The sequence below is a fragment of the Lutimaribacter marinistellae genome (assembly GCF_042648365.1).
GTDB lineage: Bacteria > Pseudomonadota > Alphaproteobacteria > Rhodobacterales > Rhodobacteraceae > Lutimaribacter_A > Lutimaribacter_A marinistellae.
The window spans coordinates 1-111374 of the sequence record NZ_JBHRXI010000004.1; the positions used below are offsets into that span (position 1 = coordinate 1).

At 63.5% G+C, this 111374-nt stretch carries 116 protein-coding genes (1 of these 116 running past the window's edge); 53 read left to right on the top strand and 63 right to left on the bottom strand.

All coding sequences use genetic code 11. From position 1 onward, the window contains the following. Positions 1-241: hypothetical protein (locus ACFORG_RS04555; RefSeq protein ID WP_386734201.1), on the top strand; the 241-nt coding region annotated here is incomplete at its 5' end. Positions 242-464: 223 nt separating this feature from the next. On the opposite strand, the gene ACFORG_RS04560 is transcribed toward ACFORG_RS04555, so the two are convergent. From ACFORG_RS04560 to ACFORG_RS04575, 4 genes are read right to left on the bottom strand one after another with little or no spacing between them, the layout of a single operon-like run. Next, positions 465-1466, bottom strand: a complete 1002-nt coding sequence (locus ACFORG_RS04560; RefSeq protein WP_386734202.1) for a glycosyltransferase family 4 protein — start codon at positions 1464-1466, stop codon at positions 465-467. Positions 1467-1482: 16 nt separating this feature from the next. Next, positions 1483-2469 carry a glycosyltransferase family 2 protein gene (locus tag ACFORG_RS04565; protein ID WP_386734203.1) on the bottom strand — a complete coding sequence of 329 codons (987 nt, stop codon included), beginning with the start codon at positions 2467-2469 and terminating at the stop codon, positions 1483-1485. Between the two features lie 26 nt (positions 2470-2495). Continuing rightward, positions 2496-3416 (bottom strand): glycosyltransferase family 2 protein, encoded by a 921-nt coding sequence (locus ACFORG_RS04570; protein WP_386734204.1) that lies wholly within the window; start codon positions 3414-3416, stop codon positions 2496-2498. Between the two features lies 1 nt (position 3417). Next, on the bottom strand, positions 3418-4650 hold the full coding sequence (locus ACFORG_RS04575; protein WP_386734205.1) for an oligosaccharide flippase family protein: 1233 nt from the start codon (positions 4648-4650) through the stop codon (positions 3418-3420). A 201-nt stretch (positions 4651-4851) separates the two neighbouring features. Here ACFORG_RS04575 and ACFORG_RS04580 point away from each other — a divergent pair, with 201 nt between their 5' ends. Then, positions 4852-6078, top strand: a complete 1227-nt coding sequence (locus ACFORG_RS04580) for a polysaccharide biosynthesis/export family protein (RefSeq protein ID WP_386734206.1) — start codon at positions 4852-4854, stop codon at positions 6076-6078. A gap of 3 nt (positions 6079-6081) precedes the next feature. Here ACFORG_RS04580 and ACFORG_RS04585 read toward each other — a convergent pair whose 3' ends face one another. From ACFORG_RS04585 to ACFORG_RS04595, 3 genes are all read right to left on the bottom strand, one after another. Next, positions 6082-8646 (bottom strand): hybrid sensor histidine kinase/response regulator, encoded by a 2565-nt coding sequence (locus ACFORG_RS04585; protein WP_386734207.1) that lies wholly within the window; start codon positions 8644-8646, stop codon positions 6082-6084. A gap of 38 nt (positions 8647-8684) precedes the next feature. After that, positions 8685-9191 (bottom strand): molybdopterin-dependent oxidoreductase, encoded by a 507-nt coding sequence (locus ACFORG_RS04590; RefSeq protein WP_386734208.1) that lies wholly within the window; start codon positions 9189-9191, stop codon positions 8685-8687. Between the two features lie 129 nt (positions 9192-9320). After that, entirely contained in the window at positions 9321-10694 is a 1374-nt protein-coding gene (locus ACFORG_RS04595) for a WecB/TagA/CpsF family glycosyltransferase (RefSeq protein ID WP_386734209.1), read from the bottom strand. Positions 10695-10934: 240 nt separating this feature from the next. Here ACFORG_RS04595 and ACFORG_RS04600 point away from each other — a divergent pair, with 240 nt between their 5' ends. The 3 genes from ACFORG_RS04600 to ACFORG_RS04610 all read left to right on the top strand — a co-directional run bounded on the left by ACFORG_RS04600 (position 10935) and on the right by ACFORG_RS04610 (position 14441). Next, entirely contained in the window at positions 10935-11549 is a 615-nt protein-coding gene (locus tag ACFORG_RS04600; RefSeq protein ID WP_386734210.1) for a response regulator transcription factor, read from the top strand. A gap of 115 nt (positions 11550-11664) precedes the next feature. Next, positions 11665-13140, top strand: a complete 1476-nt coding sequence (locus ACFORG_RS04605) for a GumC family protein (protein ID WP_386734211.1) — start codon at positions 11665-11667, stop codon at positions 13138-13140. Then, the gene (locus ACFORG_RS04610; RefSeq protein WP_386734212.1) at positions 13137-14441 is read left to right on the top strand and encodes an O-antigen ligase domain-containing protein; all 1305 of its coding nucleotides are present in this window, start codon (positions 13137-13139) and stop codon (positions 14439-14441) included. Before ACFORG_RS04605 ends, ACFORG_RS04610 begins: the two co-directional genes overlap by 4 nt. 11 nt (positions 14442-14452) lie before the next feature. Here ACFORG_RS04610 and ACFORG_RS04615 read toward each other — a convergent pair whose 3' ends face one another. The 13 genes from ACFORG_RS04615 to ACFORG_RS04675 form a co-directional block, all read right to left on the bottom strand. Beyond that, a complete protein-coding gene (locus tag ACFORG_RS04615; protein WP_386734213.1) occupies positions 14453-14641 on the bottom strand; it encodes a hypothetical protein in 189 nt (62 codons plus the stop codon). Positions 14642-14719: 78 nt separating this feature from the next. Next, positions 14720-14869, bottom strand: coding sequence for a hypothetical protein (locus ACFORG_RS04620; protein ID WP_386734214.1), 150 nt, complete (start codon positions 14867-14869; stop codon positions 14720-14722). Positions 14870-14999: 130 nt separating this feature from the next. Then, positions 15000-15779, bottom strand: a complete 780-nt coding sequence (locus ACFORG_RS04625) for a succinate dehydrogenase iron-sulfur subunit (RefSeq protein WP_386734215.1) — start codon at positions 15777-15779, stop codon at positions 15000-15002. A gap of 84 nt (positions 15780-15863) precedes the next feature. Then, positions 15864-16844 carry a hypothetical protein gene (locus ACFORG_RS04630; protein ID WP_386734216.1) on the bottom strand — a complete coding sequence of 327 codons (981 nt, stop codon included), beginning with the start codon at positions 16842-16844 and terminating at the stop codon, positions 15864-15866. 182 nt (positions 16845-17026) lie between these two features. Beyond that, on the bottom strand, positions 17027-17653 hold the full coding sequence (locus ACFORG_RS04635; RefSeq protein WP_386734217.1) for a sulfotransferase: 627 nt from the start codon (positions 17651-17653) through the stop codon (positions 17027-17029). An 87-nt stretch (positions 17654-17740) separates the two neighbouring features. Beyond that, on the bottom strand, positions 17741-19549 hold the full coding sequence (gene sdhA / locus ACFORG_RS04640; RefSeq protein WP_386734218.1) for a succinate dehydrogenase flavoprotein subunit: 1809 nt from the start codon (positions 19547-19549) through the stop codon (positions 17741-17743). 22 nt (positions 19550-19571) lie between these two features. Next, complete coding sequence (gene sdhD / locus ACFORG_RS04645; RefSeq protein ID WP_386734219.1) at positions 19572-19943, bottom strand: succinate dehydrogenase, hydrophobic membrane anchor protein; 372 nt, start codon at positions 19941-19943, stop codon at positions 19572-19574. Between the two features lie 11 nt (positions 19944-19954). After that, positions 19955-20344 carry a succinate dehydrogenase, cytochrome b556 subunit gene (gene sdhC, locus ACFORG_RS04650; RefSeq protein WP_386734220.1) on the bottom strand — a complete coding sequence of 130 codons (390 nt, stop codon included), beginning with the start codon at positions 20342-20344 and terminating at the stop codon, positions 19955-19957. 158 nt (positions 20345-20502) lie between these two features. Then, positions 20503-21219 (bottom strand): DUF1194 domain-containing protein, encoded by a 717-nt coding sequence (locus ACFORG_RS04655; protein ID WP_386734221.1) that lies wholly within the window; start codon positions 21217-21219, stop codon positions 20503-20505. Between the two features lie 36 nt (positions 21220-21255). Next, entirely contained in the window at positions 21256-22305 is a 1050-nt protein-coding gene (locus ACFORG_RS04660) for a MaoC family dehydratase (protein WP_386734222.1), read from the bottom strand. Then, on the bottom strand, positions 22305-22511 hold the full coding sequence (locus ACFORG_RS04665; RefSeq protein WP_386734223.1) for a DUF1737 domain-containing protein: 207 nt from the start codon (positions 22509-22511) through the stop codon (positions 22305-22307). Before ACFORG_RS04665 ends, ACFORG_RS04660 begins: the two co-directional genes overlap by 1 nt. A gap of 13 nt (positions 22512-22524) precedes the next feature. Next, positions 22525-23079 carry an NnrU family protein gene (locus tag ACFORG_RS04670; protein ID WP_386734224.1) on the bottom strand — a complete coding sequence of 185 codons (555 nt, stop codon included), beginning with the start codon at positions 23077-23079 and terminating at the stop codon, positions 22525-22527. 7 nt (positions 23080-23086) lie between these two features. After that, positions 23087-23944, bottom strand: a complete 858-nt coding sequence (locus tag ACFORG_RS04675) for an HpcH/HpaI aldolase/citrate lyase family protein (RefSeq protein ID WP_386734225.1) — start codon at positions 23942-23944, stop codon at positions 23087-23089. A gap of 190 nt (positions 23945-24134) precedes the next feature. On the opposite strand from ACFORG_RS04675, the gene ACFORG_RS04680 reads away from it, so the two are divergent. Further along, entirely contained in the window at positions 24135-24446 is a 312-nt protein-coding gene (locus tag ACFORG_RS04680; RefSeq protein WP_386734226.1) for a hypothetical protein, read from the top strand. Here ACFORG_RS04680 and ACFORG_RS04685 read toward each other — a convergent pair. Continuing rightward, complete coding sequence (locus ACFORG_RS04685; protein ID WP_386734227.1) at positions 24443-25198, bottom strand: sulfite exporter TauE/SafE family protein; 756 nt, start codon at positions 25196-25198, stop codon at positions 24443-24445. The two genes, ACFORG_RS04680 and ACFORG_RS04685, sit on opposite strands and share 4 nt — an antisense overlap. 158 nt (positions 25199-25356) lie before the next feature. On the opposite strand from ACFORG_RS04685, the gene mdh reads away from it, so the two are divergent. Then, positions 25357-26319 (top strand): malate dehydrogenase, encoded by a 963-nt coding sequence (mdh, locus tag ACFORG_RS04690; protein ID WP_386734228.1) that lies wholly within the window; start codon positions 25357-25359, stop codon positions 26317-26319. A gap of 53 nt (positions 26320-26372) precedes the next feature. On the opposite strand, the gene ACFORG_RS04695 is transcribed toward mdh, so the two are convergent. Next, on the bottom strand, positions 26373-27419 hold the full coding sequence (locus ACFORG_RS04695; protein WP_386734229.1) for a hypothetical protein: 1047 nt from the start codon (positions 27417-27419) through the stop codon (positions 26373-26375). A gap of 239 nt (positions 27420-27658) precedes the next feature. Here ACFORG_RS04695 and sucC point away from each other — a divergent pair, with 239 nt between their 5' ends. From sucC to lpdA, 11 genes are all read left to right on the top strand, one after another. Then, positions 27659-28852, top strand: a complete 1194-nt coding sequence (gene sucC / locus ACFORG_RS04700; protein WP_386734230.1) for an ADP-forming succinate--CoA ligase subunit beta — start codon at positions 27659-27661, stop codon at positions 28850-28852. 253 nt (positions 28853-29105) lie between these two features. Next, positions 29106-30176 carry a hypothetical protein gene (locus tag ACFORG_RS04705; RefSeq protein WP_386734231.1) on the top strand — a complete coding sequence of 357 codons (1071 nt, stop codon included), beginning with the start codon at positions 29106-29108 and terminating at the stop codon, positions 30174-30176. A gap of 19 nt (positions 30177-30195) precedes the next feature. Beyond that, positions 30196-31080: a succinate--CoA ligase subunit alpha gene (sucD, locus tag ACFORG_RS04710; RefSeq protein WP_386734232.1), complete on the top strand. Its 885-nt coding sequence runs from the start codon at positions 30196-30198 to the stop codon at positions 31078-31080. A gap of 57 nt (positions 31081-31137) precedes the next feature. Beyond that, the gene (locus tag ACFORG_RS04715; protein WP_386734233.1) at positions 31138-31734 is read left to right on the top strand and encodes a DUF805 domain-containing protein; all 597 of its coding nucleotides are present in this window, start codon (positions 31138-31140) and stop codon (positions 31732-31734) included. Continuing rightward, positions 31731-32279 carry a DUF805 domain-containing protein gene (locus ACFORG_RS04720; protein ID WP_386734234.1) on the top strand — a complete coding sequence of 183 codons (549 nt, stop codon included), beginning with the start codon at positions 31731-31733 and terminating at the stop codon, positions 32277-32279. Before ACFORG_RS04715 ends, ACFORG_RS04720 begins: the two co-directional genes overlap by 4 nt. Further along, entirely contained in the window at positions 32276-33154 is an 879-nt protein-coding gene (locus ACFORG_RS04725; protein WP_386734235.1) for an FkbM family methyltransferase, read from the top strand. Before ACFORG_RS04720 ends, ACFORG_RS04725 begins: the two co-directional genes overlap by 4 nt. 10 nt (positions 33155-33164) lie before the next feature. Further along, on the top strand, positions 33165-36119 hold the full coding sequence (locus tag ACFORG_RS04730; RefSeq protein ID WP_386734236.1) for a 2-oxoglutarate dehydrogenase E1 component: 2955 nt from the start codon (positions 33165-33167) through the stop codon (positions 36117-36119). 6 nt (positions 36120-36125) lie between these two features. Next, positions 36126-37661, top strand: a complete 1536-nt coding sequence (gene odhB, locus ACFORG_RS04735; protein ID WP_386734237.1) for a 2-oxoglutarate dehydrogenase complex dihydrolipoyllysine-residue succinyltransferase — start codon at positions 36126-36128, stop codon at positions 37659-37661. A gap of 3 nt (positions 37662-37664) precedes the next feature. Then, positions 37665-37934 (top strand): hypothetical protein, encoded by a 270-nt coding sequence (locus ACFORG_RS04740; RefSeq protein WP_386734238.1) that lies wholly within the window; start codon positions 37665-37667, stop codon positions 37932-37934. A 202-nt stretch (positions 37935-38136) separates the two neighbouring features. Next, on the top strand, positions 38137-38526 hold the full coding sequence (locus ACFORG_RS04745; protein ID WP_386734239.1) for an MAPEG family protein: 390 nt from the start codon (positions 38137-38139) through the stop codon (positions 38524-38526). Positions 38527-38622: 96 nt separating this feature from the next. Next, on the top strand, positions 38623-40011 hold the full coding sequence (gene lpdA / locus ACFORG_RS04750) for a dihydrolipoyl dehydrogenase (RefSeq protein WP_386734240.1): 1389 nt from the start codon (positions 38623-38625) through the stop codon (positions 40009-40011). Between the two features lie 122 nt (positions 40012-40133). On the opposite strand, the gene ACFORG_RS04755 is transcribed toward lpdA, so the two are convergent. From ACFORG_RS04755 to ACFORG_RS04770, 4 genes are read right to left on the bottom strand one after another with little or no spacing between them, the layout of a single operon-like run. Next, on the bottom strand, positions 40134-40739 hold the full coding sequence (locus ACFORG_RS04755) for a pyridoxamine 5'-phosphate oxidase family protein (RefSeq protein WP_386734241.1): 606 nt from the start codon (positions 40737-40739) through the stop codon (positions 40134-40136). Next, a complete protein-coding gene (locus ACFORG_RS04760) occupies positions 40739-41464 on the bottom strand; it encodes a lysophospholipid acyltransferase family protein (protein ID WP_386734242.1) in 726 nt (241 codons plus the stop codon). Before ACFORG_RS04760 ends, ACFORG_RS04755 begins: the two co-directional genes overlap by 1 nt. Next, the gene (locus tag ACFORG_RS04765; protein WP_386734243.1) at positions 41464-42363 is read right to left on the bottom strand and encodes a cell division protein FtsX; all 900 of its coding nucleotides are present in this window, start codon (positions 42361-42363) and stop codon (positions 41464-41466) included. Before ACFORG_RS04765 ends, ACFORG_RS04760 begins: the two co-directional genes overlap by 1 nt. Continuing rightward, complete coding sequence (locus ACFORG_RS04770; protein ID WP_386734244.1) at positions 42360-43037, bottom strand: cell division ATP-binding protein FtsE; 678 nt, start codon at positions 43035-43037, stop codon at positions 42360-42362. The genes ACFORG_RS04765 and ACFORG_RS04770 overlap by 4 nt, the downstream gene beginning before the upstream one ends. 199 nt (positions 43038-43236) lie before the next feature. Here ACFORG_RS04770 and ACFORG_RS04775 point away from each other — a divergent pair, with 199 nt between their 5' ends. Then, on the top strand, positions 43237-44037 hold the full coding sequence (locus ACFORG_RS04775) for a zinc-ribbon domain-containing protein (protein ID WP_386734245.1): 801 nt from the start codon (positions 43237-43239) through the stop codon (positions 44035-44037). A 6-nt stretch (positions 44038-44043) separates the two neighbouring features. Here the strand turns inward: ACFORG_RS04775 and ACFORG_RS04780 are convergent, their stop codons facing one another. From ACFORG_RS04780 to argH, 7 genes are all read right to left on the bottom strand, one after another. Beyond that, positions 44044-44856 (bottom strand): class I SAM-dependent methyltransferase, encoded by an 813-nt coding sequence (locus tag ACFORG_RS04780; RefSeq protein ID WP_386734246.1) that lies wholly within the window; start codon positions 44854-44856, stop codon positions 44044-44046. Positions 44857-44916: 60 nt separating this feature from the next. Continuing rightward, positions 44917-47499, bottom strand: coding sequence for a TIGR02302 family protein (locus tag ACFORG_RS04785; protein WP_386734247.1), 2583 nt, complete (start codon positions 47497-47499; stop codon positions 44917-44919). A 34-nt stretch (positions 47500-47533) separates the two neighbouring features. Next, positions 47534-48799 (bottom strand): diaminopimelate decarboxylase, encoded by a 1266-nt coding sequence (gene lysA / locus ACFORG_RS04790; RefSeq protein WP_386734248.1) that lies wholly within the window; start codon positions 48797-48799, stop codon positions 47534-47536. A gap of 33 nt (positions 48800-48832) precedes the next feature. Further along, on the bottom strand, positions 48833-49156 hold the full coding sequence (locus tag ACFORG_RS04795) for a DUF2834 domain-containing protein (RefSeq protein ID WP_386734249.1): 324 nt from the start codon (positions 49154-49156) through the stop codon (positions 48833-48835). Positions 49157-49227: 71 nt separating this feature from the next. Then, complete coding sequence (locus ACFORG_RS04800) at positions 49228-50109, bottom strand: ATP-grasp fold amidoligase family protein (RefSeq protein WP_386734250.1); 882 nt, start codon at positions 50107-50109, stop codon at positions 49228-49230. 340 nt (positions 50110-50449) lie between these two features. Beyond that, the gene (locus tag ACFORG_RS04805) at positions 50450-50632 is read right to left on the bottom strand and encodes a hypothetical protein (protein ID WP_386734251.1); all 183 of its coding nucleotides are present in this window, start codon (positions 50630-50632) and stop codon (positions 50450-50452) included. Beyond that, on the bottom strand, positions 50629-52020 hold the full coding sequence (gene argH, locus ACFORG_RS04810; protein ID WP_386734252.1) for an argininosuccinate lyase: 1392 nt from the start codon (positions 52018-52020) through the stop codon (positions 50629-50631). Before argH ends, ACFORG_RS04805 begins: the two co-directional genes overlap by 4 nt. 22 nt (positions 52021-52042) lie before the next feature. Between argH and ACFORG_RS04815 the strand changes: the two genes are divergently transcribed. Beyond that, positions 52043-52609, top strand: coding sequence for a TlpA disulfide reductase family protein (locus ACFORG_RS04815; protein ID WP_386734253.1), 567 nt, complete (start codon positions 52043-52045; stop codon positions 52607-52609). 30 nt (positions 52610-52639) lie between these two features. On the opposite strand, the gene ACFORG_RS04820 is transcribed toward ACFORG_RS04815, so the two are convergent. Both ACFORG_RS04820 and ACFORG_RS04825 read right to left on the bottom strand, forming a co-directional pair. After that, a complete protein-coding gene (locus ACFORG_RS04820) occupies positions 52640-53989 on the bottom strand; it encodes a PepSY-associated TM helix domain-containing protein (protein WP_386734254.1) in 1350 nt (449 codons plus the stop codon). A 101-nt stretch (positions 53990-54090) separates the two neighbouring features. Beyond that, positions 54091-54456 carry a hypothetical protein gene (locus ACFORG_RS04825; protein ID WP_386734255.1) on the bottom strand — a complete coding sequence of 122 codons (366 nt, stop codon included), beginning with the start codon at positions 54454-54456 and terminating at the stop codon, positions 54091-54093. A gap of 181 nt (positions 54457-54637) precedes the next feature. Here ACFORG_RS04825 and ACFORG_RS04830 point away from each other — a divergent pair, with 181 nt between their 5' ends. The 5 genes from ACFORG_RS04830 to ACFORG_RS04850 all read left to right on the top strand — a co-directional run bounded on the left by ACFORG_RS04830 (position 54638) and on the right by ACFORG_RS04850 (position 58613). After that, on the top strand, positions 54638-56038 hold the full coding sequence (locus tag ACFORG_RS04830; RefSeq protein WP_386734256.1) for a selenium-binding protein SBP56-related protein: 1401 nt from the start codon (positions 54638-54640) through the stop codon (positions 56036-56038). 14 nt (positions 56039-56052) lie between these two features. Continuing rightward, complete coding sequence (locus ACFORG_RS04835; RefSeq protein ID WP_386734257.1) at positions 56053-56712, top strand: hypothetical protein; 660 nt, start codon at positions 56053-56055, stop codon at positions 56710-56712. A 62-nt stretch (positions 56713-56774) separates the two neighbouring features. Then, on the top strand, positions 56775-57161 hold the full coding sequence (locus ACFORG_RS04840; RefSeq protein WP_386734258.1) for a hypothetical protein: 387 nt from the start codon (positions 56775-56777) through the stop codon (positions 57159-57161). Next, positions 57158-58123 carry a sterol desaturase family protein gene (locus ACFORG_RS04845; protein WP_386734259.1) on the top strand — a complete coding sequence of 322 codons (966 nt, stop codon included), beginning with the start codon at positions 57158-57160 and terminating at the stop codon, positions 58121-58123. The genes ACFORG_RS04840 and ACFORG_RS04845 overlap by 4 nt, the downstream gene beginning before the upstream one ends. 91 nt (positions 58124-58214) lie before the next feature. Further along, positions 58215-58613, top strand: coding sequence for a DUF2306 domain-containing protein (locus ACFORG_RS04850; RefSeq protein ID WP_386734260.1), 399 nt, complete (start codon positions 58215-58217; stop codon positions 58611-58613). A 15-nt stretch (positions 58614-58628) separates the two neighbouring features. On the opposite strand, the gene ACFORG_RS04855 is transcribed toward ACFORG_RS04850, so the two are convergent. Continuing rightward, on the bottom strand, positions 58629-59225 hold the full coding sequence (locus ACFORG_RS04855) for a hypothetical protein (protein WP_386734261.1): 597 nt from the start codon (positions 59223-59225) through the stop codon (positions 58629-58631). A 271-nt stretch (positions 59226-59496) separates the two neighbouring features. On the opposite strand from ACFORG_RS04855, the gene ACFORG_RS04860 reads away from it, so the two are divergent. The 6 genes from ACFORG_RS04860 to ACFORG_RS04885 all read left to right on the top strand — a co-directional run bounded on the left by ACFORG_RS04860 (position 59497) and on the right by ACFORG_RS04885 (position 65292). Then, positions 59497-60330, top strand: coding sequence for an EAL domain-containing protein (locus tag ACFORG_RS04860; RefSeq protein WP_386734262.1), 834 nt, complete (start codon positions 59497-59499; stop codon positions 60328-60330). 135 nt (positions 60331-60465) lie between these two features. After that, positions 60466-61641 (top strand): acetyl-CoA C-acetyltransferase, encoded by a 1176-nt coding sequence (locus tag ACFORG_RS04865; RefSeq protein ID WP_386734263.1) that lies wholly within the window; start codon positions 60466-60468, stop codon positions 61639-61641. An 8-nt stretch (positions 61642-61649) separates the two neighbouring features. Further along, on the top strand, positions 61650-62273 hold the full coding sequence (locus ACFORG_RS04870) for a hypothetical protein (RefSeq protein ID WP_386734264.1): 624 nt from the start codon (positions 61650-61652) through the stop codon (positions 62271-62273). Continuing rightward, positions 62270-63103 (top strand): patatin-like phospholipase family protein, encoded by an 834-nt coding sequence (locus ACFORG_RS04875; RefSeq protein ID WP_386734265.1) that lies wholly within the window; start codon positions 62270-62272, stop codon positions 63101-63103. The genes ACFORG_RS04870 and ACFORG_RS04875 overlap by 4 nt, the downstream gene beginning before the upstream one ends. 67 nt (positions 63104-63170) lie before the next feature. Further along, complete coding sequence (phbB, locus tag ACFORG_RS04880) at positions 63171-63893, top strand: acetoacetyl-CoA reductase (RefSeq protein WP_386734266.1); 723 nt, start codon at positions 63171-63173, stop codon at positions 63891-63893. Between the two features lie 451 nt (positions 63894-64344). Next, positions 64345-65292, top strand: coding sequence for a transcriptional regulator GcvA (locus tag ACFORG_RS04885; RefSeq protein ID WP_386734267.1), 948 nt, complete (start codon positions 64345-64347; stop codon positions 65290-65292). 111 nt (positions 65293-65403) lie between these two features. Here ACFORG_RS04885 and ACFORG_RS04890 read toward each other — a convergent pair whose 3' ends face one another. The 3 genes from ACFORG_RS04890 to ACFORG_RS04900 all read right to left on the bottom strand — a co-directional run bounded on the left by ACFORG_RS04890 (position 65404) and on the right by ACFORG_RS04900 (position 66658). After that, on the bottom strand, positions 65404-65568 hold the full coding sequence (locus ACFORG_RS04890) for a YdcH family protein (RefSeq protein WP_386734268.1): 165 nt from the start codon (positions 65566-65568) through the stop codon (positions 65404-65406). A gap of 89 nt (positions 65569-65657) precedes the next feature. After that, positions 65658-66449 carry a tRNA1(Val) (adenine(37)-N6)-methyltransferase gene (locus ACFORG_RS04895; protein ID WP_386734269.1) on the bottom strand — a complete coding sequence of 264 codons (792 nt, stop codon included), beginning with the start codon at positions 66447-66449 and terminating at the stop codon, positions 65658-65660. Next, the gene (locus tag ACFORG_RS04900) at positions 66446-66658 is read right to left on the bottom strand and encodes a putative signal transducing protein (protein WP_386734270.1); all 213 of its coding nucleotides are present in this window, start codon (positions 66656-66658) and stop codon (positions 66446-66448) included. The genes ACFORG_RS04895 and ACFORG_RS04900 overlap by 4 nt, the downstream gene beginning before the upstream one ends. A gap of 58 nt (positions 66659-66716) precedes the next feature. Here ACFORG_RS04900 and ACFORG_RS04905 point away from each other — a divergent pair, with 58 nt between their 5' ends. Next, entirely contained in the window at positions 66717-67715 is a 999-nt protein-coding gene (locus ACFORG_RS04905) for a polyprenyl synthetase family protein (protein ID WP_386734271.1), read from the top strand. Here ACFORG_RS04905 and ACFORG_RS04910 read toward each other — a convergent pair. The 4 genes from ACFORG_RS04910 to soxR all read right to left on the bottom strand — a co-directional run bounded on the left by ACFORG_RS04910 (position 67712) and on the right by soxR (position 72697). Next, positions 67712-68545, bottom strand: coding sequence for a 4-(cytidine 5'-diphospho)-2-C-methyl-D-erythritol kinase (locus ACFORG_RS04910; protein ID WP_386734720.1), 834 nt, complete (start codon positions 68543-68545; stop codon positions 67712-67714). The two genes, ACFORG_RS04905 and ACFORG_RS04910, sit on opposite strands and share 4 nt — an antisense overlap. Beyond that, positions 68538-70226, bottom strand: a complete 1689-nt coding sequence (locus ACFORG_RS04915; RefSeq protein ID WP_386734721.1) for a tetratricopeptide repeat protein — start codon at positions 70224-70226, stop codon at positions 68538-68540. Before ACFORG_RS04915 ends, ACFORG_RS04910 begins: the two co-directional genes overlap by 8 nt. 227 nt (positions 70227-70453) lie before the next feature. After that, positions 70454-72103, bottom strand: coding sequence for an electron transfer flavoprotein-ubiquinone oxidoreductase (locus tag ACFORG_RS04920; protein WP_386734272.1), 1650 nt, complete (start codon positions 72101-72103; stop codon positions 70454-70456). 138 nt (positions 72104-72241) lie between these two features. After that, on the bottom strand, positions 72242-72697 hold the full coding sequence (gene soxR, locus ACFORG_RS04925; RefSeq protein WP_386734273.1) for a redox-sensitive transcriptional activator SoxR: 456 nt from the start codon (positions 72695-72697) through the stop codon (positions 72242-72244). Between the two features lie 81 nt (positions 72698-72778). On the opposite strand from soxR, the gene ACFORG_RS04930 reads away from it, so the two are divergent. The 7 genes from ACFORG_RS04930 to rpsO all read left to right on the top strand — a co-directional run bounded on the left by ACFORG_RS04930 (position 72779) and on the right by rpsO (position 77865). Beyond that, positions 72779-73159: a VOC family protein gene (locus ACFORG_RS04930; RefSeq protein ID WP_386734274.1), complete on the top strand. Its 381-nt coding sequence runs from the start codon at positions 72779-72781 to the stop codon at positions 73157-73159. A gap of 133 nt (positions 73160-73292) precedes the next feature. Continuing rightward, positions 73293-73763: a transcription elongation factor GreA gene (greA, locus tag ACFORG_RS04935; protein WP_386734275.1), complete on the top strand. Its 471-nt coding sequence runs from the start codon at positions 73293-73295 to the stop codon at positions 73761-73763. A 12-nt stretch (positions 73764-73775) separates the two neighbouring features. Next, positions 73776-74807 (top strand): hypothetical protein, encoded by a 1032-nt coding sequence (locus tag ACFORG_RS04940; protein ID WP_386734276.1) that lies wholly within the window; start codon positions 73776-73778, stop codon positions 74805-74807. A gap of 70 nt (positions 74808-74877) precedes the next feature. Then, positions 74878-75786 carry a tRNA pseudouridine(55) synthase TruB gene (gene truB, locus ACFORG_RS04945; RefSeq protein ID WP_386734277.1) on the top strand — a complete coding sequence of 303 codons (909 nt, stop codon included), beginning with the start codon at positions 74878-74880 and terminating at the stop codon, positions 75784-75786. Further along, a complete protein-coding gene (locus ACFORG_RS04950) occupies positions 75783-76295 on the top strand; it encodes a DUF1643 domain-containing protein (protein ID WP_386734278.1) in 513 nt (170 codons plus the stop codon). The genes truB and ACFORG_RS04950 overlap by 4 nt, the downstream gene beginning before the upstream one ends. Before the next feature lie 83 nt (positions 76296-76378). Further along, on the top strand, positions 76379-77449 hold the full coding sequence (locus ACFORG_RS04955) for a calcium-binding protein (protein WP_386734279.1): 1071 nt from the start codon (positions 76379-76381) through the stop codon (positions 77447-77449). Between the two features lie 146 nt (positions 77450-77595). Next, positions 77596-77865 carry a 30S ribosomal protein S15 gene (gene rpsO / locus ACFORG_RS04960; RefSeq protein ID WP_386734280.1) on the top strand — a complete coding sequence of 90 codons (270 nt, stop codon included), beginning with the start codon at positions 77596-77598 and terminating at the stop codon, positions 77863-77865. A 174-nt stretch (positions 77866-78039) separates the two neighbouring features. Here rpsO and ACFORG_RS04965 read toward each other — a convergent pair whose 3' ends face one another. After that, positions 78040-78402, bottom strand: coding sequence for a YidH family protein (locus ACFORG_RS04965; protein ID WP_386734281.1), 363 nt, complete (start codon positions 78400-78402; stop codon positions 78040-78042). A 167-nt stretch (positions 78403-78569) separates the two neighbouring features. On the opposite strand from ACFORG_RS04965, the gene ACFORG_RS04970 reads away from it, so the two are divergent. From ACFORG_RS04970 to ACFORG_RS04980, 3 genes are all read left to right on the top strand, one after another. Next, positions 78570-80384, top strand: coding sequence for a calcium-binding protein (locus ACFORG_RS04970; protein WP_386734282.1), 1815 nt, complete (start codon positions 78570-78572; stop codon positions 80382-80384). Between the two features lie 374 nt (positions 80385-80758). Continuing rightward, positions 80759-81340, top strand: coding sequence for a hypothetical protein (locus ACFORG_RS04975; RefSeq protein WP_386734283.1), 582 nt, complete (start codon positions 80759-80761; stop codon positions 81338-81340). 12 nt (positions 81341-81352) lie between these two features. Beyond that, on the top strand, positions 81353-81973 hold the full coding sequence (locus tag ACFORG_RS04980) for a hypothetical protein (RefSeq protein ID WP_386734722.1): 621 nt from the start codon (positions 81353-81355) through the stop codon (positions 81971-81973). Here the strand turns inward: ACFORG_RS04980 and ACFORG_RS04985 are convergent. Further along, a complete protein-coding gene (locus ACFORG_RS04985; RefSeq protein ID WP_386734284.1) occupies positions 81855-83150 on the bottom strand; it encodes a peptidoglycan-binding domain-containing protein in 1296 nt (431 codons plus the stop codon). The genes ACFORG_RS04980 and ACFORG_RS04985 overlap by 119 nt on opposite strands. A 239-nt stretch (positions 83151-83389) precedes the next feature. Here ACFORG_RS04985 and pnp point away from each other — a divergent pair, with 239 nt between their 5' ends. After that, the gene (gene pnp / locus ACFORG_RS04990) at positions 83390-85531 is read left to right on the top strand and encodes a polyribonucleotide nucleotidyltransferase (RefSeq protein WP_386734285.1); all 2142 of its coding nucleotides are present in this window, start codon (positions 83390-83392) and stop codon (positions 85529-85531) included. 80 nt (positions 85532-85611) lie between these two features. Here pnp and ACFORG_RS04995 read toward each other — a convergent pair whose 3' ends face one another. Continuing rightward, a complete protein-coding gene (locus tag ACFORG_RS04995; RefSeq protein WP_386734286.1) occupies positions 85612-85902 on the bottom strand; it encodes a hypothetical protein in 291 nt (96 codons plus the stop codon). Between the two features lie 126 nt (positions 85903-86028). On the opposite strand from ACFORG_RS04995, the gene ACFORG_RS05000 reads away from it, so the two are divergent. Then, positions 86029-86739, top strand: coding sequence for a glycosyltransferase family 25 protein (locus ACFORG_RS05000; RefSeq protein ID WP_386734287.1), 711 nt, complete (start codon positions 86029-86031; stop codon positions 86737-86739). Between the two features lie 2 nt (positions 86740-86741). Here ACFORG_RS05000 and ACFORG_RS05005 read toward each other — a convergent pair whose 3' ends face one another. After that, positions 86742-87812, bottom strand: coding sequence for a sensor histidine kinase (locus ACFORG_RS05005; RefSeq protein ID WP_386734288.1), 1071 nt, complete (start codon positions 87810-87812; stop codon positions 86742-86744). 131 nt (positions 87813-87943) lie between these two features. Beyond that, positions 87944-88597 carry a peroxiredoxin gene (locus ACFORG_RS05010; RefSeq protein ID WP_386734289.1) on the bottom strand — a complete coding sequence of 218 codons (654 nt, stop codon included), beginning with the start codon at positions 88595-88597 and terminating at the stop codon, positions 87944-87946. Positions 88598-88836: 239 nt separating this feature from the next. Between ACFORG_RS05010 and ACFORG_RS05015 the strand changes: the two genes are divergently transcribed. Next, positions 88837-90276 carry an aldehyde dehydrogenase family protein gene (locus ACFORG_RS05015; protein WP_386734290.1) on the top strand — a complete coding sequence of 480 codons (1440 nt, stop codon included), beginning with the start codon at positions 88837-88839 and terminating at the stop codon, positions 90274-90276. Positions 90277-90356: 80 nt separating this feature from the next. Beyond that, positions 90357-90959, top strand: coding sequence for a class I SAM-dependent methyltransferase (locus tag ACFORG_RS05020; RefSeq protein ID WP_386734291.1), 603 nt, complete (start codon positions 90357-90359; stop codon positions 90957-90959). A gap of 6 nt (positions 90960-90965) precedes the next feature. On the opposite strand, the gene ACFORG_RS05025 is transcribed toward ACFORG_RS05020, so the two are convergent. Further along, positions 90966-91586 carry a GNAT family N-acetyltransferase gene (locus tag ACFORG_RS05025; protein ID WP_386734292.1) on the bottom strand — a complete coding sequence of 207 codons (621 nt, stop codon included), beginning with the start codon at positions 91584-91586 and terminating at the stop codon, positions 90966-90968. Between the two features lie 153 nt (positions 91587-91739). Beyond that, positions 91740-92177: a glyoxalase superfamily protein gene (locus ACFORG_RS05030; RefSeq protein WP_386734293.1), complete on the bottom strand. Its 438-nt coding sequence runs from the start codon at positions 92175-92177 to the stop codon at positions 91740-91742. A 230-nt stretch (positions 92178-92407) separates the two neighbouring features. Between ACFORG_RS05030 and ACFORG_RS05035 the strand changes: the two genes are divergently transcribed. Beyond that, on the top strand, positions 92408-93253 hold the full coding sequence (locus tag ACFORG_RS05035; protein WP_386734294.1) for an alpha-1,2-fucosyltransferase: 846 nt from the start codon (positions 92408-92410) through the stop codon (positions 93251-93253). A gap of 31 nt (positions 93254-93284) precedes the next feature. Here the strand turns inward: ACFORG_RS05035 and ACFORG_RS05040 are convergent, their stop codons facing one another. Further along, positions 93285-93932: an RluA family pseudouridine synthase gene (locus ACFORG_RS05040; RefSeq protein WP_386734295.1), complete on the bottom strand. Its 648-nt coding sequence runs from the start codon at positions 93930-93932 to the stop codon at positions 93285-93287. 101 nt (positions 93933-94033) lie between these two features. Between ACFORG_RS05040 and ACFORG_RS05045 the strand changes: the two genes are divergently transcribed. Together ACFORG_RS05045 and ACFORG_RS05050 are read left to right on the top strand one after the other, a co-directional pair. After that, the gene (locus tag ACFORG_RS05045) at positions 94034-94444 is read left to right on the top strand and encodes a nuclear transport factor 2 family protein (RefSeq protein ID WP_386734296.1); all 411 of its coding nucleotides are present in this window, start codon (positions 94034-94036) and stop codon (positions 94442-94444) included. Between the two features lie 23 nt (positions 94445-94467). Further along, positions 94468-95154 carry an SGNH/GDSL hydrolase family protein gene (locus tag ACFORG_RS05050; protein ID WP_386734297.1) on the top strand — a complete coding sequence of 229 codons (687 nt, stop codon included), beginning with the start codon at positions 94468-94470 and terminating at the stop codon, positions 95152-95154. Here ACFORG_RS05050 and rarD read toward each other — a convergent pair. The 9 genes from rarD to ACFORG_RS05095 form a co-directional block, all read right to left on the bottom strand. Then, positions 95126-96037 (bottom strand): EamA family transporter RarD, encoded by a 912-nt coding sequence (rarD, locus tag ACFORG_RS05055; protein WP_386734298.1) that lies wholly within the window; start codon positions 96035-96037, stop codon positions 95126-95128. The two genes, ACFORG_RS05050 and rarD, sit on opposite strands and share 29 nt — an antisense overlap. 107 nt (positions 96038-96144) lie before the next feature. After that, positions 96145-98589: a GcvT family protein gene (locus tag ACFORG_RS05060; RefSeq protein ID WP_386734299.1), complete on the bottom strand. Its 2445-nt coding sequence runs from the start codon at positions 98587-98589 to the stop codon at positions 96145-96147. 125 nt (positions 98590-98714) lie between these two features. Continuing rightward, positions 98715-99611 carry a homocysteine S-methyltransferase family protein gene (locus ACFORG_RS05065; protein WP_386734300.1) on the bottom strand — a complete coding sequence of 299 codons (897 nt, stop codon included), beginning with the start codon at positions 99609-99611 and terminating at the stop codon, positions 98715-98717. Beyond that, entirely contained in the window at positions 99608-102055 is a 2448-nt protein-coding gene (locus ACFORG_RS05070; protein WP_386734301.1) for a GcvT family protein, read from the bottom strand. The genes ACFORG_RS05065 and ACFORG_RS05070 overlap by 4 nt, the downstream gene beginning before the upstream one ends. Before the next feature lie 4 nt (positions 102056-102059). After that, complete coding sequence (locus ACFORG_RS05075) at positions 102060-102431, bottom strand: GFA family protein (protein ID WP_386734302.1); 372 nt, start codon at positions 102429-102431, stop codon at positions 102060-102062. Then, entirely contained in the window at positions 102428-103057 is a 630-nt protein-coding gene (locus ACFORG_RS05080) for a LysE family translocator (RefSeq protein ID WP_386734303.1), read from the bottom strand. Before ACFORG_RS05080 ends, ACFORG_RS05075 begins: the two co-directional genes overlap by 4 nt. Positions 103058-103065: 8 nt before the next feature. Further along, positions 103066-103635 carry a helix-turn-helix domain-containing protein gene (locus ACFORG_RS05085; protein WP_386734305.1) on the bottom strand — a complete coding sequence of 190 codons (570 nt, stop codon included), beginning with the start codon at positions 103633-103635 and terminating at the stop codon, positions 103066-103068. Positions 103636-103718: 83 nt separating this feature from the next. Beyond that, positions 103719-104747, bottom strand: a complete 1029-nt coding sequence (locus ACFORG_RS05090; RefSeq protein WP_386734306.1) for an alpha/beta hydrolase — start codon at positions 104745-104747, stop codon at positions 103719-103721. A 2-nt stretch (positions 104748-104749) separates the two neighbouring features. Then, positions 104750-105922, bottom strand: coding sequence for a thiolase family protein (locus tag ACFORG_RS05095; RefSeq protein WP_386734307.1), 1173 nt, complete (start codon positions 105920-105922; stop codon positions 104750-104752). Between the two features lie 96 nt (positions 105923-106018). Here ACFORG_RS05095 and ACFORG_RS05100 point away from each other — a divergent pair, with 96 nt between their 5' ends. The 3 genes from ACFORG_RS05100 to ACFORG_RS05110 all read left to right on the top strand — a co-directional run bounded on the left by ACFORG_RS05100 (position 106019) and on the right by ACFORG_RS05110 (position 108658). After that, positions 106019-106357, top strand: a complete 339-nt coding sequence (locus ACFORG_RS05100) for an STAS domain-containing protein (RefSeq protein ID WP_386734308.1) — start codon at positions 106019-106021, stop codon at positions 106355-106357. 19 nt (positions 106358-106376) lie between these two features. Then, positions 106377-106859, top strand: coding sequence for an ATP-binding protein (locus ACFORG_RS05105; protein ID WP_386734309.1), 483 nt, complete (start codon positions 106377-106379; stop codon positions 106857-106859). Between the two features lie 221 nt (positions 106860-107080). Beyond that, the gene (locus ACFORG_RS05110) at positions 107081-108658 is read left to right on the top strand and encodes a gamma-glutamyltransferase family protein (protein WP_386734310.1); all 1578 of its coding nucleotides are present in this window, start codon (positions 107081-107083) and stop codon (positions 108656-108658) included. 32 nt (positions 108659-108690) lie between these two features. Here ACFORG_RS05110 and hspQ read toward each other — a convergent pair whose 3' ends face one another. Continuing rightward, positions 108691-109017 carry a heat shock protein HspQ gene (gene hspQ, locus ACFORG_RS05115; protein WP_386734311.1) on the bottom strand — a complete coding sequence of 109 codons (327 nt, stop codon included), beginning with the start codon at positions 109015-109017 and terminating at the stop codon, positions 108691-108693. Positions 109018-109192: 175 nt separating this feature from the next. On the opposite strand from hspQ, the gene ACFORG_RS05120 reads away from it, so the two are divergent. Continuing rightward, a complete protein-coding gene (locus tag ACFORG_RS05120; RefSeq protein ID WP_386734312.1) occupies positions 109193-109774 on the top strand; it encodes a transglycosylase SLT domain-containing protein in 582 nt (193 codons plus the stop codon). 15 nt (positions 109775-109789) lie between these two features. Here ACFORG_RS05120 and ACFORG_RS05125 read toward each other — a convergent pair whose 3' ends face one another. Both ACFORG_RS05125 and ACFORG_RS05130 read right to left on the bottom strand, forming a co-directional pair. Next, the gene (locus ACFORG_RS05125; RefSeq protein ID WP_386734313.1) at positions 109790-110386 is read right to left on the bottom strand and encodes a LolA family protein; all 597 of its coding nucleotides are present in this window, start codon (positions 110384-110386) and stop codon (positions 109790-109792) included. Positions 110387-110423: 37 nt separating this feature from the next. Continuing rightward, positions 110424-111374, bottom strand: the 3' portion of a protein-coding gene (locus ACFORG_RS05130) for a DNA translocase FtsK (RefSeq protein WP_386734314.1). It continues 2103 nt past the right edge of the window; only the last 951 of its 3054 coding nucleotides appear in the window; its start codon lies off the right edge, out of view; its stop codon occupies positions 110424-110426.

Below are 111374 nucleotides of genomic sequence, written 5' to 3' on the forward strand. Positions count from 1 at the left end.
TCAAAGAGCAAAAACACCAAAAGGCCAAAAACAAGACCGATGCGCCAATCTCAAAGCGCGCCCGCCTCACCAAAACCACTCGATGCCCGCCGTCTCTCCAGCGCCTCCGACCGTCTCTCCGATCCGTCTGCAGCACCTCAGCGCCGCCGGTGAGGGGGCTTTTACGCAGACGGGGAAACGACTGCAACAGGAAAATGACAAAGAACCATCTTTTTTGCGCACAATCTACTCAAGTAACTGAATTGTATTCCAAAAAAGCCCTCAACCACAGGCACCCTTCAACAACACCTTCGTTGAACCCGACCGATTTCACTACTGAAACAGGCATCGCAGAAAACACGGTTCACTAGTGTTTACCATATGTTGTGCTGATCACTGCTGCCCCCACAACGTCAGGACCCGACTCGGACGAATCCGAGCGATGAGTAGCCCGCCATTAGGTGACTCGGACGGTGACCTCTTGCTCACGCTGCGACCGTTTGGGCAGAAGCGCCGTCAACAAGCAGAACCTCTGGCCATCTATTCAGGCTTACAAGCCGGCACCCTTGGACTGCCGACACCCAGTGCGTCGGTGCCTCGCCAGCGAAAGCGCGCTCCAAAGTGGCGGCCCAGGCCGCGGGTTCATATTGAGTTACGACGAAGCTGTCTTCGCTGATCTGATCGGTTAGCCCATCGACCGGCGACAGCATCGTTCGGCGGCCGCTCGCGGCAGCCTCTCGCGCAACGAGACCATAAGCTTCCCAACGCGAGGGCAACGCCACGATGTCGACTTCTCCGTAGGCGTCGGCCGGACTTTCGGCATGACCACGAAACTCGATGCGGCTGTCTCCTGCGGCAAGAGTCTCCAGATTGTCTCGCTCATCGCCTTCGCCGAAAATCAACAGCCGTGCATCGGCATGCTTGCACAGGCGAAATGCTTCGATCAGGACGTCGAACCCTTTTTGGCGATCGAGGCGCCCGATCGCTCCTATGGTTCGCGGGACATCGGCAGGCGGCGACAGCAATGCAAAGGGTTCGAGATCAACCTCGGGATGCACGACCCTGAGCGCATCGCGGTCGACGAGCTGCCGCTCGATCAGCCATGACGCCTGTGCGCGGCTCACGGCGACAACGGTATCGAACAGGGAATAGGCGACGCGCAGCAGGGCAAAGAAACGCGCTTTGCGCGCAACGTTCAGCGCGGCAAACGCACGGGTGTAGCTGTGTTCAATGTGGATCAGGCGTGCGGACGGGTTCATCGCGCGCAACCCGATCAGCCCCGCAAGCCCCCGCCATGAGACGGTTAGGTGCGAGACGATGACATCCGCGTCGAGTGAACCGATGACCGCCGCGCCCCGCCCGACCCGTCGGACGCTCTGCTCGGCATGGGCATTGATCTCGTCAAGTTCCATCAACCGTTCCAACATGCGCATGACGCCGCCGGCCGTGGTATCGTCGACAAGATGAACGATCTTCATTCGTGGCATTTCTCTTGCTCCTGGTTCAGCGGGTTGCAGTGCGCATCTTCAGCCGGGCGGCCCGCTTCAACGGTGCGGGTCCGACTATCTTGAGGGTTGCCGCAGCGCATAGCGTTACGGTGGATTTGATCGGCTCCTCGAGGAAGGGGCGCAAAGACTGCTCGAATGCTTTTTGAACAAGCCCATAAGCAGTATCGCCATCCAGTGCGCTGACAGCACGACGGGCAAGATACCGCAATTGATAGGCGCGTGCGGTGGCCTCATGCCGTTCAAAGAATGCCGGGTTCAACGGGCGAAGCTTGCTGACAACACGTTCCCAAGCGGCCAGTTGGCGATCAGTGTGCGCCGACAGGCCCGACCCGTTGATCCGGTAACAGGTGAGCAGTCCGCGCACACCTTCGATCTGCCAATCCGTCGTCAGAGCAATCCGCAGCCAGCACTCGATATCCTCTGACTGGCGAAAGGTCTCATCGAACACCCAGTCGCGTTTCGTTTCGAAACCCGGCCGATAGGCGATCGCGTCCAGCGCGGCGCGACGGATGACAGGGGCAGAGCCGTTGCCGATCGGATTGCGCTTGAACACATGTGCAGCGGTAACACCCCAAAGACGCGGGGTTTGCGCCATACCCATGCGGCGGCCTTCTTCGTCGATAAGCTCGGAACCTGAAAAACTGATGCCCACATCCGGGCTCAGATCCAGATGGGCCACATGCGCGGCCAGTTTCGTCGGCTTCCAGAGGTCATCCGCGTCACAGAAACCCACGAATTCACCAGAAGCTGCGGCGATGCCGGTATTGCGCGCGCCCGCCAGTCCTCGGTTGGCCTGTTCCACCAGACGCACACGCGGGTCGGCAGCATAACCGCGAGCGACCTCGGCCGTCCCATCGGTCGAGCCGTCATTGACCACCACGATTTCGAAATCGCGATAGGTCTGCGCCAAAAGCGCGTCGAGCGTCGCAGGCAATGTGCGGGCAGAGTTGTAGGCAGGAACAACGATGGAAGCACGAGGCATGACAGTCTCCTTTGAAATCGTTCAAATCAGTGGGCGAAGAGGGCGTGCCGAACACGGCGCGAAAGTAGCGGAGCGACGGCGACGGCGAACGCTGTGGCCACGCCTCGGCGTGCAGGAAGCAGGAAGGCGCGCGGACTTTCCCGCAGGCCGGCCATCGCATAGGCCCGCGCCTCACCCAGGTCAGAATCCAACCGCAAAGCGCGGCGAGCGAGGTAGCGCATGTAAACAGCTTCGGCCTCGGGGGTGGAACGAACTCCATATGCCGCAGCAGTGCGCAAAGCATGGTCGCGGCCCTGCTTCATCGCGGCAAGGTTCGAAGACAATCCGTTCGGGGCGGTCCGATACCAGAGCTGCAGATGATCGAGCCCCTCGATACGATACCCTTCGCCAACCATACGGATCAGCAGCTCAAGATCCTCGTTGTGTACGGCGGCCGGGTCCAACCCGCCGACCTTTAGAAACGCCTGTCGCCGCAAGGTCAGGTTCGACATCGTGCAGACTGGGTTCTCAGCCAGCAAGGCGGGAATGCTCAGCGCACCCTGCGGAACGGTTGAACGGGCACGACCATCTCCGGGGACGTTGGTGAAGAATTCGATCTGCCCAAACAGACCTGAGATCTCGGGGTCGGCAAAGGCCTTGTCGAGCTGTGCGAGTTTCGACGGCTCCCACAAATCATCTGCATCGCAGAAGGCCAGCAATCCGGCTTGTGCCAGCTTGGCACCGTGGTTTCGTGCGGCACTGGGCCCGGGCGCCGGTGAGTGGACAAGCGAAATACGTGGATCCGCTGCTGCGAAACTCGCAACGATCTCTGCACTGTTGTCCGGGGTACGGTCATTGACGCAGATCGCTTCCCAGTCGCCGAAGGTCTGTGCAAGCAGGCCTTCCAGCGTCGAACCGATCGTGTCAGCAGCAGCGTGAAAGGGGATGATGATCGAAAATCGGGGCATGTCAGTATACCGGCTTGGTCAGGATGGGTTTCAGCGGAAGCAGCAGGGCGGTTGCGGGCAGCATCACCATGCAGCTGGCAACGAGATATCCGATGGCGATGGCGGTAAGGCCGAACGGGGCAAGAACCGCGGAATTCAGGATCAAGACAACGGCGAGAACGACGCTCACGGCAAGCTCCTGCCCCGGCCTCCCCTCGCTGCGCAGCCAGCCAGCAGCGGCGGTCCAGATCACTGTCGGCACGGCTGCAAGGCAAAGGATCGAAACGATCTGTGCGCTATCTGCCCAATCGGCGCCAAGTAGGATCGGCACGTAGACCGGAGCCAAAACAGCCTGGATCAGCACAACGGGGCACAGAACGGCCAGAGATACACCCAGCCCATGTCGCAGCGCACCCAGACGGTCCCCCGCTGCGCAAAGATGCGGGAAAAGCACCACGGAAAAAGCCTGTGTAAATGATGTCGCAAGGCCCAGTCCGGCATTGAACGCCATGAAGTAGACACCCAGCGCCTCGGCCCCCAAAAGGGCGCCGACAACCAACTTATCGGCTTGCATTCGCAGCACCTTGACCAGCTCGATGCCCAGAACGGCCCAGCCGTAGCTCACGAACGGTGCGTACGGGGCCGGGGCAATCCCGGTTTGCGGAGTCCAAGGGCGCAAGCGGCGCATCAGGATCAGCCAGATCGGCGCTGACATGACCCGGGGAAGGACCAGCGCAGCGGGCGTCGGCCAGAAAATGGCCAAACAGGCCGTCATGATGTTTGCTCCGACAACCTGGCCACCCGCGATCATCGCCGTCTCGCGCATCTTTCCTTCACGCATCGCCAACGCGGCCTGTACGAGGCCTGCGGGCATGAACAGGTACTCCAGCGCCAGCAAGCCAAGAAGCCCGGCCATCACCTCATGTCCGAAACTCAAGAGCAAAGCGGCAATGGCAACCTGCAAGGCGAAGAGACCGACGCACCAGGCGTTGAAGATCCGCCGGGCCGTCGCGCAACGTGCTTCCAGCTCTTCAGCGGGGGCCGCGATGATCCGCTGGTTGACGCCGTTTTCGGTCAGGGACTTCAAGATGTCCCCGGCGGCGAGCGCTGCGGCCGCGATCCCGATCGCCTCGGCGTCCATGAAGCGGGCGACCGACACGACCACCAAGAGACGTGATGCCTTTCCCGCAGCCTCGGAGGCGGCGTAGGCAAGCATCTGTCCCGTGAAAGGGCTGTTGAGAGCGCGGTGTATCATAGTGTTGACCTGAATTGATCGTGGCTGGGTCAGTTCTATCGGGCACCGCCTCTCTCGTCCCGGCCCCGGGCGGACAGTCCGCAAGCCCAGAGGGCGAGGCTCCTATCCGAAAGGAGGGCCCGCCGATACGGATGCCGGTCTTACGGCATGGACCGGCAGCACGGTAAAAAGCGCTCAAGTTGTTTTAAGGAGTGACCTGCCATGACCCGTTTCATAACCAGCCTGCTTGGCGCCGCGAGCTGTCTCGCGCTTGCATCCTGTGGAAGCATGAAGACACCTGATAATCTTGAGATGGTTGCACGGGGCGAAGGCTATCAGGCGCAGTATCGCGCCCCTGCCCGCGCATCGGCCAAATCGACCTATCTGCAATCCGCTGCGATGAACGATTCTACCTGCCGGCCCGAGATTGGTGGGCCGCGCGACACCGCCATGGTCAAATGGACGTCGCAGGGCCTTGATGATCTGTTGGGCGAAAAGCTGTCCCGCAACGACATGGTGCAGATCACCGTCGATGGCGACGAGGTTCTGACAGGCACCTATGTCGTGTCCCGCGATGGCGACCTAAAACTACCCTATCTGCCAGCGATCCCCGCACAGGGCCGATCAACGGCACAGGTCGAAGCCGCGCTTTCAGCCGCGCTCGTCGCTGCCGAGTTCTACGTGGCGCCCCCTCGCCTCGCCGTGCGGATCACCGATTTCGCATCGGTTTCAGTGGGCGTGGATGGTGCAGTGTTCGAGCCGCACGCCGTCGAGATCGGCGGCGTTCAGGGTGACGCGACCGATACCGGGCGCCAACAGGCGTTGGGGGCGTCGACCGAGGGACGCAACCTGTCAGCAGCCTTGCGGGCCGCCGGGGGTATCCGTCCCGACGCCGATCTTTCTGCTGTCGAACTGCACAGGCAGGGGCGTATCTATCTCATGGACTTGCGCGGCGTTTTCGACGGCAGTGACCCCACAGACATCATGATGCTTACAGGTGACCGCGTCGTCGTCAAAAGCCGCCAGTGTTTCCAGGACGACCTAATGCGTCCAAGCCCGATCAGCCCCCCTGGCGTGTCGATGTTCCTTTCCAACCTAACGCAGCCGGCAGCCGGCAACGCGATTTCGGCGGTCGGCCGTGACGTGCGGCAAATGCCCTACGGAACCCGGTTCATGCAGGCGGTGGTCGACACGAACTGCGTCGGTGGCGCAAAAACCACCAACGCCAACCGCAGCGCCGTTCTTTTTTCACGCAACCCGGTTACGGGAGTGTCCATGGTCATCGAGCGTGACATCGAGGAACTGTTGCGGCGCGGCGACCGGGACGACTATGACCCCTATGTGCTGCCCGGTGATGCAATCGCCTGTTACGACAGCACGGTGACCGGCCTGACCGAGGTCGCCCGCGCGGTCGGCATCGTCGGTGGTGCAATCCTGTTGTCGCAATAACGGTTAGGAAATGTCGGGCAGCCGCTGTTTGGTGGCTGCCCAAACTGCTTTGGCCTGCTCGGCCTTTGCCGAAACTTCAGTCACAGCGCCAGACTTGGCCGCCACCTCGGTCCCGACCAGAACATCGCGCAATTCCGTGGCACCGAACATCGCCGCCGATCCGGCCAGTTTGTGACACTCGGCAGCAACAGCGGGAAGGTCAGCGCCAGGCCCGACACGGCCTAGACGGGCCAGTATCGCTTCGCCCTCGTCCAGAAACTTGCGCAGCAACTTCGCCACGGCGGCATCACCCATGGTATCGCGCATCGCGCTCAGCGGATCGGGCTCCTCTTCTTCGCCGGTCAACGGTGTGACCTCGGAAAGCGCGGCAAGCGCACTGCGCAAGGCCGACAGGCGCAACGGCTTGCCGATGAACGCATCCATACCCGCCTCCCGAAAGCCGTCGACCGCCTCAGGCAGGACGTTTGCGGAAACCGCGATGATCGGGACGCCGGCAGATTTCCCCGCGCCGTTTCGTATGTGGCGCGTTGCGGTCGGTCCATCCATGACCGGCATGCTGATATCCATGAGGATCGCGTCGAAAAGGTGCTTGTTCGCAGCCGTCACGCCGGATTTCCCGTCACGCGCGACGGTCACCCTGTGTCCGTCCATTTCCAGCATGTTGCGGATAACCTCTAGGTTTATGTCATTGTCCTCCACAACCAGCAGGTCGAGGCGCGGCAATACCTCGCGCGGGGCGGGATCGTGTGTTACCTGCTTTGGCGCGCCCGCTTCGGTCATTGGCAGACGAACCCAGAATACACTTCCCGCGCCAAGCTCGCTTTCGACACCGACCTCGCCCCCCATCGCCTCCGCAAATCGGCGGGTAATGCCGAGTCCTAGCCCCGTCCCGTCGGTTGTCCGCCCGATCGAGGCATCCTGGGTGTAAAAATCCTCGAAAATCCGCTCCTGATCCTCGTCCGCGATGCCGACACCCGAATCGATCACGCGGAATTCGTAGATCGCCTTTCCGCTGGTCGCACTCCGCTCTGCGACGTCGGCCTCGATCGAGATCCGGCCATTCTCGGTGAACTTGATCGCGTTGCCCACGAGGTTCAGCAGGATGTGTCGCAGACGCTGCGTATCCGTTTTGACCCAGGTGCTTCCTTCACCGATCCACTGCCACTCGATTACATTTCCACGCGATGCGGCGTTGCCGCTCTGCCCATCGACGATCTCCTGCAAGAGTTGGCCCAGATCGATCGGTTCGCGCTTTATGGCCAGCTTGCCTGCCTCGAACCGGGCAATATCGAGAACCGTATCGACATGATTCAGCAGGACCTGGCCGGAAATCTCCATATTGTCGATGAACCGACGTTGTTCGCGGGACGGGTGGGCATTCTTGAGCAGTGACAGGTTTCCCAGCAACCCGTTGAGCGGCGTTCGAATCTCGTGGCTCATCACCGTCAAGAAATTTGCCTTGGCCTTCTCGCCCGCCAAGGCCCGGTCACGAGCTGAAATCAGTTCGGCCTCTGCGGCAACCTGCTCCGACACGTCGCGGATGAAACCGATGACGATGTCTTCTTCACCGTCCTTCGCCGATTGCAGGGCCAGTTCCACCGGAAACACATCTCCACCTTTGCGCATCGCTTCAAGTTGCACCCGGCCCTTGCCGACGACATGGCGCGCACCACCGCGCTGCATTCGAAGCATCCCCGCGTCATGCTTTTCCCGCAAATGCGGCGGCACGATCAAACTACCAATCGAAGCGCCGCGCGCTTCCTCGGCGGAATACCCGAAAATGACTTCGGCTGCCGGATTGAATTCCAGCACATGGCCCTGCGCATTCGACACGATCACCCCGTCCAGTGAGGTCGACAGGATCGTGTTCATACGCTGGTTTGTCTCGACTAGTTCGCGACCCCTGCGCCGGATGATCCGGTTCACATACATCAGGTAGACGCTGACCAGCGCCAAAACCAACAACAAGGCGACTGACAGAACCGCCAGCTGCGCAAGAGTACTTGCCGTATCCGACCGCCGCGCATCCGCAGTCACCGCGAAATGTGAAAGCCCCTCGAGCGACAGCTGTCGTACGGCATCCCTGATGGTACGGCCGTCGTTCCAGATCGGTGCGATCTGCACTTCGAGGATGTCATCCCCGGAGTCAATTATCGGAACAGTTCGGTCAAGAAACGCATATACCGCGCCAAGCGGCTCTTCAAAGCTCGGGTCACCCCGCAAAGGCTGGAATATCTTTGAATTCCTCAGCGTATCGACGCGGCTATAGAATACGTCGAACTGTCGCCTGACCTCTTCGAGGTCGCTGCTCCCGGGAACACGGCCCACGCTTAGGTTCAACTCGTGCTCAAGCGCGTTGAGAAACGTGAGGTATTCGACCTCGACTTGGGTCAGGGTCCACTGAACGTTATCCGAACTGGCCGACCGCTGACGCTCGAGGTCTGAAATCACCTTGCTCGTCAGGCTCAACGCCAAAGCGATTGTCACTGACAAGCCAAGGCCGAGGGTCCAGGCGAACCATCGGCCATAGCGTTGCATTCTTTTCGTTGTGTACTTCTTGTCACCCATGAACAGGTCGACCGTGCGCCGTGTGAGGTGTGACCGGCTTATTCGACTACCTCGATCCTGTCGAGTTGCCAGATGCTTCGCGAATAGATCACTTCGGTCCGAAAGGCCGCGTCGCTATCATAGGGATAAACGATCCAGAGCGGCCCTTTTTGCCGCCTCGACATCTCGGCTCCGTCCAGACGATACGCAATGATCGGCGCGCCGTCCGCAACACTGTCGACCGGTATCTCGACCGTATAGTCATTGATCGCGCTGGCGCGTAGCGTTCCTTCGCTGACCCCCAATAACTCCAGCAGATCGGACAAGGCGACGCCGGTAAATGTCTTGCTGCCCTCGGTCCAAAGAGTTGTCGTATCAAACTCGGTGACGGGCAGATCAGACAACATCTCCATGTCGAACACGGCGGCACCGCCGCGGTTGTTCGCGTCTATTGCGCCCGTCACCGTCAGAACAGCCTGCCCCGAAGGTTCTGGCAGGGTTTCGGCGTGCAAGGGCGAGAGGAACAGGCTGATTGTCAGTCCGAGAATCGAAAGAAGCCTACGCATGGTGCCTCCTGAGCATAAGTTGCTTCTGTTATGCACGGCATGCGGAGCGGCGAAAGTCGTGCATCGGGATAGGCACCTATCCGATCGGATAGGTGTCACGGTTCGTCCGGCGGTCTGACCGGGAGTAGCTCAGTAAGCACCTCGCCCGGACAAAACGGCACGGAATGTCAGCCCGATCAACAGCAGGTCAAGCAGCGGCGATCGCGCCCGGACATAGGCAAGGTCAAGGTCGACCATCTTGTCGAAACCGATGTTGGCCCGGCCGGATACTTGCCACAGCCCGGTAATACCAGGTTTGACGGCCAGCCGACCCAACGCGCGCTGCGGGTATTGAGCGACTTCCTGCGGCAATGCGGGACGTGGCCCCACGATAGACATCTCGCCTTTCAGGACGTTGAAAATCTGCGGCAACTCGTCCAGCGACAAACGCCTCAAGACCGCGCCGACCCTGGTCACCCTCGGATCGTTTTTCGACTTGAAGCAAATCCCCTCGCGGTCGGACTGCGCCAGCAGAGCCTCCCGCCGCGCTTCGGCGTCAATGTGCATCGAGCGGAACTTGTAGACGCCAAAGGGCTTTCCGTCCTTGCCGACACGCGTCTGTTTGAACAGGGCCGGGCCCTTGCTGTCCAGACGGACAAGTGCCGCGACGATCAGCATGGGAAGGCCAAGTAACGCCAGCGCCCCACCCGCCACCACCAGATCCAGCAGTCGGCTAGCCTCCGTCTTGCGGACGGCATCCGTGGCGGCACGCGCCAAGAAGGTGACATTGCCCACCAGGTAGCGGCGCGCCATGCGGCGCGGCTCCATTCCAAGGCGCCAGACCCATTCCATCTTGCATTTTCGGATCGCTTTGGGTGCCCGACGCACATTCCCTGCGAGAAAATCGAACAATGCCCCGACCCCAAGAACCAGTGGCGCTGCGATCTGCTCGCGATGCTCATCGATCCACAATTCCTGCAGGGGCACACCTAACGCGACAAGGACGATGTCCGCGCCCGAGCTGTTGATCTCGTCGATTGCCTCTTCGTGGCGGCTGACACCGGCATACCCGTCGCGCGTCCCGGCAATACGCAGACCCGGAATGTCGATGCACAAACGTTGCGCGGCAGCGTTTGCAGTACCCGGCGTTCCACCGATCAGGAAAACCGACAGCCCCCATCGCGCCGCTTGGCGCAGCAATGCCGGGGTGAAGTCGGTTCCGTTCAGATTGGCGGCAAGGGGCGTGCCGCGCATCTTGGCCGCCAGTTCGACCCCGATGCCGTCGGGCAGCAACAGATCGGCGCGATCCAGCGCAGCCGCATAGCCTTCATCGGATGCCCGGACATTGACGCAATGCGCGTTCACGAAAAAGACCGTGCGCCGTGTCGACGTCAGCAAGGTTCGGATTACGCGGTCGGGCTGCGAGCTCACCAGAGACAAGCCCATCACCTCCGAGGCAGGCAGGTGGCCCGTTTCGACCGGGCGGATGGCAGAGAAGGATTGCGGTACGGGTTGATGTTTCATGGTCTGGCCCTCGTGAACGTGTTCGCTGCAGCCAAGATGCCGACAATGGTGCGACGGCGTCAGACGGGCGAACGGACAGTGGAGAACGCCGAAGACTAAGAAACAGCGCGAATTGGTAATGCCTTACGCCGATCGCGCGGCGACCCTATCCAGTTGGATATTTGCGACAATCCCATTGCCGTCCTTTTATCCGCCTCAATCTCGCACTATGCAGAGGCAGGGGCCTGTTGGAGACGGCATGTGAAAGTACTGATTGCAGATGACCACGAACTGATCCTCGATACGGTTGTGGCCTTTGTCGAGGCCGCGGGGGGAATCGAGGTGACGACAGCACCCGACTTCGATCAAGCAGCCGCCAGAATCGCGGCCGAGGGTCCGTTCGACCTCGTGCTGCTCGACCTCAACATGCCGGGCATGAACGGCCTCAAGGGATTGGAACGGGCAGTAGCGATGGATGGTGCGGAGCAGGTTGCCCTTTTCACCGGCGATGCGTCGCGTACCCTGGCCGAACAGGCACTTGAAATCGGCGCTGCGGGATTTGTGCCCAAGACCCTGCCGGCGAAATCCCTGGTCAACGCCATCCGGTTCATGGCGATGGGCGAGCAATACCTGCCTGCTGGCCTCATGACGGCCGAAGAACCGGAATCGACGCATCCGCTTGCCCAAAAGCTGACCGAGAGGGAACGTCAGGTTCTCAAGGGCCTGACCGAAGGCAAATCGAACAAGGAAATTGCCCGCGATCTCGACCTGTCCGAGCCCACGATCAAACTGCACGTCAAGACGCTCTACCGCAAGATCGGTGCCGGGAATCGAACGCAGGCTGCATTGCTGGCCCGCGAGGCAGGCCTTTTCTGACCGGATACTATCCGTTCGGATAGCGGGCAAGCCTCCTGCGCCCGCCGGTATCCCCCCGCACCTCTAACGGCGCAGAACGGCACGGAGTAAATCCTTCGTAATACAAGGATTTGCCATGACCGATTCCAAGCTCGCCCAACCCTCCGATCGTCCGCTCGCACTGGGCTGGCTCGCGATCTGCCGCAGCCCGCTCAGCGCTCTCAGCTGGCGCCGTATCCTGACCGGCGGTCGTCTGACCGATGCCGGAAGGCTACCGCGCTATGCGGCGATTTTCCTTCTGGGGGCCAGCGCACTTTGGGCGCCGATCTTTGGATATCTTGCAACCGCGCCGCTCAAGTACAGCTCGTACGCCTCGCTGATCCTGCCTGGATCCGGCGCTTCGGCCTCGGTCAACCTCAACGATATCGGCCAGGCATCTTCCTATGCGAATTCCGCATTCTCCAACGGCTCGATCAGCCCGACAGAGACCTACAAGCGCCTCATCGCTGCCGACCGCATCCTGAACACGGCGGCCGAAACGCTTGGGCGTCCACGCTCGGATTTCGGAGCCCCGCGTGTGACCCTGGTCGATCAGACCAGCCTCATTCATATCGAGGTCAAGGATCACAGCCCCGAGGCTGCGCAGGAATACGGCCAGGCGCTGATCTCCGCCTTCTTCGACGAGATCGACAAGCTGCGCTCGGACGAACTCTCCACTCGCGAAGAAAGCGGGGTGGGCGCGATCGAAGAGTACACACGTTCGGTGCGCGACATCCGGCAGGCGATCACCGATCTTCAGGCGCGCAGCGGTTTGACGACGGCTGACCAATACCATGAACAGGTCGCGGCCCTGGATCGTCTGAAACAGACCCGCACCACGCTCGAGGGAGAGCTGGGCCACCAATCCCAACAGGTTGCCACGCTCGAAGCGGCGCTGAACCTTCCGCCGAACTCTGCCGCCGCCACGCTCAAGCTTTATGCCGACGGTCCGTATCTTGCTTTGCTCGACGACGTCTCGGCCCACGCGGCTACGGTCGCGCAAGCCGGCGCCAGCTATGGACCGCGCCACCCGACACGGATCAAGGCGCAAGAGGCATATGATGCTGCCCGTAACGCCGCGACCGCGCGTGCGGCCGAAGTGACCGGCCTGCCCGCTTCCGACCTTCAGGGGCTTGATCGCGCCCCCGAGGGGCAGCGCGCTGCGTTGCTCAGCGAACTGGTACGAGAGAATGCGCGCCGCGCCGGTATTGACCGACAGATCGAAACCGTTTCCGCCAGGATCAAGGCAGAAGACACTCGGCTGGCCATACTGGCACCGCTTGCTGCCGAGCTTGAAGATCGCCAGCGCGACTTCGCCGTGGCCGAGGCCGTCTTTGCCTCGGCCATCGCGCGGACCGAGTCGACCAAGACGGACATCTATGCCTCCTATCCCTTGATCCAAGTGCTGGAGAATCCATCGCTGCCGGATCACCCCTCGTCACCCCGGCGAAAGCTGGCACTGGCCGCAGGCGTGGCGGCAACCTTCATGCTGCTCATGGGCCTTGTTCTGGCGTGGATTCGCAAACCGCTCATCTCGCGGCTGATTGATCCAGCCAAGGCGGATCCGGTATGAAAATCCTTCCGCAGAATCCGGCTGAGCGGATCGTGTGGTACACACTGACGCTGACATGGGTGTTCTATGCGTTCGGCGCACTCTACGTGGTCGGCCCGGTTCTGGCTTGGGTCCTTGCCGGTCTCGTCGGCCTGTCGCTCTACCTCGCACCGATCATACGTCCAGACCTGCGGCCGACGGGTCCGATCCCCTTGCTGATCTGGCTTTGGATTGCCGGAATGGTTGTGATGCTCGTCGCGCTGTGGATCGGTCACCTCGATTGGGGCCTCGGCACCAAAAAGACGATCAAGTCCAGCATCGGCTGGGCCAAGGGCTGGGCGTTGCTTGCGTTGTTTCCACTGGCGGGCGCGATGCTTCCAATCCGCCGGCGGCTTCTGGTGCGGGCGCAGTGTGTCGTGGGTCTGTGGACCCTGTTGCTGGCCCCCGTGATGCTTGCCGCGCCTTATGTCGGACTGCCCGAAAGTATTTTTACCTCCCCGCTCAAGGCTGTTGGCGGACCGGGACCGGAATACTTCACAGTCTACTTTTTCACGATGGATCCAGCCAGTTGGACGCCACGCTGGCAGTTCTATGCCCCGTGGTCCCCATTCGCCGCCCTGCTGGGTGTGATCATGGTTCTGTTTGCACTGGAAGAAGAACACCGCGGCTGGATGGCTGCGGGGCTGGTTGCAGGGCTCTTGATGATCCTCGCCTCGAAGTCGCGCATGGGTCTGGTCGGGCTGGTCGGCTGTACAATCGCGCCACGCATGCTGCCGCTCATCGCAAGAAGCTGGGCGTGGATCACGTTTTCCGGCCTTGCCGCCAGCTTTGCAGTCTGGGGCGTGGCCGCGCTTGAGGCTGGAAAGGCCGGGATAGAGGGTTTCAAATCTGCCCGGGCCGACAGTACCCGCGTCAGGGCCACGTTGCAGCGGATCGCGTGGGAGCGCTGGGAATCGGATGCGGTCTGGTTCGGTCACGGAACCGTTCAGCCGGGCCCGCATCTTGTCGAATACATGCCGATCGGAAGTCACCACACCTGGTATGGTCTGCTCTTCGTCAAGGGTTTGACAGGGTTTCTTGCATTCCTCGTACCGCTCGTCGTTCATCTCGGCGTCGTGGTCAAAGACGCGGTGCACCATCCGCGTGGCCGGCTGCCGCTCGGCATCCTGATGACGATGGTCTTGTTGTCTTTCGGTGAGAATATCGAGATCGAGGCCTATCTCCTGTGGCCTGCGCTGATCGTCCTTGGCTGCCACCTGCGTGAGATGGCACAGCCAAAGCCAAGCAGCGCCACGCAGAGCGCACTGCCAGTCGCAAGCTAGACGCGGCGGCGTTACTTGAGCCGTCTGCAGATGTTCGGTCGTTCCGTGCCCGGCTCGGATGCGCCGCAAAAGGTACAGACCCAAACCCCGGCCTCGCGGCTCTGCCGCCACCGGCATTCACGGCGCAGATCCGAGGTGTTCCGGCGCCAGACCATGTAACCGATGAAACCAAGTCCAAGAAAGGCGAGCACAACGAACATAAGTGCGCTCTATCGACCATAACCGCCCCGGACAAGACAAACCCCGAAGCCTTTGGGCCTCGGGGCGGTCAGCCCGGTTCAGGCTGCATTGGCATACTGGAACAGATCCGGCTGCTCGTCCCCGGACACAGGCGCCGGTTCCGGCTGGAAATAGGCCCAGGCGTCTTCAAGAAGCTTCAGTGCGTCTGCGGGTGTCGTCCTGGTGGTTTTGGCGAGTTTCTCGGCCATCGGGTGTATCCTATTATGGGTCACCCCTCCCTGCTGCGACATGTAGAGCCTGGCACCGGCTTTTTCATCGTCCAATTCAGCATAATAGCCCTGCAATTGCTGCAATGCAGCAACCACAGGGCCAAGCAGATCAAACCGTGCGTTCGACCATCATCTTCTTGATTTCTGCAATGGCTTTCGCCGGGTTCAGACCCTTGGGGCAGGTCTTGGCGCAGTTCATGATCGTGTGGCAGCGATACAGCTTGAACGGATCCTCAAGGTCGTCAAGCCGCTCGCCCGTCGCCTCGTCGCGGCTGTCGATGATCCAGCGATAGGCGTGCAGCAGCGCGGCGGGCCCGAGGTAGCGGTCGCCGTTCCACCAATACGACGGGCAGGCCGTCGAACAGGAGGCGCACATCACGCACTCATAAAGCCCATCCAGCTTCTTGCGATCTTCGATGGATTGCTTCCACTCCTTCGCCGGCCGGTTGGTCTTGGTTTCAAGCCACGGCATGATAGAGGCATGCTGGGCGTAGAAATGCGTCAGGTCCGGGATCAGGTCCTTGACCACCGGCATATGCGGCAGCGGATAGATTTTCACGTCGCCCGTGATCTCGTCGAGGCCATAGATACAGGCCAGCGTGTTGATCCCGTCGATGTTCATCGCGCAAGATCCACAGATCCCCTCGCGGCAGGACCGGCGGAAGGTCAGCGTCGGGTCGATCTCGTTCTTGATCTTGATCAGCGCGTCCAGAACCATCGGTCCGCACTTGTCCATGTCGAGGAAATAGGTATCCACGCGCGGATTTTTCCCGTCATCGGGGTTCCAGCGATAGATCTGGAACTTGCGCACATTGGTGGCGCCTTCGGGCTTGGGCCACGTCTTTCCGGTGGTGATCCGGGAATTCTTTGGGAGGGTTAGCTGAACCATCTCTGTACACCCTTTCTGACTGCGGTCGAGGTCTTCGCCATACGCTGCACTGCAACGGGCGCGGAATTTCGTGTGTTTGGCTTTCTATACATGAGCGACCCTTTCTAGGTAAGCCGCGCTCAACCGGGCGGCGGTTTCCACCGAAAGCCGCTCCCGGAAATCATCATGCGCATTGTCCGCCATGGTTTGCCGACATGCGGGATCATCCAGCAGCGCCGCGATCCGATCGACCCAAACCTCGGGGTCGTTGCTCACGATGCCGCTTTCGGACGTAAAGAACAGGGCGTGATCCACAGCGTCACTGCAGATCACGGGGACCTTTGCGTCGATATAGGCGAGAATCTTGCCAAAAGACTTGCCCTTGCTGAAATCGCTGTCGGGATGCACCGGTGACAAACCAACAGCCACATCCCGCAAAGAACCCAGAAATTTCTCGTAAGCCAGGCTCGGGATCAGCTCCAGTTCCACACCGGCTTCGCGCAGGCGCGCCAGCTTGGGATGGTCCTCGGGGAAGTTCCAGCCGTAGAAGCGAAACCGGAACTGCGTGCCACGCGCCGCCAGGGCAAGGACCACCTCTTCGATGAAATCGAACTCGTGGTTGTAAATCAACGGGTCCGACTGTGCCCATGTCACGATCCGTTCCCGGTCGCCATGATCCGGCCAAGGACCATCGGAAATCGGCGTTCCCGTCCAGATCACCGTGGTGTCGGGATTGTGCTGTGCGGCCCAGTCCCGCACGAAACGGCTGCCGCAGATCACGCCGTCAGCGTCGCGTGCGGTCTGCGTGATCGCATCGCGCATCGGCGGATGAAAGAAATCAGCGTCGTCCAGATCGAGAACGACCTTGCAGCCTGGGAAATGCTCCACTCGGTTCAACGCATGCCGGCAGGTCCGCAGAACGACGATATCGGGTTGGAACGCCTGCATGATCCTTTTTCGTTGCTGAAGCGTCAGTTGCATGGGGACGACGATGGACGCCCAACCCATCTGGCGCAAACAGTCCGAGATCAGGTACCCCCTGAGCAGGTCGGATTGCTCCGGCCCCGAGCAAGGGAAAAATGCCACGCGAGGGGATCCGCTGGACGACAACACATCCCGGTATACGGCCGCTTCGCGAACGAGCCTTCCGCCCAGGCGGCGTATCGAGCGCACGGCACCGGTCACACTGTCTCCTCGCTGCCTTGGCGGCGCGTCAGGGGCGATGTCAATCGAGCCATTTCCGTCCTCCACGCGGCACAAGGCCGTTCCTAGCCAATTGCCGCCTGCTTGGGGGCTTTACGGTTGTAGTGACCCCAATGAGCGATATTCACGTCGAAATCCGGCGCAAGCCAGGCGGCAACGGCCTGCGGCTCATCCCGTTCGATATCGAACCGCATGAAGCGGGGGTTGCCGTCGAAATAAGCCGTGACCTCGGCGTGATGAACGTCATACATGTCAGACCAGCCCTTGCGCACTTCGTCGACGGTCATGCCGTTCGCCTTGCAGCAACGATCCAGATATGTGCCGTTCGCATGTTGTTCGCGTGAGCGCAGCCAACCCTTCTTGTCACGCGTGTTCAGAACGAAATACGCGTCCGGATAGGCAGTGTGCAGTTCGCGAAAGAATCTCGCCCCGTCCAGCATGAACCGTGCGTTGACAAAGGCGATGTCGGTAAAGGCGCGCAACCCTCCGAACCCTGCCAGCGGTTTCCGGCCCATGGCGATGTTGGTCACCATTCGCTGCGCCAGGTTGTTGCCGAATTCATCCTCCCAATGTGCGGCGGGAATACCGCTGTTCTGGAACAGCTTGAAAAAGGTCGTCGTGCCGCACCGGTTCAGCCCGATGAGGATGATCTTGGGATCGGCCTCGTCCGTTTCACTGGCCCGAACGGTCATGCCCAGTCTCCTGTACCCCCACCGCCTGTGGCGGAAGGGGCTGTAATGGATATGGGCACGCGGCTGGCCATCGGCTGGCGGCTGGCCTCAGAAGGTACGCGCCTTGGGCGCGATCTTCTTGAGGCTGATTCCGCCTTCGTCCTCGGTGGTCAGCGGGTCGGTGATGACCGGACGATAGCTGAGCTTCACCTCGTTCCCGTCCACATGGGCCACCGTGTGCACGCGCCAGTTCTCATCATCGCGCGAGGTGAAATCCTCATGCGCGTGGGCGCCACGGCTCTCCTTGCGTGCTTCGGCACTGACGATCGTGGTCAACGCGTTGGGCATCAGGTTGGTCAGTTCCAGCGTCTCCATCAGGTCCGAGTTCCAGACCAGCGACCGGTCGGTCACCTGGATGTCGTCCATCTTGGCTGCAATTGCCGCCATCTTCTCGACACCCTCGGCCATGGTTTTCGAGGTCCGGAATACGGCCGCATCCTCTTGCATGGTGCGCTGCATCTCCAGTCTCAGGTCTGCCGTCGGGATCGCACCGCTGGAGTTTCGGATCGTGTCGAACCGATCGAACGCCTTGTCGATCGACGCCTGGTTGAGCACCGGGTTCGGCGCATCCGGGTCGACGACCTTGCCCGCGCGGATCGACGCGGCACGACCGAACACTACGAGGTCGATCAGCGAGTTCGACCCAAGGCGGTTCGCGCCATGCACGCTGGCACAGCCGGCTTCGCCCGCGGCCATGAGGCCCGGCACGATCTGCGTCGGGTTGTCGGCGGTCGGGTTCAGAACCTCGCCCCAGTAGTTCGTCGGGATGCCGCCCATGTTGTAATGCACCGTCGGCAGGACCGGGATCGGCTCCTTGGTGACATCGACACCGGCAAAGATCTTGGCCGACTCCGAGATCCCGGGCAGACGTTCAGCCAGTGCCTCGGCGGGCAGGTGGCTGAGGTTCAGGTGAATGTGATCGCCATGCTCACCCACACCACGGCCTTCGCGGATTTCCATCGTCATCGAGCGGCTGACATAGTCACGCGGCGCAAGGTCCTTGTACTGCGGCGCATACCGCTCCATGAACCGTTCGCCTTCGGAGTTGGTCAGGTATCCTCCCTCTCCACGCGCACCCTCGGTGATCAGACAGCCCGAGCCGTAGATGCCGGTCGGGTGGAACTGAACGAATTCCATGTCCTGCAGCGCCAGGCCCGCGCGGGCCACCATCCCGCCCCCGTCACCGGTGCAGGTATGGGCCGAGGTCGCGCTGAAATAGGCCCGGCCGTAACCGCCCGTGGCCAGCACGACCATCTTGGCGTTGAAAACGTGCATCGTGCCATCATCGAGCTTCCAGCAGACAACGCCCTGGCACTGTCCGTCCTCGGACATGATCAGGTCGATCGCGAAATACTCGATGTAGAACTCGGCCTTTTGCTTGAGCGACTGGCCATAGAGCGTGTGCAGGATCGCGTGCCCGGTCCGGTCGGCCGCGGCACAGGTCCGCTGAACCGGGGGGCCTTCGCCGAATTCCGTCGTGTGCCCACCGAATGGGCGCTGGTAAATCTTGCCCTCCTCGGTACGCGAGAACGGAACGCCGTAGTGCTCCAACTCGTAAACCGCCTTGGGCGCTTCGCGTGCGAGGTACTCCATCGCGTCGGTGTCGCCCAGCCAATCCGACCCTTTGACGGTGTCGTACATGTGCCATTGCCAATGGTCCGGCCCCATGTTCGACAGCGAGGCGGCAATCCCGCCCTGCGCCGCCACGGTGTGCGAACGGGTCGGGAAAACCTTGGTCACGCAAGCGGTGCGAAGCCCCTGCTCGGCCATGCCCAAGGTCGCGCGAAGGCCAGCGCCCCCGGCGCCCACGACCACGACGTCATATTCATGCGTCTCGTATTCGTATGTAGCAGTCATTCTCGATAATCCTTGGCGCGGGTTACAGCGCGAGTTTGACGAGGGCAAAGAGGCCCGCGGCGATCAACGCATAGGAAAAGGCACCCACGGCGATATAGGTCAGCTTGCGCGCGATGCCGCTCATGTAATCCTCGATCGCCTCCTGCGCCTCGTTCATGACGTGAACGATGCCGACGACCAGTGTCAGCGCGGTGAGGATCGCGGGGAACGGTCGGCTGAAATAGGCGACCACCTCTTCATAGGTACCGCCGAATCCGATGCCGAAGGTAAAGACGAATAGCGGAACCAGAACACATAGCAGGATGGAGCTGACCATCATCTGCCAGTGGTGATGCGTTCCCTGGCCCGATGCGCCAAGCCCCTGTGCACGCTTGCGGTCTGTAAGATATCGCATGGCCATTCTCCTTACACCACGATCGCCGTCAGGATCGTCATCACGGTCGCGCCAATGAACATCGCGGCGCCCATCTTCTCGGAAATACCTACCTCGAGCATGTGACCGAAATCCCAAATCACGTGCCGCAAGCGGCCGAAAACGTGGTACCAGATGGCCCAGACGGCAAGCAGCATCAGGAGGTCACCCAGAATGCTACGCAGAAACCCGTCGACCACGGCAAAGGCGCTCTCCGACGTGGCGGCTGTCAGCAGCCACAGCACGATCAGGAACGCAGACCCGAGCGAGGCGATACCGGTAATCCGCACCATGATGGATGAGATAGAGGTCATCTGTGGGCGATAGTACTGCCCGATCATGAAAGGCGAGAGCGGGCGATTGCCCCGATTGACATCGGCCATGATGGCTCCTTTCCGGTTGGCTGCGTCTGGTTTTACTCTTTTTTCTGAGGCTGTCACGGGGACGCTGACCAAAAAGGCGCGGTTTTTTGGCGCGGCAAGGCTATGAACCGGCATTTGTGATCACGCCCACAACAACTGTGATCACGCACTCGCCAGCTTTAACGCTCAGGGGCGGAACCAAAGCCGGTTTTTGTGTGATCACGAATCTTGTCGCCCGTCACCGAAGCTGTCTGCTGGGTCACTTCTCGCAGCAATTTCTTGCGGATTCGCGACGGGTAATCCCGAAACCCTGCGGCCGAGACGACAAAAGCTCCTTCTCCCGTGATCACGTTTTCGAAGAAATACGCAGTCAGGTCGGGTTCGCTCTCTTCGATGGCGATTGCATTGACGGTGATACCCCGTGCTCGCAACTCGGGGTGCAGGCTGGCGGGCTCGATCCCCTCGTTCGACGGACCGTCACCCGAAACGTCGATCAACCGTCGGGTACAATCGGGGCCTTCGTCAAACGCGGTCAGGACAAGGCCCAATGCTTCGCCGATGGCGGTGGAGTAGTTTCGCCACACGCGCGGGTCGTTGGCAACGGCCTGGGCAAAGGCTTCGAGATCAGCAAAGCTCTCGATCGGTGTCCAGGGGATTGTGATGCGCTGGCGGGCCGTTCCGGTCCATTGCACCAGCATCAGGTTGGCGCGTCCACGCACCAACGCCTCGGACACCAGGGGATCGCGCAAGCCTTCGGCCAACCCATCCATTTGTATACGAAATTCTTCGGAGTCGACCGAACCGGAAACATCTACAGCAAGCGCCAGCGCGAGGTCACAGGCGCTGGCAGGAGGGGCAAGACAAGCCAGAATGGCGAGGACGGGGGCGCGGATCATGGGCGAAAGCTAGCACGATTCCCGCCCGCCGCATCCTCAGATCGGCATCAATGCCCAATAGTCGAGATCGAGCAGAATGTCCGTTTTGTACCGGCCTTTCTCGTCCTTTTGACCGTTATGTACATCTTGTACATCGCCCTTGGTCGCCACCAGGCGCAGCCTGATCGCACCGACACCGGGTGCCGCGGTCTCGGCCTTGTCGAGCACTTCGGAGAATGCCTTGATCGTGTCACCGGCAAAGCACGGATTCGCATGCGCTCCGGCGTTCAGACCGGCGATCATCTGCGCATTGGCAAGACCGTTGAAGGACAAGGCCCGCGCCATCGAGATGACGTGTCCGCCGTAGATCAGCCGCCCCTCGGGACGGAAGGTCAGGTCGAAATGCACCTTGGCCGTGTTCTGCCAGAGTCGCGTGGCCATCATGTGCTCGGCCTCTTCGATGGTGACGCCGTCGACATGGTCGATGGTTTCGCCCACCTCGTAATCGCCCCAGCGATGCGGCTCTCCGGCCAGCGAGAAGTCGTAGTTCGAAAAATCGAGCCCGTCGGGGATCACCAAATCTGACGCATCGAGCGCCGGTTTCAGATCGGGTAGAACCGTTTCGGGCGCACCGGCTTCGAGGTTCTTCTTGCGGACCATCACCCAGCGGACATATTCCATGACCGTTTCGTCACGCTGATTCAGTCCGCGGGTGCGGACATAGACAACGCCGGTCTTGCCGTTGGAATTCTGCTTGAGCCCGATAACCTCGGATTCCGAGCGCAGCGTGTCGCCCTGGTAGACGGGTTTCAGCCAGCGCCCCTCGGCATAGCCGAGATTCGCGACCGCGTTGAGCGAGACGTCGGGAACCGTCTTGCCGAACACAACGTGAAAGGCCGCAAGGTCATCGATCGGGCTGGCCGGCAGGCCACAGGCACGGGCGAATTCATCCGATGAATAGAGCGCATGGCGCGCCGGATACAGCGCGTGGTACAACGCGCGTTCACCGCCCGACACGGTGCGAGGCACCGCATGAACAAGCGTCTGGCCCACGGCATAATCCTCGAAATAGCGGCCGGGATTGGTCTTGGGTTTCTGCTGGGCCATCACTGGTCTCCCAGTTTCATGTCAGGGGAATACTCGGCCTCGACCGCCTTGGTCACGGCCTGCGCGCAGCGCATGACGCCGGTCGACTGGTCAAAGGCATAGGCGGGGTCGCCATGCAGCACCCAGCCCTTGGCCAGCGCATCCGAAACCTTGTGGCAGAAGGCCGATGTGTCCTCCCCGGTGAGGAGGCGGTAGAGCATTGCCATATCTTGTCTTTCCTTATGTCGGGAAGGGCCAGGGGCCCAGCCAGCCATGAATCCAGCCGATCACGGCAAGAAGCACGACGGAGCCCGCAAAGAACATCGCGTCCTTGCCGTAACTGCCCGGCGTGCGCGGCGTCCAGTCGGGCTCGGCCCGGTTAATGGTGATGACCTCGACCACGGCCCAGGTCAGCAACCCGCCGAACAGCATGATCGATGCAAGATCGCCATTCACAAGCAGATGCGCAAAGGCCCAGAGCTTGAACCCGCCCAGCATCGGGTGGCGCATGCCGGACAGAAGGCGGCCGCGCTTTGGCGCGGGGCTCATCAGGTAGATCGCGATGAGCACCAGCAGGTTGTTGATGTGAACCATGAACACGGGCGGCGCCCAGACATGGACAAAGGGCGTCATCCTGTAGCCGATGACCATCAGAACGATGCCGCCGACGATGGCCACCGCCACGGCACCCTTGCCCGCATCCCCCATCCGGGCGCGCTGCGCGGGTGCGATCCGCTTGAACAGGTGGGGCAGCCACCAAAGGGCCAGCCCGAGTATCAGAATTATCCAGCCCATATGCGTGCTACTCCGCTTGCAAAGCCTCGATCGCCTCTGCTTTTGCCAGAGTTTCGCGGGCGGTGGCAACGTGCAGGTTCTCGACGATCTTGCCATCGACCACGGCAACGCCCTGCCCGCTGGCCTCCACCTCGGCAAAGGCCTCGATCTGGCGACGGGCAAGGTCGATCTCGGCCTCGGAAGGCGCGAAGGCGTCGTTCGCGATATCGACCTGTGCCGGATGGATCAGGGTCTTGCCGTCAAATCCCATGTCGCGGCCCTGCGTGCATTCCGCTTTCAGCCCCTCCTCGTCCTTGAAGGCGTTGTAGACACCATCGACGATGATCAGCCCTTCGGCCTTGGCGGCAAGCAGGCAAAGGCCCAGCGAGGTCACCATCGGCAGGCGGTCGGGGCGAAAGCGGGTCTGCAATTCCTTCGCCAGGTCATTGGTGCCCATGACAAAGCCCTGCATTTTCGGATGCGCGGCGATGGCCGCCGCGTTCAGCATGCCGCGCGGCGTTTCCATCATCGCCCAGATCGGCAGATCGCCCGTGATCGCGGCCAGCGCGTCGACATCCTCGGGGCCGTTCACCTTGGGCAGCAGGACGGCGTCGGCCTCCATCTCGCGCACCGCCTCGGCGTCGGCGCGGCCCCAATCGGTGTCCAGCCCGTTGATGCGCACGATGCGCGTCCGCTGGCCATAGCCACCTTGCGCCAGTGCCGCTTTCAGCGTTTCGCGTGCGTTGTCCTTTTCATCGGCCGAGACCGCATCCTCGAGGTCGAAGATGATGGCATCGACAGGCAGGCCGCGCGCCTTGTCCAACGCGCGCTCCTTGGAGCCGGGGATGTAGAGAACGGAACGATACGGGCGCTGGCGCGGATCCATAGGTGACTCCTTGGCGTAATTTTGTTGCGCGGAGAGGGGCATTTTCTGCGGGAATGTTCAAGAGAAAATCGCCGCGACGCAGCATCGGTGCGCCGCCGCACGGGCCGTTAACCGGTTCTTGGGTCGCTACGGGACAGGCTTTTCCATCCAGAGGCGCGAATGGCGCACCGGCAGAGAGAGGGTGAAACCCATGATGGCAACAATGTTCAAGATGACGATGGGGCTGGGCGTGATGGTCCTGGCCGCGGCGCAGGTGCAGGCGCAGGGAAACTGCGCCCCGCGCGAGGTCGTGATCGAACGGCTGGCCGAACGATATGGCGAGGCGCGGCGGGGGATCGGCCTTGTGCAGCAGGGGTCGGTGATGGAGGTCTTCGCCTCGGACCAGACCGGGACCTGGACCATCACGGTCACGATGCCGGACGGCACGACCTGCCTTGTCGCCAGCGGACAGGCCTATGAGGTGATCGCGGACGCAGCTTCCGGCGCGGGCGACGACGCCTAGGTCAGCGCGTCCCAGATCAGTTTCGTACCCGTCGCGGTCAACAGGACGTAGGCCACCCCGAAAAAGGCGCGCTCCGATATCATGCGGTGCGCGCGCACGCCCAGCCACGCCCCGAGGATGGCGAAAGGCGACAGCAGCAGGCAGGCCCAGCCGGTCTGCCATGTGAGCATTCCCAGGAACGCGTAGGGGATGAACTTTGCGATGTTGATCGCCCAGAAGGTCAGCACCGTGGTCGCCTGAAACTCGGTCTTTCCCAGCTTCTGGCTCAGCAGGTAGACGGCCGCCGGCGGGCCACCCGCGTGGCTGACAAAGCTGGTGAACCCCGTGACGAGACCGGCAAACAGCCCCACGGGCATCGGCAGCCGGTTGCGGACCTGCGGAACCATCCCGCGCGATTGCGCCACGTGCCAGATCACGAAGAGCACCGAGATCGCCCCGATCAGAAGGCGCAGCGCATCGGCATCGGCAACCCGGTAGAGCGCCGCGCCCAGCAGAACGCCCGGCACGCCACCCAAGAGCAGCACCCGCGCATCGGGCCAGCTCCACTTGCGCCAATAGGGTCCGAGAGTGGATGCATCGATGACCATGAGAAGCGGCAACATCAGCGCAAGCGCCTGCCCCGGCTCAAGGATCAGCGCCAGAATCGAAGACGAGGCAAAGGCCACACCCGAGCCAAAGCCACCCTTGGATATCCCCGCGAAGATCACCGCAGGGATGGCCAGCGCGAAAAACATCGGGCTGAGCTCGATCATCGCAAGCCTCGTAACATCCTTTGTTGAAAAGGTTTTAGCGCAATCACCCGCAAGACGCCATCACCTGCGCGCGCGGATGCCGCAAAGCGGGACACTTGCGTCAGGACGCGTTCCAGACTAGCAAACCTGCGATTTTCAATCGGATCGGAGACATCCCAATGGCCAGACCCAAGATCGCGCTTATCGGCGCAGGTCAGATCGGCGGCACGCTTGCCCATCTCGTAGCCCTCAAGGAACTCGGCGACGTCGTGCTGTTCGACATTGCCGAAGGTACCCCCGAGGGCAAGGCGCTCGACATCGCGGAATCGGGTCCGTCCGAAGGGTTCGACGCCAAGCTGAAGGGCACCCAGTCCTATGCCGATATCGCGGGTGCGGATGTCTGCATCGTCACCGCCGGTGTGCCGCGCAAGCCGGGCATGAGCCGTGACGACCTGCTGGGCATCAACCTCAAGGTCATGAAATCGGTCGGCGAAGGCATCCGCGACAACGCGCCCGACGCGTTCGTCATCTGCATCACCAACCCGCTCGACGCGATGGTCTGGGCGCTGCGCGAATTCTCTGGCCTGCCCCACAACAAGGTCTGCGGCATGGCTGGCGTGCTGGATTCGGCGCGCTTCCGCCACTTCCTCGCCGAAGAATTCAACGTGTCGATGAAGGACGTCACCGCTTTCGTTCTGGGCGGTCATGGCGACACCATGGTTCCCTCGGTGCGCTACTCGACCGTTGCCGGTATCCCGCTTCCCGACCTGGTGAAGATGGGCTGGACCACGCAAGAGAAGCTCGACGCGATCGTTCAGCGCACCCGTGACGGCGGCGCCGAAATCGTCGGCCTGCTGAAAACCGGTTCGGCCTATTATGCACCCGCCACCAGCGCCATCGAAATGGCCGAAGCCTATCTGAAAGACCAAAAGCGCGTTCTGCCCTGCGCCGCATATTGCGATGGCGAGATCGGCGTGAAGGGCATGTATGTCGGCGTTCCCACCGTGATCGGTGCCGGCGGCATCGAAAAGATCGTCGACATCAAGCTGACAAAAGAAGAACAGGAAATGTTCGACAACTCCGTGAACGCGGTAAAGGGCCTGGTCGAAGCCTGCAAAGGCATCGACAACTCGCTCGCCTGACGCATTTCGGGACAGTGAAAACGAAACGCGCCCCTGACCGGGGGCGCGTTTTTTCATTTCTGCTCGGGATCTTCCGTGTTGTCTGTCGGCGGCGTTTCAGACTGTGGCCCGTCCGCCGAGGAAGGGTCTTCTGCCTGCTCTGCCTGATCCGCGGGCTGGGCATCACCGGTCGCTCCGCTTTGATCCTCAGTCGCGGCATCGCGTTGGTCCTGCCCATTCCCGGTTGACGTTTGCGCCGCTGCCGGTTCGGCGGCCTGCGCCGCGCCGATCTGCTCTTCGATCTGAAGCAAACGGTTGCTGCGCTCTTCGAGTTGCGCGGCAAGCCCGGTGATCGTGCCCTGCAATTCGTCGCGCTGGTTGCGCTGCTCGGTCACGGCTTGCTGCAACTCCGCTTGGCGAGTTTCGAGCGCGGCAACCTCGTCGCTCAGGGTCGCTTGACGCGCTTCCATCTCGGCGGTTTGCGCCTGCATGTCCTCGAAGGACTGCCGCAAGGTGGTCTCCTGATCGATTGCGGCCTGCAGGTCGTCCTGCGCCGCCGCAAGGCGCTCGGTCACGGCTGCGCTTTCCTCGTTCAGTTTGGCCAATGTCTCGCGGATTTCGGCCTCCTGCATGCGGGCCTCTTCAAGGCGCTGCGAGACCGTCTGCAATTCCTCGCTCTGGCCGTCGATTTCGGTACGCAGCTCTTCGCTGCGGGCTTCGAACTGATCGATCGTCTCTTGCAGCGGGGTCGCGCGTTCCTCAAGATCGGCGATCTCGGCTTCTCGCTGGGACAGCGTCTCGCTCAGTTCGTTGCGGCGAGTTTCGAGGTCGCCGATCTGCGCGTCCATCTCGCCAAGTTCGGTTTGCAGGGTTTCGCGCCGTTCGGTCAGCGGCCCGACCTCTCCCTCTAGCTCGGCGATCCGGGCGGCGAGCTCCTCGGCCGTGCCTCTGCGCTCTTGCTGGTCGACCAGTTGCGACCGGATGCCCGAAAGCTCCGTCTCGAGGCGGCTTTCGACCTGTGATTTGGTGACACCGAAATAGGCCGCGAGGGCCCAACCAATCATGGCGATGATGGCGGCAACGGTGAATTTCATGGTACCCGAGGAGTCGGATTCGGCCATTGGGCTCCCCCCTTGTGAACGTGGCATGTGTTGTCGCCAGAACCCGTCAGCCGGGATAAAGTTCCCATGATTCGACCGTGGCGCAGGGCAAACCCCGGCTTGTGATCACACCCGAAAATGCTGTGATCACAAAAGCGGCCAATCTGCGCGAATTTGTGCCGCCGCGTCAGAAAACCCTTTAAATCCCGGCGAAAGACACCCCTATTACGGTCAAATCGCAGTCACACGGGACAGTTTCGATGAACATTCACGAATATCAGGCCAAGGCCCTTTTGCGCAGCTACGGTGCGCCGGTCAGCGACGGCAAGGTCGTTCTGCGTGCCGAGGAAGCCAAGACCGCGGCCGGTGAACTCGACGGCCCGCTCTGGGTGGTCAAGGCGCAGATCCACGCGGGCGGCCGTGGCAAGGGCTCCTTCAAGGAGGCAGGCGCAGGCGAAAAGGGTGGCGTGCGTCTGGCGAAATCGGTCGAAGAAGCCGCCGAGGAAGCCAAGAAGATGCTGGGCCGGACCCTCGTGACCCACCAGACCGGCCCGGCGGGCAAGCAGGTCAACCGCATCTACATCGAAGCGGGCTCCGACATCGAGCGCGAACTGTACCTCGCCCTGCTGGTCGACCGCGTCACCAGCCGCGTGTCCTTTGTCTGCTCGACCGAGGGCGGCATGGATATCGAGGAAGTCGCCGCAAGCACCCCGGAAAAGATCCTGTCCTTCTCGGTCGATCCCGCCACCGGCTACCAGCCGTTCCATGGCCGCCGCATTGCCTTTGCCCTCGGGCTTGAAGGTGCGCAGGTCAAGGAATGCGTCAAGCTGATGGGCATCCTCTACAAGGCCTTCATCGAGAAGGACATGGAGATGCTCGAGATCAACCCGCTGATCATCACCGACACCGGCAACCTCAAGGTTCTGGATGCCAAGCTGGGCTTTGACGGCAACGCGCTCTATCGTCAGGGCGAGGTCGCGGACCTGCGCGACACGACCGAGGAAGACCCCAAGGAACTGGAAGCGTCCAAGTACGACCTGAACTACATCGCGCTGGACGGTGAGATCGGCTGCATGGTTAACGGCGCGGGCCTTGCGATGGCGACGATGGACATCATCAAGCTCTACGGTGCCGAGCCTGCCAACTTCCTCGACGTGGGCGGTGGCGCCACCAAGGAGAAGGTGACGGAGGCGTTCAAGATCATCACCTCGGACCCGAACGTCAAAGGTATCCTGGTGAACATCTTCGGCGGCATCATGCGCTGTGACGTGATCGCCGAGGGCGTCGTCGCCGCAGTCAAGGAAGTGGGCCTGCAAGTGCCGCTCGTCGTCCGCCTGGAAGGCACCAATGTCGAGAAGGGCAAGGAGATCATCAACACCTCCGGCCTCGACGTGATCGCCGCCGACGACCTCAAGGACGGCGCACAGAAGATCGTGAAGGCGGTCAAGGGCTGACAGCATGGCCCCGAGCGCAGCACCGACAGGGCACAGGGTAGAGCGGACGGCGCGACGGCGCGCCGAACGTTCCCAGACCCTCGCCCCGGACGTGCTGCCGGACGATCCCGCCAGCCTCCGATCCCCGTGCGGGGGCTGGCAGACAAACACAGCCGAGATGACGCGTTCGTAACCCATGCACGCCCTTGTTCACATAGGTCCGACCAAATGCGGCTCTACCGCGTTGCAGGCGTTCCTTTCGCGGAACGCAGCGATGCTGGCGGGGCGCGGGCTGCGCTATGAGCGCTGGTCCCGGACGACGAAGTGGGACGGCTCGCAGGTGGAGTTGCCGGTCGCCGCGCTGGCGGCCTGCGACGCGGTGATCCCGTTTCGCAAGACCCGCTCGGTCTTTGGCCTGCCGGACCTTGCCGCAGCGCGCGAATTGTCCCGCACCTGGCTCGACTGGCTCGACTCTGCGCGCAAGGAGTGGGCCGAGCGGATGGTCGCGTTTTCCTCGGAACACCTGCTGGTATGGTTGACGACCGTGTCGCAGGTCAGGGCGATGCATCGTATCCTCAGCGAACGGTTCCAATCGGTCCGTTACGTCGCATGGCTGCGCCCGCAGGAAGACTGGCTTCTCAGCCAGTATTCACAGGGTTTGCGATCCGGCAGCACCCAGACCCTGGACGAAATGCTGAACACGCGGCTGCAATCCGCGCAATCGGCGCTTCCGAATTTCGCGGCGCGGCTGCGGCTCTGGGTCGAGGCATTGGGCGCCGACGCGCTGCGGGTGTTCCGTCTGGACGGCGCCCGCAACGGGCGGGACCATTGCGGCACGTTCTGCGAGCTTGCGGGGATCGCGGGCGACGACCTCGGGCGGCCCGAGACGCGCAACGCCTCCTTCGGGGCGCATTCGGCCGAGGCGATGCGCCAGATCAATCTGCGCCTGCCCTATTGGGCCAAGGGGCAGAACGGTATCAACCCGGCGCGGCAGGGGATCGCCCCGCAGCTGGAACAGACGGCCGGAGACGAACCGCCGCTGGCCCTGACTGATGCGCAACGCAAACTGATCGCCACGGCCTATGAACCCGGCAACCGCTGGCTGGCCGAGACCTTTGCCGATTGCGCAGGCCTGACGGCCAAGGGCCGGACGCGCCCCGCCCCGGCATCACCGACCACGCAGGACACCGCCGCCCGGCTGATTGACCTGCTTTTCGCCAGCCGCATGGGTGCGCTGGCCCCTCTTACAGAAACGCAACGCGCGCGGGCCAACCCGCCGCACGGACCCCGAACAGGTCGGACGGTCCCCGGACCGCAGGGACCTATCACTGACCCTACCCCTTGACGAGGCAAAGGAACCAAGAATGGCCGTACTCATCGACGAAAACACCAAAGTCATCTGCCAGGGCTTCACCGGCTCTCAGGGGACATTCCACTCTGAACAGGCCATCGCCTATGGCACCAAGATGGTTGGCGGCGTCACCCCCGGAAAGGGCGGCCAGACGCATCTGGACCTGCCCGTGTTCAACTCGGTGCACGAGGCCAAGCACGAGACCGAGGCGAACGCGTCGGTGATCTACGTGCCGCCGCCCTTCGCGGCCGACTCGATCCTCGAGGCGATCGATGCCGAGATGGAACTGATCGTGTGCATCACCGAGGGTATCCCGGTTCTTGACATGATGAAGGTCAAGCGCGCGCTCGAAGGCTCCAAAAGCCGGCTGATCGGGCCCAACTGCCCCGGCATCATCACGCCCGACGCCTGCAAGATCGGCATCATGCCCGGCCACATCCACAAGCGCGGCTCGGTCGGTGTCGTGTCGCGCTCCGGTACGCTGACCTACGAGGCCGTGAAACAGACCACCGATGTGGGCCTCGGCCAGTCGACCTGCGTCGGCATCGGCGGCGACCCGATCAAGGGGACCGAGCATATCGACGTGCTGGAATGGTTCCTGGCCGATGACGAAACCGAGTCGATCATCATGATCGGCGAGATCGGCGGCTCGGCCGAAGAAGAAGCGGCCGAATTCCTGGCCTCTGAAAAGAAGAAGGGCCGCTGGAAGCCGACCGCCGGCTTCATCGCGGGCCGCACGGCGCCTCCGGGCCGCCGCATGGGCCATGCGGGTGCCATCGTCGCCGGTGGCAAGGGCGGCGCCGAGGACAAGATCGAAGCGATGAAATCGGCCGGCATCGTCGTCGCCGAAAGCCCCGCCCAGCTGGGCGAGGCCGTTGTGGAAGCGATCGGCAAGTAAACCGATTGCTCGCGCCCCCCGGGGTCCGGCCCCGGGGCGCATTGGAGAGGAAGGCCCATGTCGTTTACAGAGGCCATCAAGAGTTGCTTTTCCAAGTCCCTGACGTTCTCGGGGAGCGCGTCGCGCTACGATTTCTGGAACATCGTGCTCTTCCTCCTGCTCACCCTTGTCCTTCTCGTGTTTGTCAATTCCGCTCTCTTCGGCCCGACGATCGAGACCGTTTTGCAGCTCCGTGCAGATTCGACCGGACGGCAGCAGTTGCGGCTTGTTCGCGAAACCAACTATGACGCGGGCTTGCTCGGCGCTGGGTTCCTGGTCATCACCGCCTTGCCTTTGCTGGCCGCCGCGTGGCGCCGGATGCAGGACATTGGCCGGTCTGTCTGGTATCTCTTGCTGCCACTGCCAGCGATGCTCGTGGCATATGCCGTGTTCTACGCGACGGCCCGAACCGTGACGATCGACCCGGAACAGCTACCTTCCGGTGTGGAGGTGCCCGAGAGCCTGCGCATACCCGACACCAGCCTTGCGGCGCTGTCACCGTGGTTGGTTTTCGCCGCTTGTGCGGTGGTCGTGCTCTTCTGGCTGTTCCGCGCGTCTCAGGACGGATCGAACCGCTTTGGCCCAAATCCGGCAATCGAGGAGATGAGAGTATGAGTTTCACCGACGCGATCAAAACCTGCTTTTCCAAGTATTTCACCTTTTCGGGACGCGCCTCGAGACCGGAATACTGGTGGTTCTTCCTTTTCATCGTGCTGGGAAATGTCGTGGCGGGCATCCTCGATGCGGTTCTGTTCGACGCGGTGACAGGCTCTGTCGAGACCGGGCCGGACGGGTTCAGCGCAAGCGCCGAAAACAACGGGCCGGTGGCGGCGATCTTCAGCCTTGCCGTTCTGATCCCACAGCTGGCCGCAGGCTGGCGGCGGATGCATGACACCGGTCGCAGCGGGTTCTACCTGTTGCTACCGCTTCTGATGTCGATCGCGGCGGTCCTGATCCTTGTTTTCGGTATCGGGCTGGCATCCGCATTTCAGCATGGCGGCTCCTTCGACCGCTTCATGACCGGTTCGACGATCCTGCTTCTTATCCCGACCGGGCTTGTCCTGATCGTCTCGCCCCTGCTTGTGCTGTGGTGGCTGACGCGGCCCAGCGAGGCGGGCGAGAACCGGTTCGGTCCGCCACCTGCACAGGTGGCCGGATGAACGTCGCACTGTCCTCCGATGCGCAAACCCTGCGCGCGCTGCCCGGATCGGGCGGCAGCGGCATGGATATGCGCGGGCTCAAGCACCGGCTTGCGACCTCGCCCATGGCGGGGCCGTTGTCGAGCCTGCGCAACAGCTGGAAGGCGCGCAAACTCGTCTCCAACGCCGAACTGGGCCTTCTATTCAAGGAAGACCAGATGATGGAGGCGATGCTGGAACGAATGATCCGGCCCGATTGGAACTGCCTCGATATCGGGGCGCATATCGGTTCGGTCTCGTACCGCTTTCATACGCTGGCCCCGCAGGGCCGCCACGCGATCATCGAGGCCAGCCCCGACAAGGCCACGCTGCTTGCGCAGCGCTTCCCCGAGACGCCCGTCTTGCAGGTTGCGGTATCGGACAGCGCGGGCGAGGTGACGTTCTACGAGAACCTCGACCAGCCCGGCTATTCCAGCCTGTCGGATCGCGGCAGCCGCGGTCGCGTGCAGGAAATCACCGTGCCAGCGCGGCGGCTGGATGAACTTTTCGCCGAAACCCAGCGTTTCGACCTTGTGAAGATCGATGTCGAAGGCCACGAATTCGCCGCCCTGACCGGTGGGCGTTCCTTGCTGGACCGCTGCAGACCCGTGATCCTTTTCGAGGCAGGCGCCGCAGAGGATGCCGATCTCGACACCGGGCAGAGCGAGCGGTTGTTCGACCTGCTGACCAAAGAGCTTGGATACCGCGTCTTTGCCGTCTTCGACCTATATTTCGACCGCCCGGCCATCTCGGCCGAGCTGTTCAGGTCCTACCGGACCTACCCGTTCATGGCGTTCAACTATTTCGCGTTGCCCGCCGAAACCAATGCCCGCCCCGCCCCATCCGCAAAAGAGTGAGACCGGAGTCATGACTGACCAATCACCAAACGACCAATTCCACGCCCTGAGCTTCATGCAGGGGCATAATGCGGAATACCTGGAACAGCTTTATGCCCAGTACGCCCGCGACCCGTCAGCGGTCGACGCGGCCTGGGTGGATTTCTTTCGTGCCATGGGCGATGCCGAAGGCGACGTGACCGCCGAGGCCGAAGGCCCCTCCTGGGCGCGGCGCGACTGGCCCCCGGTGCCCAATGACGATCTGACCGGCGCGCTGACCGGCGAATGGTCCGAGGCCGACGCCAAGGCCGCCGGCAAGAAGATCGCCGAGAAGGCCGCCGAAAAGGGCGTGCCCGTCAGCGAGGACTCGATCAAGCGCGCGGTGCTCGACTCGATCCGGGCGCTGATGCTGATCCGGGCGTATCGCATCCGGGGTCACCTCGTGGCCGATCTCGATCCTCTCGGCATGCGCAGCCAGACGCCGCATCCCGAGCTGGATCCAAAGACCTACGGCTTCACAGATGCCGACATGGACCGGCCGATCTTCATCGACAACGTGCTGGGGCTTCAGATCGCCTCGATGCGGCAGATCGTCGAGATCGTGAAGCGGACCTATTGCGGCACCTTCGCGCTGCAATACATGCACATCTCGGACCCTGAGCAATCGGCCTGGCTGAAAGAGCGGATCGAGGGGTACGGCAAGGAAATCCAGTTCACCAAGGAAGGCCGCAAGGCGATCCTGAACAAGATGGTCGAGGCCGAGGGCTTCGAGAAATTCCTGCATGTGAAATACATGGGCACCAAGCGGTTCGGCCTTGACGGTGGCGAGGCGCTGATCCCGGCGATGGAGCAGATCATCAAGCGCGGCGGCGCGCTCGGGCTCAAGGAAATCGTGATCGGGATGCCCCACCGGGGCCGCCTGAACATCCTTGCCAACGTGATGAGCAAACCCTACCGCGCGATCTTCAACGAGTTCCAGGGCGGCAGCTTCAAACCCGAGGACGTGGATGGTTCGGGCGACGTAAAATATCACCTCGGCGCCTCCAGCGACCGCGAGTTCGACGGCAACTCCGTCCACCTGTCGCTGACCGCCAACCCCTCGCACCTCGAGGCGGTGAACCCGGTCGTTCTGGGCAAGGTCCGCGCCAAGCAGGACCAGCTGAAAGACAGCGAGCGCACGCAGGTGATGGGGATCCTGCTGCACGGCGACGCGGCCTTTGCCGGCCAGGGTGTCGTGGCCGAGGGGCTTGGCCTGTCGGGCCTGCGCGGACACCGGACCGGCGGGACGATGCATATCGTGGTGAACAACCAGATCGGCTTTACCACCGCGCCGCATTTCTCGCGCTCCTCGCCCTATCCGACGGATATCGCGCTGATGGTCGAGGCGCCGATCTTTCACGTGAACGGCGACGACCCCGAGGCCGTGGTGCACGCGGCCAAGGTGGCGACCGAGTTCCGGCAGAAGTTCCACAAGGACGTGGTCATCGACATCTTCTGCTACCGCCGGTTCGGGCATAACGAGGGCGACGAGCCCATGTTCACCAACCCGATCATGTATAAGAAGATCAAGGGACACCGTACCACTCTGGCGCTTTATACCGATCGGCTGGTGCAGGACGGGCTGATCCCCGAGGGCGAGATCGAGGACATGAAGGCCGCATTCCAGGCCAAGCTGAACGAAGAGTTCGAGGCCGGCAAGGACTTCAAGCCGAACAAGGCCGACTGGCTGGATGGCCGCTGGTCGCATCTCGACCGCGAAAAGGGCGAATATGTCCGTGGCGAAACGGCGATCACGCCCGAAACGCTGGCCGAGGTCGGCCGCGCGCTGACCACCGCCCCCGAGGGTTTTGCCCTGCACAAGACGGTTGGCCGCCTTCTGGAAGCCAAGCAGAAGATGTTCGACAGCGGCAAGGGCTTTGACTGGGCAACCGGCGAGGCCCTGGCCTTCGGCTCTCTTCTGACCGAGGGCTACCCGGTGCGGCTGGCGGGGCAGGATTCGACGCGCGGAACGTTCTCGCAGCGCCATTCGGGGCTGGTGAGCCAGGACAGCGAGGACCGGTATTTCCCGCTCAACAACGTCCGCGAGGGCCAGGCGCAGTACGAAGTCATCGACTCGATGCTGTCGGAATACGCGGTGCTGGGCTTCGAATACGGCTATTCGCTGGCAGAACCCAACGCGCTGACGCTCTGGGAAGCACAGTTCGGCGATTTCGCCAACGGCGCGCAGATCATGTTCGACCAGTTCATCAGCTCGGGCGAAAGCAAGTGGCTCCGCATGTCCGGCCTTGTCTGCCTTCTGCCGCATGGATACGAGGGCCAGGGCCCCGAGCACAGCTCGGCCCGTCTCGAACGGTTCCTGCAGATGTGCGGTCAGGACAACTGGATCGTTGCCAACTGCACCACGCCGGCGAACTACTTCCACATCCTGCGCCGCCAGCTGCACCGCAGCTTCCGCAAACCGCTGATCCTGATGACGCCGAAATCGCTTCTGCGGCACCGGTTGGCCGTCAGCGAGGCCGCGGACTTCACCACCGGGTCGAGCTTCCACAGGGTTCTGTGGGATGACGCGGAAAAGGGCAATTCCGACACGAATCTGGTCGCCGATGACAAGATCAAGCGGGTCGTCCTTTGCTCGGGCAAGGTCTATTTCGACCTGCTCGAGGAACGCGACGCGCGCGGCATCGACGATGTCTACCTGCTGCGCATCGAACAGTTCTATCCCTTCCCCGCACATGCCCTGATCAAGGAGCTGGAACGGTTCAAGGGGGCCGAGATGATCTGGTGCCAGGAAGAGCCCAAGAACCAGGGTGCATGGACCTTCATCGAACCCAATATCGAATGGGCGCTGACACGGATCGGCGCGAAACACCCCCGGCCGCGTTATGTCGGCCGTGCCACTTCGGCCTCGCCCGCGACGGGTCTGGCCAGCCAACACAAAGCCCAACAAGAGGCGCTCGTGAACGAAGCGCTGAGCATCGAAGGATAACAGACGATGACGATCGAAGTACGCGTTCCCACGCTTGGCGAGTCGGTGACCGAGGCCACCGTGGCGACCTGGTTCAAGAAGCCCGGCGATGCCGTCGCCGTCGACGAGATGCTGTGCGAACTTGAAACCGACAAGGTCACGGTCGAGGTCCCCTCGCCCGCAGCCGGAAAGCTTGGCGACATCATCGCCGCCGAGGGCGAGACCGTCGGCGTCGACGCCCTTCTGGCCACTATTGCCGAAAGCGGCCAGGCCGGCGCCGAGGAAACCAGCGAACGCCCCGCGCAAACTGCTGCGCAACCCGCCGAGAGCAGCGCGGCCGAGCCCGCCGCAAGCGTTGACGTCATGGTGCCGACGCTCGGGGAATCGGTGACCGAGGCAACAGTGTCCACATGGTTCAAGAAGGTCGGCGATACCGTCGCGCAGGACGAGATGCTGTGCGAGCTGGAAACCGACAAGGTGTCGGTCGAGGTTCCCGCGCCCGCGGCAGGCATTCTTGCCGAGATCGTTGCCGCCGAGGGCAGCACCGTCGAGGCCAATGGCAAGCTGGCGGTGATTTCCGGCTCTGCCGGCGCGGCCGCGTCGGCCCCCGCCGCAGCGGCCTCGGCCCCTGCCCCCGCCTCCGCACCCTCGGGCGCTGCGGGCGGCAAGGACGTGGCGAACGCGCCCTCGGCCGAAAAAGCGATGGCCGAGGCGGGTCTGTCGGCCGACCAGGTCACCGGCACCGGCCGTGATGGCCGCATCATGAAGGAGGACGTGCAGCGCGCCGTTTCCGCCGCGGCTTCGGCCCCGGCGCCTTCGGCGACCGCGCCCGCCCCGCGTGCCCCGGTCGCCGCCGAAGATGCCGGCCGCGAGGAGCGGGTGAAAATGACCCGCCTCCGCCAGACCATCGCCAAGCGCCTGAAAGACGCGCAGAACACCGCCGCGATCCTGACCACCTATAACGAGGTGGACATGGGCGCCGTGATGGACCTGCGAAGCGAATACAAGGACCTGTTCGAGAAGAAGCATGGCGTGCGCCTCGGCTTCATGTCCTTCTTCACCAAGGCCTGCTGCCACGCGCTGCGCGAGGTTCCCGAAGTCAATGCCGAGATCGACGGGACCGAGATCGTCTACAAGAACTTCGTCCACATGGGCATCGCCGCCGGCACCCCGCAGGGCCTTGTCGTTCCCGTGATCCGCGATGCCGACCAGAAAAGCTTTGCCACGCTGGAGAAGGAAATCGCCGAGAAGGGCCGCCGCGCCCGCGACGGCAAGCTCACCATGGCCGAGATGCAGGGCGGCACCTTCACCATCTCCAACGGCGGCGTCTATGGCTCGCTGATGTCCTCGCCGATCCTCAACCCGCCCCAATCGGGCATCCTCGGCATGCACAAGATCCAGGACCGCCCGATGGTCATCAATGGCGAGATCAAGATCCGCCCGATGATGTACCTTGCACTGTCTTACGATCACCGCATCGTCGACGGCAAGGGCGCCGTAACCTTCCTCGTCCGCGTCAAGGAGGCGCTCGAGGATCCGCGCCGCCTGCTGATGGATCTCTGAGCCATGGCAACTCATGTGCTCTGGCAGGCCGATGTGGCCGATTTCGACGCCTGGCATTCGGTGTTCCTCGCGGATGCACCGAACCGCCACGCGGCGGGTATCCAAGACCTTCACGTGTGGCGCGATCCGGATAAGAAAAACCACGCTGTTGCCCTGTTCGCAATCGCGGACCTCGACAAGGCGCGCGCCTTCTTCGACTCCGAAGAGCTGGCCATGCACATGGAACGTGGCGGCGTGGCCCATGTCACGGTCAAGCTGTTGGAACCTGCCTGAGCCTTCTCAAGCATGACACCCCGCCCATGATCATCGCGGCGGGCCTCGCGCAGGCCCGTCCGCCCCGCCCCGGAGAGACCCGATTGACACGTTGCGACCTCATGGCTGACACTCGGAACGACAGGCCAGGCGGCCCCGCCGGAACGAGAGGTGCAGACACCCTGCCCCGCGTCGCACGGGTTGACCGCGAACCGGAGGCCGAATGACCCCCGAACTCACCGCCCTTACCCTCGCCGCCCTGCTCCAGATCGCCCAGCTGGCGCTCTATTCCGTCACGGCCCAGGCACAGGTCGGCACCAAGACGGCGCTGAAGCCCCGCGACGAGGAGGTCGAGCTGACCGGCATCGCCGGCCGGCTCAAACGCGCGATGGACAATCATTTCGAAGGGCTCACCCTCTTCACGATTGCCGTGCTCGTGATCACCCTTTCCGGCCAATCAACCAGTTTCACCGCCGCCTGCGCGTGGATCTACCTCGCCGCGCGTCTGCTCTACGTCCCCGCCTATGCCTTTGGCTGGGTGCCCTGGCGCTCGCTCATCTGGTCGGCGGGATTTTTCGCCACCTTCGCAATGCTGGGGGCGGCCCTTATATGAACCTTCCTCTTGCCCCAAATATCCCGGGGGGAGCCGCGCGGCAGCGCGGCGGGGGGCAGCGCCCCCCATCCCCGCCAACCACAAAGGACTTCATCCATGGCAGAATATGACGTCATCGTAATCGGCAGCGGCCCCGGCGGCTATGTCTGCGCCATCCGCTGCGCCCAGCTGGGCCTCAAGACCGCTTGCGTCGAAGGGCGCGAAACGCTCGGCGGCACCTGCCTGAACGTCGGCTGCATCCCGTCCAAGGCCCTGCTGCACGCCTCCCACCAGTTGCACGAGGCCGAACACAACTTCGCAAAAATGGGGCTCAAGGGAAAATCGCCCTCAGTCGACTGGAAACAGATGCTGACCTACAAGCAGGAAACCATCGACTCCAACACCAAGGGCATCGAGTTCCTGTTCAAGAAGAACAAGATCGACTGGATCAAGGGCTGGGCCACCATCCCCGAGGCAGGCAAGGTCAAGGTCGGCGACGAGACGCATCAGGCGAAGAACATCATCATCGCCAGCGGCTCCGAGGCGTCTTCCCTGCCGGGTGTCGAGATCGACGAAAAGGTCGTCGTTACCTCCACCGGAGCGCTCGAACTGCCGAAGATCCCAAAGAAGATGGTCGTGATCGGCGCCGGCGTCATCGGGCTGGAACTGGGATCGGTCTATTCCCGGCTGGGCGCCGAGGTGACTGTGATCGAATTTCTCGACGCGATCACGCCTGGCATGGATGCCGAGGTGCAAAAGACCTTCCAGCGCATCCTCAAGAAACAGGGGATCGACTTTGTCATGGGCGCCGCCGTCCAAAAGACCGAGGCCAGCAAGACCAAGGCAAAGGTCACCTACAAGCTGCGCAAGGATGACAGCGAGCACGAGATCGAGGCCGACGCGGTCCTCGTGGCGACCGGCCGCAAACCCTATACCGACGGTCTCGGCCTCGACGCTCTCGGCATCGAGATGACGCAACGCGGACAGATCAAGGTGGGCCGCGACTGGCAGACCAACGTCAAGGGCATCTACGCCATTGGCGACGTGATCGAGGGCCCGATGCTCGCCCACAAGGCCGAGGACGAGGGCATGGCCGCCGCCGAACAGGTCGCGGGCAAGCATGGCCATGTCAATTACGGCGTGATCCCCGGCGTGATCTACACCCACCCCGAAGTCGCCAATGTCGGCGCCACCGAGGAAATGCTCAAGGACGAAGGCCGCGCCTACAAGGTCGGCAAGTTCATGTTCATGGGCAACGGTCGCGCCAAGGCGAATTTCGCCGCCGACGGGTTCGTCAAGATCCTTGCCGACAAGGAAACCGACCGCATCCTTGGCTGCCACATCATCGGGCCGGGCGCAGGCGACCTGATCCACGAGGTCTGCGTGGCAATGGAATTCGGAGCCTCGGCCGAGGATCTGGCCCTGACCTGCCACGCACACCCGACCTATTCCGAGGCGGTGCGCGAGGCGGCGCTGGCCTGCGGCGACGGTCCGATCCATTCCTGATGAACAACTTGCCTGCCCCCTACACGGGGCAGGCGCACCACCCGGACCGGGTCAGAAAATCTGTCGGGTCACTGTCCGGCCAGGGAAAGCGCGTAGCGCCGCAGTCGGATGCAGATCGCCTCTCACCACATCGTTCGCGCCGCGCGATCAGGCCAGGCCCGGTCATATTCCGCGCCACCCTCTGCGCCGTCGGTCATCTCGGCAAGGATATCGCCCGCGCTCGGCAGCTCCGCGCTTTCGTCGCCCGATTTCCAGGTCCGTGCCCGCAGCAACGCCCGCGCGCATTGGAAATAGATCTCACCGATCTCGATCACCGTGACGGTGGCGGGCTGACGTCCCTCCTTTTCGAACCGCGCGCGCAGCTCCGCATCTGCGGTGACGATGGCGCGTCCGTTCACGCGAACGCAATTGTCCGCCCCCGGCACGAGAAACAGCAGCGAGCATCGCGGATCGCGTACGATGTTGCGCAAGGCATCCAGCCGGTTGTTGCCCCGCCAATCCGGCAGCGCAAGCGTCCCGGGGTCAAGCTCGGCCACAACCGGCCCCTCGTCGCCGCGCGGCGTGGCATCGGTGCCCTCTGGCCCGACGGTGGACAGGATGCACAGGCGCGATGCCATGATCCAGCGGCGATAGGCCGGTGTCATCCGCCGCGCCACCTTGGACAGCGATGCACTCGCCGCCTGCCCGTATTGCGCCTCGAGCGCTTCTATCGTGTCGATCCGGTCCATCACTGCCCCCTGCCCTCGGCCACCAGCGCGCTCGAACGGGTCTCGACCGCGTGTTCCAGGGTGATCAGGAACTCGTCGCGCGCGACGCCCGGCGGGATCGGGTCAAGAAACTCCACCACCGCCAGACCGGGGCGCCGCATCAATCCCTTGCGCGGCCAGAACAACCCGACATTGGTTGCGGCAGGCACGCAAGGATAGCCAAGATTGCCATACAGCACCGCCGATCCAACCTTGTAATTGGCCTTCGCATCGGGCGCGACCCGCGTGCCTTGCGGATAGATGATAAGCTGCCCGGGTTCCGAGAATTCGGCCGCCACATCCTGAACCATCTTGGCGATCGCCGCGCCTTTCTTGCCGCGGTCGACCGGGACACAGCCCAGCCGCTTGGCGTATAGGCCGATGATCGGGGTCCAGAGCAATTCGCGCTTCATGATGAACTTGGGATGCGGCACCGCGTCAAAGATCATCAGGATATCCAGGAACGACTGGTGCTTGGCCGCGATCACCACCTCGTCCGTCGGCACGAGACCGCGGATCTCGGGACGGATGCCGAGCCCCCAGGGCATCACCCGCAGAACCGAGCGCGCATAGACCTTGCAGGCACGGCGCGCGCCCTCCTTGGCCATGATCGCCCAAGGCAGGAAGACGATGCCGAGGATCAGCATCCAGATGTAGATCAGTACCGTGAAAATCACCGAGCGCAGATACTGCAAGGCCGTCAACATCAGCTCAACTCCTTCAACACCCGGCGCGCGGCGGCCCAGGTCGCGGCAAAAGCCACCAGCGCGCCCAGCGGCGGGATCAGCAACGGCACAAGCCACCCAACGCCCTGAAAGCCCAGACCGGTCAGGAAACCGCCTGCCTCGGACGCGTCTGGCAACAGCATCACGCCGCCCATGCCCAGAACCATCCCGACAGCTGCGCCGATCAGGGCGCGCAGGGTGAACCGGCGCACGAATGCACCCGCGATGTAACGGTCCATCGCACCCACCAGCCGCAACACCTCGATCACCTGCGCATTGGCGGCAAGCGCTGCATTCGCGGCCAGTGTGATCATCGCCGCCGTGGCCCCGCCGATCAGCAGGATCGAGACAAGCGCCAGCCTGCGCAACGAATTGGCCGCGTCAACCAGCGGCGCGCGCCAGCGCGTGTGATCGTCAAGCACCGCGCCGGGCACCTCGGCCTGTAACCGCAGCCGCAGACCGGCCGCGTCATAGCCCGGCTCGCCCTCGACGATCTCGATCAGCTGCGGCACTGGCAGCGTGTCTACCGGCAGATCCGGCCCGAACCACGGCGCAAGCAGCGCCGCCTGCTCCTCGGCGCTCAGCGCGCGGGCGCGGTCCACGCCCGGCGTCTGGCGCAGGATGTTCAGCGCCGCCTCGGTCTGCGCCGCGCGCTGGTCCAGCGGCGCGTTGATCCGCAGGGTTGCCGCGCGGGCCAGTTCTTCGGCCCACCGGTCCGCCAGCCGGCCCGAAGCCAGCGACAGCGCCAGCGCAAAGACCGCCAGAAAGGCCATCGCGCCCGATACGAACAGCGTCAGTTGCGCCGTGAAACCCGAGGGCGGCACCACGCGGTCGGCCTGCTTGTCGCCCATGATCAGGCTGCGAATGGTTCCCTTGCTCACAGGTCTGCCCCCGCAAGCTGAAGGCGCCGTTCGGAAATGCGCAGAACACGGGCCTGCACCTGCGCCTTGGCCGCGCGGATCAGGCTCAGATCATGGGTGGCGATCAACACGGTCTTGCCCATCCGGTTCAACTCGACCAGCAATTGCAACAGGCGCTGCGACATCTCCCAGTCGACATTGCCGGTGGGTTCGTCGGCCAGCACAACGTCGGGCGACATGATCACCGCCCGTGCCAGCGCCGCGCGCTGACGCTCACCGCCCGACAGTTCCGGCGGCAATGCATCGGCCCGCGCGCCAAGGCCCACCCAACTCATCAGCTCGCCGAGGTTCTCGGCCTCGCCCTTGGGGTCGCGGCCCGACACCATCAGCGGCAGCGCCACGTTCTCCGAGACGGGCAAGTGGTCAAGGAAACGGCAATCCTGGTGCACAACGCCGATCCGCCGCCGCATCAGCGCCGTCTGGTCGCGGTCGAGCGTTCGCATGTCCTGCTCAAAGGCCAGAACCCGCCCCGCCGTGGGCAGCAGCGCACCATAGCACAGTTTCAGCAGCGTGGTTTTTCCCGCACCCGAGGGGCCCGTGAGAAAATGGAAGGAACCGGGCGCAAGCAGCACCGAGACATCGCTCAGAAGCTCGCCACCGCCATAGCTGTAGCCCACCTTGTCCAACTCGATCACGGGCCTGCCCCTTTGCGCCTTCTGGCGCACTTCTTGCCCGATGCCTGCGGCGGTTTCAATGCCCGCGCGTCGCAACAGGGCGACGCAGCCGCGCCACAGCCCGGTGCACGATCCAAAACCCCTCTTTCCGCAAGCGCGTTAACGGATTAAGCTGCAAGGAAAAACAGGCAGGTGCGCGCCGACGGGGCCGGGAGACAGTATGCGTCTGACATGTCCGAATTGCGGAGCCCAGTACGAGGTTCCAGCCGAGGTGATCCCCCCCGAGGGGCGCGACGTGCAATGTTCCAATTGCGGCGACACGTGGTTTCAACCCCATCCCGAAATGGCAGAACCGGCACCGGCCGAGGATGACACCGCGCGGCAAGCGCCCCCGGAGCAGCCCGAACCGGCCGAGTTCGAACCCGAGCCCGAAGAGGACGATCTCCCCGAAACAGAGGTCGAGGCGCCGATCCCGCCCGAGAGTGCCGCGCCACAGCGCAAGGTGGATCCGGCCATCTCGGACATCCTGCGCGAAGAGGCCGAGCGCGAGGCAAACCTGCGCCGCAGCGAGGCCGAAACACTGGAGAGCCAACCCGACCTTGGCCTTGACAGCGGCAATGACGAACCCGCACGCCGCGCCCGCGAGGCACAGTCGCGCATGGCAGCGATGCGCGGTGAAGAGCCTCCCGCCAGTACATCCGGGGGCGAACCCGGTTCTCGCCGCGAGCTTTTGCCCGATATCGAAGAGATCAATTCCACCCTGCGCAACAGCGGCGAGGCACGGGCGCGCGATGTGCAGCCGGCCCGCCCGGAAAAAGCACCCCGCTCGCGTGGCGGCTTCCTGCGCGGCTTCGCTCTGGTCCTGATCCTTGCGGCGCTCTTGTACCTGCTTTACGCCAACGCACCCCAGATCGCACAAAGCGTCCCGCAGGCCGATCCGATGCTCAGCGCCTATGTCGCATTGGTCGATCAGGGAAGGTTGTGGATCGACAGTACCCTGGGGCCGCTTCTGGGTCAGTAGACCCGGTTACGGCGCGATTGCCTCGACAACCAGCGCCGCCATCCGGCCCGAAATCGCGCCATCGCCGAACCGCGCCGCAAGGCTGGTTGCGATCGACTCCCGCACCGTCGACAAGGACGGCCCATCGCGCGCTTCGATCTCCAGCCGCAGCGGCGAGCCATAGGATTGGCCAAAGGCGAAATCGTCCGCACTCGCCGCCTCGCTCTGCAGGCGCACTGTTTCCACCGTCATGTCGACAAACCCGGCCGCCGCGACATCGGCCCGGATCCGATCCGCGTCGGAATAACCGAATGGCGTCCGCGCAAGGAACAGCGGCGGGTCCACGGGGTACAACGCGATCAACGTCTGGACGAGGGCGTTCGAGAACTCGTTTTCGTCCAGCGGCCCCCAACTGCTGAACAGGAACCGACCGCCCGGCCGCAGGACACGCCGGATCTCGGAATAGGCCGCCACGCGATCGGGAAAGAACATCACCCCGAACTGGCAGACAACGGCGTCGAATGTCCCGTCGGCAAACGGCAGATCCATAGCATCCGCCTCGCGCCACTCCAACCGGTCGTCCGAATGGTGTTGACGCGCACGTTCCAACATACCGCCATTGAGGTCGGTGACCACGTAACGGCTTTCTCGCGGCAGCAACAGGGCAAGCTTGCGCGTGACCGCCCCGCTGCCGGCAGCGATTTCCAGAACCGCCCCCGATGCGCCGCGCGCGACGCGACCTGCAAGCTCTTCGGCATAGCCGTCGAACAGGATCGGTACCAGGTGGCTGTCATAGACTTCGGGAATCGATCCGGTGAACTTGGTGTCGATATTGCTCATCCGTGATCCTCCCGGCGATCCGACGCCGAGTGTACCACGAAACCGGTTTCCTGTCGCAGTCTAGAACCGGTCGAGCAGGCGCTTGAGGTATTCCAGTTCGATCTTGGGCCGCTCGCTGTCGCCTGTCCGCTTGCGGATCTCGTCCAGCAATTCCTGCGCCCGGCGATAGACGTCCTCGCCCGGCAACAGGCTTTCATCGGTGCCGACCGAGCCCATCGAGCCGGGCTCGCGTCCGAGCGGGTCGCGGTTCTGGGCGCGCATGTCACCGTCCTGCGTGCCCTGACCAGGCTGACCCTGCTGTTCCTGCGCCATCGCCTCGCCCAGCGCGCGCATGCCTTCGCGCAGCGCCTCCATCGCTTCGGACTGGCGGTCGATCGCCTCGGCCAAGTCATCGCCGCGCAGCGCTTCCTCGGCGCCCTCCATGGCGCGGCCAGCGCGATCCAGCGCGTCTCGCGCCGCGTCGCCCTCGGGCGTGCCTTGGCCGGGTAAGCTCCCCTGTTGGCGGCGCAACTCGTCGCGCAGGGCCTGCTGCCGGTCGGCCAGCGACCCCTCGCCCGGCTGTCCCTGCTGACCGTTCTGACCCTGCTGGTTGTTGCCCTGGCCCTGGCCACCCTCGCCCTCGTGACTCTGCCCGCGTCCCTGCCCGCCATTGCGGCCTTCATTCTGCTGGCTCTGGCCGGACTGCGCACCGGGGTTGAACTGTTCCTGCAGGTCGCGGAAGGCCTGATCGCTCAACCCCTGCTGGTTGCGCAACGTCTCGGCCAGCCCTTCCATCGCCTGCTGACCCTGCGACTGGCCGTTCTGGCCCTGCCCTTGCGTGACGCGCATGTTTTCCATCATCTGCTGAAGCTGGCGCAGCGCCTCTTGCGCCTCGGCCATGCGGCCCTGCTCCATCAGCTCCTGGATACGATCCATCATGCGTTGCAGGTCGTCCTGCGTCATCTGCATGGACTCGCCGTTCTGTGCCTGCTGCTGCTGATCGCCCTGCTGCCCCTCCTGCTGGGCCTGACGCGACAACTGTCGCAGGTACTCGTCCGTCGCTTCGCGCAGCTCCTGCATCAACTCGGCGATCTCCTGGTCCGTCGCCCCGTTCTTCATCGCCTCCGACAGGCGATCCTGCGCGCGGCGCAAACGCTCCAGCGCGTCGGCCAGAGTGCCCTCTTCCAGCAGAATCGCCAGATCCCACAGCGCCTGCGCGATCTCTTCCTGCTGTTCGGCGGTCACCCCGCCGCCGTAATCGGTAAACGCCTCGAGCCGGCGCAGGATGACGCGCAGCCGCAGATAAGCGGTTTCCGAGCGAAACACGTCTTCGGGCCGGTACGACACGGCCCGCAGGATCTGCGACACCCGGGTCGCGTTGTCCCGTGACCACAGAAGGTCGCGCCGCTGCTCGATCACGGCCGCGGCCAGCGGGTCAAAGAAACGCCGCCCCGACAGGATCGCGGCGAAGGGCGCGGCCTCGCCTGTGTTCCCGGCGGCATCCTCGGCGGTGAACGCCATGGTCACCGGCAGGTTGGACCACGGATGTTCCGAGAAATCCTCAATCAGCGTTTCGGTGAATTCACGCCGGTCCCCGGTGATTGGCAGCGGCAAAGCCAGCGTGATCGGCTCGCGCGGGTCTGGCTCGATCGCCAGCCCATAGCGGCGGTCCAGCGTTTCGGTGTCCAGCGTGATACGTACCGACCCGCCGGTCACGCCATAATCATCGGCCGCACTGAAGGGCAGCGTCATCCGGCCCGCGGCCTCGGTCTCGACCACGCCCGACACGGCGATCTCGGGCGCGCTGTCGGGCCGCACCGCGATGGTCCAGTCCCGCCCGCCCGGGCCGTCTATGCTCAGCGCACCGTTGCGGCGCACGGTAAAGGGTGTCTCGGGATCGGTCAGTTGCTCCACCGGGCGGCCCGAGACGGTTTCTTCGACCGCCAGAGAGCCCGCCTGACCGTATAGCCGCAAGGTCACTGTGCTGCCCTCGGGCACCTGCACGGGTGTATCGCCCAGATCGGCGAGGTACAGCGTCGGCTTGCCGGTATAGCGCGGCGGAGCGATCCAACCCTCCCATGCGGGACCGGCCGCGGCGGTGGCCGCACCGGGCGCCATGTCGCCCACCGACCCCACGCGCCAGAGCGAGCCAAAGATCAGCCCGACCGCCAGCACCAGCAACGCGACATAGCGCAGGGCAAAAGGGTCGCGCGCGGCAAGCTTCAGATCCGGCTTTACCGGGCGCGCCGATTGCGCCCGCGCCGCCATCCGGGCCTGGTGCGCCTGCCAGACGGCGACCGAATCCGCATCGCTGCCACCAATCGCCTGATCGTCCATCAGCGCACGGATGGGCCGCCCGGGCAGCGTCTCGTCCAGCCGCGCCAGCACCTCGGCCTCGCGTGGCCAGCGGAACCCGCGCAGCCCCCAGATCAACGCGCCAAGCGCCCCGGCGCAGGCCACGCCACCCAGCACCCACACCGTCTCGACTGCAACGCTGTCCTGCAAGCCCAGCATCAGCGCGCCCATCACCACCGCGAAGATCGCGAATAGCGGCCAGAACCGCCGTGACAGCCGTTCGGACACCATCCCAAGCCGGGTCAGCCACAGCGTCCGGCGGGGAATCGGCAGGGTGCGGGGATTTCTCTGTTTCACCGTATCGGGCAACGCGAGCCTCCTAAGGGCTCGCGCGCTTATCGCGTCAGAGCCATTCGGGGATGGTATCGCGATTTATGATCTCGTCAAAGGTTGGCCTTGGGCGGATAACCGCGAATTGATCCCCGTGCACCAAAACCTCGGGGATCAGGGGCCGCGTGTTGTACTCGCTGGACATGACCGCGCCATAGGCGCCCGCGCTGCGGAATGCGACCAGGTCGCCCGGCCCCACCGGCGGCAGCGCCCGCCCCTTGGCAAAGGTATCGCCGGATTCGCAGACCGGCCCCACGATATCGAAGGCGCGCGTTTCCGCCCCCGGCACCGGTTCGATCACCGGCTCGATATCGTGATGCGCGTCATACATGGCGGGCCGGATCAGGTCGTTCATCGCCGCATCGAGGATCAGGAAATCGCGCCCTTCACCCTCTTTGACATAGATGACACGCGTGACCAGCAACCCGGCATTGCCGGCGATCAGGCGACCCGGCTCGATCTCGATCTCGCAACCCAGATGGCCCAGCTCTTCCTGGATCATCGCGCCATATTCCACCGGCAGCGGCGGCGCCTCGTTCGACCGGGTATAGGGAATGCCCAACCCGCCGCCCAGGTCCAGCCTGCGAATCTCATGGCCCTCGGCGCGCAGCCGCCCGGTCAGCTCGGCCACCTTGCGATAGGCCTGCCGGAACGGCTCAAGGTCGGTAAGCTGCGAGCCGATATGCACGTCGATCCCGACCACCTGAAGCCCCGGCAGGGCGGCGGCACGGGCATAGACCTCCGAGGCGCGCGCGATCGGGATGCCGAACTTGTTCTCGGACTTGCCCGTCGCGATCTTGGCATGGGTCTTCGCGTCGACATCCGGGTTCACCCGCACGGTGATCGGCGCGACCACGCCCAATTCCTGTGCGACGGCGCTCAACACCTCCATCTCGGGCTCGGATTCGACGTTGAACTGACGGATGCCGCCGGTCAGCGCCACGCGGATCTCGTCGGCCGTCTTGCCCACGCCCGAGAACACGATCCTGTCCCCCGGCACACCGGCCGCCCGCGCCCGCATGTATTCGCCGACCGACACAACGTCCATCCCGGCCCCGGCCTGCGCCAGCGTCCGCAGGATCGCCTGGTTGCTTGCCGCTTTCATCGCGTAGCAGACAAGGTGATCCATCCCCTCCAGCGCCTCGTCGAACAGCCGGAAATGCCGCAGCAGCGTGGCCGTCGAATAGACATAGAACGGCGTGCCGACGGCTGCCGCGATTTCGGTCAGGGGAACATCCTCGGCGTGCAGCGCGCCGTCGCGATAGAGAAAGTGATCCATGACGCTGCGCTTAGACCCAAACGACCGTCACGATCAACGGCTATCCGCGTGACGCAGACGCAAGAACAGGTAAAGCGGCAGGCCGCAGGACACGCCGATGCAGAATGTCGCCGGAATCGCGATCAGGTCCAGCCAGCTGCGCCGCCGGATCGTATCGACCAGCACCCAGATCGTCAGCGTCACCGCGGCAATGGTCAGGTCCCAGACCAGGCCCGACGCCGCCGCGTTCACATTCCACGCGGCCCCCATCCCGGCAAGGTCGAACCCGTTTTCGCGGAACCACGACACGAAATAGTACATGGGATGCACGGTGCCCCATATGGCGAGGGCAAGAAAGACAAGGCGCAGGGCGGTCATCGGCGGTCTCCTTTTCCGCGGCAGCTAGCGCGCACGCGGCTCCGCGCAAGACCACCCTGACCAACCTTCGGTCAGACCACGTAGGGAATGCCAAGCTGCTTCAGGCTGGCGGTCCACATCTCGCCCATGACGCGGGCATATTCCGGCGTGTAGCGTTCCTTGCCGTTGTTCGGAACCGGCGTCGCCTCGCCGAACAGAACGCCACGCGTGCTGGAATACATGTCGAGCCGGACGAACGAGACATCGGTCACTGCCATGAACTCCTCCGATACCCTGATGATCTCGTCGAAATTATCGGGCTTTCCCAGTTCCAGCGCGGGGTCCTTGTTCACCCCCAGACGGATGTTGCCCAACCGTTCGCCCCCGGCGTCGTAAAAGGCAAAGGCCCATTTGGACTTGTGCAGATGCATCGGCGCATAGCGTTGCATCACGATCGCCACGCCCGTCTTGAAGGCATAGACCTTGTAATCCAGCGGCACGTCATAGCCGAGGCTGTCCTTGACGTACTCTTCCAGCAGGACTTTCTGCCCGACGATATGGCCGGGACCCAGATTCCTCTGGGCGGCACGGTAATGCTCGATCAGGTTCTGCGACGTGGCGAACGGGCGGTTATGCATGTGACAGTAAAGCGACCCGTCGGGCTGGGTCTCCAGCAGGTAAACACCCGAGGAGCTGTGCCCCGCAAGCGGCTTGATCACGCAGCGCTGCGGCAAGGGTTCTTCGAACACGTCCTCGAGCCGCTCAAAGGTCGCGTGGCGCACGACCGGAACGCCATGCCGCCGGGCATAGGCATAGCCGCGCTCCTTGTTGTTGATCTCGCGCAACAGGGTCATTTCGGCCAGGATTTCCGGCGCAAGCTCGCTGTTCTTCTTGCGGGGCGACGATTGCTCCCAGTACCAGCGCCGCAACCCGAGCAGGCGATTGTAGGAGACCACGTCGTTCATTTCTGTCATGTCCAAAGACCCTGTAACTTACGGCCCCGCACTCCGCCGCATTTTCGGCGGAGTTGCAAGCAACCAGCGCCGAAATCCGAAACTCGGCAACCTGATGTTGCAACATAGGTCATCTTTCGGGCATTCCCCGCACATCTTCGGCCTCACCTACCCCGACCGGCGCCGGATATCCAGAATGGAACACCGCCGTCCTGAACCCCGCCTTTGGCCTTGGCCCGCGCTCATTTTCCGTCAAGTCGTTCATGGAAAGACCCGCTCTATTCTTCCGCCCGTTTGTCACGTCAAATAGCAAAAAGAAGGTTAACGGCTACAAGTCAGAGCCGCAGAGCCTGATCGGATCTCAGAACCCAAGCCAGACGTTCAGCGGCCCCTTGTTCAGCCCGACACCGCCATAGCCGTGCACGCCGCTGGAGCCGACCCCGACCCCGCCGCTGAACGTCGGTTGCACCGGCTCGCCATCCGCACCGCAGCCTGCCAGCACGGTGGCGAACGCGATCACGATCAGCAAGCGAACCGGTCTCATCCAAGCATCTCCTTCCACCGGGCGATCTGGGCGCGGACCTGCGCGGGCGCCGTCCCTCCATATGATACGCGCGAATTGACCGAATTTTCCACACCCAGCACCGAATAGACGTCCTGCGTGATCCCGGCATGGGCCGATTGCATGTCCTCCAGGCTCAGATCCGGCAGGTCGCAGCCCTGCGTCTCGGCCAATGCCACAAGGCTGCCGGTCACGTGATGCGCGTCGCGGAAGGGCAGGCCCAGAACCCGCACCAGCCAGTCGGCAAGGTCGGTCGCGGTGGAAAAACCCGATCCGGCGGCGGCGGCAAGGCTGTCGCGGTTGGCGGTCATGTCGCGCACCATCCCCTCCATCGCGGCCAGCGCCAGCATCCAGTTGTCGGCGGCGTCGAAAACCTGCTCCTTGTCCTCCTGCATGTCCTTGGAATAGGCCAAGGGCAGCCCCTTCATCACCATCATCAGCGCGGTATTGGCGCCATAGATGCGGCCCACCTTGGCACGGATCAGCTCGGCGGCGTCGGGGTTCTTCTTCTGCGGCATGATGGACGACCCGGTCGAGAACCGGTCGCTGAGCGTGACAAAGCGGAACTGGGCCGAGGACCAGATCACCAACTCCTCGGCGAACCGGCTCAGATGCACGGCACAGATCGACGCGGTCGACAGGAACTCCAGCGCGAAATCGCGATCGCTGACGGCATCCAGCGAATTGGCCGCCGGACGGTCAAAGCCCAGCGCCGCCGCCGTCATCTCGCGGTCGATGGGAAAGGACGTACCGGCCAGCGCCGCCGCGCCCAGGGGCGATTCGTTCATCCGCGCGCGGGCATCGCGCACGCGCGACAGGTCACGACCGAACATCTCGACATAGGCCATCATGTGATGGCCCCAGGTCACCGGCTGCGCAGTCTGCAGATGGGTAAACCCGGGCATGACCCAATCGGCCCCCGCCTCGGCCTGCGCCAGCAGCGCGCGGATCAGCGCGATCAGCCCCTGCTCGGCCGCGTCCAGCTGGTCGCGCACCCACAGTTTGAAATCGGTGGCCACCTGGTCGTTGCGCGAGCGCGCGGTGTGCAGCCGTCCAGCGGGCTCACCGATCAGGTCCTTCAACCGGGCCTCGACATTCATGTGGATGTCTTCCAGCGCGGTGGAAAACGCGAATGTCCCTGCCTCGATCTCTGACAATACGGTGAGCAGCCCTTCCCTGATGGCCTCGGCGTCACTATCCGTTATCACACCCGTGGCGGCCAGCATGGCGGCATGGGCCCTCGACCCGGCGATATCCTGCGCCGCCATCCGCTGATCGAACCCGATCGAGGCATTGATCGCCTCCATGATCGCATCCGGTCCGGCGGCAAAGCGGCCGCCCCACATCTGGTTCGAGGTCTGATCGGTCATTTGACAACCCTTTGGAGGGGACATGAAGAAACTGTTGCTCGCACTCGTCTATACTGCCCTCGCGGCCGGTGCAAACGCGGGCGAGGTCGACCGCGCCGCGCTCGAGGCGATGCGCGAAGGGAGCATGAAGAAACTCGTGATCCTTCCCGATCCGCTCGCCGTCTCGGACGCGCCGTTCCAGATCGAGGATGACGGCGGCGAGGCGCGGCTGTCCGATTACGCGGGCAAATACGTGCTGGTGAATTTCTGGGCGACATGGTGCGCGCCCTGCCGCAAGGAGATGCCGATGCTCGCCGCCCTGCAGGACGAGTTCGGGGGCGAGAAATTCGAGGTGCTGACCATCGCGACCGGTCGCAACTCTCCCACCGGCATCGCCAAGTTCTTTGACGAGATCGAGGTGTCAAACCTCCCCCGCCACCAGGACCCGGGCATGAAGCTCGCCCGCGAGATGCGCGTTCTGGGTCTGCCGGTCACGGTGATCCTCAACCCCGAGGGGCAAGAGATCGCGCGCATGCTCGGCGACGCCGACTGGGATTCCGAAAGCGCACGATCGATTATCGCCGCACTGGTCACGGGCGAAACTGGTTAGGGTGCCCGGACGGTCCGGGCACCCACCGCGTCAGGCCAGCCGCCTGCGGCGCCCGACCGCCCAAACCGCCAGTTCGATTGCGGCAAGGGCCAACATCGACAGCCCCACCAGTGGAAAGAAGACCCCAGCAGCGACGGCCATGAGCAATAGCGTGCGCGGAATGCGCCAATCGGCCGGAACCTGCGGCACGCCCACTCCGCCGGAGGGTCGGCGTTTCCACCACATCACGGCGGCGGCCACCGACAGGATCACCATCGCCACGCAGGCCAGCAACAGAACGATCTGGTTCACCAGCCCCCACTCCTGACCCATGTGCACGCTGATGCCCCATTCCGCCCAGCGCCCTAGCGTTCCAAGATCGGCGAAGCCCGCGTCGTACAGCACTTCGCCGCTATACTGGTCCAGGTGGATCACCCGCTCGTCGCTGATATCCGCGGGATAGACCGACGCGGTAAAGACACCGTCAGGCCCTTTCGGCATCGACAGCGCATAGCCCGGCACGATGCCCAGCGCCTCGACGCGCGCGACGACGGCGTCAAGCGTCTGCGGCACGCCTTCGGCGGCGGCCGACACCGGGACCGGCTGCTTTTCCATGATCCAGGGCGCGCGGTCGACCGCATCGGCCAGCGGCCGGGTCGACACCGGCGCACCGGACCAGTAGCCATCCGGCATCCCCAGGCCCAGCGCATAGGAATAGTCGTAGAACTTGCCGCCCCAGACCGCCGACCACGGCAGGCCGGTCATCGCGAGAAAGACAATGAAACCGCCGGTATAGATCCCCGTCACCGCGTGCAGGTCGCGCCACCAAGGCCGCCCGCGCGTTGCCTTGATACGCACGGTCCCGACCTTTCGGCCTCGCGGCATCCACAGGTAGATCCCGGTGCCCACCAGCAGCACCATCCAGCCTGCCGCGGCCTCGATCATCCGGTTGCCCAGCCAGCCCACGTAGTCCAGCGAATGCAGCTTGCGCACCACGTACATCGCGGGGCTTCCCGCCGCGCCGCCATCCCAGAGACTGCCCAGCACGACCCCGGTATAGGGATCGACGAAAACGGTATCCTTCAGCCCATCGGGGCCAAGGATATCGACCTCGGCACTGCGATCGGCAGCACGGGCCGGCGTATAGGCCTTGATCTCACCCGGATGCGCGGTCAGCGCCGCCGAGGCGATCTGCGACGGGGCGAGCACCTCGTCGCCCGGTGTGACGAACCGCAGATGTGCATGCGTCGCATCGTTGATCTCGTCCTTGAAAAGATAGATGCCGCCGGTCACGGCAAGGATCAGCATGAATGGCAGGACAAGAAGCCCCGCGATGAAGTGCCAGCGCCACACGGCGCGATAGAGCGCGGCGCCTGCCGCTACTTTGGTCTGTTCGGTCATGAAACCATTCCTGAAGGGCCCGCCATCCCGGCAGGCAAGAAAGAAAAGACACCGCGCGACATCGTCGCGCCCTGCCACGAACGGGGGACGGCCGAACGCCGTCAGCCGGTCACGGGTGGCGCCCTCGGGGAATGGTTGATGTTCCGGGCTTGCGCCGCCCGGTGCAGGTGCGGCGCCAGCCGCCAGCCGTCATGCGCGACAAGCCGCAGTTGCACCGGATGATGGGCGGGCATCTCGGCGCGCGCCAGCGCGTGGCAGAACGGGCAGTGATGCTCGGAACCCACCCTGTCGCCGCACAAATCGGCCTCGCTACCGCCGCTCGCCAGTGAAAACGCCGCGAAAGCGACGGCCTCCCGGTCCGGCGCCATCATCGCGGCCGAGCCTGCGCCCGAAAGAGCGACAAGCGCCACCAGCAGGAGCGCGGCAACAGAGGCGATACGGGCTTTCATCTCGGGCCGATGTGCCATGCACACGCGCCGGGGAAAAGTCCAAAAAACACTTCGCGCATCGCGGGAGTGACAACACGTGACCGGTCGGCGCGCATAACATTTCCCTGCTGCGACGATTCGTGGCAGGCTCACCCCGGGCGCATGACCGATGGCCGGGGCGAACCCGGCACGACGCCTGAATTAACGGGAGGAGCCGAAAATGAATTTGAGACCTGATCCGACATTCCACGCCACGCCCAAGCTCGCGATGGAGGCACCGGCCGAAACACTGGCCTTCACGCTCATGCTCAGTCCGGACGCGTCGCAGCCCGACGGGCTGGCCGTTGTCGATGTCGATCCCAAATCCGACAGCTATGGCAAGATCGTCCACCAGGTCATCATGCCCAACAAGGGCGACGAGTTTCACCATTTCGGCTGGAACGCCTGTTCCTCGTCGCTGTCGCCGCTCTCCGGGCATGCCTTCCTCGAACGGCGCTACCTCATCATTCCCGGCATCCGCTCGTCACGCATTTACGTGGTCGACGTGAAAGAACCGCTCAAGGCCAAGATCCACAAGATCATCGAACCCGAAGAAGTCTTTGCCAAGACCGGCTATTCCCGCCCGCACACCATCCATTGCGGCCCCGAGGGCATCTATGTCTCGACGCTCGGCGGCGGCGGCGAGGACGGCACCGACGGCCCTCCGGGCATCTTCATCATGGATTGCGAAACCTTCGAGATCCTCGGCCGCTATGAGATGGACCGCGGCAGGCAGGACAAGCACTATGACTTCTGGTGGAACCTGCCGCGTGACTACATGGTCAGCTCGGAATGGGCGCTGCCGCCACAGTTCGAAAACGGCATCGTGGCCGAGGATCTGCTGTCAAACAAGTATGGCCATTCGATCCATTTCTGGAACCTGCGCGAGCGGCGCAACGTCCAGACCATCGACCTTGGCGAAAACCACCAGATGGCACTGGAAATCCGTCCCGCGCATGACCCGGCCAAAGATCACGGCTTTGTCGGCGTCGTGGTGGATACCACCAACCTGCAAGGCGCGATCTTCACCTGGTGGCGCAAGGATGACGGCACGTTCGAGGCCAAGAAGACCATCACCATCGATCCGCAACCGGCCGATGCCGACGACCTGCCCGACCTGCTCAAGGGCTTTGGCGCGGTGCCGCCGCTGGTCACCGATATCGATCTCAGCCTCGATGACCGCTTCCTCTATGTCTCGTGCTGGGGCACGGGCGAGATGCATCAATACGACGTTTCCGACCCGATGAACCCCAAGCTTGTCGGCAAGGTCGAAATCGGCGGCATCGTCAAGAAGACCCCGCACCCCAATGGCAAGACCTTTGGCTATGGCCCGCAGATGGTCGAAATCAGCCGCGACGGCAAACGCGTCTACTGGACCAACTCGCTCTATTCGACATGGGACGACCAGTTCTATCCCGGCGACCGGGGCGCGGCGATGGTCATGGCGGTTGCCGGCGAGAATGGCGGGCTGACCCTGTCCGAAGATTTCTGGGTCGAGTTCCCCGAAGGCTATCGCAGTCACCAGATCCGCCTCGAAGGCGGCGACTGTTCGACCGACAGCTTCTGCTACCCCTCCGTCTGACCCACGTCTGATTGGTGGAGGGACTGGAAACGGCGACGGCCCTGTGGTGGGCCGTCGTCGCCTCGGGCGTCTATCACGGGATCAACCCGGGCATGGGCTGGCCGCTTGCGGTCTCGGCTGCGCTGATGGATCGGCAGCGCGGCAGCCTGTACCGTGCGTTCGGCGCGCTGGCGGCAGGCCACCTTCTGGCGATGGCGGCCGTGCTTTTCCCGTTCTCCGCCCTGCTGTTTCTCGCCGAATGGCAGCGCGAGATCCAGATCGCCGCCGCGCTGCTGGTGATCGGCTTCGGGCTCTACCTCGTGGTCAACCGCCGCCATCCCCGCATCCTCGCCCGCATTCCGCCGACACGGCTGGCGCTGTGGTCCTTTCTCGCCGCCATGGCGCATGGCGCGGGGTTGATGCTGGTGCCCATCTATCTCGGCATCTGCCGCACCATCGACAGCGATGCGGGCCACGCCGCCGCCGCCGACCTGATGGCCTCGAACGCGGCCGTGGCGGCCGCGGTTGCGGTGGTGCACACGCTTGCCATGACGCTTTCGGGCGGTGCCATCGCGCTCGGGGTCTATCACTGGCTCGGCCTGCGCTTCCTGTCCAAGGGCTGGTTCAACCTCGACCTCGCATGGGCGCTCAGCCTTATTCTGGTCGGCGCGATCTCCCTCGCAACGCTGCACTGACGCCACGCCGCCTTTGACAAGCCCCTCCCCCTCGCGCAGCATTCCGCCGAGGGAGGATCGACGTGCCGCTGGAACTGCTGCTTTTGCTGGTGATCGGAGGGATTGCGGCCATCGCCGCGCTTCTGCACCTGTCCGGTCGCTCTGCGCGCCGCCACCTGCTGGTGGACGATATCGAAACCGAATGGCTGCGCCACTTTCCCGATGACATCGTGATCGACCACACGCTTTCGCGCGACGGCCATGCCGCCCTCGTGCGGACCGAGGCCGGGCCGGGCCTGCTCTGGGCTTTCGGTGCCGACACCGTCGCCCAGCGCCTGCGCGATTACGACCTGACCGATCACAAGCGCGGCTACCGCGTCGATTTCCACGACTTCGCAACGCCCCACGTGATCCTGCATCTCGACGATTTCGAACGACCCCGCTGGCGCAACCTGTTGGAGCGGTCATGACCGACCAGATCACCTATCCGGATGTCGTGCAATTCGCGGTGCCGTTCTTCATCGCCGCCATCCTCGCCGAAATGCTGTGGATCGGTCTCACCGGGCGCGGTGGCCGGTACGAGACGCGCGACGCCGTCACCTCGCTCGTGATGGGGGCCGGCAACGTCGCCTCGGGGCTGCTGCTGGGCTTCATCGCCTACGGCTTTTTCATGTGGCTCTGGGCGCTGACCCCGTTCGACCTGGACACATCGCTCTGGGCTGTGCTGCTGTGCTTCGTGCTCGACGACCTGCGGTACTACTGGGTGCATCGCTTCGGCCATCGCATCCGGTGGGTCTGGGCCAGCCATGTCAATCACCACTCCAGCCAGCACTACAACCTGACCACCGCGCTGCGGCAGACATGGACCTATACGTTCACCTTCATGATGGTCGTGCGTGCGCCGCTGATCCTTATGGGCTTCCACCCCGCGCTGGTGCTGTTCTGCGGCGGGCTCAACCTCATCTACCAGTTCTGGATCCATACCGAGGCCATCGGCAAGATGCCCCGCTGGGTCGAGGCGGTGATGAACACGCCCAGCCATCACCGCGCCCATCATGGCCGCAACGCCCGCTATCTCGACTGCAACTATGCCGGCGTCTTCATCATCTGGGACAAGATGTTCGGAACCTTCGTGCCGGAACAGGAAAACGACCGGGTCGATTACGGGCTGGTGCACAACCTCGGCAGCTTCAACCCGCTGCGCGTGGCCTTTCACGAATGGGTCGGCATCTGGCAGGACGTGACGCAGCCGGGCTTGACCCTACGCCAGCGTCTCGCCTATGCCTTCGCCCCGCCGGGATACAGCCATGACGGCTCGCGACAGACATCCGAGCAGATCAAGGCCGCACATCTCGCCCGCCACCCCGAAGATGCGGGCAGCCCCGGCTTCGAGGATCGCACAACCACCGCCGCGCCCGTGGTCGCCGAGTGATCCCGCACGGCTGAACAGGCACCGCGACACTGGAACGTCACGCTTCTTTCCGTCACCATGCAACGCGAACCCACTTCGGTTAGGGCACGGCATGAACTGGCAAGCGCTCTGGAATGACGGCTGGATCATCTCGGCCCACGCGCTCAGCGCGCTGGCGGCCATCACCATCGGTGCGGTTCAACTGGCGGCCCCCAAGGGCACAACGGCGCATCGCGCTCTGGGTGCCTTGTGGGTCGCCGCCATCACCCTCACCGCGATCTCCAGCTTCTGGATCCACGAATTCCGGCTGATCGGCCCCTTCTCGCCGATTCACCTGCTGTCGATCCTCGTACTCGTCACGCTCGTCTATTCGATCCGCGCCGTTCGCCGCGGCAACATCACGGCGCATCGCGCCTCGATGATCCAGCTCTACCTACTGGCACTTGTTCTCACCGGTGCCTTCACCCTGCTCCCCGGCAGGACAATGAACGCTGTTCTTTTCGGCGGTTGAGGCCCGATCAATGGGTCAGAGCGAGTCGCGCGCCAGCGACCCGATGGACAACGCCGCGAAATAAAGCGCAAAGGCCAGCGCGGTCTGGAACGCCATGCCGTAAAGTGGCCACGACCGGGCAAGCCCCACGCCGCTGGCAGCTACGACAGCAACGCCAATCGCCGTCGACAGCAGGAACAGGCCCCAAAGCCCCGCGATCGGTGCCAGCTCTGCCCGCTGCGCCTGCAAAACCGCCGCCAGCATCGCCGCGACGAAAAACAGGGCTGTTGCGGGCGAGATGATGTCTCGCTCGCCGATACCGAAGACCTGCAACCCCGCAATGCTGCGCAGGCCGGCTTGCTGCAACAGGAACAAGGCGGCGACCAGCGCCCCGGCAAACAGGATAAGCGCCATCGACAGGCCGGTGCGTCCGCGCGTCGATGCGATTCCCGACAGGCCCAACAACAACAGGCCAAGCGCCGTTGCCGGCACCATCGCCGGATAGGCCGCGCCCAGACGAACGATTCCCTCGACATGAAGAATCCAGCCGACTACCAGCGCTCCGGCGGCAAGCCCGGTCAGCGCCACGTAGAGGATGAACTCGACCTGTTCGAACGAATCGTCGCGCGTCATGTCTGTCTCCCTGAAACGGGCAGGCTTGGTCCGCCTGCGCCGCCCTTGTGCATTTGACCGGCCACCCGCGAAACCCGTGCAGGCACGGCCGAAGCGTTCTCCCTGATCAAATGGTAGGGCGACAGCTTGCCGCGGGCGAGTCAAATCTTGCGTCACACGCATGACGGCGGTGTCACGTCCCGAATTCGGCTCAAATTGACAGGTTAATCCCCTCTTCACGCTTTTGGCGAAATCTGGCGCGAACCGCCCGACGCGCCAGAAGGATTGCCCGATGAACCGCAAGAAACGTGCCGAGATTCCCGCCGGGGCCGAGAATCCGCTCAACGCCGCCGTTGCGGGGCGCGACCGGTCCACGCTGGCCATGGTGACCGAGGCGATCAAGCACAAGCAGTGCATGCTGGCCTTTCAGCCGGTCATGCAGGCGCAGCCCCCGCATGGCGTCGCCTTCTACGAGGCGTTGATCCGCGTCATGGACGAAACCGGCCGCGTCATTCCCGCACGCGATTTCATGCCGGTGGTCGAGGATACCGAACTGGGCCGCGATCTCGACGCCGTCGCGCTGGAAATCGGGCTCAGGACCTTGGTGCGTAATCCCGATATCCGCCTGTCGGTCAACATGTCCGCCCGTTCGATCGGCTACCAGCGCTGGATGCGAACGCTGGGTCGCTTCCTTGACAAGGACCCCACGCTTGGCGAACGCCTCATCCTCGAAATAACCGAGGGTTCGGCAATGATGTTGCCGGAACTCGTGATCGACTTCATGGACCGGCTCCAGCCCAAGGGCATCTGCTTTGCGCTCGACGACTACGGATCGTCGACCTTCAGCTTTCGCCATTTCCGTGACTTCCTGTTCGACGCCACCAAGATCGACGGCCAGTTCGTCCGCGGCGTGGCCGGCAACCGGGACAACCAGGCGCTGACCCGCGCCCTCGTCTCCGTCGCCAGGGAATTCGACATGCTGATCACCGCCGAATCGGTCGAGACGGTCGAAGATGCCGAGTTTCTTGTTTCCATCGGGGTCGACTGTCTGCAGGGCTACCTGTTCGGCGCGCCGACCGTGTCGCCGCCATGGAAAGACCAGGGCAAGGAGCGCGCCCGCGCCTAGTGCAACCTTCCGCAAGGTCAATGCCTGAGACAAGCTGTCTGTTGCTGCACTTGCGCACGTCGCTTATGTCACGCTCTATAGGCCCGGGGCGCGGACCTTCTTCCCGCCCGGCCCTGATGGTAGAGGAAGGAACAGATGACCAACGTAGTAATCGCATCGGCCGCGCGCACCGGCGTCGGCAGCTTTGGCGGATCCTTCGCCAACACCCCCGCCCATGACCTCGGCGCCGCCGTGCTCGAAGCGGTCGTGGAACGTGCCGGCATCGACAAGTCCGAGGTCTCCGAGACCATCCTCGGCCAGGTCCTGACCGCGGCGCAGGGCCAGAACCCCGCCCGCCAGGCACATGTCAACGCCGGCCTGCCGATCGAAAGCGCCGCATGGGGCATCAACCAGGTCTGCGGATCGGGCCTGCGCGCCGTGGCGCTCGCCGCCCAGCACATCCAGCTTGGCGATGCCTCCATCGTCGCTGCAGGCGGCCAGGAAAACATGTCCATGTCCGCGCATGCCCAGAACCTCCGCCAGGGACAAAAGATGGGCGACATGCAGTTCATCGACACGATGATCAAGGACGGCCTGTGGGACGCGTTCAACGGCTACCACATGGGCCAGACGGCCGAGAACGTGGCCGAGAAATGGCAGATCTCCCGCGACCAGCAGGACGAATTCGCCGTGGCCAGCCAGAACAAGGCCGAAGCCGCCCAGAAAGACGGCCGCTTCGCCGACGAGATCGTGCCCTTCACCATCAAGACCCGCAAGGGCGACATCGTGATGGACAAGGACGAGTACATCCGCCACGGCGCCAGCATCGAGGCGATGCAGAAACTGCGCCCCGCCTTCACCAAGGACGGCTCGGTCACCGCGGCCAACGCCAGCGGCATCAATGACGGCGCCGCCGCCGCGCTGCTGATGACCGCCGAAGAGGCCGAGAAGCGCGGCATCGAACCGCTCGCGCGTATCGTGTCCTACGCCACCGCCGGTCTCGACCCTGCGATCATGGGTGTCGGTCCGATCCACGCCTCACGCAAGGCGCTGGAAAAAGCCGGGTGGAAGCCCGAGGATCTCGACCTTGTCGAAGCGAACGAAGCCTTCGCGGCACAGGCCTGCGCCGTGAACAAGGACATGGGCTGGGATCCCGCCATCGTGAACGTGAACGGCGGCGCCATCGCAATCGGCCACCCGATCGGCGCCTCCGGCGCGCGCATCCTCAACACCCTGCTCTTCGAGATGAAGCGCCGCGACGCCAAGAAAGGCCTCGCCACGCTCTGCATCGGCGGCGGCATGGGCGTCGCCATGTGCCTCGAACGTCCCTGACCCAACTCATGACCGAACAATTTAATTCGGTCTGGACATTCATTCTCAGCGCCCTTGGTTGGGCGCTGGGGTTACTGATATCAGTTTGGGACTTTCTCGACAACTTTGCCGTTGGCTTGCTGTCCGGCGTCGCTGCTGCAGCCTTTTTCTTGGCACTACAAAGAAGGTTTTTTCGCCCCAAGCTTAGCATCCACCCAGTCGCTTGCTATTTTCCATTCGGCGAGCAGCTTACGGCTCTAGAAATCAAAATACTAAATGATGGCTGGCGGGAGATCATCGACTTAAAGTGCCACTTACACGTTGTTTTCCCAGGCAAAGTCACAGAGACGAAGTCGTACTGGACTAAGAAACTGGAACTCAAAACAAGTGAAATTTTTCTCTTAAGAACACGGAAAGACAGGGGCGAGCACGGATCATTTTTTCGCCTTCAGACCTTAGCCAACCAAGACAACCAAAAAGAAATTGATCGGCTTATGCGTCAAAAGCGTTCAAGGCTCCGACTGCAGATTTTGGCACGCGATCCAGTTACGCAGGTAGAAGCAGTCATTGAGCGAAGTTTTAAGTATCCTGAAGATTTCTTCCAGGGGCGGCATCATGGGTCGCGTGAAAAGAAAATGGAACCTCTAAGGTGACCAATATCGCTCAAGACCCCGAACAGATCGTCTTTTCCGGCGGCGGATTGCGCTGTTTCTGGCAGGGTGGCTTCATGACCCGGCTGGCGAAAGAGCGGCGTTTTGCGCCCGCCCGCGTCACCGGCGTCAGCGGCGGGGCGCTGGCTGCCGTGGCCTGGATCTCGGGGAACGAACGCAGGCTTCTCGATACGATGTGCGCCGCTTTCGAAGAGCGCGACCACAATCTCGACCTTTTTGCCGCCGATGACGCGGGAATCACCCCGCACCAGCACCTCTATTGCAAGGTCGTGGCGCAGGTTGTGGACGATGCCGCCGCGCGCAAAGTGGCCGAGGGACCAGCGCTGCAGATCCTCATCGCCCATCCGCCCGACAGCCCCGCGCCGCGCCTGACCGGCACCGCGCTCGCCGCCAGTTACGAGGCAGAGTTGCACATCGTCGGCTCCCCGCATTTCAACTGGGCGGAAAAGCTTGGCCTGACCGCACATCTGGTCGACGCGAACAAGGCCGCGCGCGACGGTCGTCTCGTCGACCTCGTCTCGGCTGCTGCCGTCATCCCGCCAGTGTTCGAGCCCCCGTTATGGGAAGGCAAACCCGTGGTCGATGGCGGCATGGCCGACCAGGCGCCGATGCCCGAACCGGACAGGGGGCAGACGATGGTGCTTCTGACCCGGCGCTACGCCCGCCTGCCCGAGGTGGCGGACCGCACATATCTTTGGCCCAGCGAGGAGACACCGGCAGACAAGATCGATTTCACCGACCCACAGAAACTGCGCGACACATGGGCCTTGGGAGAGCGCGACGCAGCGACCTTCCTCGACGACTTCGCGTAATAATCTTGCGAACCAAACCCTTTAGCTAGTAACAAACTTACCAAGACATGCCAGAACGGAGGACATCATGGCAAAAGTAGCACTCGTGACCGGCGGCAGCCGGGGCATCGGCGAAGCAATTTCCAAAGCGTTGAAAGCCGAAGGCTACGAGGTCGCCGCGACCTATGCCGGGAATGACGAAAAGGCCGCCGCCTTTACCGAGGCGACCGGCATCAAGACCTACAAGTGGAACGTGGGCGATTACGCCGCCTCCAAGGATGGCATCGCCAAGGTCGAGGCCGATCTCGGCCCGATCGACGTGGTCGTCGCCAATGCAGGCATCACCCGCGACGCGCCCTTCCACAAGATGAGCCCCGAACAGTGGCAAGAGGTGATCGACACCAACCTCACCGGTGTGTTCAACACCGTTCACCCCGTCTGGCCCGGCATGCGCGAGCGTGGCTTTGGCCGGATCATCGTGATCTCGTCGATCAACGGCCAAAAGGGCCAGTTCGGTCAGGTGAACTATGCCGCGACCAAGGCGGGCGACCTGGGGATCGTGAAATCGCTGGCGCAAGAGGGCGCGGCCAAGGGCATCACGGCCAACGCGATCTGCCCCGGCTACATCGCGACCGAGATGGTGATGGCGGTTCCCGAGAAGGTGCGCGAATCGATCATCAAGGGCATCCCCGCCGGCCGCCTCGGAGAGCCCGAGGAAATCGCGCGCTGCGTTGTTTTCCTCGCGTCCGAGGATTCGCAGTTCATCAACGGCTCGACCATCTCGGCCAATGGCGGCCAGTTCTTCGTCTAAGCCATCCCGCAACTGACAAGGGCCGTCCGATCCGGGCGGCCCTTTTCGTTTGTGTCGAGGGGGTCAGGGCCCGGATTCAGGGGGTACCGCCTTGTACAAAACGGTCAATCGGTCCTCTGTACCCTGTACAAAACGGTCAATTTGCGATCTCGGGCAAGTACAAAGTTTCGGGGCCGATCCCGTCGGACCGGCCCCGTCTCATCCCGTAAGAACGCGCGCGCTGCGCTCAGCGGGAACCGAAAAGCCACTCCCACGCTTGACGAACGACGTCCGCGCGCGCCTCATGCGCACGGCGAAAAGCGGTCTGGGTCTTGGGCGTTGCACTCATCTCGGTCATGGCGGCCTCCTGGCTTCGCTTCAGATCAACTTGACTTGACCTGAACTTGGACTGCCGTGCATAGCTTTACAAACGAGAGTTTTGCGTTCTTCAGTTAAGGAAATTTTACCCGGCATGTCCGATCGCCTTCCGCCCCTGACCGCCCTGCGGGCCTTCGAGGCTGCCGCGCGGCATCTGTCTTTTGCCAAGGCCGCCGATGAGCTTGGGGTCACCCCCGCCGCCCTGTCGTTCCAGATCAAATCCCTCGAAGAGCATCTGGGCCAACAGGTCTTTCACCGCCACAACCGCGCCGTCACCCTGACCGAGGCAGGCCGCGCACTTTCGCCTGGAGTCACAAATGGATTCAATGAGTTACAGTCGGCATGGGTGACTGCAAAACGGCTTGGGGACAATACGACCCTGACGGTAACCGCGGGTCCCGCGCTGACCGCGAAATGGCTCGCTCCGCGCCTTTACGAGTTCGCCCGCGCACACCCCGAGATCGACCTTCGGTTTTCGGCAACCCTGCGCACAATGGACCTGGAACGCGACGAAGTCGATGTCGCCATCCGCTTCGGCTATGGTCAGGATGACGGGCTGTACTCGGTTCCCGTTCGCGAAGAATGGCTGACACCGGTCATGACACCGGCCCTTGCCGAAGAGTATTCGACGCCGGAAAGCCTGATCAAAGCCCCGCTGATCCACGACGATTCCCTCGATTTCCTGAGACCACGCTGCGATTGGCCGGCGTGGTTTCGCGCGGTGGGAATCGCGCATCGGCCCGAACACGGGACACATTTTTCCAACGCGGATCACGCGATCGATGCCGCCGTGGCCGGGATGGGCGTGGCGCTTGGCAGACGTGCGATGATCATCGGTGACCTGCTCGAAGGACGGCTTGTCGCCCCGTTCAAAACAGCGATTCAGACCGCCGCCCGGTTCCGGTTTCTTTGTCTGAAAGGGGCCGAAACGCGCCCGCAGATTGCCGCCTTTCGTGACTGGTTTCTCGCTGAAACGGCAAAGACTGCGCATATCTCGGACGCGTTCGAGATCATTCCGGTCGAGTCGCTGCCCCCGGAGTGAGGCGTCGATTCCTGCGCTTGAGATGGTGATTTCGGCAATGTGTTGGCCGGGCATTCCGTCGCGGTCCCGGTAAGGCGGCGCGACCGATGCCGCGCTCGCCCGCTTGCGCGCTCAGTTCGACAGACGCGCAATTTCTTCCTTGAGTTTCAATTTCTTCTTCTTGAGCTTGGCGATCTGTAGATCGTCGATACTGGGGGAACGCTGGGCTTCTTCGACCTGGATACTGAGGGTTGCGTGCTTCTTCTTCAGTTCGGTCAGATGCGCGCTCAGGCTCATGGCATTCCTCCTTGTCAGGTTTGTAACACTCCAAGTTGACCATATCCAAAGCGACCTGTCACGCCGAAGACGCATCGAATACCCGCATTTCACCTATGTGCTGGCCGACCGCTTTCAGGCCAGGGCAAGGCAGCACCGTCGCGCAGGACCGCCCTGATCGCGGGGCGATAGTGCTCTGCGTCGCGCTCGTGGCGATCGCCTTCGTGCAATATCAGCGGCGCATGCAGGCGAAAGGGCGTCTTCCCTCCCTTTCTCGCACGCAGGATCACGAGCTCAGCCGAACGCGAGGGGCGCGCGGAGAGGGGCAGAACCTCCACCGCGCCCAGACGCGCATCAATGGCCGACAGCATGTCGGGCAGACGATCCGCCTTCTGGATCATGTGCAGATGCCCGCCGTGAACAAGACGCCGCGCGGCGACATCGACCCAGTCGGCAAGTGGCGTCTCTTCGCGCAGGGCGGTCCGTCGGCCCGGATCATGAGAGGGGCTGTGCGCGTCCGCCCGGTAATATGGCGGGTTCGCAATGACGTGATGGACCTGCAATTGCCGGAACTCGGCCGGCGGGGCCGAAAGATCACCCTCGATCACCTGACCGTCCACCCCGTTTTCGAGCATGTTGCGACAGGCCAGATCGGCATAGGCCGGTTGCAGCTCCAGCCCGACGAGGGAAAGGCCCGGAACCCTTGCCCCAAGCGCAAGAAACGCCGCCCCGGCGCCACATCCAAGCTCCAGCACAGCTTGGCCCGTGCGGGCCGGGACACTTGCGGCCAACAGCACGGGATCCACTCCGGCACGGTACCCCCGCCGAGGTTGCCATAACTGCAGGCGTCCGCCGAGAAAAGCATCAAGGCTCAACTCCTCGACATCGAAGGCGGGCTTCATCGCAGAGGGATCTGGTTGTCGCGCATGACCCTGAGCGCCGCGTCGTGATCGTCGTCGCGCACCATCAGGCGCCGCGGAAAGATGCCGATCCCGCCTTCGAGGATGCTCATATTTACGTCCATTTCAAAGCAGTCTATATCCTCGCCTTCGAGAAGGGCTGACGCGAAGGCGATTATTGTCGGATCGGTGCTGCGTAATAGCTCTTTCATGGGGATGGATGTAAGGGCAAGCCGGGGCCGGAGTCGAGCCTTGTACCGCGAGGGTTTCATGGACGGAAACACGATCACCAAACCGCACGACCGCATGGCCACGGCGCTTGCCCCGAGGATGGACGCGGTCAACACACTGATCCGCAGGCGGATGGCCTCGGAACACGCCCCGCGCATACCCGAGGTGACCGCGCATCTTGTCGAAGCAGGAGGAAAGCGCCTGCGACCGATGCTGACGCTCGCCGCTGCCTCCATCTTCGGCTACGAGGGCGAGGATGACGTCCGGCTGGCCGCGACGGTCGAGTTCATTCATACCGCGACGCTGCTGCATGATGACGTGGTCGACGAAAGCGCACAAAGGCGTGGCCGCCCCACGGCCAACCTTCTGTGGGACAATAAAAGCTCGGTCCTGGTGGGCGACTACCTGTTCGCACGCAGTTTCCAGCTGATGGTCGAAACCGGCTCGCTGCGCGTTCTCGACATCCTGTGCAACGCGTCGGCAACGATTGCCGAGGGCGAGGTGCTGCAAATGACCGCAGCAACCGATCTGGGCACGGACGAGGCGGTCTACTTGCAGGTGGTGCGTGGCAAGACCGCAGCGCTATTCGCCGCGGCGACCGAGGTTGGCGGTGTCATTTCCGGCGCTGACGAAAAACAGGTCGAGGCGCTGCGGAACTATGGCGATGCGCTGGGTATTGCGTTCCAGATCGTGGATGACCTGTTGGATTATCAAGGCGACAGCGCGGCCACGGGCAAGAACGTTGGCGACGATTTCCGCGAGCGGAAACTGACCCTGCCCGTGATCAAAGCGGTTGCCCAGGCCACGCCCGAAGAACGCGCCTTTTGGGAGCGGACGATCGAGAAAGGCCGACAGGAAGAGGGCGACCTCGACCACGCGCTGCAACTGATGGAAAAGTACGGCACGCTTGATGCGACCCGCGCGGATGCGCTGGAATGGGCTTCCCGGGCAAAGAAAGCGCTTGAACTCGTGCCGGCGCACGAGGTGCGCGACATGTTGCACGACCTGGCCGATTACGTGGTCGCGCGGCTGAACTAAAGAAGGCGCCCGGCGCGGCACCACCATTCGGGATGCGCCCGGCTGAGCTTGTCGCACGCGGTTTCGGCGGCACCGCTGCCGTCAGGGAACAGGGCGAAGCAGGTTGCGCCCGACCCCGACATGCGGGCGATCAGCGGGGCCATCAGGTCAAGCTCGGTCAGAACCTCGCCGATCTCGGGCCGTAGGTTGCAGGCGGGCACCTGAAGGTCGTTGCGCTGCGTATGCAGCCATTCCGCCAGAGCCGTCTCGTCAGCCCATGCCGGAAGGTCGTCGGGCATGGCGTCGTTGTCGGCCCTGTCCAGCACGCGGAACACGGCGGGTGTTTCGACCTGAACACCGGGGTTCACCAGCACGATTTCTGTCGGGGGAAGGACCAACGGGTCTGAGAGCCGCTCACCCACGCCCTGCATGCGTCGCGGGCGCGGATCAAGGCAGACAGGAAGGTCAGCGCCCAGAGAGGCAGTCTCTGATGCGCTGGGCAGATCCACGGTCCAAAGTTCGGACAGCAAACGTATTGCCGCTGCCGCGTCGGACGATCCACCACCGATACCAGAGGCCGCAGGCAGGTGCTTTTCCAACTCCAACACAGCGCCACGCAATCCGCCAAGCCATTCTGCCGCCCGCCAGACAAGGTTGCTGCTGTCCTCCGGGACACCTGCGGCCATTGGGCCCGACACGGACAGCGAGAGTTTATCTGCCACGCGCGCCGACACGGTATCGCCGATGCTGGCAAAGGCGACCAGCGAGTCGAGCAGGTGATAGCCATCCGGCCGCCGGCCGGTCACATGAAGCGTCAGGTTGATCTTGGCGGGAGCAAATCCCTTACTGATCATTCGCGACCTGGATCGGCTCGGCCCCTTCCTGCGCGAGAACCTCGTCCAGCCCGACTTCGAGCTTGGCCCGGATGCGCTCGGGGTTGGCCTCGGCATTCTCGTCTTCGGGGTCGACGAAGGACAGCGCGCGGCTCCATTGGAATTCAGCTTCGCGCATACGGCCGACCGCCCAGTACACATCGCCAAGATGGTCGTTGACGACCGGATCGACGGGCATCAGCTCGACGGCGCGTTCCATGTGCGTCACGGCCTCTTCGTAGCGGCCAAGACGGAACAGGACCCAGCCAAGGCTGTCAATGATGTAACCGCTATCCGGCCGTGCGGCAGCCGCGCGTTCGATCATGTCCAAAGCCTCTTCCAGCTTGGTCTTGCGCTCGACCAGGGAATAGCCGAGGTAATTGAGAACCTGCGGCTGCTCGGGATTGAGCTCAAGCGCGCGGCGGAAATCGGCCTCGGCCTGATCCCATTGCTTCAGCCTTTCATGGCTGATGCCGCGAGCATAGTGGACGAACCATTCGCGGTTATCGCCTTCTTCGAGGAACTCCAGCGCCTTGTCATAAGCCTTGATGGCGGCGTCATACTCTTCCTGCTGGCGCTGCAAATCGCCCAACGAGCTGTGGACCAGCGGCAGCGTGGGATAATCCATGGCGAGCGATTCCAGCACCTCGATGGCTGCGTCGGGCTTGCCTGCGCGACGCAAGGCTTCGGCGCGCCCCATCTCGGCGGCGTGGTGGTCTGCACTGTCCTGCGGAACCTTGCGGTACGTGGCTACCGACAGGTCGAACTGCCCCATGTCCTCGAGCAATTCCGCGCTGAGCAAGATCGCGTCGATATGGTCGGGGCGGAGGTAACCCGCCGCGCGCGCATAGATGAGGACGAAATCATCCGCCGCTTCGTCGTTGAGCGCCGCACCGATGGTAAAGAACACTTCGGCCAGGCCATCCTGCGGCGTCCGCACGTGGCTGAAGGATAAAGTCTCGCCGCTGGCAAGCCGGTCCGCGACTGCAGTCAGGCCCGGGTCAAAGCTGGCCCCGAAGACATCGGCCAGCATTTCGAGCGCCTCGTCGTTTCGGTCAAGCTGCGACAGCACCTCGGCCCGCGCCATGGCGGCGCGGCGCGACAGGGTGGTCACGGCCCCCTCGTTCGCGGCAAAGATCGCCTCGGCACCTTCGTAATCCCCGACAGAGGCCAGCGCGAGCGCCTTGTGGTAAAGGGCAAAGTTGCGCACGCCATTGGTATCGCCCACGCGGTCGAACTGGGCCAGCGCCTGCCCGACAGATCCGGCCGCAAGATGCGCCCACCCCGCAAGCAACCCATCAGCCAGCTTGCCAATGCCCTGCGTGTCGGGGTCGCGGTCCAGATAGCCCGCGTAATCCTCGTTCGCCAACATGCTGGACTGAACCACCATATGGGCAACCTGGCTGCGCAGACCGCTTTCTTCCATCTGCAGTGCGACAGGCAGGGCACGGTCTATCTCGCCCATCGCAAGCCGGGACAGAACGACGCTTTCCATCAGCGTGGGATTCGAGGGGTCGCGTGCAAGCGCGCGCGTGTAGAACTCGGCCGCCTTTGCGAAATCGCTCCGGGCGATTGCCTGGCGCCCGGCCAGATACGACCCGGCATTGTTCTCGGCCGTGGCCGGAAACGGAACAAAAAACGAAGCGGAAAGCACGGCCATAGCCGCGCGTTTGAAGATGCCCTTCACCAGAACCTGCCCCTCTCTCGATTTATCGCCAGCGAGGCTAGGGGAACGGGTTGCGCGAGGCAATGGCAGGCCGGGTTATTGCGGTCCTCATTGCTGATTTTCGCCTAAACCCGCGGCAGGTGTCGGGTCACCTGGCCGCAAACGGTGTTCCCGGCAAGCCCCGGAAACACCAATTCCACAGTCGCGACAGCCAAACGGTGTCACATGTTCGGATAATTCGGTCCGTCGCCACCCTGCGGCACGGTCCAGACGATGTTTTGCGCCGGATCCTTGATGTCGCAGGTCTTGCAGTGCACGCAGTTCTGGAAGTTGATGACGAATTTCGGCTCCTGCCCCTCCTCGGTCACGAACTCGTAGACACCAGCGGGGCAGTACCGCGCCGAGGGACCCGCGTATTTCGGCAGGTTCACCGCAACCGGCACGCTGGGATCCTTGAGCTTGAGATGCGCAGGCTGGCTTTCCTCGTGGTTGGTCATCGAGAAGCTGACATTGGTCAGCCGGTCAAAGGACAGCTTGCCATCGGGCTTCGGGTAATCGATAGGTTTGAACTTGGACGCCTGGCCCGTTGCATCGGCATCGCTCTTGCCATGCTTGATCGTGCCGAACAGCGAAAAGCCGAGCGTGTTGGTCCACATGTCGAAACCGCCCAGCGCAAGGCTGGCGGTCAAGCCGTATTTGGACCACAGCGGCTTGACGTTGCGCACCTTCTTGAGGTCCTTGCCGATGGCGCCTTCGCGCACTTCGGTCTCGTATTCAGTCAGCTCGTCGGACGCGCGCCCGGCCTTGATCGCCTCATGCGCGGCTTCGGCCGCCGCCTTGCCCGACAGCATCGCGTTGTGGTTCCCCTTGATGCGCGGCACGTTGACCATGCCGACCGAACAGCCCAGCAGCGCCACACCGGGCGCGACCATCTTGGGCATGGACTGGTAACCGCCTTCGGAGATCGCCCGCGCACCATAGGCCACGCGCTTGCCTCCCTTCAGCAGCTCGGCAACCATCGGGTGATGCTTGAACCGCTGGAACTCCATGTAGGGGAAAAGATGCGGGTTCTCGTAGTTCAGATGAACGACGAAGCCGACATAGACCTGGTTGTTGTCGAGATGATAGATGAAGGATCCACCGCCCGCGTTCTTGCCCAAGGGCCAGCCCATCGTATGGGTGACGGTGCCGGGCTTGTGCTTTTCGGGGTCGATCTCCCAGATCTCTTTCATGCCAAGGCCGAATTTCTGCGGTTCCTTGCCTTTTTGCAGGTCGTACTTCGCGATGACCTCCTTTGCGAGCGAGCCGCGCACGCCCTCGGACAAGAAGACGTATTTGCCGTGAAGCTCCATCCCCGGCTCGGTATTCGGACCGTAAGAGCCATCGGGTTCGAGCCCGAAGACACCTGCGACCACGCCCTTGACCCCCCCGTTCTCGTCATAGACGAGCTCGGAGCACGACATTCCCGGAAAGATCTCGACGCCCAGTTCCTCGGCCTGCTCTGCCATCCAGCGACAGACATTGCCCATCGACACGATGTAGTTGCCGTGGTTGTTCATCAACGGTGGCATCGGCCAGTTGGGCACGCGGATCTGGCCGGCCTCACCCAGCATGTAGAAATTGTCTTCGAGGACGGGAACGTTGATCGGCGCGCCCTTTTCCTTCCAATCGGGGATCAGCGCATCAAGGCCGCAGGGGTCCAGAACCGCACCCGACAGGATATGCGCCCCCACCTCGGAACCTTTTTCCAGCACGACCACGTTCAGGTCGGCGTCGAGCTGTTTCAAACGGATGGCGGCGGACAGGCCGGCGGGGCCTGCACCCACGATCACCACGTCGTATTCCATCGCTTCGCGTTCAATCTCGGCCATTCGCGGGCTCCCTAGCTGACTGGTCGATTGTCGGCCCGGCATGGGCGCGGGCGCAAAATTCGTTCCGAAGCTGATTACATGCCCGCAAAGCGCCCGGTCAATCAAAACACGGCGTAACGACGCTGCGATGCGGCAAGTTCAGCTTTCGGGGCTGTCTCCCATCAGGTAGCGCGGCCCGGCCCCATGTCGCGCGGCACGGTCCTGGGGGTTGTACAACGCGCAGCGCGGCAGACTCAGGCACCCGCAGCCGATACAGCCATCGAGATCGTCGCGCAGCTTTTCGAGCGTTCGTATCCTCTGGTCGAGGTGACTGCGAAGCCCCTCGCTGATGCGTGTCCAGTCCTCGGGCGTCGGGGTGCGGCCGCCGGGCAATCCGGACAAGACCTCGCGGATCTCGGTCAGCGACAGTCCTAGGTTCTGCGCAATCATGACAAAGCTCAACCGGCGGATGTCGGCACGCTCGTAACGGCGCTGACCGCCCGCGTTGCGCCATGGCTTCAACAGGCCGAGTTTTTCGTAATGTCGGATGGCAGAGACGGCCAATCCGGTGCGGCGCGACAGGGCGCCAATGGGCAATCCATCCGATGTGGGCATGCAGAAGAAATTCCTTGACCTAAAGTTAGGTTTAGAAATTAGCGTGACTCGCATCGTTCTTGCAACATCACGGAGGCCACGATGCCCGCTCTTCTTGAACACGCCAATTTCACTGTCGCCGACCCCGAGGCCACCGCCGCATGGATGGCGCGCGTCTTTGGCTGGCACACCCGCTGGCAGGGCGAGGCCAAGGCCGGCGGCTTCACCGTTCATGTCGGCGAAAAAGACACATACCTGGCGCTGTACCGCCCCTCCGGAACGCCGGTTTCAGGTCCAAGCAGCTACGAGACGGTCGGCGGACTCAACCACATCGCCGTCGTGGTCGAAGACCTCGCACAGACAGAAGGTGCCGTTCGGGACGCCGGGTTCGAGCCCCATTCGCACGCCGATTACGAGCCCGGCGAACGGTTCTATTTTCACGACGATAACGGGATAGAATTCGAAGTCGTGGCATACGACTGAGCCGCATTCCGCGCGACCCCGCCGAAGGCCCCTTGCAATCCGGACCGTGTTTGGGTCAGGTATTCGTCAACCTTATCACTCGCCCCGGCGCCCAAAGAGCGGCGGGGCGACACTATTCGTGGGATGTCGAACCATGGAAAAGATTCCGATGACCCGCAGCGGGCATGCCGCCCTCGAAGCGGAGCTGAAACAGCTGAAGTCCGAAGAGCGTCCGGCCATCATCCGCGCGATCGCCGAAGCGCGTGAGCATGGCGACCTGTCGGAAAATGCCGAGTATCACTCCGCTCGCGAAAAGCAGTCGTTCATCGAGGGCCGCATCAAGGAACTGGAAGGCGTGCTGTCGCTGGCCGAGGTGATCGACCCGCGCAAGCTGTCCGGTTCCATCAAGTTCGGAGCCACCGTCACGGTAGTGGACGAGGACACCGATGAGGAAAAGACGTGGCAGATCGTGGGCGAGCATGAAGCAGACATCGAAAAGGGTCTGCTCAACATCAAGTCACCCATTGCCCGCGCGCTGATAGGAAAGGAAGAGGGTGACAGCGTCGAGGTTCGCACACCCGGCGGCGATCGTGCCTATGAGATCCTGAACATCTCATACGTCTGAGGGAGCGTCCCGATGTCCGGCCCAACTCCTCAAGAACAGCGGGTCCGGTCCTCAACGCCGCCTGCCACACCGCTTGACGCCTACCAACGCCCTGGGCGGCCCGCTGTCACCGGCATCGAGGTGACCGCCATCGCGTTGAGCCTGCTCTGGCTTGTGGGGTCGGTCCTGTATTTCGTGCTGACGCCGGACGAGGCCGAACCCGCTGGTGGCAGCTTTTTGATAACCATGCTGGCCGTTTTCATGCCGGTAGCCATGATCTGGGTCGCGGCGACTGCCGCGCGTGCCAGCCGTGTGATGCGCGAAGAAAGCCAGAGACTGCAGGCCGCCATCGACGCGATCCGACATGCCTATCTGGCGCAGGCCCAGCGCGGCGCGGTCAATGCCGAACCTTCGGTCACGAAAAAGCTTGACGAGATCGCCGAAGCCGCGCGCAAGACCGAAAGCGCGCTGGCGACCTTCTCGACCAGTCGCGCCCGGCCCCGGCATGCCCAATTGCCCGTCCCGATGACCGTCGAGGAACCAACGCACCAGGGCTCGCTGGAGCTGGGAACCCCGGCAGAGGCCTTGTCCCCGCCGCTGCCGAGCGACGATTTTATTCGCGCCCTGAACTTTCCGGAAACCGCAGAGGATGCCGAAGGATTCGCCGCGCTGCGACGCGCGCTGAAGGACCGCAAGGCAGCGCAGCTTATCCAGGCGGCACAGGATGTGCTGACCCTGTTGAGCCAGGACGGTATCTACATGGATGATCTGCGCCCCGACATGGCCCGGCCCGAGGTCTGGCGCCAATTCGCACAGGGCACCCGTGGCCGTGCGGTGGCCGCACTCGGAGGTGTCCGGGATCGGTCGAGCCTGGCCCTTACGGCTGGCCGAATGAAGCAGGATCCGATCTTTCGCGATGCCGCGCATCATTTCCTCCGCCGGTTCGACCAGACGCTGGCCGAGTTCGAGGCGAATGCAAGCGACGAAGAGCTGAGCGCCCTTGGCGAGACGCGCACTGCGCGGGCATTTATGTTGCTGGGGCGCGTCGCCGGAACTTTCGACTGACCGTATCGGTAAATTGACAGCGCAGCCGCGATCCGTTAGGCCGCGCGCCTCTACATCACCGGGGGTTCGGATGGGACGCAAACGCAAGGGCCGCGATATTTCGGGATGGCTGGTGGTCGACAAGCCCGCAGGCATGACCTCGACCGCCGTTGTCAACAAGGTTCGCTGGGCGATGAATGCTGCAAAGGCAGGCCATGCCGGTACACTTGACCCCGAAGCGACTGGTGTCCTGGCCGTGGCCCTGGGCGAGGCGACCAAGACAGTTCCCTACATCACCGACGCGCTCAAGGCCTATGTCTTTACCGTGCGCCTTGGACAGGCAACCAACACCGACGATGCCGAGGGCGAGGTGATCGCCGAAAGCGACGCGCGCCCCTCGGATGACGGGATCAAGGCCGCTCTGGGCGGGTTCCTTGGTGAGATCATGCAGGTTCCGCCAAAGTTTTCGGCGGTCAAGATCAACGGCCAGCGCGCTTACAAACTCGCGCGCGAGGGCGAAGATTTCGAGGTCGAGGCGCGCCCCCTATGGGTCGACGAACTGTTGCTGGTTGACCGGCCCGACCCCGACCACGTCGTGCTGGAAATGACCTGCGGCAAGGGCGGCTATGTCCGATCCATCGCCCGCGATCTTGGCGCGGCTCTCGGGTGCCATGGCCATGTCACCAAGCTGCGGCGCATCTGGTCCGGCCCTTTCGAGGCCGAAGACGGCGTTACGCTGGAACAGATCGAAGAGATGGCCAAGACCGAGGCGCTGGACGCCCACCTGCGCCCGCTCGAAGAAGGGCTTGCCGACCTGCCCGAACTGAAGTGCACCCCCGAGGGTGCCGTTCGCCTGCGCAATGGCAATCCCGGCATGGTCCTGGCGTCGGACGTGGAATACGGCGACGAGGCGTGGGCCTCGTTCGACGGTCGGGCGGTGGCCGTCGGGGTCTACAAGGCTGGCGAGTTGCATCCCAGTCGGGTCTTCAAGGCCGAATGATCACCCGCAGCCATACCAAGGGCGATGCGCCATCAACCGCCGTCTATTCGGATTGCGAGCGGTATCGCTACAGCCTGACACGGGTCTGGGAGCCGGAGGGGAAGCGGGCGCTTTTCGTGATGCTGAATCCGTCGACCGCGACCGAGGTACAGAACGATCCAACCGTCGAACGTTGCGAACGCCGCGCGCGCGCGCTCGGGTTCGGGTCGTTCCGGGTCACCAACATCTTTGCATGGCGCGAAACCGATCCGCGCAAGATGCGCGCTGTAGCTGATCCGGTCGGGCCCGCAAATGATGCCGCCATCGCCGAAGGCGCGCATTGGGCAGACAGAGTGATCGCCGCATGGGGCACACACGGGGCCCATATGGACCGGGGCCGGGCGGTAGAGGCCCTGCTGCGTGCCACCGGCGAGCCGTTGTTTCACCTTGGCCTGACCAAGGACGGCCATCCGAAACACCCTCTCTACATCGCTTATAGCCAGCAACCCGAACCTTGGGCGGGCCGTTAACCACTCACTCGGTGGGGCTTTGACCAAAGGCCTGATCCATGGGACATTTCCTTCGGTGGGCGCAATCTGCGCGGAGTGGTGAAATGTTGATGCTTGCGGGCCTTCTGGGCCTTGCTGCGGTTGGGAGCGTTGTGTTCATGTCCGACGAAACCGGGGACGAAGAAAGTGATCTGGCAGCGGCCGAAGACGCCTCCCTTGCAACTGGAACCGCAGAATTCATGGAACTCTCGGCCGACACGGCACCGCTCGAAATGGAAGGAGTGGCTGGAGTATCGGGATCGCACGAGGCTGTAGAACACGCAGAAACCATGGGGCAAAGCGCTTATGGCCCGGTTGGTGTGATCTCGGCGAGTGAAAATGGGCTTGTCATCGCCGGCGACCTCGGCGACGACGATCTGACCGGAGGTGCCGGACACGACCAGATCAACGGGTATGCCGGCGACGATCTCATCCTTGGTGAGGACGGAACGGATTACCTGCATGGGGCCGAAGGCAACGACACCGTTCATGGCGGTCCGGGCGGTGACAAGATCGACGGTGATGCGGGGGATGACGCGCTTTTGGGCGACGGGGGCAATGACCTCCTGCGCGGGCATGGCGGCGATGACCTGATGTCGGGCGGCACCGGGGGCGATACACTCGAGGCCGGGTTCGGGGATGATACGCTGTCCGGCGACGCGGGAGCAGATGCGCTGCATGGCTGGCACGGGGATGACGTTCTGGATGGCGGCGCGGGCGCCGACACTCTCTTTGGCGGATTCGGTAACGATCTGCTGCGCGGGAATGAAGATGGCCCCGAACAGGACTTTCTGAATGGTGGCAGTGGGCTGGACACGATCGTCGCTGGTGGAGGCGATGTTGTATCCGGCGGGGCGGATGCAGATACGATCCTTTTGGGCGACTGGCTTGCGCAAGACGGGCCGGCCGACATCATGGACTTCGAAAGCGGCGAGGATACTCTTTTGGTCCTGTGGGACCTGACCCAATCGCCCGATCCCGAGGTGACGATCGAAGAGGATGCCGACCGCCCTAGCCTGTTTCATCTGCACGTCGGAGGTGAAGAGGTGGCGACATTGCGTGGCGACGCGGTGTCTGCCGCCGACATCATGTTGATGGACATCGCCGATGCCGATGTCGTCCGCATGACTGGATAAGCAAAACCCTTTGCAATCCGCGCAAAAACCATCTATCGACCGCCATTCCCGCCGGAATCGCCCGATTTCGGCAGGTTTCTCCATGGGCCTGCGCTGGACGACATCCCGGCCTGCGCCATCACTCTAACCTTGCAAAGGAGACCCCGATGTCGATCACTGCCGAGGAAAAGACCCGCCTCATGAAGGAATACGCGACCAAGGACGGCGACACCGGTTCGCCCGAAGTTCAGGTCGCCATTCTGAGCTCGCGCATCTCGACGCTGACCGAGCACTTCAAAACCCACAAGAAAGACAACCACGGTCGTCGTGGCCTGTTGAAGATGGTTGCCCAGCGCCGCAAGCTGCTGGACTATCTCAAGGGCAAGGACCAAGCCCGCTACCAGTCGCTGATCGAGCGTCTCGGCCTGCGCCGCTAACCTGGTTTTGACCGTTTTGTACATCGGTTCCGAACCGGATTGACCGTTTTGTACATAATTTTCGGTTAACGAAGCCGCGCCCGAGGGCGCGGTTTCTTGTCTTTTAAGACCCGAACCAGACAGGTTGCCCGCGCACCGTGCAGCCCGAAACCTGCCGGACCGACAGGCACCGCATCAGAGCCAGAGCAAGATGAGACCCGTCGCGCCCGCCCCGATCGACAGGACGGCGGCGGTCAGGCCCATGTGGCGATCCGATTGCGGGTCGGCCTGATGGTCGGTAAGCCGAGCGCGGGTCGCACAGGCTCTTCGCCAAGCCGAGATGAAGATACCGATGGCGGTGAGAACGAAGATCGACGCCACCGCCTTGGGCAGCCAGGTGGGGTCGAAACTACGAAACAGCGCTCGCGTCCCGAGCGCCAGCGCAACCGCCGCCATTCCGGTCCGCAACCAACCCGCATAGGTCCTCTCATTGGCCAGCAGCGTCCGGTCCTCGGCCCAGTCGGTACGGCTTTCGGCCATGTCTGTCTTGTCGGTCATGGGTCAAGAATGCCCTTGCGATCCGACGCTGCCAAGCCTGTTCCGGCTACCGCATTCACGCATCCCGAGTATGCAATGGCCGTCGGTTGCATGCCGTATCGGAAAAGTATCAATGTAAGAGCAAAGCGGGCAAATTCCCGATAAAGCAATTATAACAGGATCAACCCATGCCAACCACTGACTACTCCGGCCCTTTCATGTTTTCGGAATACGCTTCTGCTGGAGATATCTCTCTTTTCTCGGATGTGACCGATAACACGCTACTGCCTTTCGGACAAAAAGTCTCGTTCAGCGTCGATCGCTCCGATTTCTCGGAAACGTTTTCCCTCGGCGGCATCTTCGAAAACGGCATTCACGCCGGTTCGCAAGAATTGACCGACTTCAAAATGGACCGGCTGGGCCAAATCAATGTCGGCGACTATTTGTACATCACTCCCTTCGCCTCCGGTGACAGCTACACCGATGGGCACAACCCCGATAGCGGCGTGTTCCTGGATTTCAACGAAGAGCGCGACTCGGTGGTCATCACGTGGAACGAGATGAAGTATAGCTTGGGTGGCGACGACCTTCTGACATACCAGGCGGAGATCATCGACCGGGGCGATGGGGATGCCGAGATCATCTTCCGCCATGCCGACCTGTACGACCCACCGATGAAAACGTACTTGCACTATTGGGGTATGGGGGTGGGAGACGGCCCGGGTTCGGAACTCGTGTTCATACCGAATTATGAGTTGGCCAGCAGCGAGCCGAGCTTGCTGGATCTTGGAAGTGCCATCGGGAATGCCGGCGTGCAAGGTGTCTGGCATTTTCACATCATTGATGGCGCCGTTCAGTTTCTCGTACCCTCGGATGACGAGGTATTCGAAGGAAGCGCAGGGAATGACCTGCTCGTCTCGGACGGCGGCAACGACACGTTGAATGGTTACGAAGGCGATGACACGCTCGCAGGCGGATCAGGCAATGATCTGCTGTCGGGAGGGGCTGACCGCGATATCCTGAATGGCAATGAGGGGGTCGACACTCTCGATGGAGGTCAGGGAGAGGATACCATCGAGGGTGGCAGAGGCGACGATTTCCTGTCAGGCGACGGCGGCAACGATCTCGTCCGAGGCGATGCAGGCGATGACACCCTGCAAGGCGGGTCGGGCAACGACACACTCGAGGGCGGATCTGGCCGGGATTCGATCCTTGGTGGCGACGAGCATGACAGCATTTCCGGCGGAAGTGACCACGATTACCTGCGCGGCGAGGACGGGGCGGACTGGATCGACGGGGGAGACGGCAGTGACACGATCTTCGGCGGCGATGGCGAGGACACCATCACGGGTGGCCGCGGGCGCGATTCAATCGAAGGCGGTGCAGGCGACGATCTGATCGTTGAGGTTTGGAACACCGACGAGCATGGCAGTTCCGCTCATGACATCATCAATGGGCATGGCGGGAATGACACGATAGACGGTGCTCGCGGCAGCGACCGGTTGGGCGGTCAGGCTGGCGATGACGTGATCCGGGGCAGCGACGGCAACGACAAAATCGGTGGCGGCGCGGGTAATGACGTTCTGTCCGGTGGGAGTGGCAATGACTGGTTCTCGGGCGGTGCGGGGGACGATTTCATCTATGGCGATACCGGTTGGAATCACGCCAATGGCGGCGCGGGAGCGGATACCTTTCTGCTGACACCGGATGGGCATTTGACCGTTTACAATTTCAACGCGGCCGAGGGCGACCGACTGATCGTGGATGGCGACCGCTGGGAGCGAGGGGATTTCTATCTGCGCACGGATGCCGATGCGCAGATCGTCGGGGCGGATAATGACCACGTGGTGGTCGAAGCGACGATCCTTTACCGCGAGGGCGATAGTGCACCGTTCCGCGAGATTGCCGAGATCCGCTCGCTTTTCGACATGGATAGCCTGCGGCTGGACTTGCCCAGTGCGAACGGCGAGGTGATCGACCCGATCGTCTGGGATCTGGCGTGAACCGGTACGGGGCAGGGTATTTTCCTTGCCCCTTCACGACACGGGTGTTTCACTCTGACAGGTATTGAGCGGTTGGGTGCGGGCGATTTTCAGTTCTTTTGGTTGTATCCTGCCCGGACGAGAGACTTGGGGATTTCGGGACCTTTTCAGCAATAGCCGACACGCCCCTCTTGCCGATCGGCGGAACGCGTCTGCCCTATGGCGATGACGACGTATCGCATTCCATTACGATTTCTGCGATCTTCAAAGACGGGTTCCGCTTTGGTTCACGAGTTTCTGACGAGCCATACGTTGCCACCAATGGCGGCGTGACGTTCGATTGCTATGTTTGACCGCAAGAAAGTAGCTCCGCGATTTTTCCCGCGGCAGCCGAGTTGGACGCACGCAACTCTCCTCTCGAGACAATGGGTGTCTTTTATGGCTTGAACACCGAGCGTGACTCCGTGGTCGTCACGTGGCGGGATGTCGATTTCTGGTTCCGAAACGGTGACCCGCCGGTGACCTTTCAGCTGGACATGATCGACACAGCCGGCGGAACCGCAGAGATCGTTTATCGCTATTCCGCGAACCAGGCATATGTACCCGTACGCTTCGGTCTTGTGGCCCCGGATTATGGCGAAGTGGGATACCAAGCTTCCGTGGAAGATGTGACGCCGGGAGACGCCGCCGACCTAATCGGCAACACGGGTATCGCAGGTGTGTGGCAGTTCCTCGTCGAGGACGGCTCGGTAGTGGCGACCGAACCGCAGCAGGGAACAGACGGGCCGGACCTGCCGCGAGGTAACTTGATGTCCGACACGATCGAAGCTGGTGCGGGCGATGACACCATCACGGGCGTAATCGGCGACAACCCGTTGCACGAAGAGGACGGGAACACCTGGATTTTCGGCGGCGATGGGTACCATAGGCACGACACGATCGATGGCGGAGACGGCAACGACCTGATCGGCGGCTGATCCGGCAACGACATCCTGTCGGGCGGGTTGGGCAATGACGGCTTCTGGGGCGGGTCGGGAGATGATGTCATCTATGGCGACTCGGGCCGCAACGAGGCACATGGCGGAGAGGGCGCGGACACGGTCCTGCTGACGCCGGTGGGTATCCTGACGATCCACGGTTTCAACCCCGGGGAGGGTGACCGGCTGATCGTCGATGCCGATTTCCGGGATCCCGGCGATTTCTATGTGCAGGCCGTTATGGATGCCGACGGGGTGCGCGAGAACAGCTTTGCCACGATCCTGCACAGGTTCGACCACGAAACCGCCTATCGCACCGTGGCCGAGATCCACGCGCCTGGCGGGATGGACCGTCTGCAACTGTATTTCCCGCATGATGCCGGGGGGCCATCGCCCCACTCGCCTGGGACCTGGCGTGACCGAAACGGGGCCAGCGGCCCCGTTTGCCGCGCGCCTCTTGGCGCGCTGATCGAGCGCGCGCGGGACGCGCGCTCCTTTGGATCAGGTCCGGTCGCTAGTCTGACAGGGCGAAGGTGGGCAATGTCGCCTGCTGCACGCGGACCGGGTTGTCGGCGGTCTGGTCGGCCATCGCGGCCCGCAGCAGCTGCGTCCGGTTCGGATCACTGGGCATGAACACGACCCGTGCGCCCGCATCGATCGCATTCAGGCTGGTGTCGTACCATTGCCGTGCGAGGTCGGGACGTTCCGAGGTGCCGAACCCTTCGCGCAGGTGGTGGCCCAGAAGCTCTCCGTAAGCCGGCTCGCCCAGCGCGACGAGCAGCAGGGCCGAGCCCAGCGCCATATCCATGTCGTCACGTCCATAACCGACCGACAGGCACACGCGGCTGGTTGCGGCAAGATCCGCGGGCGGAACACCCGAGGACAGGGCAAGGCCTCGCATCTCGGCAGTCACTTCGGCGGGACCGCGCAGCGAGAGACCCGCGACCTGCGGCGCAAGGCGTTCGCCATATGCCGCGCATTGGCTGGCGACCTGGTCGGGCGAAAGAGCCTGGATACGCGACATCACGTCCTCGCCCTGCGCGATGGCATAGCTGCGGGCAAGGCAGAATTGTTCGGACAGCGCGAAATCGCCATTGGTCAGCGTGGCCCGGGTGACATAGCCGCCATTGGTTGAGGTTTGCAGCATCACCGCGTTGCAATGATTGGCCAGTGAAACGGTTTGCGCCTGTCCTGCAAAGAGGTTCGGCAATTGCGCTGCCGGGGCAACCGTTGCCGCGGCTTGGGGTTGCACAGGCACCGTGGGCATGGCTGCGAGCTGGGTGCTCTGCCCGGTGGCGCGTTGCTGGCGGTAGGCCATCAGCAGGGGTTGGCCCGTCAGGCGCGTCTGGGCCTGTCCGCCATTGATCGCCCAGGAATGCGCCTGCATCAGGAAGTCGTACTGACCGCCATCAAAGGCGCGCCCGTTGACCGGGTAGCCCATCGCGGCCTGGTAACGCTCGATCGCGGAGCGCGTGCCACGGCCGATCTGGCCATCGACGCGGCCCGCCTCGAAGCCGAAATAGTTCAGGGCCGTCTGGGTCGTGCGGCCATGTTCGGTGACCGGGATACGCGGCGCGGGGGCACGGTAGTTCCGGGTGCTGGTGGAGCGATGGCTTTGCGCCTTGCGCCTTTGCTGATCCTTGGTGATGGCGTGGCCGATCAGGCCGCCGACAATGGCGCCGCCGATGAAATCGCCGGCATCGGCCTGCGCGCGGGGAGCGGGGACCAGCGCCAGTGCGGCCGCAACCCCCGTGACGAGAATGGATTTGGTGAACATCGTGTTGCCTCCGTGAAACATCTTTCGGGCCATGACCTCACCTTACGGCAGGACGGTGGCGCGCGCTGTGAACTAGTACCGGAACGGAACGGCCCCGAAGCGCCCTGCCCCTTTCCAAAGCCGCGGTTTTGATGTATGCGCGCGGCATCTGAGACGATGTGCCATGGCCCCGGCACGCGAGAGGAAGATGGATGGGGTCGGCGGCAATGGGGCCGCCATGGAAACGGGAGACCCGGGATCCGCCTGGGAGTGCTCCCTTACAGGATACGCTTATGTTCAACGTTACGACGAAATCGATGCAGTGGGGCGAGGAAACGCTTACACTGGAAACGGGCAAGGTTGCCCGCCAGGCAGATGGCTCGGTCATCGCCACGCTGGGCGAAACTTCGGTCATGGCCAACGTGACCTTTGCCCGCGAACAGAAACCCGGTCAGGATTTCTTTCCGCTGACCGTGCATTACCAAGAGAAATACTATGCCGCGGGCAAGGTGCCTGGCGGCTTTTTCAAGCGCGAGGCGCGTCCGACCGAGAAAGAAACGCTGACCGCGCGCCTGATCGACCGTCCGATCCGCCCGCTTTTCGTGCCGGGCTTCAAGAACGAAGTACTGGTGATGTGCACCGTGCTGAGCCATGACCTGGTCAACGACCCCGACATCGTGGCGATGATCGCCGCCTCGGCCGCGCTGACCGTGTCGGGCGTGCCCTTCATGGGTCCGATTGCCGGTGCGCGCGTGGGGTACGAGGATGGCGAGTACGTCCTGAACCCGACCGTGGACGACATGCAGGACCTGCGCCTGAACCCCGAGCAGCGGCTGGACCTGGTCGTCGCGGGTACCAAGGACGCGGTGATGATGGTGGAATCGGAAGCTTACGAGCTGTCCGAGGCCGAAATGCTGGGCGCGGTGAACTTTGCCCATGAGCAGATCCAGCCGGTCATCGACCTGATCATCGCGCTGGCCGAAGAAGCCGCGAAAGAGCCGTTCGACTTCCAGCCGCCCGATTACTCGGATCTGTTCGAGGCCGTGAAGGCCGCGGGCGAAGAGAAGATGCGCGCAGCCTTCGCCATCACCGACAAGCAGGAGCGCACCTCGGCCGTGGCCGCCGCGCGCGAAGCGATCAAGGAAGCGCTGACCGAAGAGCAGCTTGAGGATTCCAACCTCGGTTCGGCGATGAAGAAGCTCGAAGCCGGCATCCTGCGCGGCGACGTGGTCAAGGGCGGCAAGCGGATCGACGGCCGTTCGACCACCGATGTCCGCGCGATCGTGTCCGAAACCGGCCTTCTGCCCCGGACCCATGGCTCGGCCCTGTTCACCCGTGGTGAGACTCAGGCGCTGGCCGTGACCACCCTGGGCACCGGCGATGACGAGCAGTTCATCGACGCGCTGCATGGCAACTTCAAGTCCAACTTCCTGCTGCATTACAACTTCCCCCCCTACTCGGTGGGCGAGGTTGGCCGCGTGGGCTCGCCCGGTCGCCGCGAAATCGGCCACGGCAAGCTGGCATGGCGCGCGCTGCAGGCGGTTCTGCCGGCGCCGACCGACTTCCCCTACACCATCCGCGTCGTGAGCGAGATCACCGAATCCAACGGGTCGTCCTCGATGGCGTCGGTCTGTGGCGGGTCGTTGTCGATGATGGATGCGGGCGTGCCGCTGAAGGCGCCGGTCGCCGGTGTGGCGATGGGCCTGATCCTTGAGGATGACGGTTCCTACGCGATCCTGACGGATATCCTGGGCGACGAGGATCACCTCGGCGACATGGACTTCAAGGTTGCGGGCACCGAAAACGGCATCACCTCGCTGCAGATGGACATCAAGGTTGCGGGCATCACCTCCGAGATCATGGAGAAGGCGCTGGCACAGGCCAAGGACGGCCGGATGCACATCCTGGGCGAGATGGCGCAGGCACTGAGCGAAGCGGGCGAATTCTCGGCCCATGCACCGCGCATCGAGACGATGCAGATCCCCACCGACAAGATCCGCGAAGTGATCGGCTCGGGCGGCAAGGTGATCCGCGAGATCGTCGAGACCTCGGGCGCGAAGGTGGACATCAACGACGACGGCATCATCAAGATCGCTTCCTCGGTCGCCGAGTCCATCCAGAAGGCTTATGACATGATCCACTCGATCGTGGCCGAGCCCGAAGTTGGTGGCATCTATACCGGCAAGGTCGTGAAGATCGTCGATTTCGGCGCCTTCGTGAACTTCTTTGGCAAGCGTGACGGGCTGGTGCATGTCAGCCAGATCGAGAACCGCCGCCTGAACCATCCTTCGGACGTTCTGAAGGAAGGCCAGGAAGTGAAGGTCAAGCTGCTGGGCTTTGACGATCGCGGCAAGGTGCGCCTGTCGATGAAGGTCGTCGACCAGGAAACCGGCGAAGAGATCCCGCGCGAGAAAAAGGAAGAAGCCGCGGACTGATCCGCGACTGTCTGACCGACCCGGGGCCCTGGCAGCGATGCCGGGGCCCTTTTCATGTCCGGCTTTGGCCGATGCGCGGTTCAGGCGTTTTGTGAGCGGGCGAGCTTTTCCGCGAAATCGGCCTGTTTCGAGAGGTCCGGTTTGCGCTCGGTGCTTTTTGGGTCTGCCCTTGCGCCGAACAGTTTCTGCCTGACGGCACCGAAGATCCAGCCGAGGATTATGGCGATCGAGATCAGCCCGAACACCAGGACCATGCCGACGAGTTTGTCCGTATCCGCAGGGCTGAACGCGGCAGGGTCGTTGAAGATGCGGAACACCTTGAAGCCGATGATCGCCAGAGAGATCGACCACAGCCATATGAGCAGTTTCATGTCATTTCCCTTCGGGTTAATGCGGGGCAGATTGTTCGGGAACGTGCCCGGCGAATGCGGCGGAACTTGGAAATTCCGGAGACGGTCATCGTCTCATTCTGATTGCACCAAGGAGATCGGGGAGCGATGCGCAGCTTCATCATCCATATGAAAGGCGATGCGAAACGTGCCCCCAACGCGCGGCGCTTGCTGGAAATCCTGCCCGGGGCCGAGATCGTGGACGCGGTGCGCGGCGCGGATGTCGTGGCCGCAGGCGAGGTCAAGACGCGACCAGGCGACCTGCATGCGCCGCGCTATCCCTTTGCGCTGAGCGGTGGCGAGGTCGGGTGTTTCCTGAGTCACCGGGCCTGTTGGCAGAAGATCGTGGACGAGGGGCTGAGCCATGCACTGATCGTCGAGGATGACCTTGCGCCCGCTTCTCCCGAATGGGAGGCGGCGCTGGCGCTGGCCGAGGCTTATGCCGGTCCGGAGCATTACATTCGCCTTCCCGCCAAGGCGCGGGAAAAACCCGTGCAGGTGATGGCCGAACAGGCAGGCGCGATGCTGTTCTTGCCGCGTGTGGTCGGTTTGCAGACTGTGGCGCAGGTCGTCGGGCGCGCGGCGGCGGCTCGGCTTCTGGCGAAGTCGGAAGTGATCGACCGGCCAGTGGATTCGTTTCTGCAGATGCACTGGGTGACGGGCCAGCCGCTGCAGGCCGTCCTGCCCTCGGGCGTTCGGGAACTGACCGAGGAACTGGGCGGGTCGACCATCCAGAAACGCGCCGCTGGCAGCAAGGCGATTCGCGAGATCAGGCGTGCGGTTTACCGCGCGCGAATCCGGACGCGGCCGCAAGGCTGAGGTCAGAGAAAAGTCGCCGGGATGTGAAACGCCTTGTGGTTCACGTCCTCCAGCGGCGGCAGCGGTGCCTCGATCTGCCACAGGGCGCCTTCGGGGCGCAGGTCATAGGTCACCCTGGCGTCGAGCATGCTGGCGATCATCGTCTCGACGACCATCGTGCCGAAGCCGGTATGTTGCGGTTTCTCGACCATCGGGCCGCCGGTTTCGCGCCAGTGGAAATGCAGGACGCGCGCGCCGTCATCACCTGTTCGCGCGTCCCAATCGATATGAACCCGGCCTTCGCGCGCGGAGAGTGATCCGTATTTGACGGCGTTGGTTGCAAGTTCATGCAGGGCCATGCCAAGCGGCTGGGCAACATCCGCGCCGATGCGCAGGGCGGGGCCGTCGATCAGGATACGGCCGAAGGCGGGGTCAGCGAAACTGTCGGTCTGCAGCTTCACAAGCTCTTCGAGCGAGGTTTCCGACCAGTCCTGTGCCACCAGCAGATCGGTCGAGCGCGCCAGCCCTTCGAGCCGCCGTTCGAAGGAGGTACGGAACTCGTCAAACGAGGCGGCCCGCCGTCCGGTCTGGCGCGCCATGGCAGAAATGATCGCGAGCAGGTTCTTGGAGCGGTGAGTGAGCTCACGCATGAGCATCGTATTGTGCTCTTCGATCCGGCGTTGGGCGGTGACATCGGTGATGATATGCACCACCCGCGTCGGCGTGCCGTCGGGCGCGCGGTCAAGCACGCGGCCCCGGCCCGCGACATGCCGGACCTCGCCTGTTTCGGTCCTGATGCGGTAACTGACCTCGATCTCGTCCTCTCTCCGCAGCCGGGCGCGGAACCGGTCGAGGAGGGGTTTGTCCTCGGGGTGCATCAGTTCCAGAAGGTGGTCGCGTTCGGCGAAGGGGATCGGCACGCCCTCGTCCACGTCGATGCCGAAGATGGCGGCGGCGGTGCTGGTCCATGTCCGTGTCCCGGCGGCGAAATCGGTTTCCCAGGTGCCCATCCGACCGGTGCGCAGGGCGGCCTCGTAGATTTCGGCGAAATCATGTGCGGACTGGGCCGGGCGGGTTTCCTTGTCCTTGGGCATGGTCGGGTCCGTGGCCTTTCTTTGCTTTCCCCAACCATAGGGCAAGTAATGCGGCTCGTCCAAATGGACACACCGGACATGCGAAAGGGGGCCGTGGCCCCCTTTGCGATGTCGGCATCAGGCGATGACGATTATTCGGGCGCCTTGGTCTTGCGCAGGTAGGGGAAGATCGTTTCGAACTCGCCGAACTTGGCCTTGGCATCCTCGTCCGAGACGGTCGGGGGAATGATCACGTCCTCGCCCGGCCGCCAGTCGGCGGGGGTGGCGACGCCCTTGCCCAGCGACATCTGCAACCCGTCAAGCGCGCGCAGAACCTCGGCGAAGTTGCGGCCGACGGTCATCGGGTAGGTCATCGACAGCTTCAACTGCTTGTCCGGCCCGATGATGAACACCGAGCGCACCGTCGCGCTGTCGGCGGGGGTGCGGCCATCAGGCAGGTAAGCCTCGGCCGGGAGCATGTCGAACGCCTTGGAGACTGCAAGCCCCTCGTCGGCAATGATCGGGAAACCGGCCTTGGTCTTGGCATAGGTTTCGATGTCGCCCTTCCACTTGCGGTGATCCTCGACACCGTCGACAGAGACGCCGATGACCTTTGTGTTACGCTTTTCCCATTCGTCGGCCAGTTGCGCGACGGCCGAGAATTCGGTGGTGCAGACGGGGGTGAAATCCTTGGGGTGCGAGAACAGGATGGCCCAGCTGTCGCCGATCCAGTCATGGAAGCTGATCGTGCCCTGATCGGTTTCGGCGGTGAAGTTGGGAACGGTGTCGTTGATGCGAAGGCCCATTGGGTGCTCCTCTCGGCTTGGTTGACTCGCGTTGCCCGCACCGTAGGGGCGTGAATTCTGCGCCACAACAGGCAAATGCGCCGCATCCCGGACCGACATTCGGATGCCCGATCGCGAATGTGAGCCGTGATCCGCCCCGATAGCGACGCGTGGCTTGCCCTGCGGGCGCGGCGGTGCCACAGTAGCGCCGAAAACCCGACCGCGCGGTCGGGCGTAATTCAGAACCGAAAGGTGCCATGATGATCGAGAAGCGTCAGTTCTATATCAACGGGAAGTGGGTGGATCCGGCCCAGCCCAATGATTTCCAAGTCATCGACCCCTCGACCGAGGAACCCTGCGCGGTGATCTCGCTGGGCTCGGAGGCCGATACCAATGCCGCCGTCGCCGCGGCCAAGGCCGCCCTGCCCGGCTGGATGGCCACCCCGCCGGAAGAGCGGATCGCGATGGTCGAAAAGCTGATCGAGGTCTACAAGTCGCGCGGAGAGGACCTGGCGCAGGCGATTTCGACCGAGATGGGCGCACCCATCGACATGGCGCGCAATGCGCAGGTCGGCGCGGGAATCTTTCACCTGAAGAATTTCGTGCGCGCCGCCAAGGCGTTCCAGTTCGAAAAACCGCTGGGCGATCATGCCCCGAACGACCGGATCATCCACGAGGCGGTGGGCGTCGCTGCGCTGATCACGCCATGGAACTGGCCGATGAACCAGATCACGCTCAAGGTCGGCGCGGCGGCTGTCGCCGGGTGCACCATGGTGCTGAAACCGTCCGAGCAGAGCCCGCTGGACGCGATGATCTTTGCCGAGATGATGGACGAGGCGGGCTTCCCCGCGGGCGTGTTCAACCTGGTCAATGGCGATGGCGCGGGCGTGGGCACGCAGCTTTCGGGGCATCCGGACGTGGACATGGTCAGCTTTACCGGATCGACCCGCGCGGGCACGGCGATTTCCAAGAATGCCGCAGATACGCTGAAAAAGGTGCATCTGGAGCTTGGCGGCAAGGGCGCCAACGTGATCTTTGACGATGCCGACGAAAAGGCGGTCAAGCGCGGTGTGATCCACATGATGAACAACACCGGCCAGTCCTGCAACGCGCCGAGCCGGATGCTGGTGCAGCGCGGCGTCTATGACCAGGCGGTCGAGACGGCGGCGAGCGTGGCGCAATCGGTTCAGGTCGGCCCCGCCAGCGACGAAGGCCGCCATATCGGACCGGTTGTGAACGAAGTCCAGTGGAACAAGATCCAGGACCTGATCCAGAAGGGTATCGACGAGGGTGCGCGCCTTGTCGCCGGCGGCACGGGTCGCCCCGAGGGCCTGAACAAGGGCTATTACGTGCGTCCCACGGTCTTTGCCGATGCCAACAACCAGATGACCATCGCCCGCGAAGAGATCTTTGGCCCCGTGCTGACGATGATCCCCTTCGACACCGAGGACGAGGCCATCGAGATCGCCAATGATACGCCCTATGGCCTGACCAACTATGTCCAGACGCAGGACCCTGACCGGTTGAAGCGGATGGCGCGGTCGCTGCGGTCCGGCATGGTCGAGATGAACGGTCAGTCGCGCGGCGCGGGCGCCCCGTTCGGTGGCATGAAACAGTCCGGCAACGGCCGTGAAGGCGGCGTCTGGGGCATCGAGGATTTCCTCGAGGTCAAGGCCGTCAGCGGCTGGGCGGCGGAGTAAACCCGCCACTGCCGAGATTTAAGCGCCCCGTGGCCAACGCTGCGGGGCGCTTTGTTTTTCGTACTCCGGGTTTGGAACGCATGGGCAGGGGCGCCGAGGAAATCATCTCACTCTACCGTCGACATGCGCAGGCATGGGCCGCGCGCCGGGGAACGGCGCAGCCCGAGCGCATATGGCTTGACCGATTCCTCGATATTCTGCCCGAAACGCCTGGGGTGCTCGACCTTGGCTGCGGTTCGGGCGTTCCGATTGCGCGATACCTTTGCGGCAGGGGTTGCGCGGTCACGGGAATCGACAGTTCACCCGAGTTGATCGGGATGGCGCGCAGGTCCGTTCCCGAAGCGTCGTTTGTGGTGGCGGACATGCGCGAGTTGCAGCTTGGCGATCGGTTCGATGGTATTCTGGCCTGGGACAGTTTCTTTCACCTGACGCGCGAGGATCAGCGCAGGATGTTCGCGACTTTCGCCCGCCATGCCGGGCCGGGTGCCGCGCTGATGTTCACCAGCGGGCCTGAGAATGGCGAAGCGATCGGCAGCTTCGAGGGCGAACCCCTCTACCATGCGAGCCTTGGCCCGGAGGAGTACCGGGCACTGCTGCGCGATCACGGTTTTGAGACTGTCGCGCATGTCGTCGAAGATCCGGACTGCGGCGGTCACACAATCTGGCTGGCGCAGCGCCGGTGAGCGCGCTCAGAAGCCGCGCACCGGCCGCCGCATCACGTGGTATTCGGCGTCGGTCACGGGTTCGTGGAACGTGCCGACAGCGACGAAGCCCAGGCGCTGATAGAAGCGCATGTTGCGCGGTGTGAAGGTTTCGAGGTAGCAGCCCACCCCCGCCGCGTCCGCGCGGGCAAGTACAGGTGCCAGCAGGGCCGATCCCTTGCCCTGCCCTTGCACCGAAGGGTCCAGCCCGAGGATGGAAAGGTACCAATCGGAAGGATCGACGAGGGGAAGCGTGCCCTTGGCCATATTGACATTGATCGCGTCATAGGCGGCGCAGCTGGCCTTGCCGATGCAGGCGCGCAGCATTGCCGCCTTGTCGCGTTTTTTCTGCGACGCGGTGTCGTCATCGAGCGGCAGCGACCAGACCGCGGCCCCCGCGCCCGGGGTATCAGTGAGGCACAGGAGGCCGAAACGCTCGGCCTCGAGCATCGAGTATTCGTAATAGGACAGCATCGCGGCGCGCCGGCCTTCGGGGTGGTCTGCCAGCGCCTCGAGCGTGGCGTAGAACGGATCCTCTGCAAGGGCGGCGTGAAGCGCCGGGGACGAGGCGGCGAATCTGCGTGCCCGTTCTGCCAGTTCGTTATCCATGCCCGGTCCTTTCGCTTGCCTGCAGTCTGGCAGGGGCACGGCGCGGGACCAAGAGAAAAGGAGTGCTCCCGCCCCCGCGCGCGCCGGGCTGGCGCCCGGCCCGCTGGCGGCGTTGGGCCGGGCCGCGCGCCATGCGGCGCGCGGCGGGTGCGCCTAGATCACCGAGTGGATCAAAAGCTGTGGCTGGCCGTCGGAGGTGGTGCGGGGCGAACGGCCGTCCCAGCCGACCACCCCGCTGACCCGTTGGCGGAACGACGAAAAGCTGTCGAAGCGCACCACGTCTACCGGTTCGTCGAAATGCAGCGTCACACGGCGCTGGCCACCATCGCCGAGCGTGGTGAGACCGCGCAGCTCGGCCGTGAAGGGCTGGCCGAGATAGCGGCCGGACACGCGATCACCCACGCGCAGGACCAGCCGGTTGCCGGCAAGGGCGCGCAGGGTGTTCCAGTCGCGCGCGCCATGCTGGCGGGCCAGAAGCTCCAGCGCTTGCGACTGCGTCACGGTTTGGCCCGCGGCCCGCAGGCCATCACGCAGGCGGCGCGCCTGCTCTTTCAGGTCGGCCACGGGGGCCGGGTCTTTGGTATTGGTCATCTCTTGCCTCTCGAAAGGGCGACGCAGAGATCGGACGGGGCCCGCATTGCCATCCATGCGCGCCCGTTCGGGTCGGCAGAGGATGTAGAATAACCGGGTTTCACCATAGCAGGAGCGCCGCGGGCGGCAGGAGACCCGAACCTGTGCCGCTGATAGCGCCAACGCGGGTCGCGCGTCAAGCTTTCCTCGCAGCCGCGCGCGGGATAGAGGAAGGGGAAAGGAGCGCTGCCATGATCATCACCCGCCTGCACGGCCGACTGGGCAACCAGATGTTCCAATATGCCGCCGCCGCCGGGCTGGCGGCGCGCCGGGGCACGCTGGCGGCGCTCGACGCGCGCGGAACGATCGCAAGGGGCGAAGGCGTGCTGACCCGGGTGTTCGATCTGGACATCGCCGAGCCCGAACCGCTGCCGCCCTTTCGGCAAAAAGCGCCCCTTTCATACGCCCTGTGGCGCCTTGCGGGGCGAGAGCCACGGTTTTTCCGGGAACAGGGGCTGGGATACAACCCGGCGATCGAGGATGCGCCGGACGGGACATACCTGCACGGCTACTGGCAATCCGAGAAATATTTCACGCATATTGCAGGGGACATCCGCGCCGCCTTTGCCTTTCCCGACTTCTCGAATGCGCAGAATGCCGAGATGGCGGCGCGGATCGCGGAAACGCAGGCGATCTCTCTCCATGTGCGGCGAGGCGATTACGTGACGCTGGCGGCGCATGTTCTGTGCGACCAGCGCTATTACGAGGCCGCATTGGCGCGTGTTCTGGAGCATGTCGGCGGGACGCCCACCGTCTATGTGTTCTCGGACGATCCGGACTGGGCCAAGGAGAACCTGCCCCTGCCCGTCGAAAAAGTCGTCGTGGATTTCAACGGTCCGGCCACGGATTTCGAGGATATGCGCCTGATGAGCCTGTGCCGGCACAACATCATCGGCAATTCGTCCTTCAGCTGGTGGGCCGCCTGGCTGAACGCGAACCCGGGCAAGCAGGTCGCCGCACCGGCCCGGTGGTTTGGCGATCCGAAACTGTCGAACCCGGATATCCTGCCCGACGGCTGGCTGCGTATCGAGGTCTGAGACCACCGATCCGCCGGACCGTGGTGCGCGTTCAGAACGGGGCCGGCGCGCGAAAGGTCTGCGAGATGCCGCCCTCGGGGTTCTTCAGGCGCAACTCTTCGGAATGCAGCATCAGGCGCGGGAAGTCGCGTGCCGGTCCGGTCGCGTAAAAGGGATCGCCGAGGATCGGGTGACCGACCGCAAGCGCGTGGACGCGCAATTGGTGCGAGCGGCCGGTGCGCGGCATGAAGCGGACGCGGGTCGTATCGCCCTCGTACCGTTTCACGCGCCAATCGGTGACTGCGGGCTTGCCGGTCTCGTGACAGACCTTTTGCCGGGGCCGGTTGGGCCAATCGACGATCAGCGGCAGGTCGACCGTGCCGGTTTTGGGCTCGAGCCTGCCCCAGAGCCGTGCGGTGTAGGTCTTTTTCACCTGTCGTTTCTCGAATTGCAGGCCAAGGTGACGCTGCGCGTGCGGGGTCTGGGCAAAGACCATGACGCCCGAAGTATCACGGTCGAGCCGGTGCACGAGCAGTGCCTGCGGGAAAGCGGCCTGAACGCGGGCAAGCAGGCAGTCGGCCAGGTGTTCGCCCTTGCCGGGGACCGAGAGCAGCCCGGCGGGCTTGTTCACCACGATGATCTGCGCGTCCTCGTGGATCACGTCCAGCGGTGTGTCGGGCGGGGCATAGATATCGGTCATGCGGCGCGCTCTATACCCTACGCGGCCTTCCCGCAACGTCGCGCTTGCGCGAGCGGCGCGGGCTGGCAAATCTGGACGCAAAGGCGGAGGGAGAGACAGCGATGCATCCGACGATCGAGAAGATGATGGAGGTCGTGGCCAAGGGCGAGGAGACGGCGATCCACGAGATCCTGGCCGAGGATGTGCGGTTCCTGCCGCCGACTTATTGGGCGACATGGACGGGGCGAGATGCCGTGGCCGCCGTGCTGGGCCATGTCGGCGCGGTGTTCTCGGATTTCCACTATCGCCGGGTCATGGGCGAGGGCAACGACTGGGCGCTGGAGTTCCAGTGCAAGGTTGGCGAGCTGGACGCGGTGGGCGTGGACCTGATCACGCTGGGCGAGGATGGGCTGATCGCGCAGTTCGAGGTTGTCATGCGACCCTACAAAAGCGTCGGCGCGCTGCGCGAGGCGATGAATGCGCGGGTGATGACGGATGCGAGGTTCTTGAAATTCCGCGAGGCATTGTCCTGATCGGGGCGGACCAGATCCTGCGGATGCCGCTTTTGCCGGTTCTGGCCGCGCAGGGGCTGGCAGTGCGCAGCCGGGCCCGGTTGCTGCCCGAACCCGAGGGCGCGCGTAGCGGGCGCGCGGGGCGCGGGCCGAACCTGCGGCTCTTGATCCTCGGCGACAGTTCGGCGGCAGGCGTCGGCGCGGGCACGCAGGCGCAGGCACTGTCGGGGCAGTTGGTAGCGCGGCTGGGGCGCCATTATGCGGTGCAATGGCGGCTGGAGGCGGCGACGGGGCGGACCACTGCGGATGCCTTGGCCGCACTTGAACGCGTTGACGGCCCCATCGACATGGCGGTGACGGCGCTGGGGGTGAATGACGTGACGCGCGGCGTCAGCCGGACCCGGTTCGCCGACCGGCAGGCCGTTCTGCTGGACCGTCTGGCGACGATGGGCGCGCGGCGCATCGTGGTCTCGGGCGTTCCGCCGATGGAGCGTTTCCCAGCCCTGCCTCAGCCGCTGGCATGGGTTCTGGGCCGGCAGGCCGCGCGTCTGGACGGCGCGCTGGCCGCGCTTGCGTCGGCGCGCCCCCATGTGGAGCACCTCCATTTCGACATGCCCGAGGATCCGGCGCTGGCGGCATCGGACGGCTATCACCCAAGCCCGCGCGCCTATGCGCTGTGGGCCGAGCAGATAAGCGGTGCGCTTATCGACCGATCCCGACGCGCATCCTGACCACCATGGGCACGGTGTAGATCACCAGCGCGGCCCAGATCATCGGAAAGGCGATCTGACGGGCGCGGTCGAACTCTTCGCCAAAGACGAAGACGGCGACGAGAAAGATCATCGTGGGCGCGATGTATTGCAGGATCGCGATGGTCGACAGGCGCAGCAGCTTTGCCCCGTTGGCATAGGCGATGAGCGGGATGGCCGTGACCGCGCCACATCCCACCAGCAGCCAGGTATTGCCCGTCTCGACGCCGAAATGCCCCTCACCCTGCGCCGCGAGCCAGCCAAGATAGCCAAGCGCGGGCACCGAGAGGATCAGCACCTCGAGCAGGAAGCCCTGGTTGGGACCGATGGGAAGCCATTTTTTGAAGAAGGCGTAGAAACCCCAGGAAACGGTCAGCCCGACGGCGGCAAGCGGCAGGCGGCCAGCCTCGATCGTCAGAACGATCACGGCCAGCGCGGCCAGTGCTATGGCGACCATCTGGGTGCGCGTGGGCCGCTCACCCAACAGCACCGCGCCGAGCGCCACGCTGAAAAGCGGGTTGATGTAGTAGCCCAGCGCCGCGTCGATGGCGCGACCTTCGGCGATGGACCAGACATAGATGCCCCAGTTGATCGATATGAGCGCGGCGGTCAGGCACCCCATGGCCAGGGTGCGCGGACTGGAAAGCGCCGCGCGCAGGTCGCTTGTCCGACGCAGCGCGATCAACAGCGCACCTGCGATGGGCACCGACCAGATCACACGATGCGCCACAACCTCGGCCGGGGGCATGTGCGATACGGCCTTGAGGTAGAGCGGCAGGAAGCCCCACAGCACATAGGCCGAGACGGCAAAGGCAAGACCCTGCGGCGTGTCGGTGTTTGCGGCAGTCTGAACGGGTCTGGCCATTTCGGTCTCCGGCTGGGTCTGCCCGGAGTTATGGCAGCTTCTGGCCCGGATGCCAGCGCGCATTGCGTGACGGGTGCCATCACGATTCGTGATGACACCCCGTCGGGTCAGGCCTTGGCGCGTTCCGATTTGGGGTCGTAGAGCGGTTTCAGGCTGGCCTCGGCGGTAACGCGGCTGCCCATGACGTCGATCTCGTAGGTGGAGGCGAGAACGTCCTGCGCGCTTTCGCCTTTGCACGGGACATAGCCCATCCCGATCGCGGACCCGAGATGATGGCCATATGCGCCCGAGCTGAGATAGCCCACGATCTGGCCGTCGCGCAGGATCGGCTCGTTGTGATAGAGCAGCGGCTCGGGGTCGGTCAGCCGGAATTGCAGCAGACGGGCCGAGAGCCCCTCTTCCTTCTTGCGCAGGACCGCGTCGCGCCCGATGAAATCGGGCTTGTCGGTCTTTACTGCAAAGCCCAGACCGGCCTCGAGCACGTGATCCTCGGGCGTGATGTCGTGACCGAAATGGCGGAACCCCTTTTCGATGCGGCAGGTGTCCATCATATGCATCCCGCACAGCTTGAGCCCCATGTCCTGCCCGGCCTGCCAAAGCGTCTCGAACGCGTGGGCGGCCATGTCGGCGGAGACGTAGATCTCCCACCCAAGTTCGCCGACATAGGTGACGCGGTGAACGCGGGCGAGACCGAGCCCCAGCTCGATCTCTTGCGCGGTGCCGAACGGGTTGGTCGCGTTCGAGAAATCATTGGGCGAGACGCGCGTCATCAACTCGCGCGCATGGGGGCCCATCACGGCCAAGACGCCCTCGGCCGCGGTCATGTCGGTGAGGGTCACGCGATAGTCACCGACATGCCGGGCCATGCGGGTCTGGTCGGCGTGGCGCGTGGCGGCGGGCGTGACGACAAGATAGGCGGTTTCCGACAGGCGGGTCACGGTCACGTCCGCCTCGATCCCGCCGCGGGTGTTGAGGAACTGGGTATAGACGATCCGGCCCACTGGCACGTCGAACTGCCCGCCCGCGATATGGTTGAGATAGGTCGTCGCATCGGGCCCCTCGACGCGGATCTTGCCGAAGGAGGACATGTCATACATGCCCACGCCATGGCGGACGGCGTTATGCTCCTTGGCGACATTGTCGAAAAAGGTCTGCCGCTTCCAGCTGTATTCGTATTGCGCGGGCTGTCCGGGGCGGGCGAACCAGTTGGCACGCTCCCACCCGGCAAGCTCTCCGAACACGGCGCCGCAGGCCTTGAGATGTTCGTGGAACGGCGTGCGGCGGACGCCCCTTGCCGTTGCCTTTTGGCGGTAGGGGAAGTGATCGGCATAGAGCAGGCCCAGCGTTTCTGTGGACCGCTCGACGAGGTAGCGCTTGTTGCCCTGGAACGGCTGCATCCGCGCGATATCGACATCGCCGAGATCGAAGGGCTTTTCGCCATCCTCCATCCATTGCGCAAGCGCCATGCCTGCGCCACCGGCGGACTGGATACCGATGGAGTTGAAGCCCGCGGCGACCCAGACATTGTCCATCTCGGGGGCGAGGCCAAGGTGATAGGCGTCATCGGGCGTGAAGCTTTCGGGGCCGTTGAAGAAGGTGTGGATTCCCGCCTCTCCCAGCATCGGCATGCGGTTGACAGCCATTTCGAGGATCGGTTCGAAATGGTCGAAATCCTCGGGCAGTTGGTCGAACTCGAAACTGTCGGGGATCGGCCCCCAGGGCTTCGAGACCGGCTCAAACGCGCCGAGCATCATCTTGCCGGCATCTTCCTTGTAATAGGCGCATTCATCCGGGACCCGCAGCACCGGAAGCTGGCTGAGACCCGGGATCGGCTCGGACACGATGTAGAAATGTTCGCAGGCCTGCAGTGGCACGTTCACGCCCGCCATGCGGCCGACTTCGTGGCCCCACATGCCGGCGCAGTTGACGATCATGTCGCAGACGATGTGACCCCGTTCCGCACCGTTATCCGAAACCCAATCGACACCGGTGACGCGGCGGCCCTGCCTGGCGATGCCGGTGACCTTGACACGTTCGCGAATGACGGCGCCGCGCTGGCGGGCCCCCTTGGCCAGCGCCAACGCGATATTGGCCGGGTCGCCCTGCCCGTCCTTGGGCAGGTAGACGCCGCCGGTCACACCGTCGATGTTGAGGTGCTCGTAGCGCCGCTTGATCTCGGCGGGGCTGATCTCTTCGATCTCGACGCCGAAGGCGCGCGCCATGGCGGCGGAGCGGTGCAGCTCTTCAAGACGTTCGGAGGTGAGCGCGGCGGTGATCGAGCCCACGCGCTTGAACCCGGTGGCGGTGCCGGTCTCTTCTTCAAGCGCGCCGTAAAGCTCCTGGCTGTACTTGGCGAGCTTGGTCATGTTCGCCGTGGCGCGTAGCTGGGCGATGAGACCCGCGGCATGCCATGTCGTGCCGGAGGTCAGCTGCTTGCGTTCCAGCAGCACGACGTCGCGCCAGCCGAGCTTGGTAAGATGATAGGCGACGGAACATCCGACCACGCCGCCGCCAATGATGACAGCGCGGGCGGTTTCAGGAAGCGTGACCATGACGGACCCTTTTCATGTGCGGCAGGGGTGAAGGGGCGCTGCCCCCTCTTGGCCCGTGCCGGGCCAATTCACCCCCGGGATATTTCGGGCAAGAGGAAGAGGCGGGGCGGCACAAATCCTCGATCTCAGACGATGGTGTACCCGTCCGTGCGCAGACGGCGGGCGAGTTCTGCGATATGGGCGGGGCCGACCTCGCAGCAGCCGCCGATGATCGTCGCGCCCTGGTCCAGCCAGCCCATCGCCATGTCGGCGTAGCGCTCGGGCGTCAGGTCGGTGCGCTGTTCCAGAACGTCGACGGTCGGTGCCTCCTTGAGGAAGTCGCTGGCGATGGCGGTGAACCCGTTGGCATAGGCGCCGAAGGGCTTGCCCATCGGGGCAATGATGTCGAGCGCTGCGGGTACCGCCTCGGGGCGCGAGCAGTTGACGAGGATCGCCTCCGGATCGAAGCGGTCGACGATCCCGGCGGCATCCCCGAGCGGTTCGCCGGAGCGCAGATGCGTACCGTCATCGTCCATCACGGTGAAGGAGATCCAGACCGGTTTGCCGCAGCCCTGGGTCCCGGTCAGGGCGCCTTCGGCTTCGAGCAGGGACGAGACGGTTTCGATCAGGAAGAGATCGACGCGATCCTTCATCCGGTCGACCAATGCGCCATACTGGCGTTTCGCCTCGTCGACGGGCGGCTGCAGGTCGGGTCGGTAGGAGGCCAGGAGGGGCCCAAGCGCGCCCGCGACCCGGCCCGACCCGTGCGCATCCCGCGCCCGGACCGCCTGTTCCAGCGCGGTGTCGACGAGAGCGGGCAGCTGATCCTCGATCCCGACCCGGGCAAGCCGGTTGTGGTGAAGGGCATAGGTGTTGGCGGTGGCGATGGTGGCACCCGCATCGAAATAGTCGCGATGGGTGTCGAAGACGTGGTGGGGATGGTCGATCATCACGCGGGTCGACCAGAGCGGGGTTGCCCGGTCGCCGGAGCGTTTCACCAGTTCCTGTCCGATGGACCCGTCGAGCAGCGTAATCTCGGTCATGCCTTGAGCCTTTCGTTCTCGGGATCCCACAGGGGTCGGTCGGGCTGAACCACGGCGGGGTATTTCTGGCCGTAGATCTCGACCATCAGTTCTGTTCCGGGTTCGGCGAGATCGGTGCGGACCATGCCCAGCGCGATGGATTTGCCGACGCGGTGGCCCCAGGCCCCCGAGGTGGTTTCACCCACGATTTCGCCATTGCGGTGGATGCAGGACATGTAGGGCGCGTCGGCCTCGCCCGCGTCGACCGTCAGGGTGACGAAACGCTTGGCCGATCCGCGCTGTTTCTCGGACATCAGCGCGGCCTTGCCCGGAAATTCCTGCGGCTTGTCCAGCTTGACGAAGCGGTCGAGGCCACCCTCGAACAGGGTGTAATCGGTGGAGAGGTCCCCTTTCCACGCGCGGTAACCCTTTTCGATCCGAAGCGAGTTGAGCGCATACATGCCAAAGGGCCTGGCCCCTGCGGCAAGCACGGCCTCGTAGATCGCGGGCATCTCGGCATTCGCGGCGTGGATCTCCCATCCCAGCTCGCCCGCGAAGGAGACGCGGGCAAGCGCGGCCGGCCGACCCGCCACGCGGGCGGGCTGGTGCGACAGCCACGGCAACGACAGGTCGGCCTCGACGATAGGTGCGAGCAGATCCCGGGTGGCGGGGCCGGTCACGATCAGCGTGTCATACTCGGCCGAGTGATCGGAGAGCGACAGCCCCGCGGGAAGGTCGCGCGCGAGCAGTTCGAAATCGTGCCACTGCGCCGTCGCGGCGGTGATGAGCGTAAAGGCATCCTCGTCATGACGCAGGCAGGACATCTCGGTCAGGATGCGGCCGCGGGAATCGGCGAAATAGAGAAGGTTCATCCGCCCCGCCTTGGGCAGGGCGCCGGTGATCCGGCCCCGCAACCACTCGGCCGCGCCGGGACTGGACAGGTTGAAGCGGGAAAAGCCCGGCAGATCGAGCACACCGCAATGATCGCGGACGGCTTCGCACTCTTCCTTGACTCTCTGCTCCCATGGGCCGGAGCGGTTCCAGGTGTGCGTCGCCTCGAGCGAGGTGTCATCGCCCGGCTGCGCGAACCAATTGGCGCGCTCCCACCCGTTATAGGCACCCATCTGGCCACCGAGTTCCTTGACCCGGTCGTGGACCGGCGACAGTTTCTTGTCCCGCGCCGCCGGCCACTCGTGGTGGGGGAAGTGCATGGCGTATTCGTTGCCATAGACCTCCATCCCCTTTTTCACGCAGTAGTCGTGATCGGTGTAATCGGTGTAACGGCGCGGATCGACGGCCCACATGTCCCACTCGGTCGCGCCATCCACGATCCATTCGGCCATGACCTTGCCCGCGCCGCCACCCTGCGCGATCCCGAAGGTGAAAACGCAGGCCTCGAACGCGTTCCTGACACCCGGCATCGGCCCGATCAGGGGCAGACCGTCCGGTGCATAGGGGATCGGGCCGTTGATGATGCGGCTGATGCCGGTGCTGGCCGAGACCGGCACACGCTCCATCGCGTCGGCGACGATATCCTCGATCCGGTCAAGGTCGTCGGACCAGAGCTGGAAGCTGAAATCGTCCGGCATCGGGTCCTTTGGATCGGTCCAATGCGCGCGGCAGTTGGGCTCGTAAGGGCCGATATTCACGCCGTTCTTTTCCTGCCGGAGGTAGTAGGACACGTCGACGTCACGGACCAGCGGCAGTTTGCGGCCATTCTCCTTGGACCACGCCTCGATCTCGGGGATCTCTTCGGTGAGCAGGTACTGATGGCTCATGACCATCATCGGCACCGTGCGTCCGCCATAGGGTTTGAACCATTCGCCCACGCGCTGCGCATAGTAGCCGGCGGCATTCACCACGTAATCGCAGGCGATGTCGCCCTTTTCGGTGTGGACGGTCCAGGTGCCGTCATCATGCTGGGTGACCCCGGTGGCGGGCGTGAACCGCAGGATACGCTGGCCGAGGTCGCGGGCGCCCTTGGCAAGTGCCTGTGTCAGCTGCGCAGGGTCGATATCGCCATCGGTGGGATCCCAGAGCACGCCCTGAAGGTCGTGGGTTTCGAGGAAGGGGTAGCGGCCCTTTGCCTCGTCCGGGGTCAGCATCTCCATCTCGATACCCTGGTAGCGACCCATGGAGCAGGCGCGCTCGAACTCCTGTACGCGTTCCTTGGAATGGGCCAGCCGCAGCGAGCCGGTCTGGTGGTAGTTCATCGGATAATCGACCTCGTCGCCCAGCCTTGCATAAAGCTCGGTCGAGTAGCGCTGCATGTTCATGATCGCCCAGGAGGTCGAGAAGGTCGGCACGTTGCCCGCCGCATGCCAGGTCGAACCGGCGGTGAGTTCGTTCTTTTCCAGCAGAACGCAATCGGTCCAGCCCTTGAGGGCGAGGTGGTAGAGGGTCGAGACACCGACGACGCCACCACCGATGATGACGACGCGGGCCTTTTGGGGAAGGTCTGACATTGCGCTATTCCTTCTGCGGAAGGCCGTCGGCGATCTGGTAATAGTCGCCTTTCGAGCCGGTGAAGATGTGTTTTTCGAGCGTAAGCCCGGTTGGGCCGTCTATCGCACCAAGGGCAAAGCTGGTCGTGCCCTCGTCATTGGCCGTCCAGAACAGGAACGCGCCGCAAGTAGGGCAGAAACCGCGTCTGGCGGTCGGGCTGGCCTCGTACCACGTGACGGGACCAGTGATCGTGAGTGCATCGTCGGGCACGTAGGCCGAGGACCAGATACCCCCCGATTGCTTGCGGCACTGGGTGCAGTGGCACATCGAGGCGCCCTTTGGCGTGGCCTCGGTCCAAAAGGTGACGGCACCGCACAGGCAACTTCCCCGGATCATCGCGCACCCCCCGTTTGCGGAGTCGACGATAGACCCAGCGCCATACCGTAGAGGATGAAGCAGGAGGCCAGCACGCGCCGGACCCAGATGTTGAACACGGCTCCAAGCGCCGCCCGGCCCATCAGGGCGCCCAGCAGCGTGAAACCGGTGTAGCTGAGCGTGGTGATGGTCAGCGCGGTTGGCAGGATGACGGTCATCTGCTGCCAGATCGGCACGTCTGGCTGCACGAATTGAGAAAACGCGGCAAGGTAGCCCGCGACGCTTTTCGGATTGATCGTCGCGATGGCCAAGGCGTGCAGGTAGACATGGGCGGCCGGCCTGTCGTCCGCGCTGACGGGCTTGTTCGCATTGAGCCATCCGCGGATTCCCAGCCAGATCAGAACCGTCGCACCGAGGTATTTTGCGATGAGGAACCCGGTGGGCGACGCGGCGATGAGAGCGGTGACGCCAAGGGCCGACAGAATCAGAAAAGCGGTGGCCTGAGTCAGGATCGCCAGCACCCCCAGCATCGCGCGGGGAAAGGGCAGGTTCATGCCGTTGGTGATGCAGTTGACGGCATTGGGGCCGGGCGTGGTGACGAACACCACCCAGAACAACGCAAACACGGTCCAGGCCTCGATGCTCATCCCGCCCCCTAATAGACCGGCGGCGCGATCACCCAGATCGCAACTGCGGGTTCGTCATAGGGGTTGATCCATTCGAAGGGTTCGCCCCGAATGCGGAAGCTGTCCCCCGCGGCAAGGGAGAACCGGTTCTCGCCGATCACGAGGTCGAGCCGTCCGGACACGATATAGCCGACCTCTTGCGTGGCGCGGGTTACCATCTCGCCGATACGGCTGTGCGGGGCAAAGGTGGAGTGCACCATCTCGAAATCATCGGTGAGATCGGGCGAAAGCAGTTCCTCGACCAGGCCCGCTGCGTTGGACCCGATGGGGCGGCGTGCGGTGCGGCGCACGACATGCCCGGCCTCTTCGACCGGGGCGGCGGCGCGTCCGAAGAGGATTGAAACCGGCACATCGAGCGCGGCCGCGATTTGGCGCAGATCGGTAATCGAGGGGGCGGACAGGTCGCGCTCTACCTGGCTGATCCAGCCGACCGAGCGACCGAGGGTTTCGGCGAGATCCGCAAGTGTCAGCCCGCGAGACTTGCGCAGGGCACGGATGTCTGCACCAAGGCTTGCGCTATGCGGGGTGAGGTCGGACATGTTCGTGTCGGTATCGTGAAAAAACGGGGCCGAATTTCACGATGCGGCAAATCGCTGAAAAAATCAAACAGAATTTCACGCAACTAGTGCAGGAGTTCGGCCAACCAGTTCGAGACCCCGGTGATGGCCCTGGCGCCATCAGGCATGAGCTTCGTGATATTGAGAAAGCCGTGAACTTGCCCGGGATGTTTGAGCAATTCGACCGGCACACCCGCCGCGCGCAGCTTTTCCGCGTAGGCGAGGCCATCGTCCCACAGCGGGTCGTGACCGGCAATGACGATCAAGGCCAAAGGCTGACCGGCGTGCCGGTCGGAAAAGAGCGGTGAGAACCGGGGGGCGAGACGGTCCTGACCCGGTGGCAGATACTGGTTGAGATACCACTCCATCCGGTCACGCGAGAGCAGCGGGTTCGCCGCCAGCGCCCGCATCGAAGGCGAGGACATCCGCCCATCGACCGCCGGGTAGATCAAGAGCTGTCCACGGGGCATCGGATGCCCGCCGCCTGCCAGATCATGCATCAACGCCGCCGCGAGGTTGCCACCTGCACTGTCCCCACCGACAACAAGGTGATCCGGATGACACGAAAGCGGCCCGGCACCAGCCACAAGGCCGAGATAGGCGGCAAGTACATCGTCAGAGGCGGTCGGGAAGGGATGCTCGGGCGCGAGGCGATAGTCATACGAGATGACCCGGATGCCCGCCTGAGCGGCCAGCTTGGCGCATAGGGCATCATGGGTGTCGATGCTGCCCTGTATCCATCCCCCGCCATGCAGGTAGAGCAGCGCCGGTCCGGGTTCCGGACCATCCGGCAGGTACAGCCGCGCGTCGCGGGCACCATCGGCCCCCGGCAACTGGTGCATTTCACGTCTGACGGACGCGGGGCCCGGACGGTCGAACCGGTCAACGAAGCTTGCAAGCTGTGTCCGGCTTGTCGCGACGTCCAGCACGGGGGCCGTGCCACGCACCTTGGCCACGAGATCGAGCAGAGCCTGCGCCTTGGGGTCGATCCGCCGGCCATCGATTTCTGCCAGCCGGTCGCCGTACAGAACTCGCAGCGCGCCCGCGGGCAGCATGACCCGCCCCAGCGCTGCCAGAACGCCGAGGCGGGACACGATCAGACCCGCTCGATGGCGATGGCCGTGCCTTCGCCGCCGCCGATGCAGATGGCTGCCACGCCGCGCTTGAGCCCGCGCTTTTCCAGGGCGTTCAGCAGGGTCACCATGATTCGCGCACCCGAGGCCCCGATGGGATGCCCCAGCGCACAGGCGCCGCCGTTCACGTTCACCTTGTCGCGCGGCAGGCCCATCTCGTGCATGAAGGCCATCGGCACCACAGCGAAGGCCTCGTTCACCTCCCACAGATCGACATCGTCCTTGGACCAGCCGATCTTTTCCAACAGCCTTTGTGCGGCGGGGACCGGCGCGGTGGTGAACAGTCCCGGAGCTTGGGCATGGCTGGCATGGCCGAGGATTCGGGCGCGAACGGTCAGACCCTGCGCCTCGGCCGCCTCGGCGGAGGCGAGAACCAGCGCCGCGGCGCCGTCCGAGATCGAAGAGGCATTCGCCGCCGTCACGGTGCCGTCCTTGCGGAACGCGGGCTTGAGCGTCGGGATCTTGTCGGGCCGCGCCGACCTGGGCTGCTCATCCGCGTCGAAAACCGCGTCACCCTTGCGCGTCTTGACGGTGACGGGCGTGATCTCGTCCGCGAAAGCGCCGGTTTCCTGCGCGTCGAGCGCGTTCGACAGCGATTTCAGCGCGTATTCGTCCTGCGCCTCGCGGGTGAACTGGTAGGATTCGGCGCAATCCTCGGCGAAGGTGCCCATCAGGCGGCCCTTGTCATAGGCATCCTCGAGCCCGTCGAGGAACATGTGGTCGATCACCTGGCCATGCCCGATCCGCGCCCCGCCGCGCATCTTGGGCAAGAGGTAAGGGGCGTTGGTCATGCTTTCCATCCCGCCCGCGATCATCGTCGAGCGGTCGCCCAAAGCGATGGCGTCAAAGGCCATCATCGCGGCCTTCATGCCCGAACCGCACATCTTGTTGAGCGTGGTGGCGGGAACCTCTTCGCCAAGCCCGCCGGCAAAACCGGCCTGACGTGCGGGCGCCTGACCCTGTCCGGCGGGCAGTACACAGCCCATCAGGACCTCATCGACCGTGGCGGCCCCGGCACCCTCAAGCGCCGCGCGAATCGCTGCACCGCCGAGTTCGGCGGCCGAAACACCGTCGAACATGCCCTGGAACCCGCCCATGGCGGTGCGGGACGCGCCCGCGATCACAACCTCTTTCATCGGATCTCTCCCTTTTGCTGGCCCCTGCATACTGAATGGTAAGAATTGCCGTCTAGCCTCTGCTCCCGAAAAACTGTCATCGAGGAGTGCAAAACGATGAGCCTCAGCAGCAGCATGGCTGGACAGACGCGGATCATAACCGTCGAAACCGACCGGATCGACGCGGCCATGGCGATCCAGTTCAAGGAAGACATGCGCAACGCGACCGAAGGCGCACAGGACCGCGTGGTTCTGGATATCAGCCGTGTGACCTTCATCGATTCGAGCGGGCTGGGCGCGATCGTGGCCTCGATGAAGCAGTTGGGCAGCGGGCGCCGCCTCGACCTCGCCGGTCCGACACCGGTCGTGGACAAGGTGTTTCGCCTGACCCGGATGGACACGGTATTCAACCTGTTCGCCTCGCTGGACGACGCCCTGGCGGCAGAGCAGCCCTGAACCACGGACGAGGTTGAGCGTGCCGACGCCCCCCGAGACCGAGAGCTTTGCTCTTTCGTTCCAGGCCAGCGAGGGCGCAGCGCGTGATGGAATCCGCGCAGTTGCTTCGGCCTTGCGCTGGCGCGGCCTGTCCGGGGATCGCGCAGGCGATGTCGAACTTGCCCTCGCCGAGGCCATCAACAACGTGGTCGAGCATGCCTATGCCGGGCTCGCGCCTGGACAGGTTCACGTGACTTGCTGGCTGGGCGGAGGGCGGCTGGACATCCTGATCTCCGACAACGGACATGCCATGCCCGGCGGACGTTTGCCCGAGGGCACGGCGGCCAAACTGGAAAACGCGATCGAAGACCTGCCGGAAGGCGGTTTTGGCTGGTTCCTGATCCGCCAACTGGCGACAGAGATCCGCTATGAACGGTGTTCTGGGCTGAACCGGTTGTCGTTGATGTTCGACCTGCCCAGAGGTCGCGGGAATGGGACAGAGTTGCGCGACAAAGGGGGGTGACTGGCGCCCAGCGTGTCACAATAAAACCGCAATCACTCCAAACCACCGCCCCAAAGCTGAGTCAAAACAGGCTTGTAGCTGCAAATGGCTTCCCTCGGCGCCGCGTGTAACAGCCCCCACCCAGTGCGCGGCGTCGAGGACTACCTTCCCGAAAATCCCCGCCCATTGGCTTTCCGATACGGTCGCCCTAGTCTCGGTGCGACTTGAAGGGAGAAACCGAAATGCGCGATTTTCATCTGCCGGGCCGCTCACAGGTTCTGGCCACCGAAGGCATGTGCGCAACCTCGCATCCGCTGGCGGCGGCCACCGCGATCGACATTCTCAAGCGCGGCGGAAACGCAATGGACGCCGCGATTGCAGGCGCAGTGCTGCTGGGGATCTGCGAGCCGCAGATGACCGGGATCGGCGGCGATTGCTTCGTTCTGTACACACGTCCCGGCGAGCAGGAGATCCGCGCGTTGAACGGCTCGGGCCGGGCACCGGCCGCAGCCAGTGCCGCCGCCCTGCGGGCGGAGGGGCTGGACACGGTTCCGGTCCACAGCGCCCATGCCGTCACGGTGCCGGGCGCAATCGACGCTTTCTGTCACCTCAGCGAAACCGAGGGGCGGCTGGGCCTCGACGCGCTGCTCGCTCCGACGATCCACTATGCCGAGGCGGGCGTGCCGGTCGCACCGCGTGTCGCGTTTGACTGGGCCAATGACGCGGCGACCCTGCAGGGTGTTGCCCGCGAAAGCTACCTTGCCGACGGTGAGGTGCCGCGCGTGGGCCACCTGTTTCGTTCGCCCGGACAGGCCGAGGTCTTGCGCCGGATCGCCAAGGACGGGCGGGACGCGTTTTACACAGGTGAGGTAGCAGAGGACATGCTTGCCGCCCTGCACGCCGCGGGCGGCGTCCACACCGCCGAGGATTTCGCGGCGACGGCCTGCACGCCTACGGATCCGGTCAGCGGCAGCTACAAGGGCATCGACCTGGTCGAGCATGCACCAAACGGGCAGGGCGCCACCGCGATCCTAATGCTGAACATCCTTGCGCAATTCGACATCGCGGGAATGGACCCGTGGGGTGCCGAGCGGGCACATATCGAGGTGGAGGCCGCGAAACTCGCCTATGACGCGCGCAACCGCTTCCTGGCCGATCCGGACCACACCGCGCGGCTGGATCACATGCTGTCGCCGGAAACGGCGGCGAAACTTGCGGCCCTGATCGACCCTAAAAAGGCGATGACCGCGCCCGCCAAGTTGAGCGAAGCGGTGCACAAGGACACGATCTATATCACCGTGGTGGATCGTGACCGCATGGCCGTTTCGCTGATCTATTCGATCTTCCACGGGTTCGGGTCGGGCATCGCCTCCGAGAAGTTCGGAGTCCTGTTCCAGAACCGCGGCGCAGGTTTCACCTTGCAAGAAGGCCACCCGAACGAACTGGGCGGCGGGAAACGGCCCATGCACACCATCATTCCGGGCATGTTGCGTGAAGATGGCCGCGTGACGGTGCCATTCGGCGTCATGGGCGGTGCATACCAGCCGCATGGCCACGCGCGATTCGTTTCGAACCTGCGCGACTTCGGCATGGAATTGCAGGACGCGATCGACGCACCGCGGCTGTTCGGCGAAAGCGGCCGTCTCGACGTCGAGAGGGGGTATTCACCCGACGTGCGCCAGGCGTTGGCGGACAAGGGACACCGGGTGGAGATTCGTGAGACGGCGATCGGCGGGGCGCAGGCTATCCGCATCGGCGCTGAGGGAACCCTTGAAGGGGCCAGCGATCCGCGCAAGGACGGATGCGCCTTGGGCTACTGACCCAAAGCGCCCTGCCCCACCGTGGCGGGGCGCTAGTTCAGGTGGAAGTGAAGCGGGTAATGCCCGTCCTGAAACGGCCCGAACATATCGGGCAGATCGGGATGATCCACCGGCTCTCCGGAATAGTCGACAATCAGGTTCTGCTCAGAGACGTAGGCCACGTAATAGGTCTGATCGTTCTCTGCCAAAAGGTGATAAAACGGCTGTTCCTTCGCCGGGCGGCTATCCTCGGGAATCGCTTCGTACCATTCCTGGGTGTTGGCGAACTCGGGGTCGACATCAAAGATCACGCCGCGAAATGGGTGCTTTCGATGGCGGACGACCTGTCCGAGATGATATTTTGCACGCGTCTTAAGCATAGTTCAGCCCCCACCTTTTTCCTAACCGCAACACGCGGGGAATGTCCAACATTTGATCGGGATTCAAGGGAAACAGTGTGTGGACACGGTTATGACAGTGGTATCGGGCGTGCTCGCAATTGTGATTTTCACGCGTCGCGCGATCCGTTAAGATAGGGCAAAAAGGCAGAGGCAAATGAGCAGACTCCTGTGCGCATTGGGACTTGCGCTGCTTGTCGCCGCGTGCGGCGGCGGTGGCCCCGACATATCGCCCGGTCATCTCGACAATGCGTGCAGCATTGCGCGGGAACGGCCGCAATACATGCGGGCTTTCAAACAAACCGAGCGCAAATGGGGCGTTCCAGTTCATGTGCAGATGGCCACGATTTACCAAGAAAGCAGGTACGTGTCGGACGCGCGCACGCCGCACCAATACGTCTTGGGCGTGATTCCCATGGGTCGGCAGAGCAGTGCGTTCGGCTATAGCCAAGCGCTGGACGGCACGTGGGAGGAATACAAGCGCGAGACCGGTCGCAGCAGCGCCCGACGTGATCGGATCAGGGACGCGACCGATTTCATGGGCTGGTACATGAACAAGACCCGCGAACGGAATGGCGTGTCGCTGAGCGATACGCGCAACCAATACCTTGCCTATCACGAGGGGCATACCGGCTATGCGCGGGGGTCGTACAACGCCAAGTCGTGGCTGGTCCGCGTGTCTGACCGTGTCGCGGCGCGCGGCGAGATGTATCGCCGGCAACTTGCAAGCTGCCGGTGATGCAGTAGTGCCGACCTAGCGGTCGGCGCTGGACACGCCGGGTGTTCCGTCGATGAACAGGTTCTGGTTAAGGCTTCGCCCCTTGGTCAAGGGGCCAAGAAGCACGGTCGTCTTGGTGCCGGCGCTGTCATAGGTCGTCCATTTCCGCAGCTCGACCGGATTGTCGGTGAACGACATCTCGATCCGCCCGTATTCGGGATGTTTCGGGTCCTGTGCGGTGACCACGGTTGCAGTGCCATCAAAGCTATGACCGACAACCATGTTCGCCCGGCCAAGATCCACCCTTTCGGCAAGGACAAGCGACAGCGGCGTGCGGTTCAGCGGATACTGGTCGGGCGGCTGGTTCGACTTGGGGTCGTGCACGATGACCGAACCGGCCTTGGCGACCACAACCGCTTGATTCGGCGGGCTGTATTCGAACCGCATACGCCCTGGGCGCTGCAGCCACAGTGTGCCAGTGCTCGTCGAACCGTCCTGGTTGACCTGCGTGAACGTGGTCTCGATCGTCGTGAGACGGTTGAGATAGGCGGAGATATCCGCAAGTGGCAGCCGTTCCGCCCAGGCGGCGGGAGCTGCGGCAACAAAGGCAAGTGCAAGGGCGATCTGTTTCATAGCCTTGAGATAAGCGTTCGCCCTTGCAGTGAAAAGATCACCCTTGTTCGGGGACTAGGATTTCGCGCTTTCCGACGTGGTTGGCCGGCGAAACCACGCCTTCGTCTTCCATCTGTTCCACCAGCCGCGCGGCCTTGTTGTAGCCGATGGCGAGTTTGCGCTGGATATAGGAAGTCGAGCACTTTCGGTCCTTGATGACGATCTGGACGGCGGTGTCATACAGCGCATCCTCGCCATCGGTGTTCCCGCCCGTCGACAGGCCCAGAACCGCGTCGATATTGTCGGCCTTGTCGTCATCGGGCCCCTCGACCACGCCACCGACATAGTCGGGCGGACCGAACTGCTTGAGATGGTTGACGACCTCTTCGACCTCTTCATCCGAAACGAACGGGCCGTGGCAGCGGGTGATCTTGGCCCCGCCCGCCATGTAGAGCATGTCGCCCATGCCAAGAAGCTGCTCGGCACCCATCTCGCCAAGGATCGTCCGGCTGTCGACCTTCGACGTCACCTGGAACGAGATCCGGGTGGGGAAGTTGGCCTTGATCGTTCCGGTGATGACATCGACCGACGGGCGCTGAGTCGCCATGATGATGTGGATGCCGGATGCACGCGCCATCTGAGCAAGCCGCTGGATGCAGGCCTCGATCTCCTTGCCGGCGACCATCATCAGGTCGGCCATCTCATCGACGATGACGACGATGAAGGGCAGCTTTTCGGGTGCGAATTCTTCCGTTTCGAATACCGGCTCGCCGGTGTCGTCATCAAACCCGGTCTGAACCGTGCGGCTGAACATCTCGCCCTTGGCCAAGGCCTCTTTCACCCGGCCGTTGTAGCCCTCGATGTTGCGCACGCCCATCTTGGACATCTTGCGATAGCGGTCCTCCATCTCGCCCACCACCCATTTCAGGGCGACGACGGCCTTTTTGGGGTCGGTCACAACTGGCGAGAGAAGGTGCGGGATGCCGTCATAAACGCTGAGTTCCAGCAT

Coding starts and splice junctions, on each gene's coding strand:
- ACFORG_RS04560 (WP_386734202.1), bottom strand. CDS start 1,466: ATGCCACGAATGAAGATCGTTCATCTTGTCGACGATACCACGGCCGGC.
- ACFORG_RS04565 (WP_386734203.1), bottom strand. CDS start 2,469: ATGCCTCGTGCTTCCATCGTTGTTCCTGCCTACAACTCTGCCCGCACA.
- ACFORG_RS04570 (WP_386734204.1), bottom strand. CDS start 3,416: ATGCCCCGATTTTCGATCATCATCCCCTTTCACGCTGCTGCTGACACG.
- ACFORG_RS04575 (WP_386734205.1), bottom strand. CDS start 4,650: ATGATACACCGCGCTCTCAACAGCCCTTTCACGGGACAGATGCTTGCC.
- ACFORG_RS04580 (WP_386734206.1), top strand. CDS start 4,852: ATGACCCGTTTCATAACCAGCCTGCTTGGCGCCGCGAGCTGTCTCGCG.
- ACFORG_RS04585 (WP_386734207.1), bottom strand. CDS start 8,646: ATGGGTGACAAGAAGTACACAACGAAAAGAATGCAACGCTATGGCCGA.
- ACFORG_RS04590 (WP_386734208.1), bottom strand. CDS start 9,191: ATGCGTAGGCTTCTTTCGATTCTCGGACTGACAATCAGCCTGTTCCTC.
- ACFORG_RS04595 (WP_386734209.1), bottom strand. CDS start 10,694: ATGAAACATCAACCCGTACCGCAATCCTTCTCTGCCATCCGCCCGGTC.
- ACFORG_RS04605 (WP_386734211.1), top strand. CDS start 11,665: ATGACCGATTCCAAGCTCGCCCAACCCTCCGATCGTCCGCTCGCACTG.
- ACFORG_RS04610 (WP_386734212.1), top strand. CDS start 13,137: ATGAAAATCCTTCCGCAGAATCCGGCTGAGCGGATCGTGTGGTACACA.
- ACFORG_RS04615 (WP_386734213.1), bottom strand. CDS start 14,641: ATGTTCGTTGTGCTCGCCTTTCTTGGACTTGGTTTCATCGGTTACATG.
- ACFORG_RS04620 (WP_386734214.1), bottom strand. CDS start 14,869: ATGGCCGAGAAACTCGCCAAAACCACCAGGACGACACCCGCAGACGCA.
- ACFORG_RS04625 (WP_386734215.1), bottom strand. CDS start 15,779: ATGGTTCAGCTAACCCTCCCAAAGAATTCCCGGATCACCACCGGAAAG.
- ACFORG_RS04635 (WP_386734217.1), bottom strand. CDS start 17,653: ATGACCGTTCGGGCCAGTGAAACGGACGAGGCCGATCCCAAGATCATC.
- sdhA (WP_386734218.1), bottom strand. CDS start 19,549: ATGACTGCTACATACGAATACGAGACGCATGAATATGACGTCGTGGTC.
- sdhD (WP_386734219.1), bottom strand. CDS start 19,943: ATGCGATATCTTACAGACCGCAAGCGTGCACAGGGGCTTGGCGCATCG.
- sdhC (WP_386734220.1), bottom strand. CDS start 20,344: ATGGCCGATGTCAATCGGGGCAATCGCCCGCTCTCGCCTTTCATGATC.
- ACFORG_RS04655 (WP_386734221.1), bottom strand. CDS start 21,219: ATGATCCGCGCCCCCGTCCTCGCCATTCTGGCTTGTCTTGCCCCTCCT.
- ACFORG_RS04660 (WP_386734222.1), bottom strand. CDS start 22,305: ATGGCCCAGCAGAAACCCAAGACCAATCCCGGCCGCTATTTCGAGGAT.
- ACFORG_RS04665 (WP_386734223.1), bottom strand. CDS start 22,511: ATGGCAATGCTCTACCGCCTCCTCACCGGGGAGGACACATCGGCCTTC.
- ACFORG_RS04670 (WP_386734224.1), bottom strand. CDS start 23,079: ATGGGCTGGATAATTCTGATACTCGGGCTGGCCCTTTGGTGGCTGCCC.
- ACFORG_RS04675 (WP_386734225.1), bottom strand. CDS start 23,944: ATGGATCCGCGCCAGCGCCCGTATCGTTCCGTTCTCTACATCCCCGGC.
- ACFORG_RS04680 (WP_386734226.1), top strand. CDS start 24,135: ATGATGGCAACAATGTTCAAGATGACGATGGGGCTGGGCGTGATGGTC.
- ACFORG_RS04685 (WP_386734227.1), bottom strand. CDS start 25,198: ATGATCGAGCTCAGCCCGATGTTTTTCGCGCTGGCCATCCCTGCGGTG.
- mdh (WP_386734228.1), top strand. CDS start 25,357: ATGGCCAGACCCAAGATCGCGCTTATCGGCGCAGGTCAGATCGGCGGC.
- ACFORG_RS04695 (WP_386734229.1), bottom strand. CDS start 27,419: ATGGCCGAATCCGACTCCTCGGGTACCATGAAATTCACCGTTGCCGCC.
- sucC (WP_386734230.1), top strand. CDS start 27,659: ATGAACATTCACGAATATCAGGCCAAGGCCCTTTTGCGCAGCTACGGT.
- ACFORG_RS04705 (WP_386734231.1), top strand. CDS start 29,106: ATGCTGGCGGGGCGCGGGCTGCGCTATGAGCGCTGGTCCCGGACGACG.
- sucD (WP_386734232.1), top strand. CDS start 30,196: ATGGCCGTACTCATCGACGAAAACACCAAAGTCATCTGCCAGGGCTTC.
- ACFORG_RS04715 (WP_386734233.1), top strand. CDS start 31,138: ATGTCGTTTACAGAGGCCATCAAGAGTTGCTTTTCCAAGTCCCTGACG.
- ACFORG_RS04720 (WP_386734234.1), top strand. CDS start 31,731: ATGAGTTTCACCGACGCGATCAAAACCTGCTTTTCCAAGTATTTCACC.
- ACFORG_RS04725 (WP_386734235.1), top strand. CDS start 32,276: ATGAACGTCGCACTGTCCTCCGATGCGCAAACCCTGCGCGCGCTGCCC.
- ACFORG_RS04730 (WP_386734236.1), top strand. CDS start 33,165: ATGACTGACCAATCACCAAACGACCAATTCCACGCCCTGAGCTTCATG.
- odhB (WP_386734237.1), top strand. CDS start 36,126: ATGACGATCGAAGTACGCGTTCCCACGCTTGGCGAGTCGGTGACCGAG.
- ACFORG_RS04740 (WP_386734238.1), top strand. CDS start 37,665: ATGGCAACTCATGTGCTCTGGCAGGCCGATGTGGCCGATTTCGACGCC.
- ACFORG_RS04745 (WP_386734239.1), top strand. CDS start 38,137: ATGACCCCCGAACTCACCGCCCTTACCCTCGCCGCCCTGCTCCAGATC.
- lpdA (WP_386734240.1), top strand. CDS start 38,623: ATGGCAGAATATGACGTCATCGTAATCGGCAGCGGCCCCGGCGGCTAT.
- ACFORG_RS04755 (WP_386734241.1), bottom strand. CDS start 40,739: ATGGACCGGATCGACACGATAGAAGCGCTCGAGGCGCAATACGGGCAG.
- ACFORG_RS04760 (WP_386734242.1), bottom strand. CDS start 41,464: ATGTTGACGGCCTTGCAGTATCTGCGCTCGGTGATTTTCACGGTACTG.
- ACFORG_RS04775 (WP_386734245.1), top strand. CDS start 43,237: ATGCGTCTGACATGTCCGAATTGCGGAGCCCAGTACGAGGTTCCAGCC.
- ACFORG_RS04780 (WP_386734246.1), bottom strand. CDS start 44,856: ATGAGCAATATCGACACCAAGTTCACCGGATCGATTCCCGAAGTCTAT.
- lysA (WP_386734248.1), bottom strand. CDS start 48,799: ATGGATCACTTTCTCTATCGCGACGGCGCGCTGCACGCCGAGGATGTT.
- ACFORG_RS04795 (WP_386734249.1), bottom strand. CDS start 49,156: ATGACCGCCCTGCGCCTTGTCTTTCTTGCCCTCGCCATATGGGGCACC.
- ACFORG_RS04800 (WP_386734250.1), bottom strand. CDS start 50,109: ATGACAGAAATGAACGACGTGGTCTCCTACAATCGCCTGCTCGGGTTG.
- ACFORG_RS04805 (WP_386734251.1), bottom strand. CDS start 50,632: ATGAGACCGGTTCGCTTGCTGATCGTGATCGCGTTCGCCACCGTGCTG.
- argH (WP_386734252.1), bottom strand. CDS start 52,020: ATGACCGATCAGACCTCGAACCAGATGTGGGGCGGCCGCTTTGCCGCC.
- ACFORG_RS04815 (WP_386734253.1), top strand. CDS start 52,043: ATGAAGAAACTGTTGCTCGCACTCGTCTATACTGCCCTCGCGGCCGGT.
- ACFORG_RS04820 (WP_386734254.1), bottom strand. CDS start 53,989: ATGACCGAACAGACCAAAGTAGCGGCAGGCGCCGCGCTCTATCGCGCC.
- ACFORG_RS04825 (WP_386734255.1), bottom strand. CDS start 54,456: ATGGCACATCGGCCCGAGATGAAAGCCCGTATCGCCTCTGTTGCCGCG.
- ACFORG_RS04830 (WP_386734256.1), top strand. CDS start 54,638: ATGAATTTGAGACCTGATCCGACATTCCACGCCACGCCCAAGCTCGCG.
- ACFORG_RS04845 (WP_386734259.1), top strand. CDS start 57,158: ATGACCGACCAGATCACCTATCCGGATGTCGTGCAATTCGCGGTGCCG.
- ACFORG_RS04850 (WP_386734260.1), top strand. CDS start 58,215: ATGAACTGGCAAGCGCTCTGGAATGACGGCTGGATCATCTCGGCCCAC.
- ACFORG_RS04855 (WP_386734261.1), bottom strand. CDS start 59,225: ATGACGCGCGACGATTCGTTCGAACAGGTCGAGTTCATCCTCTACGTG.
- ACFORG_RS04860 (WP_386734262.1), top strand. CDS start 59,497: ATGAACCGCAAGAAACGTGCCGAGATTCCCGCCGGGGCCGAGAATCCG.
- ACFORG_RS04865 (WP_386734263.1), top strand. CDS start 60,466: ATGACCAACGTAGTAATCGCATCGGCCGCGCGCACCGGCGTCGGCAGC.
- ACFORG_RS04870 (WP_386734264.1), top strand. CDS start 61,650: ATGACCGAACAATTTAATTCGGTCTGGACATTCATTCTCAGCGCCCTT.
- phbB (WP_386734266.1), top strand. CDS start 63,171: ATGGCAAAAGTAGCACTCGTGACCGGCGGCAGCCGGGGCATCGGCGAA.
- ACFORG_RS04885 (WP_386734267.1), top strand. CDS start 64,345: ATGTCCGATCGCCTTCCGCCCCTGACCGCCCTGCGGGCCTTCGAGGCT.
- ACFORG_RS04890 (WP_386734268.1), bottom strand. CDS start 65,568: ATGAGCCTGAGCGCGCATCTGACCGAACTGAAGAAGAAGCACGCAACC.
- ACFORG_RS04895 (WP_386734269.1), bottom strand. CDS start 66,449: ATGAAGCCCGCCTTCGATGTCGAGGAGTTGAGCCTTGATGCTTTTCTC.
- ACFORG_RS04900 (WP_386734270.1), bottom strand. CDS start 66,658: ATGAAAGAGCTATTACGCAGCACCGATCCGACAATAATCGCCTTCGCG.
- ACFORG_RS04905 (WP_386734271.1), top strand. CDS start 66,717: ATGGACGGAAACACGATCACCAAACCGCACGACCGCATGGCCACGGCG.
- ACFORG_RS04915 (WP_386734721.1), bottom strand. CDS start 70,226: ATGGCCGTGCTTTCCGCTTCGTTTTTTGTTCCGTTTCCGGCCACGGCC.
- ACFORG_RS04920 (WP_386734272.1), bottom strand. CDS start 72,103: ATGGCCGAGATTGAACGCGAAGCGATGGAATACGACGTGGTGATCGTG.
- soxR (WP_386734273.1), bottom strand. CDS start 72,697: ATGCCCACATCGGATGGATTGCCCATTGGCGCCCTGTCGCGCCGCACC.
- ACFORG_RS04930 (WP_386734274.1), top strand. CDS start 72,779: ATGCCCGCTCTTCTTGAACACGCCAATTTCACTGTCGCCGACCCCGAG.
- greA (WP_386734275.1), top strand. CDS start 73,293: ATGGAAAAGATTCCGATGACCCGCAGCGGGCATGCCGCCCTCGAAGCG.
- ACFORG_RS04940 (WP_386734276.1), top strand. CDS start 73,776: ATGTCCGGCCCAACTCCTCAAGAACAGCGGGTCCGGTCCTCAACGCCG.
- truB (WP_386734277.1), top strand. CDS start 74,878: ATGGGACGCAAACGCAAGGGCCGCGATATTTCGGGATGGCTGGTGGTC.
- ACFORG_RS04950 (WP_386734278.1), top strand. CDS start 75,783: ATGATCACCCGCAGCCATACCAAGGGCGATGCGCCATCAACCGCCGTC.
- ACFORG_RS04955 (WP_386734279.1), top strand. CDS start 76,379: ATGTTGATGCTTGCGGGCCTTCTGGGCCTTGCTGCGGTTGGGAGCGTT.
- rpsO (WP_386734280.1), top strand. CDS start 77,596: ATGTCGATCACTGCCGAGGAAAAGACCCGCCTCATGAAGGAATACGCG.
- ACFORG_RS04965 (WP_386734281.1), bottom strand. CDS start 78,402: ATGACCGACAAGACAGACATGGCCGAAAGCCGTACCGACTGGGCCGAG.
- ACFORG_RS04970 (WP_386734282.1), top strand. CDS start 78,570: ATGCCAACCACTGACTACTCCGGCCCTTTCATGTTTTCGGAATACGCT.
- ACFORG_RS04985 (WP_386734284.1), bottom strand. CDS start 83,150: ATGGCCCGAAAGATGTTTCACGGAGGCAACACGATGTTCACCAAATCC.
- pnp (WP_386734285.1), top strand. CDS start 83,390: ATGTTCAACGTTACGACGAAATCGATGCAGTGGGGCGAGGAAACGCTT.
- ACFORG_RS04995 (WP_386734286.1), bottom strand. CDS start 85,902: ATGAAACTGCTCATATGGCTGTGGTCGATCTCTCTGGCGATCATCGGC.
- ACFORG_RS05000 (WP_386734287.1), top strand. CDS start 86,029: ATGCGCAGCTTCATCATCCATATGAAAGGCGATGCGAAACGTGCCCCC.
- ACFORG_RS05005 (WP_386734288.1), bottom strand. CDS start 87,812: ATGCCCAAGGACAAGGAAACCCGCCCGGCCCAGTCCGCACATGATTTC.
- ACFORG_RS05010 (WP_386734289.1), bottom strand. CDS start 88,597: ATGGGCCTTCGCATCAACGACACCGTTCCCAACTTCACCGCCGAAACC.
- ACFORG_RS05015 (WP_386734290.1), top strand. CDS start 88,837: ATGATCGAGAAGCGTCAGTTCTATATCAACGGGAAGTGGGTGGATCCG.
- ACFORG_RS05020 (WP_386734291.1), top strand. CDS start 90,357: ATGGGCAGGGGCGCCGAGGAAATCATCTCACTCTACCGTCGACATGCG.
- ACFORG_RS05025 (WP_386734292.1), bottom strand. CDS start 91,586: ATGGATAACGAACTGGCAGAACGGGCACGCAGATTCGCCGCCTCGTCC.
- ACFORG_RS05030 (WP_386734293.1), bottom strand. CDS start 92,177: ATGACCAATACCAAAGACCCGGCCCCCGTGGCCGACCTGAAAGAGCAG.
- ACFORG_RS05035 (WP_386734294.1), top strand. CDS start 92,408: ATGATCATCACCCGCCTGCACGGCCGACTGGGCAACCAGATGTTCCAA.
- ACFORG_RS05040 (WP_386734295.1), bottom strand. CDS start 93,932: ATGACCGATATCTATGCCCCGCCCGACACACCGCTGGACGTGATCCAC.
- ACFORG_RS05045 (WP_386734296.1), top strand. CDS start 94,034: ATGCATCCGACGATCGAGAAGATGATGGAGGTCGTGGCCAAGGGCGAG.
- ACFORG_RS05050 (WP_386734297.1), top strand. CDS start 94,468: ATGCCGCTTTTGCCGGTTCTGGCCGCGCAGGGGCTGGCAGTGCGCAGC.
- rarD (WP_386734298.1), bottom strand. CDS start 96,037: ATGGCCAGACCCGTTCAGACTGCCGCAAACACCGACACGCCGCAGGGT.
- ACFORG_RS05060 (WP_386734299.1), bottom strand. CDS start 98,589: ATGGTCACGCTTCCTGAAACCGCCCGCGCTGTCATCATTGGCGGCGGC.
- ACFORG_RS05065 (WP_386734300.1), bottom strand. CDS start 99,611: ATGACCGAGATTACGCTGCTCGACGGGTCCATCGGACAGGAACTGGTG.
- ACFORG_RS05070 (WP_386734301.1), bottom strand. CDS start 102,055: ATGTCAGACCTTCCCCAAAAGGCCCGCGTCGTCATCATCGGTGGTGGC.
- ACFORG_RS05075 (WP_386734302.1), bottom strand. CDS start 102,431: ATGATCCGGGGAAGTTGCCTGTGCGGTGCCGTCACCTTTTGGACCGAG.
- ACFORG_RS05080 (WP_386734303.1), bottom strand. CDS start 103,057: ATGAGCATCGAGGCCTGGACCGTGTTTGCGTTGTTCTGGGTGGTGTTC.
- ACFORG_RS05085 (WP_386734305.1), bottom strand. CDS start 103,635: ATGTCCGACCTCACCCCGCATAGCGCAAGCCTTGGTGCAGACATCCGT.
- ACFORG_RS05095 (WP_386734307.1), bottom strand. CDS start 105,922: ATGAAAGAGGTTGTGATCGCGGGCGCGTCCCGCACCGCCATGGGCGGG.
- ACFORG_RS05100 (WP_386734308.1), top strand. CDS start 106,019: ATGAGCCTCAGCAGCAGCATGGCTGGACAGACGCGGATCATAACCGTC.
- ACFORG_RS05110 (WP_386734310.1), top strand. CDS start 107,081: ATGCGCGATTTTCATCTGCCGGGCCGCTCACAGGTTCTGGCCACCGAA.
- hspQ (WP_386734311.1), bottom strand. CDS start 109,017: ATGCTTAAGACGCGTGCAAAATATCATCTCGGACAGGTCGTCCGCCAT.
- ACFORG_RS05120 (WP_386734312.1), top strand. CDS start 109,193: ATGAGCAGACTCCTGTGCGCATTGGGACTTGCGCTGCTTGTCGCCGCG.
- ACFORG_RS05125 (WP_386734313.1), bottom strand. CDS start 110,386: ATGAAACAGATCGCCCTTGCACTTGCCTTTGTTGCCGCAGCTCCCGCC.